Origin of the sequence: Pseudonocardia sp. DR1-2, from assembly GCF_023717215.1 — a bacterium.
Classification (GTDB): Bacteria; Actinomycetota; Actinomycetes; order Mycobacteriales; family Pseudonocardiaceae; genus Pseudonocardia; species Pseudonocardia alni.
The window spans coordinates 115,344-228,500 of sequence record NZ_JAMQOF010000001.1 but is presented as its reverse complement, the minus strand read 5'-3'; the positions used below and the strand labels follow the sequence as shown (position 1 = coordinate 228,500).

The following is a 113,157-nucleotide window of genomic DNA, read 5'->3' as shown; positions in this document are numbered from 1 at the left end:
GCCGCGGAAGGCGGGGAACAGCGGCAGCGTCGACGACGCGTCCGGGAAACGGGTGTCGAGCGCGGTCACCACGGCCGCGGCCAGCGCGGCCGTGCCGGGCCGGGCGGTCGCCTCCGCGGTGACGCCGAGGCCCCGCCAGTAGTGCCGCAGCGCCGTGGAGATCCGCGGGGACCGGCCGGCGTCGGGGCCGATCGGGCCGTCGCGCTCGGGCACCCGCGGCAGCAGCTGCCAGGTCGACCACCACACCCACAGCACGTGGGCGTCGGCGAGGCGCGACTCCAGCAGCTCGGGGTCGTCCAGCTCGGGCCACACCGGCGCGACCTCGGCCCGCCAGGCGTCGAGCATGGCGTGGGCGACGGCGTCGGGCAGGGCGAAGCTCGACGAGCAGCCGGGGAACGGCACCCGCACGTAGGCGGCGTCGAGGACGACGTCGCGGAAGCAGCCCCACTCGAAGTCGACGAACCGCACCCCGCGGCTGGTGACCAGGTTGTTGTCCGGGCAGGTGTCGGACGGGCTGAACGCGCGGAACCCGGTGCCGCCGAGCAGGCGCACCCCGCCCTGGGCCTCGAACAGCGCCATCTCCGGCACCTCGACGCCGAGTATCCCGGCCAGCAGCTCCGGCAGACCGGCCAGCGCGGCGCGGGCCTGGTCGGCGACCGGGTCCCGGCGCGCCTTCTCCCCCAGCCGGCGCAGCAGCGCCCCGAAGTCGCCCTCCCGACCGGCGGTCGCGGCCTGCATCCGCCCCAGGCCGCGGGCCCACCCGAGCAGGCAGGTCCGGGCGGCCTGGGGGTCCGGGCCGAACAGCTTGTCGGCCAGGGTCAGGCTGCGGCCGAGGTCCTCCAGTACGAGCAGCCGCTGCACCGGGTCGTGCGCGATGATCACCGGGCTGGGCCGGACGTCGCTCGGCAGCGCGGTGAACAGCTGGCAGGACGCGACCTCGTAGCGGAACGGGTCCGACGCCAGGTCCGTGCCGTCCTCGGGCGGCGCGTAGTGCTTCACGACGACGCTGCGCCGGTCGGAGAACGGGTTCTTCGCCATCCGGGCCCGGGCGACGACGGAGCGGCCGCTGCCGCCCAGGTCCTCGGGCTCGAACAGCTCGACCTCCGAGCCCGCCCGCCGCGACAGCAACCGCGCGGCCCCGGCCACCGCCGCGACCGCGCCGGGAGTCGACTGCGGATCGGTCATCGAAGGGGACCCTACCCTTCGGAGAGCGCGCGGTCCGCGCCCCGACGACGCGATCCGCGACGGGCGAGCACCAGCACCGCGGCCGCCGCACCGATGGCGCCCACCAGGTTGACCCCCAGCTGCAGCACCGACTGGGCCGCCTCGCTCCAGCGTCCCTCGATCACCGCGACCGAGGCGTAGGCGGCGGCCGGGACGGTCGTCACCGAGATGAACACCCCGACCAGCGCCGACGAGCGCGCCGAGGTCAGCGACAGCATCCCGGCCGCCCCGGCGAGCACGGCGACGACCAGCGAGAACGGCCCCACCTCGTAGATGAAGTCCATCTGCTCGAGGTCGTCGAGCCCGGCGGAGGACAGCCAGCCGAGCAGGTCGAACACCAGGGTCGCGACGGCGGTGACGGCCATCGCCAGCGGGAACCCGGCGGCGAGCGCGAGCGCACCGCGCGAGACCAGGTCGCGGCGGCGCAGCACCAGCCCGATCGCCATCGCCGCCATCGGGCCGAACTCCGGGCCCAGCACCATCGCCCCGACCACGGTGACCGGCGAGTCGGTGACCGCACCGACGGCGGCGAGCAGGCAGGCGATGGTGAGGAAGGTCAGGAACGTCGCGGACAGCCGCGACTCCTCGCCGGTGCGCTGGATCAGCTCGTCCCAGACGACGGCGTCGGCCCCGTCCCCCGGCGCGGCCTCCTCGGCGGCGTCGGCCCGGTCGGACAGCACCGTGTCGAGCTGTTCGAGGGTGATGCCGCCGTCGTGGTCGACGCCGAGGTCGGCGAGCCGGCCCAGCAGGTCGTCGGCACACTCCCGGGCGACGTCGGCCTCGACCAGGTCACCGGCCGGGTGCACCGCCACCCCGGGGTGGACCACCAGGTGGGCCACCCCGGGTTCGGCGTCGAGGACGCTGCGGACCTCGACCGTCCGCCCGGGTGGGCAGACCACCCGCAGGTGCAGCACCTACGCGGCCGGGCCGGGCTTCTCCGGGGCGCGCTCGGGCTTCGCGTCCACGCCCGCCTCCTTGCGCTGGGCCGCGGTGATCGGCGCGGGTGCCTGGGTCAGCGGATCGAACCCGCCGCCGGTCTTCGGGAACGCGATGACCTCGCGGATCGAGTCGACGCCGGCGAGCAGCGCGGTGATCCGGTCCCAGCCGAACGCGATCCCGCCGTGCGGCGGCGGGCCGAACGAGAAGGCGTCGAGCAGGAAGCCGAACTTCTCCTGGGCCTCCTCCGCGGACAGGCCCATGATCTCGAAGACCCGCTTCTGCACGTCGGCCGAGTGGATACGGATCGAGCCGCCGCCGATCTCGTTGCCGTTGCAGACGATGTCGTAGGCGTAGGCCAGGGCGTTGCCCGGGTCCTTCTCGAAGGAGTCGATCCACTCCGGGGTCGGGGAGGTGAACGCGTGGTGCAGCGCGGTCCACGCACCGCCGCCGACGGCGACGTCGTCGGTGTCGGCGGCCGACTCGAACAGCGGCGCGTCGACGATCCAGACGAACGACCAGGCCGAGGAGTCGATCGCACCGGTCCGCCGGGCGATCTCGCCACGGGCCGCGCCCAGCAGCGCGCGGGCCTCGGTGGGCTTGCCGGCGGCGAAGAAGATGCAGTCGCCGGGGTTCGCGCCGACGGCCTCGGCCAGGCCGGACCGCTCGGCCTCGGACAGGTTCTTGACCACGGGGCCGCGCTCGTCGACCTGCCCGTCCTCACCGATCAGGACGTAGGCCAGGCCGCGGGCGCCGCGCTGCTTGGCCCACTCCTGCCAGCCGTCGAGCACCTTGCGGGGCTGCGACGCCCCGCCCGGCATGACGACGGCGCCGACGTAGGGGTTCTGGAAGACCCGGAACCCGGTGCCCGCGAAGTACGACGTGAGCTCGGTGAGCTCGATGTCGAAGCGCAGGTCGGGCTTGTCCGAGCCGTAGCGGGCCATCGCCTCGGCGTAGGGCATCCGGCGGATCGGGGTCTCGATCTCGTACCCGACGAGGTGCCACAGCGCGGTGAGGACCTTCTCGGCGAGTGCGATGACGTCGTCCTGCTCGACGAAGCTCATCTCGATGTCGAGCTGGGTGAACTCCGGCTGGCGGTCGGCGCGGAAGTCCTCGTCGCGGTAGCAGCGCGCGATCTGGTAGTACCGCTCCAGCCCGCCGACCATGAGCAGCTGCTTGAACAGCTGCGGGCTCTGCGGCAGCGCGTACCAGGAACCGGGGCGCAGCCGCGCCGGGACGACGAAGTCGCGCGCACCCTCGGGGGTGGACCGGGTCAGGGTCGGCGTCTCGACCTCGATGAAGTCCTCCGCGGCCAGCACGTCGCGGGCGGCCTTGTTCACGTCGCTGCGCAGCTTCATCGCCGCGGCGGGCCCGGAACGACGCAGGTCGAGGTAGCGGTGGGAGAGCCGGATCTCCTCGCCGACTCCGGTGTGCTCGTCGATCGGGAACGGCAGCGGCGCCGACTCCGACAGGACGGTCAGCTCGGTGACCGTGACCTCGATGTCGCCGGTCGGCAGGTCGGAGTTCTCGTTGCCCGCGGGCCGGCGGACGACCTCGCCGACGACCTGGATGCAGAACTCGGAGCGCAGCCGGTGGGCCCGCTCGGCCATCTCGCCCTCGCGGAACACGACCTGGGCCGATCCGGAGCGGTCCCGCAGGTCGATGAAGATCACGCCGCCGTGATCGCGGCGGCGGGCCACCCATCCGGCGAGGGTCACGGTCTGGCCGGCGTTCTCGGCACGCAGCGTGCCGACGGGGTGGGTTCGCATCACGGCGGTCAAGGCTATCGGCATCCCCCGGGCCGTCTGCCACCAGGTTTCCGGCGGGTTCTCACAGCAGGCTCAGCTGCCCGTCCCCGGGCTCCGCAGCCCGCGGCGACGCGACCGGCTGCCGGGTCCACCCCGGGTCGCGCGGGTTCGGCTCGGGCCGGTCCAGGCCGTGCCGGGCCAGCAGCGGGACGACCCGCCGGGCCAGGGCCCCGCGGTAGTCCCGGGTGGCGTACGCCCCGCCGCGGTAGAGCCGCTCGTAGCGCGGCAGCAGCGCGGGGTGGGTGCGCCCCAGCCAGGCCAGGAACCACTCCCGGGTCCCGGGACGCAGGTGCAGCGCGAGCACCGTGGCCCGGCTCGCCCCGGCGGCGGCGATCTCCGCCAGCAGGGCGTCGAGGGCCTCGGTGGAGTCGGTCAGCCACGGCAGCACCGGGGCCACCATGACCCCGCAGGGCAGGCCGGCGTCGGTGATCCGGCGGACGAGGTCGAGACGGGCGCGCGGACCGGGAGTGCCCGGCTCCAGGTGCGACTGCAGCTCCCGGTCCAGCAGCGCGATCGACACCCCGGTGCCGACGCGGACGTCGGCGTTCGCGGCCGCGAGCTGCGGCAGGTCCCGGCCCAGCACGGTGCCCTTGGTCAGGATGGAGAACGGCGTGCCGGAGCGGGCCAGCGCGGTGATCACCCCGGGCATCAGCCGGTAGCGGCCCTCCGCCCGCTGGTAGGGGTCGGTGTTGGTACCCATCGCGACGTGCTCGCGCCGCCACGACGGCCGGGCCAGCTCCCGCTCCAGCACCCGTGCCACGTTCACCTTGACCACGATCTGGGAGTCGAAGTCCGCGCCCGCGTCGAGGTCGAGGTAGGTGTGGGTGTTGCGGGCGAAGCAGTTGTGGCTGACCACCCCGGCGGCGACGAAGTCCCCCGTGCCGGTGGTGATGTCGACCATCGGGCGGAGGGTGCCGGTGTCGCGGACCGCCACGACCCGCGGCGCTCCCCCCGGCGGCTCCTCGACGCGGGCGCCACCGACGTCGCGCACCCGGGCCACGGCCGGGTCGGTCACCGCGACCAGCCGCAGCTGCTCGGCGACCCCGCCCAGCACCCGCAGCGCCCGCACCCCGGGCCGGGCCGACGGCTCGGAGGCCACGCGGAACCCGAGCCGGCGCAGCGCGTCGACACAGGCCCGGGTGAGCTCCTCGTCGCCGGGGACGATCCGCAGCACCCCGGCGGAGACCTCACCGCAGGCGTCGACGATCCCGCCGACGAACCCGGCCGTCCAGCCGCGGGCGGGCCGCTGCGGCCAGGCGGCCGGCGACGGGGCGGGCGCCGCGATCATCCCGGCGGCCACGGGCGCCGGCCGTGCGGTCAGCAGGTGGTGGGCGCGGGCGAGCGCCTCCAGCTCGACCCAGCCGGTCGGGAACGGCTCGGCCCGCACCCGGCCGCGCACCGCGTCGGCCCGGACCAGCCCGCACAGCCAGCCCTCGGCGTATCCGTCGGGCCGGGCCCCGCCCGGGACCGCGGCCGCACCGGGCCCGACCAGCGCCGTCCCCGGGCTCAGGTGCGGCCGGTCCGCCGAGGCCCGGCAGCGCCCCGGTCGCACGTGCGCCCAGCCGGAGGTGGTGAGGAAGCGGTGCTCGGCGGAGGTGACGAGCCGCGTGCCGTCGTCGAGGGTCACCTCCTGGGCGCGGCGCCGCGTCGACCAGCGCGCGAGCACCGGGGTGCGGACGAAGCGGCGCCGACCGCCGCCGTCGGTGACGGTGCCGACCACCTCGTCGCCCGGGCACAGCTCCCCGATCGGCCGCGACCGGCCGTCGGCGGTGAGTACCGGGGTCTCCGGGACGAGGCAGTACGTGCACGCGTGCGAGCAGCCGCGGTAGGGGTTGACCGTCCAGCCGAACGGCACCGGAGACGACGACGGCACCCGGTTCAGCACCGAGCGCGCCTCGACCTCGTGGAACACCGTGTCCGCGAACCCCGGCGTGCGCACCGAGCGCAGCAACCCCCGCATCCCCGGCAGCGCCGTCGCGTTCCCGACACCGTCCGCCCCGACCTGCTGTCCGTCCCATCGCACCGAGTCAGTCGAACACAAGTTCGAACGTCGGACAACCGGTCGTCGCCGGGCGGTCGCGTCCGGGCGAACGGCACCCCGCAGGTCGAAGATCGTTTGCAAGGATGCGGACGTGCCCCCGCCCCCGCCCGTCCCGCGCGACCCGTCCGCCCCCGACGGCGGGCGGCCCGCCGCCCCGCGGACGGGTGGGCGGCGGCGCGCCGAGGACCGGCCCCCGGGCGCCTCGGGCGGGCACCGGCTCCCGGGTGGCGAACCGGCGCGGCACCGGGCCCGCCACGCTCCGGCCCCGCGGCGTCCGGCCCCCGTGGAGGACCGCCCCGGGCCCGCACCGGCGCGCGGCGCGGCGGCGGACCCCGCCGACGGCGCCGAGACCGGTCCCATCCCCCACCCCGGGCACCCGGGCGGCTGGGGCGACTGCCCCGGCCAGGCCGACCTCGGCACCACACCCGGCCCGGCGGCCCCGCCCGCCCCCGGCCGGGGACACGCGCAGGGACACGCGCAGGGACACGCGCAGGGACACGGCCACGGCCACGGCCACGGCGCCGCGTCCCCGGCCGGGCGACGGGTGCGCAGACTGCTGGTCGCGCTGCTCGTGCCGTGCGTGCTCGCGACGCTCGCCGGGGTGGCCCTGCTGTGGCCGGGTGCGACCCCGGTCCCGGAGATCCCACCCACCCAGCAGGTGCACGGGACCGTCACCGCGGTGCAGGTCGCGGACTGCTCCCCCGGCGGCGGGGACCGTCGCTGCACCGGGGTGACGGTCGCCCTGTCCGACGGGCCGCGCGCCGGGCGGGACCTGGTGCAGCTGGTGCCGAACGAGCCGTCGACGCCGCGGTTCGCGGTGGGCGACCCGGTCACGCTGTCCTGGTCGGGCGCGAACCCCGACGACGCGGGCTCCTACCAGCTCGTGGACTTCCAGCGCGGCGCTCCGCTGGGGTGGCTGGCGGCGGCGTTCGCACTGGCCGTCGTGGTGCTCGGGCGGCTGCGCGGGTTCGCGGCACTGGTCAGCCTGGCGCTGAGCTTCGTGATCCTCCTGTGGTTCGTGCTGCCGGCGATCCTGTCCGGCGGCTCCCCGCTCGCGGTCGCCGTCACCGGCGCCTGCCTGATCATGTTCGTGGTGCTGTACCTGACCCACGGCTTCACCGCGCGGACCTCGTGCGCGGTGCTCGGCACCCTGGCCTCGCTCGCCCTGATCGGGGTGCTGGGCTACCTGTTCACCGTCACCTCGCGGCTCACCGGGCTCGACGACACCACCGCCACCCTGATCGGCACGCTCGGCCCCGGGGTACCGATCGACCCACGCGGCCTGGTGCTGGCCGGACTGGTGATCGGCGCGCTCGGGGCGCTCGACGACGTCACCGTCACCCAGGCCTCCGCGGTGTGGGAGCTGGGCGCGGCGAACCCCGAGCTGGGTGTGCGCGAGCTGTTCGCGGCCGGGATGCGGATCGGGCGCGACCACGTCGCGTCCGCGGTGAACACCCTGGTGCTGGCCTACGCCGGCGCCGCGCTCCCGCTGCTGCTGCTGTTCACGGTGGCGGCGGGCGGCGTGACCCAGGTGCTCACCAGCCAGGACGTGGCGACCGAGATCGTGCGGACCCTGGTGGGCAGCATCGGGCTGGTCGCCGCCGTCCCGGTGACGACCGGGCTGGCCGCACTCGTCGTCGGCCGGCGCTGAGTCCGGTCCGGCGACCTACCCGGCGGGCTGGAGCACGAAGTCGTAGCGGGCCTCGTACCAGGGCACCTCGCTGTGCCCGCCGTCCGGCGTGGGGCCGGGCTCGCGGCGGGTGAAGCCGACGACGAGCTCGTGCCTGACCCCGAAGACGACGTCGGAGTCGAGGAACTCGGTGCCTTCCCGGAACAGGTGGGTGATCAGCGGCTCGTAGCCGGGCACGGCCAGCAGGAAGTGGATGTGCGCGGGCCGCATCGGGCTGATGTCGGTGCGCGAGACGAGATCGCCGACGGGGCCGTCCATCGGGATGGCGTAGCCGAGCGGGGCGATGGTGCGCAGGCAGTAGCCGCCGTCGTCGCCGGTGGTGTACTTCGCGCGCAGCCGGGCCTCGTCGACGTCGAGCTGGGCCTCGTAGGTGCCGTCGGCGTCGGACTGCCAGACGTCGAGGACCGCGCCGGTCACCGGGGTGCCGTCGAGCGCGCGGACGCTGCCGTGCACGAACAGCGGGTCGCCGGGCAGCCCGTCGGACATGTCCTCGCCGGAGGCCTTCTCCGGGGATCCGTCGATGTGGAACGGGCCCAGCACCGTCGCCGGGGTGGCGGCCGGGTCGAGCCGGTGGTTCTGCTGGACGACGAGCATGGACAGCCCGAGCACGTCGGAGGCGAGGATGAACTCCTCGCGCTTGTCGTCGGAGATCTGCCCGGTGGCCGTCAGCCAGCGCACCGCAGCCATCCACTCGTCCTCGGTGAGACGGGTCTCGCGGGCGAAGTCGTGCAGGTGGCGCACCAGGGCGGTCATCAGCTCGGCGGTGCGCGGGTCGTGCGCGGTCGCCCAGCGCGCGACGGCGGCGTCGGTGATCGTGTCCTCGGTGACGGTGGTGGGCTGCGTCATCGCAGGTCTCCCTCGGGCTGGTACGGGTCGGGGTCGACGGACCGGTTGTGCAGGTCCACGGACAGGAAGATGTCGTTGGCGACGGGATGGCGCAGCTCCTCGGCGAGCTGGCCGATCAGGCCCGCGGTGCGGGCGAGCAGGGCGAAGCCGCGCAGCAGCTCCAGCGGCAGGCCGAGGTCGGCCAGCGCGGCGCCGCAGACGCCGGCGCCGTTGAGCGGCAGCGTCCGCCCCAGCACCTGCGGGTGCACCCGGCCGATCGCGGCGAACAGGCTCAGGTGCGGGCCGGTCAGCCCCTCCTGCGCGGCGATGGTGAACAGTCGTGGGGTGCGGGGGTCGCCGTCCTTGTGGACGTGGTGGCCGAGGCCCGGCACGAACCGCTTCGCGGCCCGCTGCGCGGTGACGACGTCGAGGGCGACGGCGTCCCAGCCGTCGTCGGTGGTGGGGCGCTCGGCGGGCAGGTGGTCGTGCAGGAACCGGCCGCAGTCCTCGGTCACGCCGAGGAAGCGCGATCCGCCCCCGAGCAGCCCGGCGGCGAGCGCGCCCTGCACCGAGTCCGGCGCGGACAGGTGGGTGAGCCGGGTGACGATCGCGGTCGGGGTGAACCCGTGGTCGGCCAGCGCGGCGAGGACGGCCTCGAACACGCGGGTCTCACCGGGGGTGGGGCGACGCTGGGTGGCGAGCCAGAACGCGAGCTCGCCGAACCCGACCTTCCCCATGACGTCGTCGGCGAGGTCGTGGCCGAGCAGGGTGATGGCGTCCTTCGACGAGGCGCCCAGGGCGGTGGGGTAGGTCATGAGTCGAGCCACTTCCGCAGGTCGGCGCCGTGCTCGTCGAGCCGCGGCGGAGGGAGCCGGTAGACGGCCGGGGTGGCGGAGAACCGGACCGGGTGCCGGGTGGTGGGCACCGCGCGGTCCCCCTCCCCGACCGTGACGACGGGATCGAGCCCGAAGCGCTCGGCCATCGCGAACCCGCCGTCGATGGTCTGGATCGGCCCGGCCGGCACGCCGGCGGCGGTGAGCAGCTCGAACCACTCGACGGCCCCCCGGGTCACCAGCCGCTCGACCAGCAGCGGGCGCAGCTCCTCCCGGTTGACCGTGCGGTCGGCGTTGCGGGCGAAGCGGGGGTCGTCGGCGAGGCCGGGCACCTCGAGCACGCCGCAGAGCTTGCGGAACTGGGCGTCGTTGCCGGCGGCGACGATGAGGTCGTCGTCGGCGGTGGGCATCGGCTCGTAGGGGAAGACCGACGGGTGGGCGTTGCCCATCCGGTAGGGCACCGTCCCGCCGGCGACCCAGGCGGAGCTGTGGTTGACCAGGCCGGTCAGCGCGGAGGACAGCAGGTTGACCTCGACGTGCTGGCCGGCGCCGGTGCGGTCGCGGTGGCGCAGCGCGGCGAGGACGCCGATCGCGGCGTGGTTGCCCGCCATCACGTCGAACACCGAGATCCCGGCCCGGTACGGCGGCCCGTCCGGGTCGCCGGTGAGGCTCATCAGCCCGGACATCGCCTGCACCATGAGGTCGTAGCCGGGGACGTGCGCGCCCGCACCGGAGCCGAACCCGGAGATCGAGGCGTAGACGACACCGGGGTTGTCGGCGGCGACGGAGGCGTGGTCCAGCCCGAAGCGGGCCATCCCGCCGGGCCGCAGGTTCTCGATGACGACGTCGGCGCGGCGGGCGAGCTCGCGGGCCGCGGCGAGGTCGCCGGGGTCGCGCAGGTCGAGCGCGATCGACCGCTTCCCCCGGTTGATGCCGAGGTAGTAGGTGGCCTCGCCGTCGCGCTCGGGCGGGGTCCAGGTGCGGGTGTCGTCGCCCGCCGGTCCCTCGACCTTGACGACGTCGGCGCCCATGTCCGCCAGCAGCATCGTCGCGTACGGCCCGGCCAGGATCCGGGAGAAGTCGGCGACGAGTACGCCGTCGAGCGGCCCGCCGGTTCCGGGTTCCGCCATCGGGGTCCCTCCGAAGTGATCGCTGTGCGGACGAGTGTCCGCCAGACGATCGTGGCCCCGGGCGCGGGCGGCGGTCAAGCCGTGGCCGACACCGTCACGTGCGGCGCGGAGGCGAGCCGGGCGAAGTCGGCGCTGATGTCGCCCGCGGCCTGCAGCAGCAGCGGCAGATGGTGTTCGAGCAGGGTCTCCAGCGAGGTCTCCGCGGCGTGGCAGTTGACGTTGACCCCGGCGACGACCCGGCCCTCGCCGTCGCGCAGCGGGGCGGCGACCGAGCGGATGCCCGGGGCGAGCTGCTCGTCGGTCAGCGCCCAGCCGCGGGCTCGGACCTCGCGCAGCTCGGCGTCGCGCTCGGCGGGCGCCGGGGCGTGCCGCGGGGTCAGCCCGGAGCGCGACGGCTCGGCCAGCACCCGCTCCAGCTCCTCGGGGGCCAGTGCGGCGAGCTGCACCTTCCCCAGCGACGTCGACGCGGCCGGGAACCGCGTCCCGATCTGCACCGACAGCGCGACGATCTTGGGCACCGCGACCCGCGCGACGTAGACGATGTCACTGCCGTCGAGCTGGGCGATCGAGCACGACTCGTGGGTCCGCGCGACGAGGCGCTCCAGGTGCGGCCGGGCGACGTCCCACAGCCCGGTCGAACGGACGTAGGCGACGCCCAGGTCCAGCACCCGCGGGGTGAGGGCGTAGCCGCGCTCGCCGGAGCGGACGTAGCCGAGCTCGGTGAGGGTGAGCAGCACCCGCCGCACGGTCGGCCGGGCGAGCCCGGTCGCCCCGGCCAGGTCGGCGAGGGTCATCTCCGCCCGGCCGGGCCGGAAGGCGGTGATCACGTCGAGACCGCGGGCGAGCGCCTCGATGAAGTCCGGGCCGGTCCCGTCGCGTGCCATGGGCCCACGGTAGCCGGACACCCCAGCGACCCGGCCGTTGACAGCACAAGAAGGGTGCGCGACAGTGACCGCCGTCCGTGCGATGTCCGCACAGCGGACGCTTGTCCGCAAGAACGAGGGGTGCGTCGATGAGCGTCGTCTTCCGCAACGGGACCGTCCTGACCGTGGACGCGGGCCGGACGGTCCTGTCCGGCCACGACGTCCTGGTGACCGGTGACCGGATCGCCGCGGTCGGGGTGGGCCTGGAGGTGCCCGAGGGCACCGAGGAGGTCGACGCGACCGGCGGGATCGTGATGCCGGGCATGGTCGACACCCACCGGCACATGTGGCAGACCTCGCTGCGCGGGTACGGCGCCGACTGGACGCTCACCCAGTACTTCGTCTGGAACTACCTGGAGTGGGGCAGGATCTTCCGCCCGGAGGACATCCACGCGGGGAACCTGCTCGCCGCGCTGGAGGCCCTCGACGCGGGCGTGACCACCACCGTCGACTGGTCGCACGGCCTGCAGACCCCGCAGCACGCCGACGCCGCCGTCGACGCCCTGACCGCCACCGCGGGCCGGTTCGTGCTCGCCTACGGCAACATCCACGACGCCCCCGCGAACTGGACCGCCGACCCCGGGTTCCGCGAGTTCGTGTCGCGGCGCATCACCCCCGGCGACGACATGCTCGGCTTCCAGCTCGCCTTCGACGTCACCGGTGACCCCGCGTTCCCCGAGCGCCCCGCGTTCGAGGTGGCCCGCGAGCTCGGCGTCGGCGTCACCACGCACGCCGGGGTGTGGGGCGCGACCAACGACGACGGCGTCCGGCTCATGCACGAGCACGGCTTCGCCGGGCCGGACACCGTCTACGTGCACGCCGCGACCCTGTCCGCCGACTCCTACCACCGGATCGCCGCGACCGGCGGCTCGGTGTCGGTGTCCACCGAGAGCGAGCAGAGCGCCGGTCAGGGCTACCCGCCCACCTGGGCGCTGCGCGAGCACGGGATCCCGGTGTCGCTGTCGATGGACACCTCGATGTGGTGGAGCGCGGACCTGTTCTCGGCGATGCGCACCACGCTGGGCGCCGACCGGTCCCGCGAGCACCTGGAGGCACACGCGCGCGGGGACACCGTCACCCACTCGTCGCTGCGGGCCGAGCAGGTCGTGGAGTGGGCGACCCGCGGCGGGGCCCGCGCGATCGGGCGCGAGTCCGACCTCGGCTCGGTCGAGGTCGGCAAGAAGGCCGACCTGGTGCTGCTGCGCAACGACCACTCACCGGTGTCGTTCCCGCTGCTCAACCCGCACGGTCACGTCGCGTTCCAGGCCCAGCGCGGCGACGTGCACACCGTGCTGGTGGACGGGCGCGTGGTGAAGCGCGACGGGCGCCTGGTCGACGTCGACCTCGCCGCCGCGCGGACCGCGGTCACCGCCACCGTCGAGCACCTGCGCGCCACGATGGGCGAGGCGGCCTGGCAGGCCGGGATGAACCCCGAGATCCCCGAGACCGAGGTCCTCGACAACCCCTACACCTACACCGACTACCGCAGCGCGGCCACGCACGGCGGCTGATCAGGCGGGGAGGCGGGCGACCAGGTGCGCCTCGCCGTCGCCCTCGCCGTGTGCGAGGACCTCGAGGCCGGCGAACGCGGCGGTCAGCTCACCGGGCACCGCCCGGAACGGGCCGCCCGTGTCGCCGACCTCGGACAGCACCGTGACCACCAGCAGCCCGCCCGGCGCGAGCGCGGCACGCAGCGCCGGGTACAGCGCCGGGTCGCGGAACCGCTGGCAGACGACGACGTCGTAGCGGTCGTCGTCGCGGGGGAAGCCGGCGTCGAGGTCGGCCTCCACCCAGCGCACCCGTACGTCGTGGGCGGCGGCCAGCCCGGCGCCCGCGGCGAGCCCGGCCGGGGACACGTCGACGGCGACGACGTCGAGCCCGCGCATCGCCAGCCACACCGCGACCGCGCCGCGCCCGCAGGCCACGTCCAGCGCCCGGCCCGAGGACGGGAGCAGGTCCGTGCGCCCGCGCAGCGCGTCCGGCGGGAGCGGCGACCCGGCCCCCGCGGCGGTGTGCCGGGCGTCCCAGCGTTCGCGGTCCGAGGCCGCCACCGCGGCCTCAGCCCGCCAGGGCGGTCACGACGGCGTCGGTGACCGCGTCCAGCGGGACGTCCTGCTGCTCGCCGGAGACGAGGTCCTTCAGCCCGACGGTGCCGTTCTCCAGGTCCCGGTCCCCCAGGACCAGCGCGAACCGCGCACCGGACCGGTCGGCGGACTTCATCGCGCCCTTGAGCCCCCGGCCGCCGTAGGCCAGGTCGACCCGCAGGCCGCGTGCCCGCAGCTGCGCGGCGACCACGACCAGGCGGCGCTGCGCGGCGGCGCCGAGGGACACCCCGAACACCTCGACGCGGGCGTCCGACCAGGGCTGCACACCCTCGGCGCGGCAGGCGAGCAGCGTGCGGTCGACGCCGATGCCGAACCCGACGCCGGACAGCTCGGGGCCGCCGAGGGTCGCCATCAGGCCGTCGTAGCGGCCGCCACCACCGATGCCGGACTGCGCGCCGAGGCCGTCGTGGACGAACTCGAAGGTGGTCTTGGTGTAGTAGTCCAGGCCGCGGACCATGCGCGGGTTCGGCGTGTAGGCGACGCCGAGGTCGTCGAGGTGGGCGAGCACCCGGGCGTGGTGGTCGGCGGCGGCGTCGGACAGGTGGTCCATCAGCAGCGGCGCGTCGGCCATCGCGGCGCGGACCTCGGGGCGCTTGTCGTCGAGCACGCGCAGCGGGTTGATCTCCGCCCGGGCCCGGGTCGCCTCGTCGAGGTCGAGCCCGGCCAGGAACTCCTGCAGCCGCTCCCGGTAGGCCGGCCGGCACTCGGCGTCGCCGAGCGAGGTGATCTCCAGCCGGTAGCCGGTCAGGCCGAGGGCCTTGAAGCCCTCGTCGGCGATCGCGATGACCTCGGCGTCCAGGCCTGCGTCGTCCACCCCGATCGCCTCGACGCCGACCTGCTGGAGCTGCCGGTAACGCCCGGCCTGGGGTCGCTCGTAGCGGAAGAAGGGGCCCGCGTAGCGGAGCTTGACCGGCAGGCCCTGCTTGTCGAGGTTGTGCTCGATCACCGAGCGGACCACGCCGGCGGTGCCCTCGGGGCGCAGCGTCACCGAGCGGTCGCCGCGGTCGGCGAAGGTGTACATCTCCTTGGAGACGACGTCGGTGGACTCCCCCACCCCGCGGGCGTAGAGGCCGGTGTCCTCGAACACGGGCAGCTCGATGTGGCCGTACCCGGCGCGCTCGGCGGCGGCGGCGAGGGTGTCCCGCACGTGCACGAACCCGGCCGAGGACGGCGGGAGGTACTCGGGGATGCCCTTCGGCGCGGCGAACGGCTCGGGCCTGCGGGCCCGGCCCACCTGCGGCTCGGTGGCGGTCACGGTTGCTGCACGTCCTCTCCGGGGATCATGTCGGGGGTCCTCCAGCCTAGAACCGGTGTCTCTCAGCTTTCTCCCCAGGTCGCCCCGATACCCTCACCGCGCGTACGAGTGATCAAGTCAGGGAGTTGGGCGGGACGTGGCGACGAACGAGCAGCGCCGGGAGGCGGCCAAGCGCAAGCTGGAGGCGCAGCAGGCCCACCGGGCGCAGCGGCAGCAGCAGCGCAAGCGAAACACGACGATCGCGGCCGTCGTGACGGTGCTGGTCGTGGTGCTGGCCGCGGTCGGGGTGTACGCGCTGACCTCGGCCTGGGGCGGTTCCGACGACGCCGGGCAGAGCGCCGCGGCGCCGGCGCCCGCCGGGGACGGCCCGGACACCGCCGGTCGGCCGACCGTGCCGCTGCCCACGCGCCCGACGGCGCTGCCGGCGTCGGTGGACTGCACCTACCCGAAGTCCCCCGAGCCCGCCTCGAAGCCGGTGAACCCGCCGGCGGCGGGCTCCACCCCGGCCCAGGGGACGGTCACGGCGGACCTGCAGACCAGCGCGGGCCCGATCGACCTGACGCTGGACCGCGGCCTGGCGCCGTGCACGGTCAAGAGCTTCGAGAGCCTGGCACAGCAGGGCTACTTCGACGGGACCTCCTGCCACCGGCTGACGACCAGCCCGGGCCTGCAGGTGCTCCAGTGCGGTGACCCGAGCGGCAGCGGGCGCGGCGGCCCGGGCTACTCCTTCGCCGACGAGGTGTTCCCCGGCCTCACCTACGGCCGCGGGCTGCTCGCGATGGCCAACGCCGGCCCCGACACCAACGGCAGCCAGTTCTTCATGATCTACGGCGACGCCCAGCTGCCGCCGAGCTACACCGTGTTCGGCTCCATCGGCTCCGAGGGCCTCGCGACGCTGGACAAGGTCGCCAAGGGCGGCGAGTCCGTCGGCTCCGGTGACGGCGTGCCGAGCATCCCGGTCGAGATCCAGCGCACCACCCTCGGCTGACCGGCTACCCGGTCCGCCCCCCGGGTGGGGCGGGCCGGGGTCAGGCCGCGCTGGTGACCCGGTAGACGTCGTAGACGCCCTCGATGTTGCGCACCGCATGGAGCAGGTGCCCGAGGTGCTTCGGGTCGCCCATCTCGAAGGAGAACCGGGAGATCGCGACGCGGTCGCGGGAGGTGGTCGTCGTCGCCGAGAGGATGTTGACCTTCTCGTCGGCCAGGACCTTCGTGACGTCGGACAGCAGCCGGTGCCGGTCGAGCGCCTCGACCTGGATGGCGACCAGGAACACCGACTCCGGCGACACCGACCAGGTCACGTCGACCAGCCGCTCCTCGCGCGCGGTGAGGTCCCCGGCGTTGGTGCAGTCGGTGCGGTGCACGCTGATCCCGCCGCCGCGGGTGACGAACCCGAGGATCTCGTCGCCCGGCACCGGGGTGCAGCAGCGGGCGAGCTTGATGTAGAGGTCGCCGAGGGCCTGCCCGTCCTCGCCGCTGACGACGACGCCGGCGTTGCCCGACGGACGCCGGTGGCGGACCGTCGACGGCGTCGCCCGCTCGGCGAGCTCCTCCTCGGCCTCCTCCTCGCCGCCGAACCACGCGACGAGACGCTGCACGACGTGCTGGGCGCTGGCCTGGTGCTCGCCGACGGCGGCGTAGAGCGCGGAGACGTCGGAGTAGTGCATCTCCCGGGCGAGCGCGGACATCGCGTCGCCGGAGATGAGCCGCTGCAGCGGCATCCCGGTGCGGCGCGCCTCCCGCGTGATGGCCTCCTTGCCCTCCTCGACGGCCTCCTCGCGGCGCTCCTTGGCGAACCACTGCTTGATCTTGGCCTTGGCCCGCGGGGACTTCGCGATCTGCAGCCAGTCCCGCGACGGCCCGGCGTCCTCGGCCTTGGAGGTGAAGATCTCGACGACATCGCCGGAGGACAGCTGCCGCTCCAGGGCGACGAGCTTGCCGTTGACCCGGGAGCCGATGCAGCGGTGCCCGACCTCGGTGTGCACGGCGTAGGCCAGGTCGATCGGGGTGGAGCCGGTGGGCAGGGTGACGACGTCGCCCTTCGGGGTGAAGACGAAGATCTCCCGCGCGGCGAGGTCGAAGCGCAGCGAGTCGAGGAACTCGCCGGGGTCGGCGGCCTCGCGCTGCCAGTCGAGCAGCTGGCGCATCCACGCCATCTCCTCGACCTCGACCTCCTTGTTGCCGCCGCCCTTGACCTCCTTGTACCGCCAGTGCGCGGCGATGCCGTACTCGGCGGTGCGGTGCATGGCGTGGGTGCGGATCTGCACCTCGAGGGGCTTGCCGTCCGGCCCGATCACCGTGGTGTGCAGCGACTGGTAGACGCCGAACCGGGGCTGGGCGATGTAGTCCTTGAACCGCCCGGGCATCGGCTGCCACAGCGCGTGCACCATGCCGATCGCGGCGTAGCAGTCGCGCACCTCGTCGACGAGCACCCGGACCCCGACGAGGTCGTGGATGTCGTCGAAGTCGCGGCCCTTGACGATCATCTTGCGGTAGATCGAGTAGTAGTGCTTCGGTCGGCCCTCGACCTTGGCCGGGATCCGCGCGGAGTCCAGCTGCGCGGACACCTCGTCGATGACCTGGCGCAGGTAGGTGTCGCGCGAGGGCGCCCGGTCGGCGACCAGCCGGACGATCTCCTGGTACTTCTTGGGCTGCAGGATCGCGAAGGACAGGTCCTCCAGCTCCAGCTTCACCGTGGCCATGCCGAGGCGGTGCGCGAGCGGGGCGAACACCTCGAGGGTCTCGTTGGCCTTCTTGACCTGCTTCTCCGGGCGCAGGAAGCGCATCGTGCGCATGTTGTGCAGCCGGTCGGACAGCTTGATGACCAGCACCCGCGGGTCCCGGGCCATCGCGACGACCATCTTGCGGATCGTCTCGGCCTCCGCGGCGGAGCCGAACTCGACCTTGTCCAGCTTGGTGACGCCGTCGACGAGGTGCGCGACCTCGTCGCCGAAGTCGGCGCGCAGCCGCTCCAGTGAGTAGTCGGTGTCCTCGACGGTGTCGTGCAGCAGGGCCGCGACCAGCGTCGTGGTGTCCATGCCCAGCTCGGCCAGGATCGTGGAGACGGCGAGCGGGTGGGTGATGTAGGGGTCCCCGGACTTGCGGGTCTGGCCGTCGTGCTTGTCCTCGGCGACGTCGTAGGCGCGCTGGAGCAGCACCAGGTCGGCCTTGGGGTGCAGCGAGCGGTGGACCGCGGCGAGCGGCTCCAGCACCGGGGTCACGATGGCGACGCGCTGCGGCGTCATCCGCCGGGCGATGCGGGCACGGACCCGGCGGGTCGCGGACGGGCGCGGCGGCTCGTCGTCGGGCGTCAGCGGGCGCGTGGCCGGATGGGCGCCGGTCCGGTCGACCTCGGTCACCGCACCTCCTGCTCGTGCTCGGTGGCGGGAAGGGTCCCGGGTCCGAGGATAGTCCGCGAATCGGGGCCCGTCGTGGTCAGGCGTTCAGCAGGGCGTCGATCCGCAGGTCACCCAGCTTCGCCCGGCCGTTCAGCGCGGCCAGCTCCAGCAGCGTGCCGAACCCGACGACCTCGGCCCCGGCGTCGGCCAGCAGGGCGCAGGCGGCCGCGGCGGTGCCGCCGGTGGCGAGCACGTCGTCGACCACGTAGACCCGCGTGCCCGGCTCGACGACCCCGGCCGGCAGCTCCAGGGTGGCGCTGCCGTACTCCAGGTCGTAGCTGCGCGACGCGGCGACCGCGGGCAGCTTGCCCGCCTTGCGGACCGGCACGGTGCCGACCCCGGCGACGAGCGCGACGGCGGCGCCGAGCAGGAACCCGCGCGCCTCCACCCCGACCACCAGGTCCGCCTCGCCCGCGTTGGCGGCCAGCTCGGTGGTGACGGTCGCGAAGGACTCCCCGTGCGCCAGCACCGGGGTGATGTCACGGAACAGCACCCCGGGCTGCGGGTAGTCGGGTACCGAGCGGACCAGCTCGGCGACCCGGAGCAGGTCGTCCGCGGAGTCCCCGGTGATCCCGGGCCCGACCCGGATGCCGTCGACCCGTGCCCCGCTCATCCGCGACGCCGTCCGGTCTTGCCGGTCGGGCGGGCGCCGGGCCGCGGGGCGGCGGGTGCGGAGGAGCTCACGGCGGCGAGGGTATCGGTGGCCGGATCGTCCTCGACGTCCGAGGCCGTCCCGCCCCGGCCGGCCGCGCGGGCACGACGCGCCTCGACCCGGGCGGCCTGGTCGCGGACCCGCTTGTCGCGCAGCTTGATGTCCACCAGGACCGGGGTGGCCAGCAGCAGCGAGGAGACGACACCGGTGATCATGCCGACCAGCTGTACCAGTGCCAGGTCGGCCAGCGTGCCGACACCGAGCAGACCGACACCGATCACGAGCAGGCCGAGCACCGGCAGGATCGCGATGAGCGAGGTGTTCATCGACCGCATCAGCGTCTGGTTCAGCGCGAGGTTCGCGGCCTCGGCGTAGGTGCGCCGGGTCAGCTTCAGCAGCCCGCGGGAGTTCTCCCGGACCTTGTCGAACACGACGACGGTGTCGTAGAGCGAGAACCCGAGGATGGTCAGCAGACCGATCACGGTGGCCGGGGTGACCTCCAGCCCGATGATCGAGTACACCCCGGCGGTCACGACGATGTCGTTGACGAGCGCGATCAGCGCCGCGGCGGCCATCGCCCGCTCGAAGTAGAACGCCAGGAACAGCGTGACCAGGACGATGAACACCGCCAGCGCGATCAGCGCCTGCGTGGTGACCTCGCCGCCCCAGGTGCCCGAGACCTGCGAGTCGCTGATCGAGGCGGCGCTCGGGGTGCCGTCCGCGCCGAGCGGCTGCAGCTGGGTGAACAGCGCCTCGCGCAGCGGCACGAGCTGCTCGGGGGTCAGCGGCTCGGACTGCAGCACGATGGACGCGGCGTCGCCGGACCCGACGGACTGGGTGACCTCGGGCGCGAAGCCGATCACGCCCTCGTAGACCCGGTCGACCTGCTGGGTGCTGATCGTGCCGTTCGCCCCGGTGGCGGGCAGCTGGATCTGGGAGCCGCCGGTGAAGTCGATCCCGAGGTTGAAGCCCCGGAAGACCAGCGACAGCACGCAGACGGCGATGAGCACGCCGAAGCCGATGTACCAGGTCTTCCGGCGGCCGATGATGTCGACGTTCGCGGTGCCGGTGGTGAGCCGGGTCCAGCCCGACAGCGACTCGGGGTTCGTCATGCGCCCGCTCCCTTCCCGGTGGTGGCCGCGCGCCTGCCGACGGCCGGCTTCTCACGGCGGTGCCGCGACCCGATCCGGTCGACCGCAGCGAGCCCGGACAGCCCGGGCCTGCCCAGCGACCTGGACCGGGAGATGAGCACGACCAGCGGGAACGTCACGAGGAACACGACGACGAGGTCGAGGACCGTGGACATGCCCAGGGTGAACGCGAAGCCGCGGACCTCGCCGACGGCCAGGATGTAGAGCACCGCGGCGGCGAGGAAGCTGACCGCGTCGGCGGTGAGGATCGTGCGCCGCGCCCGCTCCCAGGACCGCGGGACGGCCGAACGGAAGGTGCGGCCGTCGCGCATCTCGTCCTTGAGCCGTTCGAAGAAGATGACGAACGAGTCGGCCGTGATGCCGATGGCGATGATGAACCCGGCGACGCCCGCCAGGTCGAGGGTGAACCCGATCCAGCGCCCGAGCAGGATCAGCACCGCGTAGACGACGAGGCCGGACAGGGCCAGCGACAGGATCGTCAGGATGCCGAGCAGGCGGTAGTAGAACAGGCAGTAGGCGAACACCAGCACCAGGCCGACGGCGCCGGCGATGAGCCCGGCCTCCAGCGAGGCCAGCCCGAGGCTGGCGGAGACGGTCTGGGCGTTGCCGGAGTCGAACGACAGCGGCAGCGAGCCGTAGCGCAGCACCTGGGCGAGCTGCTGGGCCCGGTCCTGGTTGAACTGCCCCGAGATCTGGGTCTGCCCGAAGATCGGCTGGTTGATCGTGGGGGCCGAGACGACGTCGCCGTCGAGGACGAACGCGACGTTCTTGCCGACGTTCTCGGTCGTGTACCGGCCCCAGGTGTCGGCGCCCTGCGGCTTGAAGGTCAGCCCGACCACCCAGCCGACGCCCTGCTGGTTCTGCTGGGCCTGGGCGGAGGCGATCTCGGTGCCCTCGAGGAACGACGGGCCGAGCAGGTACTTGGACTGCCCGTCCTCGCTGCAGGCGACCAGCGGCCTGGTCGGGTCGTCGTAGCCCTGCAGGGGGTCCGGTGCGCCGCAGTTCAGCGCCAGCAGCGCCTGCAGCTGGGTGGCCTGGTCGGTGCTCTGCCGGGTCTCGCGGAGCTTCGTGACCTCGGCGGCGACGCGCGGGTCGTCCGGCGCGAGCCCGCTCGGGCTCGGCGTCGGGGACGGCGCGGGTGTCGGCGGCGGGTCCTGCAGCGGCGAGACCTGCGCGACCGGGGCGACGGGACGGCTCTGCTCGCCCATGCCCTGCGGCTGCGCCGGGGCGGGGCTCGCGGGGGCCTGGCTCGCGGGGGCCTGGCCGGTCTGCGCGTCCTGGCCCGGCGCGGGCTGCTGCCCGGCGGCCTGGTTCGCGGGGACGGGGCCCTGCAGCACCTCGCGGAAGCGCAGCTGCGCGGTCTGGCCCAGGGAGCGGGCCTGCTCACCGGCGTCGCCGGGGACGGTGATGACGATGTTGCTGCCGTCCAGCTGGACCTCGGCGCCGCTGACACCGAGCCCGTTGACGCGCTGCTCGATGATGTCCTGCGCCTGGATCAGCTGGTCACGCGGCGGTGGCTGCCCGTCGGTGGTGCGGGCGGTGAGCGTGACGCGGGTGCCACCCTGCAGGTCGATGCCCAGCTTCGGCGTGAGGTTGCCGCCCCCGGTGAGGAACACCAGTGCGTACAGCACCACGACGATGCCTGCGAAGGCCGTCAGGTAGCGCCAGGGGCGCACGTGCTGCTGCCCCGACGACGTTGCCACGTGATCGTTCTCCTGATCCGACTCGTGCGGCGGCCGCGGCCGGCCTCACGGTCGGTCGCCGTCCCACCGGGCCGGTGCGGCAGAGCCGCGGCCGGGCCCGGTACGGACGCCGAGGCCGCCGGAACGGGCCGCCCGGCCCGTTCCCGACGTGCTCAGTGGATCGTCGGCTTGTTCTCCGACGCGTCCTTGTCGGCCGGCTCGGCGACGGTCTCCTCCGTCGCCTCGTCGGTCGCGACCTTCTCCCGGATCGCCGCACGCAGCCAGGTGGTGACCACGCCGTCGGCGATCTCGAGGTCGATCGTGTCCTCGTACGAGGCGTCGACGATGGTGCCCCGCAGCCCGGACGTGGTGACGACGACGTCGCCGTCCTCCAGCGCCTGCTGCATCGCCTGCGTCTCCGCCATCTGCCTGCGCTGCTTGCGGCCGTTCAGGAACAACGGCACGAACAGCAGCAGGATGATGAGGAACGGCAGCAGGGAGAAGATGCTCGAGCCGCCACCGGCCTGCTGGGCGAGGATTGAAGTCATCGTGCGGGGTCTCCGTCTCGTCTCGTAATCGTGAGTGTGCCAGCCGGGACCGACACCGACGGCCGGCCCCCTCCCGGAGGCGGACCGCTCGTCGCAGTGCGACGGGCCGAACGGCGTCACCCGGGGCCCGCCGGCTGCCCGACACGCCCCGGAACGAGCCGGACGCCCGGATCGTTCCGGTACGCCCGCATCAGGACGCCCGCCGGGCACGCGGTGTCCGGAGGACTCCGCGCGGTGTGCGGACACCAGGGTGCCCGCGGTCCCGGCCGGGCGGTGCCCGATCCGTTCGGTCCGTCCGGATCCTCCCATGTGAGGCGGCCCGCGCACTCCGGTGCCCCGACGGCACGCCCGGTCAGAACAGCGGGTCGACCCGGTGCCCGGCCGGTGCGTCCGCGGGTGGGGTCAGCCCGAGGTGGGTCCAGGCCAGCGGGGTCGCGACCCGCCCGCGCGGGGTGCGGGCGATCATCCCGGCCCGCACCAGGTAGGGCTCGCAGACCTCCTCGACGGTCCCCGGCTCCTCCCCCACGGCGACGGCGAGGGTCGAGACGCCGACCGGGCCGCCGTGGAAGGAACGGACCAGCGCGCCGAGCACGGCACGGTCGAGCCGGTCGAGGCCGAGCTCGTCGACGTCGTAGACGGCCAGCGCGTCGCGGGCGACCTCCCGGGTGACCACGCCGTCCGCGCGGACCTCGGCGTAGTCGCGGACCCGGCGCAGCAGCCGGTTCGCCACCCGCGGGGTGCCGCGGCAGCGCCCGGCGATCTCGGCCGCGCCGTCCGCGCGCAGGTCGATGCCGAGGATCCCGGCGGCCCGGCGGAGCACGCGGTCCAGCTCGGGGACGTCGTAGAACTCCATCTGCCCGGTGAACCCGAACCGGTCACGCAGCGGACCGGTCAGCGATCCCGCCCGCGTCGTGGCTCCGACCAGGGTGAACGGTGCGACGTCGAGCGGGATCGAGGTGGCACCCGGGCCCTTGCCGACCACCACGTCGACCCGGAAGTCCTCCATCGCGAGATAGAGCATCTCCTCGGCGGGGCGGGCGGTGCGGTGGATCTCGTCGATGAACAGCACGTCGCCGGGCACGAGGTTGGACAGCATCGCGGCCAGGTCCCCCGCCCGCTCCAGCGCGGGGCCCGACGTCAGCCGGATCGCGGCGCCCATCTCCTGGGCGATGATCATGGCGAGGCTGGTCTTGCCGAGGCCGGGCGGGCCGGACAACAGGATGTGGTCCGGAGGGTCGCCGCGGCGCCGCGCGCCCTCCAGCACCAGCTGCAGCTGCTCGCGGACCCGTGGCTGCCCCACGAACTCCTCGAGCGACCGGGGCCGCAGCGACGCCTCGACGTCGGTGTCCCCGGGCTGGACCCCGGCATCGACGGCGCGCTCGTCGAGATGCCCGTCGACCCCGGCGTAGGGGTCGGGCTCGGTCACCGCGACCTGCCGAGGCTCGACAGCGCGGTCCGCAGCAGGTCCCGGGCGTCGGTGTCGGGGGCGTGGGCCAGCACCGCGTCCACGGCCTGCTCGGCCGGGCGCTGGGTGAAGCCGAGCCCGAGCAGCGCCTCGACGACCTGCTCGCGCACCCCGAGCACCGGGGCCGGCGCGGCCGCGACCGCACCCGCGGGCACCGCGACGGGCGCGGTCACCTTGTCGCGCAGTTCCACGACCAGGCGCTCGGCGCTCTTGCGCCCGACGCCGGGGATGCGGGTGAGGACGGCGAGGTCACCGTCGGCGAGTGCGCGGCGCAGCGTGTCCGGCTCCAGCACCGCGATCGTGGCGAGCGCGAGCCGCGTCCCGATCCCGGACACGGTCTGCAGCAGCAGGAACAGCTCGCGTTCCTCGGCGTCGGCGAACCCGTAGAGGGTCAGGGAGTCCTCGCGCACCACCAGCGTGGTCGGCAGCCGGGCCTCCTCGCCGCGACGCAGCCCGCCCAGCGTGGCGGGCGTGGCGTACACCGCGAGCCCGACCCCGCCGACCTCGACGACGGCGTGGTCCAGCCCGATCTCCAGCACCGGACCGCGCACCGAGTGGATCACTGACAGGTCCCCCTCCCACGAACGACCGTTCGAGGCACCGACGCTACCGGGCCACACCGACGGAACCGCACGCGACACCACGCCACCACCGGGCGAGACGGGTCAGCGTGCGCCCCAGCCGCCGGCGGACCGGGCGTCGGCGGCCGCGCGGGCCGCGGCCCACTGCTGGGCGGCGCTGGGCCGGGCGCCGCCCTGCTCCCGCTGCGCCTCGGCGAGCCGGGCCCGGTGCACCGCGGCCAGCTCCTCGGCGCGGGCCTGCGCCTGCGCCATCCGGTCGATCATCGGGGAGCGCCAGCAGTGGCAGATGGCCAGCGCGAGCGCGTCGGCGGCGTCGGCGGGCTTCGGGGGTGCGTCGAGACCGAGCAGCCGGGTGACCATCGCGGTGACCTGCGCCTTGCCCGCGCGGCCCTCCCCGGTGACGGCGGCCTTGACCTCGCTGGGGGTGTGGAAGGCGACCGGCAGCCCGGCCCGTGCGGCGACGAGCGCGACGACCCCGCTGACCTGCGCGGTGCCCATCACGGTGCGGACGTTGTTCTGGCTGAACACCCGCTCGACGGCGATCACGTCGGGGCGGTGCCGGGCCACCCAGCGCTCCACCTCGTCGGCGACGGTGAGCAGCCGCCGTTCCAGCGGCAGGTCCGGCTGGCTGCGGGCGACACCGACGTCGACGAACCCGACGGTCCGGCCCGCACCGGCCTCGACGACGCCGATCCCGCACCGCGTCAGTCCGGGGTCGACCCCGAGCACCCGCACCGCGTCCCCCTCGCCTCGGATCCGCACGGCCGTTCGAGAACCGTACCGGTGGAGGCGGTCCCATCCGGTGCGGGCACGCCGGACCGGCGGGTCCGGGCCGGGCCGGGCGGACCGGGATGACAGGGTGCGCGGGTGACGTCGTTCCTCCGGATCCTCGCGTGGGTGTGGGCCGCGCTGCTGCTGGTCGTGCTGGTGGGGACCTTCCGCCCCGAGACCCCGGGGATCGGGCTCGCGGGGTCGTTCCTGTCGGGCGCGTACCCGCTGCACGTGGCCCTGGCTGCGGTGCTGGGGATCCTGTTCGGGCTGGCGGCGCGGGCCGCGGGCGCGCGGTTCACCGGAGTCGCGACGGCGGTGCTCGCGCTGGCCGCGGTCGTCGGGTCGGTCACGGTGCTGGCCGCGCAGGGCCGGGCCGCGTCCGAGCAGGGCGTCCCGCTGGACTGGACGGCGACGCTGACCGAGCTGGGCCAGCCCGACGGGCGGCCGGACCGGTCGGTGGAGTTCGCCCCCGGCCGCACGCTGGACCTCTACCTGCCGACCGGCGCGGGTCCGCACCCGACGATGGTGTGGGTGCACGGCGGGTCGTGGACGAGCGGGGACCGCGGCGACCGCACCGCGCTGAACCGGTGGCTCGCCGAGCGCGGCTGGGCGGTCGCGGCGGTGGACTACCGGCTGCCGCCGCCCGAGCCCGTCGGCCGCGACCAGCAGCGCGACGTCGCGTGCGCCGTCGACTGGGTCCGCGCGCACGCGGGCGAGGCGGGTCTGGATCCCGCGCGGCTGGTGCTGGCCGGGCAGTCCGCCGGCGCGACGCTGGCGCTGTCGACCACGTCCGGGCTGCTCGACGGGACGCTGGCGTGCTCCGAGGCACCGGCCGCGTACGGCGGCACCGGCCCGGCCGACGCCCCGCCGCCCACGCCCGGCCCGCCGCCGGTCGGCGTGGTCGCCTACTACCCGCCCGTCGACCTGACGCTGGTCGACCCGGACCTGCAGCGCACCCTGTTCGGCGGCACCGCCGAGCAGGCTCCGGGCCTGCTGCGGCTGCTCTCCCCCGCCGAGCAGGTCCGCCCGGGGCTCCCGCCGACCCTGCTGCTGCTCGGCTCCGCGGACCACTACGTCCTGCCCGACCGGGTCGCCGCCTACGACCGGGAGCTCCGCTCCGCGGGGGTCGACGGCAGGCTGGTCACCGTCCCCTACGCCGACCACGTCTTCGACCGGCCCTTCGGCAGCCCGGGCGCGCAGCTGACCCGGGAGGCCGTGATCCGGTTCCTGACCGGGCTGAACTGATGCGGGTCGAGGTCACCGCCCTGCTGGCCGCGTCCCGGCACGCCTACGAGGGCAGGCCCGCGGACGGGCCCCGGCCCGACCCGGAGCCACCGCTGCGCCGCGAGGTCCGGGTCCGTGCCGGCCACGGGATCGTCGGCGACCGCTACGCCGGCCGCCCGGCCCACGCCCGCGCCGCGGTGACCCTGCTGGCCGCGGAGTCGCTGGACCACCTGCGCGCGGTGCTCGGCGACGCCGTCGACGCGACCCCGCGGGCGATGCGGCGCAACGTCGTCCTGCGCGGCGCCCCGGTCGACGCGCTCGCCGCACCGGGCCGCGGCGGCACCGGCGCGCTGTTCGCCCTGGACTCCGGCGACGGGCCGGTCCGCTTCCGCGCGCACCGCGCCGCCGCACCGTGCCGCTGGATGGACACCGAGATCGGCGACGGCGCGTGGGCGGCGCTGCGCGGCCGGGGCGGTGTCCGCTGCGAGCCCCTCGACGACGGCGTGCTCCGCCTCGGGTCGGCCGAGCTGACGATCCTGGAACCGGCGACAGCCGTACCGCCGGACGCCGGGCACGGACCGTCCGGCGGGATGTCCCCACCGTCCGCCGCGACGACGTAACAGCAGGTGGGGGGTTTGCGACGCTACCGGCGTCGGCCCCGGAGGAGGTGACGCCGATGCCCCTCGTCCCGCACCCCCGCCGCCCCGACGAGCCACCGGCCGCGCCGGCGCAGACGGGCGTCGTCGTCCACCGGGGACTGCCCGGGGACCGGGCGACCTGGGCGCGCCGGGCCGGCCGGATCGGCGGGCTCCTGGTCGCCCTGGCCGACGCCGAGTCCGGCGGGCTGGAGCTGCCCGCGTCGCTGGCCGGGCGCCGTGCGCTGTGGGCGTGGTCGCGTTCCGCGGAACGCGCGGTCGCCGCGGCGGGCGACGCCGACGCGGTCGTCGTGATCCACACCGACGACGCCGACGTCCTCGCCGCCGCCGGACGCGACCTGGCCGCGGTGCTGCGCCACGAGCGCGACACCCTCCGCACCGCCACCCCCGGCGACGCCCCGACCGGCGCCACGGCCCGGACGGGCCCGGACGGACGGCTCTGCGCGATCCTGCACGCCGCGGCCCGCCGGCAGGACGTCGCGGTGGAGCAGCTCGTCGCCGAGCTGGGCCGCGCCGCCCGGGTCCTCGCGCCCGGACACCTGCGCCACCACTCCGGAGCCGCGTACGGCGCCGCCCCCGCACCGGGGACGGTCGCCGGCTGACCCCGCCCCCTGGGGGCCGGGGCCCGGATCAGTGCGCCGCGGCGTCCCAGCTGCGGCCGGACCCGACCGACACCTCCAGCGGCACCGACAGGTCGGCCGCGGCCGCCATCTCCCGGCGCACGAGCGCCTCCAGGGTCTCGCGCTCGCCGTCGGCGACCTCGAGGACGAGCTCGTCGTGCACCTGCAGCAGCATCCGGCTGCGCAACCCCTCGGCCTGCAGCGCCCGGTAGACCCCGAGCATCGCGACCTTGATGATGTCCGCCGCGCTGCCCTGGATCGGGGCGTTGAGCGCCATCCGCTCGGCCATCTCCCGGCGCTGACGGTTGTCGCTGGTCAGGTCGGGCAGGTAGCGCCGCCTTCCCAGGATGGTGGCGGTGTAGCCGTCCTTGCGGGCCTGGTCGACGACTCCCGCGAGGTAGTCGCGCACCCCGCCGAACCCGGCGAAGTAGTCGTCCATCAGCCCCTTCGCCTCGTCGGTGGAGATCCGCAGCTGCCCGGACAGGCCGTAGGCCGACAGCCCGTAGGCCAGGCCGTAGTTCATCGCCTTGATCTTGGCGCGCTGCTCGGGCGACACCTCGGTCGCCGCGACGCCGAAGACCCGGGCGGCGGTCTCGGCGTGGAAGTCGTGCTGTGAGCGGAAGGCCTCGATCAGCGCGGCGTCCTCGGACAGGTGGGCCATGATCCGCATCTCGATCTGGCTGTAGTCCGCGGTGAGCAGCTCCGCGTACGGCGCGCCGTCGGGGCCCGACCCGACGACGAACGCGTCCCGGATCCGGCGCCCGGCGGCGGTACGGATCGGCACGTTCTGCAGGTTCGGGTCGGTCGAGGACAGCCGGCCGGTCGCGGCGATCGTCTGCGAGTAGGTGGTGTGGATCCGGCCGTCCTCGGCGACGGACTTCATGAGCCCGTCGACGGTCACCTTGAGCCGGGTCGCGTCCCGGTGCTGCAGCAGGAACTGCAGGAACGGGTGCTCGGTCTGCTCGTAGAGGCTCGCCAGCGCGTCCGCGTCGGTGGTGTATCCGGTCTTGGTGCGCTTGGTCTTGGGCATCTCCAGCTCGTCGAACAGCACGACCTGCAGCTGCTTGGGCGAGCCGAGGTTGATCTCCTTGCCGATCACCTCGTAGGCCTGCCGCGCGGCCTCGCGGACCTGGGCGCCGAAGTCCGACTCCAGGTCGGAGAGGGTCTCGCCGTCCACGGCGATCCCGGCCGCCTCGCAGTCGGCCAGCACGAACGCCAGCGGCAGCTCCAGGTCGGCCAGCAGCTCGCTGCCGCCCCGCTCGGCGAGGTCGGCGTCGAGGGCGTCGGCGAGCTCGGCGATCGCCGAGGCCGCGAGCATCTCCTGCTCCGCGGCCCGGGTGTCGGCCTCCTCCTCACCGCCGAGCAGCGACAGCTGCCCGTCGGCGGGCTCCTCGGTGCGCAGCTCGCGGCGCAGGTAGCGCAGCGCGAGATCGGCCAGGTCGAACGTCCGCTGCCCGGGCTTGGCGAGGTACGCGGCGAGCGCGGTGTCGCTGGTCAGCCCGCCCAGGGTCCAGCCCCGCGCCCGCAGCGCGTGCAGCACCGCCTTCACGTCGTGCGCGGCCTTCGGCACGGACGCGTCGGCGAGCCAGTCGCCCAGGGCCGCCTCGTCGTCCGGGGTGAGGCCGGTCAGCGCGAGGTAGCCGGCGGCCGGGACACCGGCGGTGGCGCCGGCGGCCCGCTGCTCGACGGTCGGCTCCCCCGTGGCGAGCGCGATCCCGTCGAGGTCGCGCCCGGCGATCGGGCCGGTGACCCCGGCGAAGCTCACCGCGACCCGACGCCCGTCGCGGGCGTGGGCGTCGAGCCAGGCCCGCACCGCGCCGGGTGCGACGACCTCACCGGAGACCTCGAAGCCGGACTCGGCCTCGGGCTCGGCGGAGGACAGGGTGGAGAACAGGCGCTCGCGCAGCACCCGGAACTCCAGCTCGTCGAACAGGCGGTGCACCGCGTCGCGGTCCCACGGGCGCAGCTCGAGCTCCTCGGGGGCGGCGCCGAGGTCGACGTCGCGCACCAGCTCGGTGAGCTGGCGGTTGAGCAGCACGTTCGCCAGGTTGGCCCGCAGGTTGTCCCCGGCCTTGCCCTTGACCTCGTCGACCCGGTCGGTGAGCTCGGCGAGCGAGCCGAACTCCCGGACCCACTTGGCCGCGGTCTTCTCCCCCACCCCGGGGATGGAGGGCAGGTTGTCCGAGGGGTCGCCGCGCAGCGCCGCGAAGTCCGGGTACTGGGTCGGGGTGAGCCCGTAGCGCTTGTCGACCTCGGCCGGGTCGATCCGGCCGAGGTCGGACACGCCGCGCTTGGGGTACAGGACGGTGACGTCGTCGGTGACCAGCTGGAACGCGTCACGGTCGCCGGTGGTGATGAGCACCTGGTAGCCGCGCTCCTCGGCCTGGGTGGCGAGGGTGGCGATGAGGTCGTCGGCCTCGAACCCGTCGACGGCGAACACCGGGATGTTCAGCGCGGCCAGGACCTCCTTGATGAGGTCGATCTGGCCGCGGAAGTCGTCCGGTGTCGACGAGCGGTTCGCCTTGTACTCGGCGTAGCGCTCGGAGCGGAACGTCGTGCGCGACACGTCGAAGGCGACCGCGAGGTGGGTCGGCTCCTCGTCGCGCAGCAGGTTGATCAGCATCGAGGTGAAGCCGTAGACCGCGTTCGTGGTCTGCCCGGTACCGGTGCGGAAGTTCTCCGCGGGCAGCGCGAAGAACGCCCGGTAGGCCAGGGAGTGGCCGTCGAGCAGCAACAGGCGCGGCTTCGCCGGTGCCTTCTTCTTCGCCGAGGCCGACTTCTGGGTGCCCTGCGTCGCTGTGCTCATCGGCGGCGAGTCTAGAACCGACCCCCGACAGTGAACGCGGCCGCGCCCCGGGTGGGGACGCGGCCGCGTACGGACCTGCCGGGGCGACCTCAGCCGACCTCGGCCATGACCTCGTCGGAGACGTCGAAGTTGGCGTAGACGTTCTGGACCTCGTCGGAGTCCTCGAGCGCCTCGATCAGCTTGAAGACCTTCTTCGCACCGTCGGCGTCCAGCTCGACCTGCATCGACGGCACGAAGACCGCCTCCGCGGAGTCGTAGTCGATGTCGTTCTGCTGGAGCGCGGTCCGCACCGCGACGACGTCGGTCGGCTCGGAGACGACCTCCCAGCTCTCGCCGAGGTCGTTCACCTCCTCGGCACCGGCGTCGAGGACGGCCATCAGCACGTCGTCCTCGGACAGCTCGGCCTTCGGCAGCACCACGACGCCCTTGCGCTGGAACAGGTACGCCACCGACCCCGGGTCGGCCATGGTGCCGCCGTTGCGGGTCATGGCCGTCCGGACCTCGGTCGCCGCCCGGTTCCGGTTGTCGGACAGGCACTCGACCAGCACCGCGACCCCGTTCGGGCCGTAGCCCTCATAGGTGATCGTCTGGTAGTCGGCGCCGCCGGCGTCGGCACCCGAACCACGCTTGACCGCACGGTCGATGTTGTCGTTCGGGACCGAGCTCTTCTTCGCCTTCTGGATGGCGTCGTAGAGCGTCGGGTTGCCGTCGGGGTCACCGCCGCCGGTCCGGGCCGCGACCTCGATGTTCTTGATCAGCTTGGCGAACATCTTGCCGCGGCGGGCGTCGATCACGGCCTTCTTGTGCTTGGTCGTCGCCCACTTGGAGTGACCGCTCATCGGCTCGTCTGCCCACCTCTCGTGCTCGCACCGCGCACGCGACGCGCGGTGAGGGGCAGGTCCGACGCCCCGCAGCGCGAGCTGCGGTCGGGCCGACCTGCGGGAACCCGTCAATGTTACCGACGACGCGGCTCCGCGCCGGGCCGGGCCCGCGCGCACCCCCCGGTCACCGACACATGCATGATCGACTATGCTTCGCCACCACGTCCCGCCGGGAACCCGGCGCGGACTACTCTGACAACCGTTATCGGCACCTGCACCGGGCGCCGGTCGCGAGAGGAGCGCACGTGTTCGGAGCAGTGGCAGGCAAGGCCGTCGGGCTCGTCGTGAGCGGGCTGGCCGGCGCGGTCGCCTACGACGGCGTCAAGAAGGTCGCGCGCTCCGGCGCCGTCCGCGAGGCCGCCGTCTCGATGACGACCTGGGGCCTCAAGGGCGCACGAGCCGCCGAGACCGGCGCCGAGAAGGCCCGGCTGGCGACCGCCGACATCGTCGCCGAGGCCCGCGGCCGCATCGGCGAGGAGGCCCCCGCCCCGGGCAACGGCCACGGGCACGGCCACGAGCACTGATCCCGGTCCTCCGGGCACGACGAGCGAGACGAGCGAGACCGTGAGCACCGACACCGCCGGCCCGGACGCCACCGTCCTCAGCGACGCCGCGGGCCGCATCCGCTTCGCCGTCCCGGCCCTGCGCGGGCGGACCGCGCTGGCCGTGGCCGTCGAGGACGAGCTGGACCACGTCGGCGGGGTGCGGCAGGTGCACGCCTACCCGCGCACCGGCAACGTCGTCGTCTGGTACCGCCCGGGCTGCGACCGGGTCGAACTCGTCGAGGCCATCGGCAAGGGCCTCGGCGCCGAGCCGGAGGCCACCGCGGCCCGCACCCCTCGCTCGGCCGACCAGCACAACGGGGAGCTGGCCCGGCTGGTCGTCGGCGGGGTCGCGCTCGCCGCGCTCGGCTTCCGCCGCTACGCGCTGCGCCGCCCGCCGCTGCTCGGGCCGGCCAGCCGCACCGTCGCCACCGGCGTCACGATCTTCACCGGCTACCCGTTCCTGCGCGGCGCGCTCCGCTCGCTGGCCGGCGGGAAGGGCGCGGGTACCGACGCGCTGGTGTCCGCGGCGACCGTCGCCAGCCTCGTGCTGCGCGAGAACGTCGTCGCACTGACCGTGCTGTGGCTGCTCAACATCGGCGAGTACCTGCAGGACCTCACGCTGCGCCGCTCCCGGCGCGCGATCTCCGAGCTCCTGACCGGCGCCACCACCCGCACCTGGACCCGGCTGGCCGACGGCACCGAGATCGAGATCGACATCGCCGACCTGTCGGTGGGCGACGAGGTCGTGGTGCACGAGCGGATCGTGCTCCCGGTCGACGGCGAGGTCGTCGCCGGCGAGGGCGTGGTCGACCAGGCCGCGATCACCGGCGAGCAGCTGCCCGTCTCGGTCGCCCCCGGGGCCGTCCTGCACGCCGGGTCGGTGCTGCTGCGCGGCCGGATCGTCGTGCGCGCCACCGCCGTCGGGCAGGACACCGCGATCGGGCGGATCATCGACCGGGTCGAGCAGGCCCAGGGCGACCGCGCCCCGATCCAGACCGTCGGCGAGAACTTCTCCCGCCGGTTCGTGCCGGCCTCGTTCCTGCTCTCGGCGCTGACCCTGGTCGTCACCCGCGACGTGCGGCGCGCGATGACGATGCTGCTCATCGCCTGCCCGTGCGCGGTCGGCCTGTCCACCCCGACGGCGATCTCCGCGGCGATCGGCAACGGCGCGCGGCGCGGCATCCTCATCAAGGGCGGCGCGCACCTCGAGGCGGCCGGCCGGGTCGACGCGGTGGTGTTCGACAAGACCGGCACGCTCACCCAGGGCCGTCCGGTCGTCACCAACGTCATCTCCTTCCACGACGACTGGGCGCCCGAGCAGGTCCTGGCCTACGCCGCGTCGTCGGAGATCCACTCCCGCCACCCGCTGGCACAGGCGGTCATCCGCTCCACCGAGGAGCGGCGGATCGAGATCCCGCCGCACGAGGAGTGCGAGGTCCTGCTCGGCCAGGGCATGCGGGTCCAGGCCGACGGCCGGGTACTGCTCATCGGCTCACGCGACCTGCTCCGCGCCCAGGGCGTCACGGTCCCGCGCAAGGCGGCGGACTGGGTGCGGCGGCTGCAGAAGGCCTCGGAGACCCCCCTGCTGCTCGCCGTCGACGGCGCGCTGGTCGGCCTGGTCTCGCTGCGCGACACCGTGCGGACCGAGGCCCGCGACGTGCTGGAGCGGCTGCGCGCCGACGGCGTCACCCGGATCGTCATGCTCACCGGCGACCACCCGCAGACCGCGAAGGCCGTCGCCGAGGAGCTCGGCATCACCGAGTACCGCGCCGAGGTCATGCCCGAGCAGAAGCAGGACGTGGTCCGGGCGCTGCAGGCCGAGGGCCACACCGTCGCGATGATCGGCGACGGCACGAACGACGCCCCCGCGCTGGCGCTGGCCGACATCGGGATCGCGATGGGCGTGGCCGGGACCGACGTGGCGGTCGAGACCGCGGACGTCGCCCTCGCCGCCGACGACCTCCACGCACTGCTCGACCTGCGTGACCTGGGGCGGCGCTCGATCACCCTGATCCGGCAGAACTACGGCATGTCGATCGCGGTGAACGCGGCCGGGCTGCTGGTCTCCGCCGGCGGGGCGATGTCACCGGTGGTCGCGGCGATCCTGCACAACGCCTCCAGCGTCGCGGTCGTCGCGAACAGCTCCCGGCTGATCCGCTACCGGATCCCCGCCGGCGCGGCGACGACCGTCGTCGAGGGTGAGGTCGTCCGGTAGAAGGCCCGGGCGGCGGGGTGGAACAGCAGCACGACGGCGGCGATCACCTCGGCCACGTGCAGCCCGCGCAGCGCCGCCGCGACGAGCTCGGGCGCGGTCGCGGACACCAGGAACAGCCCGACCGAGCCCCCGTCGGCGAGGGCACGCACCGGTTCGACGACCAGTGAGGCCGTCCCGAGCACACCGAGCACGCCGAGGACGGTCCACCGGTACACGCCGTGCCCGGAGCGCAGCTGCAGCACGACCACGCCCAGGACCAGGTAGATCCCGGCGCGGACGGCCAGCTCCCCGGTCGCGGGCGGCACCGGTGCGGCCAGCCGGACCAGGGACTCGGCGAGCCCGGCCAGGATGGCGCCGAGCCACAGCGCGACGCTGAGGCCCACCGCGGAGGGCAGGGCGGGGCGCGACCCGCTGGGCACGACGGTGGTGGTCATGCTCCCCAGGGTCCCCGCGCCGGACCGGCCGGCCCACACGGCGCTCCCCCGCGTGGACCTGGGGTAAACCCCACCCCCACACCCGACCGGACGAACCGGCTGTCCCGTACCCGACAATCTGTACTAGCGTACGAATTGTGGACGGCCGACACACCCGCAGCGCACGGACCCGGGCGGCCCTGCTCGACGCCGCCATCGAGATCATCTGCACCCGGGGCGTCACGGCGGTGACCCAGCGCGCCGTCGCCGCCCGGGCGGGGACCTCGCTCGCCTCGACGACGTACCACTTCCGCACCGCGGACGACCTGCTCGTCGCCGCGTTCGAGGCGACGAGCAGCCGGACCATCGCCGACATGCGCCGGACCGCGCGCGAGGCGGCCGAGCGGGGGGCGGGGATCGTCGACGCGGCCATGGCCGTCGTGGCGCGCGCCCCCTACGGCGACCGCCTGCCACCGGACGGGGTGGTCCAGCTGACCCTCAGCGCGATCCACAACCCGCGGCTGCGCCCGATCGCCGAGGCGTTCGTCGAGGAGCTGGCCGCCCTGTTCATCCCGCTGACCACCACTCCGGACACCGCGCGCACCCTCGCGCGCTCGCTGTCCGGGCTGATCCTGCACGAGATGGCGCGCGGCGCCGACGCCCCCACTCCGACCATGCGCGCCGACGTCACCCGTCTGTTCGCCGCGTTCGGCGTCCCCGACCACCCGTCGACCGGCCGGCCGCAGGCCGACCCGGCACACCACCACGAGGATCTGGAGCCAGGATGACCGTCACCGCCGCATGGCCGACCGGCCGGTCGAGCCGGTCCGCCGTGCTCGCCCAGTTCGGCGAGACCCGCGCCGACCTGATGCAGTGGGCCCTGACCACCGGCGACCCCCTCGCCGACGCCGTCGTCGACGAGATGCACGAGCTCGGGATGTCCACGGTGCGGCCGCTGCTCGTGCGCGGGATCCGGGACGGCCTCGACGCCCTCGACGACCCGCCGCCCGCACTCGCGGCGTTCCTGCGGCAGACCGAGACGCCGCCCGCCTACGTCGACGACGAGCTGCTCGACGACCTCCCCCTGCCCTGGTTCAGCTCCCCCACCCCGGTGCACATCCTGTCCCTCAGCGCGGGAGCCCTCGTCCGGGTCTACGAGTCGCCGTCGATCGCGAAGGTGCTGTCCACCACCGGCCGCCTCGTCGACCGCGCCGACAAACGGCTCACCGAGACCGGGACCTGGCTCACCCAGGCGATGCTGCCGGGGAACCTGCGCCGCGGGCGGCCCGGATACGTCGCGACCCTCGACGTCCGCATGCTGCACGCCCACATGCGCAGGCTCGCCCTCGACCGCGGGTACGACAGCACCGCCGACGGTGTCCCGATCAACCAGGTCGACCTCGGGCGGACGTGGATGGACTTCACCCTGACCTCGTTCGTGGCGGAGGAACAGTTCGGGTTCGACATCACCGGACGCGAGCTCGCCGGCCTCTACCGCTACTGGTGGTACGTCGGGCACCTGCTCGGCATCGACGCCCGGCTCGTCGAGGGGATCACCGGCCACGACGCGGCCCGCCGGATCGACGACGTGCTGCAGACCGTGACCGGGCCCGTCTCGGACGACTCCGCGCGTCTGGCCGCCGCGACGCTCGACTCGATCTCGGTCCTGCTCCGGGACCTGTTCGGTGTCCCGCCGCGGCTGTCCCGCCCCGCCCTCGACGCGATCACCCGTCGCATCCACGGCCCGGGGATGAGCCAGGACCTGCGGATCCGCCCCGCCCCGGTCGCCGACGCCCTGCTCACCCCGGCCGTCACCGGGTTCCGGCAGGCCCGCGCGTGGCGCCGGCGCTCGCCCGAGCGGTGGCGCTCGGCCATCGACTCGACCGTGGCCGCCGAACGCGAGCGGACGACCGCCCCCGCCGCACCCACCGCCTACCAGCGCGGCGCCACCGGCTCGACCGACTGACCTGCGGGTGTGCCGGCGGGCCGGTGAGGTGATGGAGGCGTGGGCCCCGCGCCTTCTTCTCGGCTGCGGTCGACGCCGTTCCGCGTTCTGCGGCGAGGTGGGGCGGCCGGACCGCGGTCCCGCGAGAGCGGCCCCGGCCGCCCCGGTGCGGTTCGGCGCGGGGCTCGACCGTGCACCGCACCCCGGTCGGGTGCCCGCTGGCGGCGTGGCTAATCGCTGAGCCAGGGCCGGCGAGCGGGACCGGTGACGGACCTTCCGCGCAGGAGCTGACCGATGCCGCGGTGACGAGATCCTGGCCGATTCTGCGGCGGGGAGGGACGTCCGCCCCGGCCATACCCCGGGACAGACGCACGGCCCGCCCCGCGACACCTCCGGGGGCGGGCCGTCGTCGTCCGCGGTGCTGCTGGTCGGTCGAGGTCAGTACCGCAGGTTGTAGAGCGACCAGCTGGTCTCCTGGCTCTGGGTCGGGTTCCCGTTGGAGATGCAGCGGAACTCCGAGGTATCGGGCGCGGCCCGGTAAGCCCCGATGGCTGCCTCGCACGCACCCCTGTTCGCGTAGGTCGCGATGTAGTACCAGGTCGGGGACTGGACAGGGGCCGCGGGAGCCGCGGCAGCGACACCCGCACCGACCGACGTCAGCGTGGCGACCCCGAGTGCCAACCCGATCATCGTGGACCTGAGAACACGCATCGCCCTACTCCTTCTGGTTCGCGATCATGGACCAGACGGACGTTAGGAGGATTCCCTCGGGACCCCTCCCGAGCTCAGCTCTCCGCCGCCGAGGGCTCCCGGGTCGTCACGAGCGACCGGTTCCGCACCACCGTGCCGGTCGTCCTCCACGGTCGTCGCGGTGACGCTGTGCGGAGTCGGTCCCCGATCTCCGGCGACGTGAGGGGCGGACACACCCCGCTGCCGCGCTCGCCGGGGATCACCCCGTCGCGCTCGGACGCGGCAGCTCCGGTGGCCGCCCGGCGCCGTGTCGTCCGGTGGCGGCCCGGCACCGCGTCATCCGACGGCGGCCCGCACCATGTCGACGAACAGCCCGTGCACCCGACGGTCCCCGGTCAGCTCGGGGTGGAACGACGTGGCGAGCACCGGGCCCTGCCGGACCGCGACCGCCCGCCCGGCCGCCTCGCCCGCGTCGGCACCGTTGCTGGTGACGTCCGGGACCGAGGCGAGCACCTCGACGTCGCCGCCGGTCTTCTCGACCCACGGCGCCCGGATGAACACCGCGTGCACCGGGTCGCCGGTGAGACCGGCGAACTCCAGGTCGGTCTCGAAGGAGTCGACCTGCCTGCCGAAGGCGTTGCGCCGCACGACGACGTCGAGCCCGCCGAGCTGGTGCTGGTCGGGTCGTCCGTCCAGGATCTCCTCGGCCAGCAGGATCATGCCGGCGCACGAGCCGTAGGCGGGCAGGCCGTCGCGCAGCCGGGCGCGCAGCGGCTCCAGGAGCTCGAAGGTGTCGAGCAGCTTGGACATGGTCGTCGACTCGCCGCCGGGCAGGACGATGCCGTCCACCGCGGCCAGCTCGGACGCACGGCGGACCGGCACGGCCTCGGCGCCCGCCGCGGTCAGCGCCGCCACGTGCTCACGGACGTTGCCCTGCAGGGCCAGCACACCGATCCTCACCGCCATGCCCGCCAGCCTAGACCCGTGCGACCTGCGGTAACCGCCCGTCCGGGGGTGAGCCGCGGCACCGTACGGCGGTGCCGCGGCCCGGGGTGCGGGACGGATCCTGGGATCCCGCGCGGTGCCGGCACGGCCCGCCCGGGGACACGGGGGTGGGGCGTCATGGACATCGGAGCGACGGTGCGGGTGTTCCGGGCCGAACCCCTGGCCGTGCCGGGCGACCCGGTCCGGGGACCGGCGCACCCGCCGGCCGACGGGGCGACGATCCCGGACGCGCCGGTCCCGGACGGCACGCCGCGGCAGGTCCCCGACCGGGCCGGTGAACCGGCGTGCGCCCCGCGCTGACCACACCGTCGGTCGGCACCGCACCGGACGTCGCGGGCGTCGTGGTCGGCTGGCGGTGCTGGCGTGTCGCGGGCCCGGCCACCGCGCCGCGGCTGCGCTCCCCGGTGCACGTGGCCACCGAGTGGCCGCCCGGCGGGGCCCTCGCCGCGCACTGCGAGCTGCGCGGACACGAGGCACCGGACCCGGCGTGCACCTGCGGCGTGCACGCGGTCCGCGACCCGGCCCGGGTCGGCGGCGTGGGGTTCGGCCCCGGCACCGTGCTGGGCTGCGTCGCGCTGTGGGGTCTCGTCGTCGAGGGCGAGCACGGCTGGCGGGCCGGCGCCGCGGCACCGCTGGTGCTGTTCTGCGGGCCCGCGCTGGGCGCCCCGGAGCGCAGCGGGCTGGCGCGGACCTACCGGGTCGGGGTGCACCGGCTGCCGCTCCCGGTCGCGGCCGTCGTCGAGCTGTCGCTCCCGGCCGCGACGGCGGGCGCGGTCCGGGGCGCCGCCGCCGACGGCCGGGGCCTCGACGACGCCGCGGCCGCGTTCGTGACGGCCGTGCCCGTGCCGGACGCCCCGGTGCGACCGGTGCGCGTGTCGCGACCCCGCCGGTTCGCCCTCGGGACGACGGCGGTGCTCGCCGTGCTCGCCGCGACGGCGGCCTCCCCCGTCGAGCACGTCCCGGTGCCCGCGCCGGTGCCCGCGCAACCGGGGGTGGCCGTCCCCCGGTGAGCCGGGTCAGCCCGCTTCGACCTCGCCGCGCTTCGCCTGCTTCGCGGCGGCACCGCGCAGCGCCTCGGCAACGGCCGGGGCCACGCTCTGGTCGAACACGCTCGGCACGATGAACGACGGGTTCGGCTCGGCGACGACGTCGGCGATCGCGGCGGAGGCGGCGAGCATCATCTCGTCGGTGATGTCGTGCGCCTGCGCGTCGAGCAGCCCGCGGAACACACCGGGGAACGCGAGCACGTTGTTGATCTGGTTCGGGTAGTCCGACCGCCCGGTGGCGACGACGGCGGCGTGGCGCATCGCCAGCGTCGGGTCGACCTCGGGGTCCGGGTTGGCCAGTGCGAACACGATCGAGTCGTCGTTCATGGTCCGCAGCTCGTCCTCGCCGAACAGGTTCGGCGCGCTGACCCCGATGAAGACGTCGGCCCCGACGAGCGCGTCGGCCAGGGTGCCCTGCTTGCCGTCCTTGTTGGTCTGCGCGGCGATCGAGACGAGGTTGTCGTCCATCCCCTCGCGTCCGGTGTGGACGATGCCGTCCACGTCGACCGCGACCACGTCGGCGGTCTGCTCCGAGCCGAGCAGCCGGATGATCGCCGAGCCGGCCGCGCCGACCCCGCAGACGACGACGCGGATGTCGGAGAACTTCTTGCCGACCACGCGCAGCGCGTTACGCAGGGCGCCGAGGACGACGACGGCGGTGCCGTGCTGGTCGTCGTGGAAGACCGGGATGTCGAGCAGCTCGCGCAGCCGGCGCTCGATCTCGAAGCAGCGCGGCGCGGCGATGTCCTCCAGGTTGATGCCGCCGTAGCCGGGGGCGATCAGCTGGACGGTGCGGATGATCTCCTCGGTGTCCTGGGTGTCGAGGCAGACCGGCCAGGCGTCGACTCCTGCGAACTGCTTGAACAGCGCCGCCTTGCCCTCCATCACCGGCATCGCCGCCGCGGCGCCGATGTTGCCCAGGCCGAGCACCGCGGACCCGTCGGTGACGACGGCGACGGTGTTGCGCTTGATCGTCAGGCGCCGGGCGTCGGACGGGTTCTCCGCGATCGCCATCGACACCCGCGCGACGCCCGGGGTGTAGGCGCGCGACAGGTCGTCACGGGTGCGGAGGTTCACCTTGGACCGCACCTCGATCTTGCCGCCGAGGTGGAGCAGGAAGGTCCGGTCCGAGACCTTGCGGACCGAGAAGCCCTCGAGCTGCTCGATGGCGGCCTTGATCTCCTCGACGTGCTCGGTGTTGCGGGCGTTGACCGAGATGTCGACGACGAGACTCTCGGTGCGCGCCTCGACGACGTCGAAGGCGGTGACGACGCCACCGACCTGGCCGACGGCGGCGGTGAGGTCACCGGCCGAGGTGGGGTGGGCGGGGGCGTCGACGCGTGCGGTGATGGCGTAACCGGGACCGGGAATGGACACGGCCCGGAACAGTACCGCCGGGAGTGTGGTTACCGTGGCGTCAACGATGTGACGACGCGCGTCACCGCTCGTCGGGGTCGTCCGCGGGGATCCGCGGCAGCGGCCCGGTGGGGGCGTCGGCCACGGCCATCTTCGCCGCCGAGTCGGTCGGGGCGCGCCCGCCGAGTGCGGCCAGCGCGGTCTCGTTGCCGACGTCGGCGCCGGCCCGTTCGGACAACAGCCAGCGCACCTCCAGCAGGTCGCAGTACGCCTGCACCGGATCGCCGGCACCGCCGAGCGCGGCGTGCGCGCGGGCCGATCCGGGCTCGAGGCAGTGGTCGATCCAGCTGCGGGCGGCCGCGCGCTCCGACACCGGGTGCCCGGTGCGCCGCTGCATCCAGTCGCGGTGGGCGTTGAGGTCGCCCAGCAGGATCCGGGCCTGGCCCTCCCCCACGCCGACACCGGTCAGCCTGCGCAGCGTCTCGGAGTGGTAGTTGCGGTCGCCGACGGCGATGTGCAGCCGCGACCGGCCGTCGCCGACCGGGAGCAGGGACACCTCGTCGACGGCGAAGCCCAGGTCGTTGAGCTCCCGGATGGCGCCCTCGACCCGGTAGCGGTCGCCGAAGGCGAAGACCGGCGAGGCGTGCAGGGCGTCCCACAGCTCCCGGTACCGCTCGGGCAGGGCGGTCGCCTCGTCGATGAGCTGCGGGATCATCTCCGGCGGGCGCTCCAGCGAGGTCGCGAGGTCGATCATCCCGGCGGCGATGTTCTCGACCAGGATCGTCACGTCGTGCTCGCGCTGGCCGTCGGACAGGCCGTCCGGGTGCACCTCGCTGGTCTCGGCGTCGACGAGGAAGGCCTGCAGGGTCTGCCCGTCGCGGGTGAACAGGGTGTTGTTGAGCGAGCAGTCGCCCCAGAACACGCCGTGCCGGTGCAGCTCGACCAGCAGCGAGATCATCGCGTCGAACAGCCGGGCGCGGTGCCGCGGCCGGTTCGGGGGCAGCCGCAGGAACAGCCTGCGGTACTGCCAGGACCCGCTCAGGTACCGGGTCACCAGGATCGCGGTCTCGTGCGCCGGCTGGTTCACCAGACCGGCCGGGCGGACCGCGGGCAGGCACTGGTGCTCGAGGCGCCGCAGCACGTCGTACTCACGACGGGCGATCCGCTCCGGCATGTCCTTGAGTGCCCACAGTGCACCGTCGGCCTCGACGAACCGGACGAGGTGCCGGCTGGGGCCGACCTCCATGTCGCGCAGCGGGACCCGCATCTCGTCCCACCGTTCCAGCGGCTCGTTCCAGGGCAGCGCGATCAGCTCGGGACCGGGGGCCCGCAGCACCAGCTCCGGTGGCGCGTCCATTCAGGACACCCCCCGCACGCCGCGGGCCGGTGGGGCGGTGGAGCCGCGGATGACCAGCCGGGTCGGCAGGGTGGCGAGCGGCTCGACCGGCTCGCCGGCCAGCGTCGCCAGCGCCATCCGGGCCGCCACGGCACCCTGCTCGGCCGCCGGCTGGGCCACGGTGGACAGATCGGTCAGTGCGGCCAGCGGGTGGTCGTCGATGCCGATGACCGACACGTCGCCGGGCACCGCGAGCCCGGCCCGGCGCAGCGTGCCGACGGCGCCGAGGGCGACCTCGTCGGTGTGGGCGTAGACCGCCGTCGGCGGGTCGGACAGCCCGAGCAGCTCCCCCATCGCCCGCGCCCCGCCCTCCGGGCTCCAGGGCACGCTCACCGTCAGGGCGGGGTCGTGCTCCACGCCGGCGTCGGCGAGCGCCGCCCGGTAGGCGGCGGCACGCCCCTCGGGCTGGCCCGGGTCGAGTTCCGGGTCGGTGGTGACGATCATCCCGATCCTCCGGTGTCCGAGGTGGAGCAGGTGGTCGACGGCCTGGCGACCGGCGACGCACTCGTCGATCGACACCGAGGGGTGGTTGCCGATCCGGGTCCCCGCCGACACGATGCCGACGCCGATCCGCTCCAGCCGGGCGCGCTCGGCGTCGTCGACGCCGAACCCCAGCAGCACGACGGCGTCGGCACGCCGGCGGGCGGGCAGCTCGGCGAAGAACGCGCGCCGGGCCGCGGCGTCGCCCAGGTGGTAGAGCAGCACGTCGCGCCCGGCCTCGCGCACCACCTCGGACAGCCCCTCCAGCGCCGCCCCGAACCACCACCGCGACAGGTGCGGGACGACGACGGCGATCCGCCCCGTCGTGCCCCGCGCGAGCCCGGAGGCGTCCGGGCTCACGACGTACTCCAGGGCGCGCGCGGCCTCCCACACGCGGGCGCGGGTGGCCTCGGCGACGTGGGGGTGATCGCTGAGCGCGCGTGACGCGGTGGCCGGTGAGACCTTGGCCAGCCGGGCCACGTCGGCCAGGTTGACCGGTTCGGGCACGACACATGTATGCCCAAAGCTGGAAGCGATTGCAAGAGCGGATGTTATCCGACTGCGCTGGACCATCGCCTGTGGATCAGTAAGGATCGTCGCCGACCAGCCCGATTGCTGTGAGCCTTGACACTCCCGGGTGAAGGGCTCACAGTCTCGGTTGGAAACGCTTCCAACGTCGCCGAAGAGCGACGGGACACAGCAGCGGTATCGGACACGGGAGTTCGGAGTTGACCATGCGTCGCACACGGTGGAGGAGGACGCTGGCCGCCGGTGCGGCCACCGTCGCCCTCGCCCTGCTGGCGGGCTGCGGAGGCGCACCCGCGGGCCCGCCGGTCCTCAACTGGTACATCAACCCCGACGACGGCGGGCAGGCGGAGATCGCCCAGCGCTGCTCGGCGGCGTCGAACGGGCAGTACCAGATCGCGGTGTCGGTGCTGCCGCGCCAGTCCGCGGAACAGCGTCAGCAGCTGATCCGCCGGCTCGCGGCCAACGACAGCTCGATCGACATCATGTCCATCGACCCGCCCTACATCCCCGAGTTCGCCGAGGCGAAGTTCCTGGCCCCGGTGCCCGAGGAGGTCGCGCAGCGGACCACCGCCGGGATCGTGAACTCCGCGAAGGAGGGCGCGAGCTGGAACGGCGAGCTCGTCACGGTGCCGTTCTGGGCCAACACCCAGCTGCTCTGGTACCGCAAGTCGCAGGTCGCCGGCACCGGGCTGGACCTGTCGAAGCCGGTCACCTGGGACCAGGTCGTGCAGACCGCGCAGGCCAAGAACTCGATCATCGCCGCGCAGGGCATCCGCGCGGAGTCGCTGACCGTCTGGCTGAACGCGCTGGTCGAGGGCGGCGGCGGGCAGATCGTCACCAACGCCTCGCCGCAGAACCCGGAGGGCGTCCAGCTCGGCCTGGACTCCCCCGCCGCGACGAAGGCCGCCGAGATCATGAAGGCGGTCTCGGCCGTCGGTGGTCCCGGCTTCTCGACCAACTCCGAGGACGAGAACTCCAACGCCTTCCAGTCCGGTGACGCGATGTTCCAGGTGAACTGGCCGTTCGTCTGGGGCAAGGTCAACAGCGCCGTCGAGGAGGGGACCGTCCCCCAGTCCACGCCGGACGACTTCGGCTGGGCGCTCTACCCGCAGACCGAGGCCGGCAGGCCCTCGGCCCCGCCCTACGGCGGCATCAACCTCGGCGTCGGCGCCTTCAGCAAGCACACCGACCTGGCCTACCAGGCCACCGAGTGCATCACCTCGACCGAGAACCAGAAGCAGTACTTCCTCACCAACGGCAACCCGGCCGCCCGGATCTCGGTGTTCACCGACCCGGACGTGGTGAAGAAGTTCCCGATGGCCCCGGTCATCGCGCAGTCGCTGCAGCAGGCCAAGCCGCGCCCGCAGACGGCGTACTACAGCGAGGTCTCCGAGTCCATCCAGCGCACCTACCACCCGACCGCGGGCATCGACCCGCCGACCGTCGGCCCCGCGACCGCCGCGCTGATCAAGGCGGTCCTCGCCAAGGAGGAGCTGCTGTGACCACGACGACCGAGCGGCCCGGGACCGGGACCGGGGCCTCCCCGGCCCCGCGCGGTGCCAGTGACCGCAGCCGGGCCGAGCAGAAGCTCGGCTGGTACCTCGCGGGCCCGGCGTTCGCCGTGATGCTGCTGGTGACGGCCTACCCGATCATCCAGGCCGTCTACTACTCGCTGTTCGACTACCGGCTGACCGACCCGGACAACATCTCCTTCGTCGGCCTGAAGAACTACGCGGTCATCCTCACCGACTCGATCTGGTGGACCTCGTTCGGCGTCACGGTGTTCATCACCGTGGTCACCGTCGCGGTCGAGCTGGTCCTGGGCTTCCTGCTCGCGCTGGTCATGATGAACGCGCTCAAGGCGATCCGGCCGGTGCTGCGCGCCGCGATCCTGATCCCCTACGCGGTCATCACGGTCGTGTCGGCGTTCGCCTGGCAGTACGCGTTCTCCCTCGACTCGGGCTTCGTGAACTCCTGGTTCGGCTGGCTGCCCGGGATCTCGGCCGACACCGACTGGTTCGGCTCGACCGGCTCGTCGCTGTTCGTGATCTGCCTGGCCGAGATCTGGAAGACCACCCCGTTCATCTCGCTGCTGCTGCTCGCGGGTCTGGCCCAGGTGCCCGACGTGCTGCAGGAGGCCGCCCGCGTCGACGGCGCGACCTGGTGGCAGCGGATGTGGAAGGTCACCCTCCCGAACATGAAGGCGGCGATCATGGTCGCCCTGCTGTTCCGGACCCTGGACGCGTTCCGCGTGTTCGACTCGGTGTTCGTGATGACGGCCGGGGCGAACAGCACCGAGACGGTGTCGTTCCTGGCCTACCGCCAGACCATCGCCCGCGTCGAGATCGGGCTCGGCTCCGCGGTGTCGGTGCTGCTGTTCCTGTCCGTCGTGATCATCTGCATCGGGTTCATCAAGGGGTTCAAGGTCGACCTGTCCCAGGCCCGAGGGGAGAAGTGATGTCCACCCGCGAGAGAGTCCTCTGGATCGTCGCCGGCATCGCGATCGTCGTCTACGCCCTGTTCCCGGTGGGCTGGATCGTGTCGCTGTCGCTGAAGTCGAGCGACGACATCGCCAACAAGCAGTTCCTCCCGACCTCGGTGTCGTGGAGCAACTACGAGCAGATCCTCGTCGGGGACGCGGCCGGGCTGTTCCTGCCCGCGCTGCGCAACTCCTTCGGCATCTGCATCATCGCGACGTTCCTGGCGTGCGTGCTGTCGATGTTCGCCGCCTACGCGATCGCCCGGCTCGACTTCCGGGGCAAGAAGCTGATCCTGTCGACCGCGCTGGCGGTGGCGATCTTCCCGGTCATCTCGATCGTGACGCCGCTGTTCAACCTGTGGCGCCAGATCGGGCTCTACGACACCTGGCCCGGCCTGATCATCCCCTACCTGTCGCTGACCCTGCCGCTGTCGATCTGGACCATGTCGGCGTTCTTCCGCGAGATCCCGTGGGAGATGGAGCAGGCCGCCCAGGTCGACGGCGCCACCACCTGGCAGGCGTTCCGCAAGGTGATCGTCCCGCTGGCGACGCCCGGGGTGTTCACCACCGCGATCCTGGCGTTCTTCATCGCCTGGAACGACTTCGCCTACGGCATCTCGCTGACCTCGACCGGCGCGTCCCGCCCGGTCCCGGCCGCGCTGGGCCTGTTCTCCGGGGCCTCGCAGTTCGAGTCGCCCAACGGCCCGATCGCCGCCGCCGCCGTGATCGTGACCATCCCCGTCGTCGTGCTCGTCCTGCTGTTCCAGCGGCGCATCGTCGCCGGTCTGACCAACGGCGCCGTCAAGGGCTGACACCCCGTACACAGAGAGAGGAACCGACCGGCCATGGCGTCGATCGAGATGAAGAACATCGTCAAGAAGTACGGGGACGGCTTCCCGGCCGTGAACGACGTGAGCATGGACATCGCCGACGGCGAGTTCATGATCCTCGTCGGCCCGTCCGGCTGCGGGAAGTCGACACTGCTGCGGATGATCGTCGGTCTGGAGGACATCACCTCCGGCGACATGGTCATCGCCGGCAACCGCGTCAACGACAAGGCCCCGCGGGACCGCAACCTGTCGATGGTGTTCCAGAACTACGCGCTCTACCCGCACCTGTCGGTCTTCGAGAACATCGCGTTCCCGCTGCGCCTGGCCAAGGCGCCCGAGGACGAGATCAAGCAGAAGGTCGACACCGCGGCGAAGGTCCTGGAGCTGCAGGAGCACCTGCAGCGCAAGCCCGCGAACCTGTCCGGCGGTCAGCGCCAGCGGGTCGCGATGGGCCGTGCCATCGTCCGTGACGCCGACGCGTTCCTGTTCGACGAGCCGCTGTCCAACCTGGACGCGAAGCTGCGCGGGCAGATGCGCACCGAGATCGCCCGCCTGCAGCGCCGCCTCGGTATCACCACCGTCTACGTCACGCACGACCAGACCGAGGCGATGACCCTCGGCGACCGGGTCTGTGTCCTGCGCAAGGGCGTCATCCAGCAGGTCGCCTCGCCGCGCGAGCTCTACGAGCAGCCGGTCAACCTCTTCGTCGCCGGGTTCATCGGGTCGCCGCCGATGAACTTCCTGCCCGCGACCGTGGCCGGGAACAAGCTGGAGACGCCGTTCGGCCCGATCGAGCTCGACGCCGCGCGCGCCGAGAAGGTCGCCGGGCGCGAGCTGGTGCTGGTCGGCATCCGGCCGGAGTACTTCGAGGACGCGTCGCTGGTCGACGAGGCCAAGCGCCACGTCGGGTCGACCTTCACCGCGAAGGTCGACGTGACCGAGTGGCTGGGCGACTCGCAGTACGCCTACATCCCCTACGAGGCCCCGGCCGAGGTGGAGACCAAGCTCAAGGAGCTGTCGCGGGAGCTCGACGCCGATCAGCTGCGTACGCAGGCGATCGTGTCGATCGACTCGACCAGCCGGATCCGGGAGGGCCGCGACGCCGAGTTCTGGCTGGACGCGCGGAAGATCCACGTGTTCGACCCGGAGTCGGGCGAGAACCTCACCCGCGACTCCGAGGCCGGAGCCGAGCTGACCCGGCTCGCGGCCGAGGACCGCGCCGAGCAGGTGGCCCAGGCCCGCAGCCGGGACTGAGGCGCCGCCCCGTCGCCCCCCAGGGGAACTCTCGTGGCTTAGAGCGCTACGAGAGTTCCCCTGGGGGCATTCCGGAGGGGTCAGAGGGCGCGGACGTCGCGCCGGTAGCGGGTCTCGGCGACCCCGGCGAGGGTCCGCGCCATCACGGCGAACACGAAGCGCTGCGACGGGTAGGCCGCCAGCCATCCCAGCCGCCCGGCCATCCCGCGTGGGGTGAACCGCAGGGTCTGGGTGTAGCGGCTGGTCAGCCGGTCGGTCGGGGTGACGGTGAGCTCGAGCCGGGCGTCGCCGGGGAGCCGGTCCGCGGCGCGCAGCACCAGCCGCCGCCCCGGTTCGACGGTTTCGACGGTCCAGCGGTCCAGGGGCTCCCCCGGGACGAGGCGGGCCGGGCCGTCGCCGTGCCGGCGCGGGACGACACCGGGCCCACCGGCGAGGACGTCGAGGTGGCCGGTCAGCGTCGCGACGCCCGGGACGGTGTACCAGCCGTGCGGGCCGCCGAGTGTCTCGATCACCGACCAGACGGCGCGGGCGGGAGCGGCGACGTCGTGGGTGTCGGTCGTCGACCACTCCAGCGGACCGGTGCCGGGCGGGTCGGAGGGCCCCGGCCCGGCCGCGCCGACGCCGTCGAGGGCGCGGCGGACCGCCGTGCGGTACGGGGTCCGGCCGCCGGGCGGGGTGCCGATGAGCGCGTCGAGGGCCGCGAGGTCGTCGGGGTCGGCCACCAGCTCGTGACGCATGGACTCGACCAGCGGCTCGGCCAGCCCGCGGCCGACCGGGGTGAGCGCGGCGACGGCGCGGGCGGTGAGCCGCGGCGCGGACAGCGGGACGGGCACCGGGAACGGCCGCAGCAGTCCTGCCTCGGCGGCGAACTCGCTCATCAGGGACCGGTAGGTGTGCACGTCGGGACCGCCGACGTCGAACGCCCGGTCCACCCCGGCGGGCAGGTCGAGGCAGCCGACGAGGTCGTACAGCACGTCGTCGACGGCGATCGGCTGGATCCGGTTCCAGGCACGGTCGGGCAGCGGCAGGACCAGCGGACCGCCCATCGCGGTCTCGGTGAGGTGCCGGATCATCTCGAAGCTGGCCGAGCCGGTGCCGACGACGATCCCGGCCCGCAGCACGGCGGTCGGGACGGGCCCGGCGAGCAGGATGTCCCCGACCTCGCGGCGCGAGGACAGGTGCTGCGACACCCGCCGGGTGCCGGCCTCGGGCTGCAGCCCGCCCAGGTAGACGATGCGGCGTACACCGGCCGCGGCGGCGCCGTCGGCCAGCGCGTGCGCGGCGGTGCGGTCGCGGTCGGCGTAGCCGGGGCCGTCCATGGCGTGCACCAGGTGGACGACGGCGTCGGCACCCTCGCAGGCCCGGCGCACGTCGGCCGGTTCCCGGGCGTCGCCACGGACCGCGTCGACCGCCTCCCCCCACGGGTGCGCGGCCAGCTTGCCCGGGGTGCGGGCGAGCACCCGGACGTCGTGGCCGGCGTCGAGCAGGCGCGGGACGAGCCGGGAGCCGACGTAGCCGGTGGCGCCGAGGACGAGCACGTGCATGGGTCGATCCTCGCGGTCCCCGGCGCGGGGCGCGCGCCGGGGTGACGACCGGCTCAGGCGATTCCGGCCAGCCGCAGCCCGGCCGTCGTCGCCGCGGCGAGGACGACGACCAGCACGAACGGCACCCGCAGCAGCAGCGCACCGGCGGCCACGGCGACCCCGGCCGGGCGGGCCCAGCCGGCGAACCCGGCCCCCTCGAACCAGGTGCCGGTCGCGACGAGCGCGACGAGCAGCCCGACCGCTCCCAGCTCGACCAGGCGCACGGTGCGCGGGGACAGGGCGACCCGGTCGTGCAGGACCAGCGGCAGCAGCCGCATGAGGTAGGTCCCGCCGGCGAGGACGAGCAGCGCGGCGACGGTCACGGCTGCTCCCCCGTGGTCCGGCCGGCCGCGCCGACGCCGAGCAGGCCGGCCAGCACGGGCAGGCCCGCGGGCAGGAACGGCGCGCAGGCCAGCGACAGGGTGGCGGCGGCCGCGCCGACCCGACGGGCGTCGACCCGGCGCAGCATCGGGACGAGCATGGCCAGCAGCGCGGCCGGGAAGGCGGCGTCGAGCCCGAACGCGGCCGGGTCCGGCACGCTCGCCCCGAGCACCAGACCGGCCGCTGTGCCGAGCTGCCAGCAGAGGTACTTCGCGACGCCGAGGATGCGGAACGCGCGCCATCCCCGCCCGGGGACGTCGGTGCGGGCCAGCACGAACGCCGTCGACTCGTCGGTGACGACGTGCGCCGCCGGCAGCCGCGCCCAGCCCCCGCCCAGGTGACGGGCCAGGGCCAGGCCGAACGGCAGGTGCCGCAGGTTGAGCACCAGCCCCGCGGCGACGGCGGCCCACACACCGCCCCCGGCGGCCAGCACTCCGGTGACGAGCAGCTGGGCGCCGCCCGCGAACACGAACAGCGACATCGCCATCGTCATGGCCGGGGACAACCCGGCGGCCGGCGCGAGCGCGCCGAAGGAGACCCCGACGACGGCGACGGCCACCGAGATGGTGACGGCGTCGCGGACGTCCCCGCGGGTCGTTCGCTGTATCGAACGCATGCCCGATACAGTGAACAACAGCGGCTGTGTTCGTCAAGCCGAACGAGGAGACCGATGAATCGAACGCCTGAGCCACCGCTCGCGACGATCGCGGCGGCCATCCGCCGGGAACGGGAGCGCCTCGGCATCTCCTCGGCCGAGCTCGCCCGCCGGGCGGGCATCGCGAAGTCGACGCTGTCGCAGCTGGAGGCGGGGACCGGGAACCCGAGTGTGGAGACGCTCTGGGCGATCGCGGTCGTCGCCGAGGTCCCGTTCAGCGCGCTGGTGGAGCCGCCGTCGTCGACGGTGCGGGTGGTGCGGTTCGCCGACCGTCCCGCGATCCGGTCGGAGGAGGCCGCCTACACCGGAGCACTGCTGTCCCCGTGCCCACCGGGGGCGCGCCGCGACCTGCACCTGGCCACCTGCGAGCCGGGGCCGCCCCGGGCCGCCGACGCGCACTCCCCCGGCACCGTCGAGCACGTGGTGGTGTCGGCGGGCCGGTGGGTGATCGGGCCGGAGGGCGAGGAGATCGAGCTGGACCCGGGGGACCATCTGACGTTCCCGGCCGACCGCCCGCACTCCTACCGCGCGCTCACCCCGGGCGCGACCGCGGTGATGGTCATGGAGTACCGCTGATCACGTGCCGCTCGCACCGCGGGTCGCCGAGCCGGGCTCCCGGTCCGGACCGCCCTCGGTGATGCGGTGCAGCAGTCCGTCGAAGAGCCCCTCGTCGTTGCCGCCCGCGTCGCCGGAGCCGTCCCCGCCCTTCTCGGACTCGGGCAGGGCGTACTGGCGGACCCAGTCGACCTGCATCTCCGAGGGCTTCACGTCACCGCCGCCCTTGGGGAACCAGTCGAGCTGGATCGTCAGGTGCATCGGCCCGGGAGGCAGGACCGAGGTGTCGTCGGTGTGCCACCACTGCTTGCCGTCGACGAAGGCGGTCACACCCTTCGGCGTCCACTCGACCGCCCAGTTGTGCCACTGGGTCGCGTCGATGTCGACCGAGCCCTGGACCTGGGAGTTGTCCTCGCCGTAGTGCAGGAACAGGTTGGTCTTCTGCCGGGTGTGGTCGGTCATCTCCATGAAGTCGATCTCACCGCCGACCGGGAAGTTCTCGGCAGTGGGCCAGAGCAGCAGCAGCGCGTTGTACGACGGGTCCGACGCGGGTGCCCGCACCCGGCCCTCCCAGCGGCCGTACTTCTGGCTGCTGTCCGACCAGGCCATGCCGCCGGTGGTGCCGTCGGCGTCGCCGTCGATGGTGAGCAGGCCGTCCTTCACCGAGATCGCCGACGGGGAACGGGTCCCCTTGCCGGCGTGGCCGGGTCCGTCGTAGGGGCTCCAGCCCGTGAGGGCGTCGCCGTCGAAGTCGTCGACCTTGGTGGGCTCGCCCCAGCCGTGCGCGACGGCGGCGGTGGTCGCCGCGCCCGGGTAGGACGGGGCCGCCGGGGCCGCGCCGGCGGTGCAGTCCACGGGGGCGGGGGTCGCACCGGGGGCCGGTTCGCCGGCCGGGGTGGTCGCCGCGCCGCCGGGCGCCGTGCCCGGGGTCGCGTTCGCCGAGGTCGTGTCGGCGGGTGACCCCGGGGCGCCGGCCCGGTCGCCCTGATCGCCGGCCGGACCGCGGTCGCCGTTCGGAGCGCCGTCCCCGCCCGATGTCGTGTCGTCGCCCGAACCCGGGTCGGAGGTCGTGCCGTCTCCGGGGCCCTGGTCGTCACCGGAACCCTGGTCGCCGCCCGAGCCGTGGTCGCCGCCCGAACCCTGGTCGCCGCCCGGCGTCCGGTCATCGGTGGAGTCCTGCGTCGTGTCGCCGGTGCCGGAGTCGCCCGCGCCCGATGTCGTGTCGCCGGAGTCCCCACCGGAACCCGAGCCCTGGTCCGAGCCGGAGCCGGAGCCGGAGCCGGAGCCGGAGCCGGAGCCGGAGCCGGAGCCGGAGCCGGAGCCGGAGCCGGAGCCTCGATCGTCACCCGAACCGGACCCCGTGTCGTTCCCGGAGCCGCCCGATCCCGACGATCCCCCGTCGCCGCCGGAGCCGGAGTCGTCGCCGCCCGAGCCGCCGTCGCCGCGCCCCGACCCGTCGCCCGAGGAGCCGTGGTCGGCACCGGAGGAGCCGTGGCCGTTCGAGGAGCCGCGGTCGTCGCCCGAGCCGTCCCCGGAGGGGCCGTCCCCCTCGGGCCCGGCCGCCCCGGGGGCCGCGGAGGCGCCGGGCTTCCCCGACCCGGCGCTACCGTCACCACCGGTGGCCGGACCACCCGAACCGGCTCCCCCACCCGGGGCGGCGCCCGTCGTGGGGCAGTCCGCGGTCGTCGTCGCACCCGGTCGGCCGTCCCCGGTGTCCGCGAACGCCGCAGCCGGAAAGCTGATCAACATCGCGGCGGCGATCGCCACGACCCTCACAGAGCGTCCCATCAGGCTCCTCCGTAACAGTGGTCTCCTGATCCCCACGGAACGCTAGATGCCACAGAGTCACCACGAGCACCTGTGTCACCACATCGAGTAGGCAACCCCTCCACCGAGCGACCGCGGAACGTGGCCGGAACGGACGCCCCACGCGTCCGAGGGACCGATCGGGTCACCGGACCGTGGCCCGCACCCGGTCCCGTCCCCCGCCACACGGGGTTCCGGCGCCGCCGCACGGGTCCGGATCCGTGCGGCGCACGGGGACCTGCGCGGCAGCGGGGCCGGAAACGGCGAGAGCCCCGTCCGGCGGTGTGCCGGACGGGGCTCTCGGGGCGGAGCGGAGGGTGCTTACCAGCCGCGAGCGGCGTAGCGCTGCTCCTCGGGGATGTCGGCGATGTTGATGCCGACCATGGCCTCGCCGAGACCGCGGGAGACCTTGGCGATCATCTCGGGGTCGTCGTGGAAGGTCGTGGCCTTCACGATCGCCGACGCGCGCTGCGCCGGGTCGCCGGACTTGAAGATGCCGGAGCCGACGAACACGCCCTCGGCGCCGAGCTGCATCATCATCGCGGCGTCGGCCGGGGTCGCGATGCCACCCGCGGTGAACAGCACGACCGGCAGCTTCCCGGTGCGGGCCACCTCGGCGACCAGCTCGACCGGGGCGCGCAGCTCCTTGGCCGCGATGTAGAGCTCGGCGGCGTCGAGCGAGGCGAGCCGGCCGATCTCGGCGCGGATCGAGCGCATGTGCCGGGTGGCCTCGACGACGTTGCCGGTGCCGGCCTCACCCTTCGAGCGGATCATCGCCGCGCCCTCGGAGATGCGGCGCAGGGCCTCACCGAGGTTGGTGGCACCGCAGACGAACGGGGCGGTGAAGCTCCACTTGTCGATGTGGTGGGCCTCGTCGGCCGGGGTCAGCACCTCGGACTCGTCGATGTAGTCGACGCCCAGGGACTGCAGGACCCGGGCCTCGACGAAGTGGCCGATGCGGGCCTTCGCCATGACCGGGATGGACACGGCCTCGACGATGCCGGTGATCATGTCCGGGTCCGACATGCGGGCCACGCCGCCGTTGGCACGGATGTCGGCCGGGACGCGCTCCAGGGCCATGACGGCGACGGCGCCGGCGTCCTCGGCGATCTTGGCCTGATCCGGGGTGACGACGTCCATGATCACGCCGCCCTTCAGCATCTCGGCCATCCCGCGCTTCACCCGCGCGGTGCCGTGCTGCGGACCGGCGGTGTCGGGGGTGTTCTCAGCTGCGGACACGGGTGATCGGAGCTCCTCACATGACGGTCGGACTGCGTGGCGATTCTACGTGAGGTCGCGCAGGTGAACGCGGCGGTTCCGGATCGACGATCTCGAAGTACACCGGCTCCGGTGCGGTGCCGTGCAGCCGCAGCATCCGCACCAGCCGCCGGGACCGCAGGGCACGGGTGTCGCGGACGGCGTCGTTGTGCACCCGGCGGGCCAGCACGACCAGTGCCTCGGCATCGGCGAGGTCGTCGCAGGGCCCCGGCCGGCCCGGCCCCCGCCCGACGACGGCGAGCTGCCTGGTCAGGGCGTTCTCCGCGGCCTCGCGGGCGGCGCGGCCCCCGGCCGGGTCCCGGCCGTCCGGGGCCGGAGCGGGCAGTGCCCGCGCGGCGACGGCGGCCTGTCGCAGGTCCGGCGGTGCGGCGGGACCGAGGGCGTCGGCGACGGCGAGCGCGACCCGGGCCCGGGAGTCCAGCGCCGCGGCGAGCCCGGCCCGGGCGGCGTCGACCCGCACGTGCAGCCGGTGCAGGCGCCGGACCCGTGTCACGCACCACAGGGTGAGAGCCGCCACCAGCAGCGTCGCGAGGACCACTCCCCCGGCGACGACGGCCGCGCTCACCGCGCGCCCCCGCGCACGAGCGGCCGTGGCGCGCCGGCGATCGCGGCCCGGTACACACGCAGCACGTCGGAGGCCACGACCGGCCAGTCGTAGCGCTGCGCCCGGTCCCGCCCGGCGGCGGCGAACCGGGCGCGGGCGGTCCCGTCGTCGAGCAGGCGGGTGAGCGCGGCGGCCAGGGCGGCGTCGTCGCCGGGTGGGAACAGTGCACCGGCGCGGCCGTCGTCGAGCACGGCACGGAAGGACTCGAGGTCCGCGGCCAGCACCGGGGCGCCCGCGGCCATCGCCTCGGTCAGCACCATCCCGAAGCTCTCCCCGCCGCGGTGCGGTGCGCAGAACACCGCGACCGAGCGCAGCGCGGCGGCCTTGGTCGCCTCGTCGACCGGACCGAGCAGGTCGATCCGGCCCGCCAGGCCCGGTCCCGCGGCGCGCCGCAGCCGGTCGCCGTCGCCACGGCCGACGACGAGCAGCCGCACGTCCGGGCGCTCGGCGACGATCCGGCGCAGCGCCGCCAGCAGCACCGGCATGCCCTTGCGGGGCTCGTCGAAGCGGCCGACGTAGCCGACCCGCACCGCGGGCGGCAGGTCCAGTGCCGGCCCGTGCGCGAACCGGGCGACGTCGACGCCGTTGGGGATCTCGGTGGCGTCCCCGCCCAGGTGCTCGACCTGGACCCGGCGGGCGGTCGCCGACACCGCGATCCGCGCCGTCACCCGCTCCAGCAGGGGGCGCGCCACGGGTCCGAACGCGGCGAGGACCCGGGACCGCTCGGTGGAGGTGTGGAAGGTCGCGACGACCGGCCCGCGGGCGTCGAGCAGCGCGAGCGCCGACACCGACGGGGTCGTGGGCTCGTGGACGTGCAGCACGTCGAAGTCGTGCGCGGCGAGCCAGCGCCGGGTGCGGTGACGGGTCAGCGGGCCGAACGCGACGCGGGCGACGGAGCCGTTGTAGGGGACGCCGACGGCCCGCCCGGCCGGGGTGACGAACTCGGGCGCGGTGCCGGTCGTCGGGGCCAGCACCTCGACCGTGTGCCCGAGCGCGCGCAGCGCGGCGGCCAGGTCCAGGACATGGCGCTGCACTCCCCCGGCGACGTCGAGGGAGTACGGGCAGACGATCCCGATCCTCATCCCGTGCCGACCGGCTGGAGCATGTGCCAGTCCCACGGGCGGCGGGCGATCATGTCGCCGAACGCGTCGGCGAGGTGCTGGACGGCACCGGGACCGGGCGGGACGGGCGCGCCGACCTCGACGCCCCAGGCGTCGTCGGTGAAGTAGGGGTAGGCCGGGTGGAGCGCGGCGCCGGTGAGCCGGGCGAGCCGCGCAGGGCCGGACGGCAGCCGGGCGGGCCCCCCGAGGAACGTCACGCCGGTCCCGGTGCCGGTCAGGTCGCGGTCGGCGACCAGGCAGACGACCCCGCCGCGGCGCAGCCGCCCGGTCAGCGCGCGGTGTGCGGCGCGGGGGTCGTCGGCGGTCACGACCTCGAACCCGAGCGCGCGCCGGTAGGCGAGGAACCGGCGGAACAGGGCCTCGGGGCGCAGCCGCTGCACGACGGTGGTCAGCGCCGGTTCGAGCCCGAGCCGGTCGAGCTCGCGCAGCAGGTAGAGCCCGGCGAGGTCCCAGTTGCCGGCGTGCGGGAGGGCGAACACGACCCCGCGCCCGGACCGGGTGGACGCCAGCGCACCGGCGACGCCGTGGGCGTGCGGGTGCATCGCGGCGTGCACCGCGGCGGGGTCGAGGCCGGGCAGTGCGAACGCCTCGCGCCAGTAACGGGCGTAGCTGCGCATCCCGGCGGCGACCAGTGCGTCGAGCTCGGCGGGGGTCGCGTCGGGACGGGCCCGGAGCAGGTTGTGCCGCAGCCGTCGTACCCCGGGGCCGTCGCGGCGGACCGCGAGCGCGGCGCCGGCGTCGAACACCCGTGCGGCGACGCCGGCCGGGAGCCGCCCCGCGACCCGCCAGCCCGCCGCGTACCCGGCGGCGCTCAGCGCGTCGGTGGTGCGCGTCCGCAGGTCAGGCACGCGGTGCCTCGCGGGAGCTGTGCCGCACCGCCAGGATCCGCTGGCCGAGGGTCACCGCCGTCCCGATCGCCAGCACGACGAGGGTGACGGTCAGCGCCCACGGCACCCCGATGCCGGACAGGAACGCCCCGACCAGGCCGAGGATGAGCCGTTCGGCGCGTTCGACGAGGCCGCCCTCGGCGGTGAGCCCGACGGACTCGGCGCGGGCCTTGACGTAGGACACGATCTGGCCGCCGACCAGGGCCACCAGCGCGGCGGCACCCGCCAGGGGCTCGGCCCCGCCGGTCAGCGCCCACCAGGCGAGCCCGGCGAACAGGGCGCCGTCGACGATCCGGTCGCAGGTGGAGTCGAGCACCGCCCCGAACGGGGTGCCGTGCCCGCGGGCGCGGGCCATCGCGCCGTCGATCAGGTCGGTCAGCACGAACAGGGTGACCAGCACCGCGCCGAGGGCCAGCCGGCCGGTCGGCAGGAACGCCAGCGAGCAGGCCACGGCCCCGACGGTGCCGAGCACGGTCACGGTGTCCGGGCTGACACCGCGGTCGATCAGGGCCCGCCCGACGGGGTCGGTGAGCCGGTTGACGTGCGCGCGGGCGAACAGGTTCAGCATCGGCGGCTGCGTGCTCCCGTGCAGGACGGCGGCGGTGGGGGACGCTGCCAGCGTAGTCCGACACCGGGTCCGCCCGCCGTCGGCGCGGCCGGAGTCAGCGACGTGGCGGTTCCCACGCCCGCGCCAGCTGGTCACGGGTCTCGGCGAGCAGCTGCGGGATCACCTTCGTCTGCCCGACGACGGCGATGAAGTTCGCGTCCCCGCCCCACCGCGGGACGACGTGCTGGTGCAGGTGCTCCGCCAGCGACCCGCCCGCGACGTGGCCCAGGTTCAGGCCCACGTTGAACGCGTGCGGCGCCGCGACCTTCTTCATGGTCACGACGGCCTGCCGGGTGAACGCCATCAGCTCGCCGGCCTCGGAGTCGGTGAGCCCCTCCAGGTCCGCGACGTGCCGGTAGGGCAGCACCATCAGGTGCCCCGGGTTGTACGGGTGCAGGTTCAGCAGCGCGAACACCTCGTCGCCGCGCGCGACGACGAGGTTGTCCGCGTCCGGGTCCGTCGAGTCGCCCAGGGTGTCCCCCCGGGCGATCCGGCAGAACGGGCAGCCGGTGTCACCGGCGCCCTGGATGTAGGCGAGCCGGTGCGGGGTCCACAGCCGGGCGAAGCCGTCGGGCGTCCCGGTCCCCTCCTGCGGGACCCACTCCTGCTCCATGCGCCGATCCTAGGCGCCGACCCCGAAGCTCTCCGCGGTCGGCGAGGTGTTCGTGCGCGACCGCACCCACTCGATGATCGAGGTGACCGCCTGCTCGACCGGCACCGCGTTGGTCTGCGAGCCGTCACGGAAGCGGAAGCTGACCGCGCCCGCCTCGACGTCGCGACCGCCGACGAGCAGCAGGAACGGCACCTTCTGCAGCGTGTGGGTGCGGATCTTCTTCTGCATCCGGTCGTCGCCGGAGTCGACGTCGATCCGGATGCCCGCGGCGCGCAGCCGGGCGGCGATGTCGCGGACGTAGTCGTCCTGGGCCTCGGTGACCGGGATCCCCACCACCTGGACGGGGGCCAGCCACGCCGGGAAGGCGCCGGCGTAGTGCTCGGTGAGCACGCCGAAGAAGCGCTCGATCGAGCCGAACAGTGCGCGGTGGATCATGACCGGACGCTGCCGGGACCCGTCGGAGGAGGTGTACTCCAGCTCGAAGCGGTCCGGCAGCATCAGGTCGACCTGGATGGTCGACATCTGCCAGTAGCGGCCGATCGCGTCGCGGGCCTGCACCGAGATCTTGGGCGCGTAGAACGCGGCGCCGCCCGGGTCGTCGTGCAGGGTCAGCCCGAAGCTCTCCGCGGCGTCGCGCAGCACCTGGGTGGCCTCGGCCCACGCCTCGTCCGAGCCGATCGACTTGTCCGGGTTGCGGGTCGACAGCTCCAGGTAGAAGTCGTCGAGGCCGTAGTCGCGCAGCAGGTCCAGCACGAACTGCAGCAGGCTGCGGATCTCGTCCTGCATCTGCTCGCGGGTGCAGTAGATGTGCGCGTCGTCCTGGCTGAAGCCGCGGGCCCGGGTCAGCCCGTGCACCACACCGGACTTCTCGTAGCGGTAGACGGTGCCGAACTCGAACAGCCGCAGCGGCAGCTCCCGGTAGGACCGCCCGCGCGAGGCGAAGATCAGGTTGTGCATCGGGCAGTTCATCGGCTTGAGGTAGTAGTCCACCGCGGGCCGCTTCAGCTCGCCGTCGGCGGTGTACTCCGCGTCGAGCTGCATGGGCGGGAACATGCCCTCGGAGTACCAGTCCAGGTGCCCGGACTTCTCGAACAGCGCGCCCTTGGTCGCGTGCGGGGTGTAGACGAACTCGTACCCGGCCGCGGCGTGCCGCTCGCGGGACAGGTCCTCCAGCTCCTTGCGGACGACGCCGCCCTTGGGGTGGAAGACCGGCAGGCCCGACCCGATCTCGTCGGGGAAGCTGAACAGGTCCAGCTCGCTGCCCAGGCGGCGGTGGTCGCGCCGCTCGGCCTCGGCGACGCGCTCCAGGTAGGCGTCGTGCGCCTCCTGCGACTCCCACGCGGTGCCGTAGATCCGCTGGAGCTGGGCGTTGCGCTGGTCGCCCCGCCAGTACGCGGCGGCCGAGCGGGTCAGCGAGAACGCCGGGATGAACTTGGTGGTCGGCAGGTGAGGGCCACGGCACAGGTCCGACCAGACGACGGCGCCGGTGTGGGCGTGCACGTTGTCGTAGACGGTGAGCTCGCCGGAGGAGTCGACCTCCATGACCTCGCCGCTGTCGACGGAGTCGTCGGTCGACTTCAGGTCGATCAGCTCCAGCTTGTACGGCTGGTCGGCCAGCTCGGCGCGGGCCTCGTCCTGCGAGGCGTAGCGACGGCGCTCGAAGCGCTGCCCCGCCTTCACGATCTTCTTCATCGCCGACTCGATCTTCTTCAGATCCTCGGGGGTGAAGGGGGTGTCGACGTCGAAGTCGTAGTAGAAGCCGTCGGTGACCGGCGGGCCGATGCCCAGCTTGGCCTTCGGGAACAGCTGCTGGACGGCCTGGGCGAGCACGTGCGCCGCCGAGTGCCGGATGACGCTGCGCCCCTCCTCGGTGTTCGCCGGGACCGGCACGACCTCGGCGTCGGCCTCGGGGGCCCAGGCCAGGTCGCGCAGGGCACCCTCGGCGTCGCGCACGACGACGATCGCCTCGGGACCGCTGGTCGGCAGCCCGCCCTCCCGGACGCGCGCGCCGGCGGTCGTCCCGGCCGGCACCCGGATCGGGGCGGACGCGGGCGGGGCGGACGGTGCGGACACGGGGGTGCCTCCAGAGGTGGTGCGAACGGATGGACCTCCGATGCTAGTCGGGGGCCGCGAACCGGTTTCGACCGCCGGGAAGACACCCGGCGGGTGCGGGTGTTGCAGCCGTCGTGGTCCCCCTCTCCGTCCTCGACCTGGTCCCCGTGGCCGACGGCTCGTCGGCCACCGACGCGCTGGCGCACAGCACCCGCCTGGTGCGACGGGCCGAGGAGCTGGGCTTCACCCGCTACTGGGTCGCCGAGCACCACGGCATGCCCGGGATCGCCAGCTCCTCGCCGCCGGTGCTGATCGCGCACCTGGCCGGGGCGACCACGCGGATCACCGTCGGCTCGGGCGGGGTGATGCTGCCCAACCACCGCCCACTCGTCGTCGCGGAGCAGTTCGGCACCCTCGAGGCACTGCACCCCGGCCGGATCGACCTCGGCATCGGGCGTGCCCCGGGCACCGACCCCCGGACCGCCGCCGCGCTGCGCGGGACCGGGGCCGACCGGCTGCAGGCCCCGGACGACTTACCCGACCAGCTCGTGGAGCTCGCGGCCTACTTCCGCGGCGACGCCGGTGTGCTCGCCGTACCGGCCGCGGGGAACGCTCCGACCATGTGGCTGCTCGGCTCGTCGGGCTACTCGGCGGAGGTCGCCGGGAGGCTCGGGCTGCCGTTCGCCTTCGCCCACCACTTCTCGGCCGCGAACACGCTGCCCGCGCTGGAGCTCTACCGCGAGCACTTCCGGCCCTCGACGATGCTGGCACAGCCGTACTCGATGATCGCCGCCGCCGTGACCTGTGCCGACACCGACGAGCACGCCCGCGAGCTGGCGCTGCCCTCGGCGCTGCAGTTCCTGCACCTGCGCCTCGGCGATCCGCGCCCGCTGCCCGGCCCCGAGGAGGTCGCGGCCTTCGACTGGACCGACGCGGCCCGGGCGTTCGTCGAGCAGCGCCACGCCGACCAGGTCATCGGCTCGCCGGAGACCGTGCGGGCCGGGGTCGAGGAGCTCGTGGCCCGGACCGGGGTGGACGAGCTGATGGTGACGACCTCGACCTTCCGCGGCGAGGACCGGCTGCGCTCCTACGAGCTGCTGGCCGGCGCCGTCGGCCTGCGTCCGGCGGCCGCGGCCGCCTGACCCGGGACGGGGTGGGGCATGATCGCCGGCGTGAACGACGCCGCCGCCCGCTTCCGGGCCGCGATCGAGGCCGGAGACCTCGACGCGGCCGTCGCCCTCTGCCGCGACGACGTCGAGTTCCGCTCGCCCGTCGTCCACCGCCCCTACCGGGGCCGGGACACGTTGCGTCCCATCCTGGGCGCGGTGTTCACCGTCTTCGGCGGGTTCCACTACGTCGCCGGGTACTCCGGCGACGACGGGCACGTCCTCGAGTTCGCCGCGACCGTCGGGGAGCGCGAGGTGCAGGGCGTCGACGTCCTGCGCACCGACGAGGAGGGCCGGATCCGCGAGCTCACCGTGCTCGTGCGGCCGCTGTCGGCCGCGGTCGCACTACGCGACCGCATGGGCCCGCTCCTGTCCTGACCCGTCGTCGCAGGTCGGCGCCGGGGTTGCCGCCGCCCGGCGATCGACGACGGCCGGTCGTCCCGCCGGATGCGGCCGTCCGGCCGTCCGGCGCTGGGCCGCCCGCGCGTCGTCGCACGCAACCGGCCGTTGCTCGACGCAGTGATCGTGTCGCCTGTGCATCCCTTCGGCCGCGGGCACGATGGTCCGCATGCCGCACCATGATCGGGCGATCCGGTCACGGAGCGCGCCATCACCCCGCTGACGTGCCGACATTCGAGTGACGTCGATCAGGTGGGCACAACGCCGCCCTCCGGTCCCTCGTTGACCCAGCGAACTCGTTGACCGGGTGAGACCACGCCACCGTCCGGCTCCGCCGGCCGTCGACCAGAAGGGAGAGCCGGTTGCCCGCAGGCCCGCCCCCTCCGCCGCGGTCGCGCCGCTCCCCCGAGTCCGACCCCCACCGATCGTCCGGTTCCGGTCGTGCGGTCGACACCGAGGAGCGCCCGACCGGCCGGCACGGCAGCGACCAGGTCGCCCGCGCCGACTCCGGCGCCCCGGCCCGGCACGGCGCCCCCGCCGGTGGACGGCGCGCGCGGTCCGCCGAGCCGGAGGCCCGTTCCTTCGCCGACGTCGTCCGGGCGACCGGGTCGGCCGGGCGTTCCGGCCCGGACGGGGCACGCGGCACCGGGGAGGACGGCGCCACCGGCCGTCGGCGCTCCCGGCGGGCCGGCGAGGCCGCTCCCGCGACCGCCGCCCCCGGTACCGGGGCCACGGCGGACGGCGGCCCCGCACACAGCGCTCCCGCGAACGGCGCCCCCGCGAGGAGCACCCCGGCGAACGGCACCCCTGCGAACGGCTCCGCGGGCAATGGCTCCGCGGGCAACGGCTCCGGCGTCAACGGCTCCGGGGGCACCACGAAGGTCGGGCTGCGCGTGCGCGGCGGCACCGTGCCCCGCGAGCCCGGCAGCACCCCGCCGCCCGGCGCCACCGGCGCGACCCCCGCGGGTCCGCCCGCCCCGGCCGAGCCCCGGCACACCACCGGCCCGCAGCGGCGCCCCGGCGCCGGCGCGCCCGGCCGGTCGGGACCAGCACCGTCGTTCCCGCCCGCGCCGCGCCCCGCCGCGCCCGGCCCGGCACCGGCCGGTCCCCGCCCCGCCCCGGCGGCGCCGGGTGCTTCGGGCCCCGGTCCGCAGGGCGCCGCGCCGCGCCCCGGGCAGCACCCGTCGCTGCCGCCGGTCCCCCGGCCGGCCGTGCCACCGACCGGTGCCGCCCGGCCCGGCCCGGCCTCCGCCGCCACCCCGGCGGCCACCACCGGGGCCACCGGTGCGGCCACCACGGCCGTCGCCGCGCCTTCGGCACCGCTCCCGGGCACGGCGGCCCCGGACGGCACCGGCGCGGCCACCCGCACCGGCCGCCGTCGTCGTCCCGAGCCGGACGAGGGCGCGGAATCCACGACCGACGCCCTGCCCGCACGCGACGGCGGGCGCCGCCGCCGTCCCGGACCCGGCGACGCCGCGACCGCGCTCGCCCCCGCCGCCGAGGCCCCGACCGGGCTCGTGCCCGCCACCGCCCCGCGCAGCGACGGCGGCGCGCCCACCGCCCTGGTCACCGCCCCCGGCGACGGGGCGGACACCGAGTTCGTCGACGCCGCGGCCCCCGGCCCGCGCCGCCGTCGACGCGCCGAGCCCGACGGGCCGTTCGACCGGGTCATCGCACTCGTCGGGCCGGGCGTGGGTGTCGTGCGCCGCCGCCTCGGCATCCTCGACGCCGACCAGAAGGCCGCACTCACCCCCGAGGAGCGGCGGACCCGGCGTCGCCGGCAGGTCGTGTACTCGCTGGTCGGGACGGCCGCGTCGATCGTGCTGCTGCCGCTGCTGCTGCTCGGGCTCGGCTGGCTGCTGTTCCCGATCCCCAGCACCGACGACGCGGTGCAGAACCAGATCGCCACCGTCTCCTACGCCGACGGCGGCCAGCTCGCCCGCCTCGTGCCCGAGCAGGGCAACCGGATCAAGGTCGGGATGGACGCCATCCCGGTGCCCGTGCGCGAGGCCGTGCTGGCGGCCGAGGACCGGTCGTTCTACTCGAACCCGGGCTTCGACTTCACCGGCATCCTGCGGGCCATGGTCAACCAGCTGACCGGCGGCGTCGGCGGCGGGTCGACGATCACCCAGCAGTACGTCAAGAACACCCTGGTCGGCAACGACGCGACGTACTGGCGGAAGTACAAGGAACTGATCGTCTCGCTGAAGGTCTCCGGGCAGAAGTCCAAGGACGAGATCCTCAACGACTACCTCAACGCCATCTACTTCGGCCGCGGCGCCTACGGCATCGAGTCCGCCAGCCTCGCCTACTACGGCAAGCCCGCGGCCCAGCTGACCCCCAGCGAGGGCGCACTGCTCGCCGGGATCATCCAGTCGCCGTCCAACTGGGACCCGGCGAACTCCCCGGACCGGGCGAAGCAGCGCTGGAACTTCGTCCTCGACGGCATGGCCGCCCAGGGCTGGATCTCCCAGGCCGACCGGCAGGCCGCCGTGTTCCCGCAGACCATCGCGCCGGAGAACACCTCGCGCTCGTCGTCGCTGACCGACGCCCGCGGCCACATCCTCAACGCGGTCCGCTCCGAGCTGGGCTCGCTGGGCATCTCCGAGCAGGCGTTCGCCCAGGGCGGCCTCCAGGTGACGACGACGATCGACCCGCAGCGCCAGCAGCAGCTCACCGACTCGGTCGAGCAGAAGCTGCGCGGCGAGCCGGAGCTGCTGCGCACCGGCGCGGTCGCGATCGACCCGCGTACCGGCGGCATCCTCGGCTACTACGGCGGGCCGAACGGCACCGGCCTGGACTACGCCCAGGTCATGAAGCAGCCCGGGTCGACGTTCAAGCCGTTCGCCGTGCTCGCCGGGCTCCTGAACGACCCGCCGATCGGCCTGGGCACCACCTTCGACGGGTCCGAGCGGCCGGGGCTGCGCAACGCCGAGGGCGCCAACTGCCCGCGTTGCGACCTCAAGCAGGCGATGACGATCTCCAACAACGTCGTCTTCACCAAGCTCGCCGCGCAGGTCGGCCCGCAGAAGGTCGCCGACGCCGCGCGCCTCGCCGGGATCACCGCGCCGCTGGAGAACCCCGACGCGCGGCTCCCCCTGGGCAACAAGGAGGTCACGCCGGTCCAGCTGGCGTCGGCCTACGCCACCATCGCCGCGGGGGGTGTCTGGCACGCCCCGCACATGGTGTCCAAGGTCGTCGACTCCGACGGGCGGGTGCTCTACGAGTACCAGCCGGGCGAGGGCGAACAGCGCTTTCCCGAGCAGGTGGCGCGCAACGTCGCCGAGGCGATGATGAACGTCGTCGACAACGACGGGCTGCAGCTGCCCGACGGGCAGGAGGCGGCCGGCAAGACCGGCACCGTCCAGTCCCGCTTCGAGGGCCAGAACAACGACGCCTGGTTCGCCGGCTTCACCCCCGGGATCGCGACGGCCGTGTGGGTCGGGACCGACCGCAACGACCCGATCCAGGACTCCGCGGGCCGCCCGATCAACGGCGCCGACCTGCCCGGATCGGTGTGGAAGGCGTTCATGTCCGACACCGTGCGCGCCACCGGCACGGCCGAGTTCCCGACGTTCAGGCCGATCGGCGAGTCGCCCTCCACCCTGGCGCCCAACGAGCCGACCGCCCCGCCGACGCCGACGAGCACGCCGCCGGCCGAGCCCACGCCGGAGCCGAGCGCGGACCCGGTCGCCCCCACCGATCCCCCGGCCCCGGTCGAGCCGACCGGTGTCCCGGAGACGACCGGCGACCCGGTGCCCGCCCAGCAGGACGACACGCAGCCGGGCGCCGACGCGGGCCGCGCCGCCGACCCGACCGTCGGCTGATCCGCCCCGTTCGCGCCGCGGCCGGGCTACCGTGGACGGGTGACCGGTGACCATCACTTCGAGGTGGTGGCCTGGCGGGCGGACCGCAGGCTCACCCTCTACGTGCCGGGCATCGAGGCGTCGACCACCGTCGACGACCCCCGGCAGGCCGAGGACGCGGTCCGCGACCTGATCGCGGACCTCACCGGCGTCGACCGCGGGGTCATCACCTGCGACATCCGCCTCGGACGCCCCTGGCGGTCCGGGATCTGAGACCCCCCGGTCAGCGGGCCGGCGGCACCAGGATCGTCGCCGCCGCCGCGCAGACCGACTCGGTGAGCGCGTCGAGCACCGTGGTGCTGAGCTTCCAGTGCTGCCAGTACAGCGGGACGTCGAGGTGGCGCTTGGCGTCGAGCAGCACGAGCCGCCCGGCGGCCGCGGCCTCCCGGGCCGGGCCGTCGGTGAACATCCCCCAGCCCAGACCCGCACGGATCGCCTCGTGGTAGCCGTCGGCGGCGGGCACCCGGTGCGCCGGACCGGTGCACGGCCGGTGGGTGAGCCCGCGGACGAACCGGGTCTGCAGCACGTCCTTCGACCCGAAGTCGACCCGCGGGGCGAGCGGGAACGCCTCGGCTGGGTCCCGCCCGGCGAACCACCGGTCGTACACCGGCCGGGCGGCGACGGGCCGGTAGCGGGTCGCACCCAGCGGCCGGACCGCGCAGCCCTGCACCGGTGCCGACGACGTCGTCACCGCCCCGACCACCGAGCCCTCGCGCAGCAGGGCCGCGGTGTACTGCTCGTCGTCGACGTGCAGGTCCAGCCGGACCCCGTGCCGCGCGGCCAGGGGGACCACCGCGGACAGGAACCAGTGGGTCACCGAGTCCGCGTTCACCGCGATCGGCAGGTGCGTGCCCGCGGTGTCGGCGCTGCCGAACCCGGCCTCGACCTCACCCTCCAGCACGGCGATCTGCCGGGCCAGCCGCAGCAGCGCGGCCCCCTCCTCGGTCGCGACGCACGGACGCGTGCGGCGCACCAGGATCCGGCGCGCCTGCCGTTCCAGGGCCTTGATCCGCTGGGACACCGCGGACGGCGTGATCGACAGCCGCGCGGCGGCGGCGTCGAAACCACCCTCCTCCACCACGGCGCTCAGGGTGGCCAGCCGCTCCCGGTCGTACATGAAGCGAATCTACAGTTCATGACGTTCTTTCAGTTCCTGACGTCCTCCTGGCGCGGACGACCTAGCGTCGGCGACGTGAGTGTGCTGGCGGGATTCGGGACGGGACTGTCGCTGATCGCGGCGATCGGGGCGCAGAACGCGTTCGTGCTGCGGCAGGGGCTGCGACGCGAGCACGTCCCGGCGGTGGTGGTGTTCTGCGTGCTGGCCGACCTGGTGCTGGTGACCGCGGCGGTCGCCGGCGTCGGGCTGCTCGTCGACCGCGCACCGGGGCTGGTCGAGGTGGTCCGCTGGGGCGGCGTCGCGTGGCTGGCCGGCTACGGCCTGCTGGCGCTGCGGCGCGCCGTCCGGCCCGGTGCGCTCGACGCCGACCCCCACGGCTCGGCCCGGCCGCTCGTGCCCGTCCTGGGGAGCGCAGCGGCCCTGACCTTCCTCAACCCGCACATGATGCTGGACCTGCTGGTGCTCGGGTCGCTGGCCGCCGCGCACGGCGACGACGGCCGGTGGGCGTTCGGCGCCGGGGTGGTCGTGGCCAGCCTGACCTGGTTCTCCGGGCTCGGCTTCGGCGCGGCGCGGCTCGCGGGGCTGTTCGCCCGGCCGACGGCGTGGCGGGTGCTCGACGGGCTCGTCGCCACGGTGATGCTCGGCCTCGCGGTCGCGCTGGCCGCCGGGTGAGGAGTGGGGGTACAACATCGTCCATGTCCGCCGAGTACGTGCCGGGGCGGCCGCCCGCCGCGCTGCGCGGGCACGTGCTGCGCTACCTCGGCTACCGCGAGCACGCCGCCGCTCCCCTGCGTCGTCGCCAGCCGCCGTCCGCCGGGACCGCGCTGATCCTCGGGCTGCACCCGCTGACGCTGTCCGGGCCGGCCGTCGCGACCGGGTCGGCGGCCGCGTTCGTCGGCGGCCTGAGCGACACCTGGGTGCTGACCGAGTTCACCGGCCCGCAGGCCGGGGTGCAGGTGGACCTGACCCCGGCGGCGACCTACACCCTTCTCGGCGGGCGGGCGCTGCCCGGCGGCACGGTGCCCCGCCTCGACGAGCTCGACGACCCCGTGCTCGCCGCGCTGCCCGCCCGCCTGGCCGCCGAGCCGACCTGGGACGGCCGGTTCGCCCTGGTCAGCGCGCTGCTCGCGGACCGGCTCCTGGACGACCGGGCCCGCCTCCCCGCACCCGAGGTGCGCTACGCCTGGGACCGGCTCAGCGCGACCGCGGGCCGGGTCGGCGTCGCGGAGCTGGCCGCCGAGACCGGCTGGAGCCGCCGCCACCTGCAGTCCCGGTTCCGGAGCCAGGTCGGTCTCGCGCCCGGCACCGTCCGCCGGGTGCTGCGCTTCGCGCGCGCCGCCGAGCTGGTCGGGGGCGGGCGGGACCCGCTCGCACTCGTCGCCGCCGAGTGCGGCTACGCCGACCAGCCCCACCTCTCCCGCGAGTTCCGGGCGCTCGCGGGGATCTCACCCGCCGCGTTCCGCGCCGAACAGTTCCCATTCCTTCACGACGCACCGCCGCGTCCCGGTCAGGATCGTTCGTCATGAGCATCCACCCCACCCTCCGCTACGACGACCCCCGCGCCGCGATCGCGTTCCTCACCACGGCGCTCGGCTTCCGGGAGGTCGCCGTCCACACCGGCGACGACGGCGGGATCGCCCACGCCGAGCTCGCCTGGGACGACGGCGACGACACCGGCCTGGTCCTGATCGGACCGCGCCGCGCCGGGGGCGACCGCTTCGACACCGGTCGGACCGTGATCTACCTGACCTGCGACGACCCGGACGCGGTGCACGCCCGCGCGGCCGCCGCGGGTGCGGAGATCACCATGGCGCCGGTCGACCAGGACTACGGTTCGCGGGAGTGCGCCGTCGCCGACCCGGAGGGCAACACGTGGAGCGTGGGGACCTACCGGCCGGGGCGTCCGTGACCGCACGCCACCCGGACCCCGCCGACCCGCTGCCGTGGCTGCGGGCGATCTGCCTGTCCCTGCCCGAGGTGACCGAGAAGCAGAGCCACGGGTCGCCGTCGTGGTTCGTGCGGAGGATGTTCGTCTCCTACGCCGCGCACCACCACGGCCACCCGCACCTGGCGTTCTGGTGCGCCGCGGCGCCGGGCGTGCAGGCCGAGCTGGTCGCCGAGGACCCGGCCCGGTTCTTCCGGCCCGCCTACGTCGGGCACCGCGGCTGGCTCGGGGTGGTGCTCGACGGCACCGGCCCCGACGCCGCCGACTGCGACGAGGTCACCGAGATCGTGACCGACGCGTGGCGCTGCGTGGCCCCGGCCCGGCTGGCCGCCCGGCTCGACAGCTGACTCAGGCCGCGGCGCCCGACTCGCGGGCGGACCGGAGCAGCGAGGTCAGCAGCCGGGCGTGGTCGGCGTCGGCCTGGCTCGGGACGAGGAAGCGGCGGCGCAGGAAGGCGTAGGACAGCTCGTTGCGCGGGTCGGCGAGCGCCTGCTGCCCGCCGGCTCCGCTGTGGCCGAACGACCCGGCCGCGAGCATCGGGTAGACCTCCGAGGAGGCGTGGAACCCGACCGCCCATGCCTTGTGCTGTCGCAGGACCAGGTCGAACCCGGCGGTCTGGATCTGGGCGAACGCGGCGAGCGTGTCCGGGCGGAGCAGCGCGGGGCGGCCGTCGACCGGGACGGTCGCCGCGGCGTAGAGCGTCGCGAGCGCGCGGGCGGTCCCGATCCCGCCGAGCGAGGCCGGCCCGCGGGAGCGGACGACCGGGTGGGCGGGCAGCTCCCACACCTCGCAGCCGTCGGGGTGCCTGCGGTTGAACGCGATCCCGGGGAGACCGTCCGGTGAGCCCGCGCCCGCGGCGAGCTCCCGCAGGCGCTCGGGCGTGGCGATCATGGGCTGGGGAGCGAGGAACCGCAGTTCGGCCTCCGCGGGCAGCCCGAGGTGCAGGTCCAGGCCCAGCGGCCCGGTCAGCAGCTCGCGGACGAGCGCGCCGACCTCGGCCGAGGTGGCGCGGCGGACGACCTCGCCGGTGAGGGCCGACTCGACCAGGGCGTGGTAGCCCGACGACGTGCCGGGACGCCAGAACGGGCGCTGTGCGCCGAGCCGCTCGGCGACCAGGTGGTCGTCGGAGAGCTCGTCGACGGAGAACCCCTCGGGTGTGCCGACCAGACCCGCCTGGTGGGCGAGCAGCTCGCGCAGCAGCAGGTCCTGCTTCCCCCCGGTGGCGAACTCCGGCCAGTAGTGCGCGACCCGCTCGTCCAGGTCCAGGACGTCCTGCTGGACGAGCAGCGCGACCAGGAGGTGGGTCACGCCCTTGGTCGCCGAGTAGATGCCCTGCAGCGAGTCGGGCCCGGTCTCCGGCCCGGCCCACAGGTCCACCACCGGCCGACCCCGGTACCGGGCCGCGACCTGGGCGTCGAGCGGCGCCCCCTCCGCCGCGAGCAGCGCGGCGAACGCGTCCCGGACGGGCTCGAACCCGTCGGCCACCGAGCCCCGGACCGCGTCCGTCGCCGTTCCCGTGATCGTCATACCGCTCCCCGCTCTCCCGTCGACCCGCCGATTAGTAACCATTGGATACTAAATCTGCCCGGGAACCGCGCCAAGCCCCGCCCGCCGTCGCCGGACGAGGGACCGGTCACGTCCTAGAGTCCGGGGCATGACCCGGACGCCGGAGGAGCCCGCCACGAAGCGACCGCCGGGCCGCCCGGCACGGATCAGCCGCGACGCGATCGTCGAGGCGGTCGCCGCCACCGCGAACCTGGACACGATGACCGTGCGCGAGGTGGCCGCGCGGTTGCAGGTCACCCACGGGGCGCTCTACCGCTGGGTGCGCACCCGCGACGAGCTGGTCGACCTGGTCAGCGAGACCCTGGTCGACCGCGTCGTACGCCGGGTCGACGGCGCCGCCGGGGATCCGCCGGCCGCCCCGGAGCTCCTGCGGCGCCTGGGGTGGGCCATGCACGACGAGTTCCTCGCCCTGCCCGGCTACGCCACCCACCTGTCCCGGCCGCACCGCCACCACGGGCCGTCGGTGGAGCGGATCCGGGACACCGTCGTCACGGCGCTCGTCCGCGACGGCGTCGACGAGGCGATGGCCGAGCAGAGCTGGCAGATCTTCGTCACGTGCACGGTCGGCTGGCTGGCCGCCGTCGAGAACGCCCAGCACCCCGGTGCCGGGACCCCGCACTTCGCGGTCTTCCTGGACGTCCTCGTCCGGGGGCTGCCCGCCCGGGACCCCGACGCCGACCGACCGGCGGGGACCGAGCCACCGACACCGGACGCAGGACGACCGTGATCACCGGTTGTGGAGGATGACGCCCGCGTCGCGAACGGATCGCTCCACAACCGGTGATCGTCCGGCGCCGGCCGGGCCGAGGCGGCGCCCTGTCAGGCGGTCGCGCCGCTCACCGCGGAACCGGCCGGAGCCGGCGAGGTGCGCTCGGCGGCCGGCGCCGCGGCCTTCTGCCGGCGACGGGCGCGCAGCTTCGCGAGCAGGCTCCCCTCGGGGCGCTCGGCCAGTGCCGAGGTGAACCGGTCGAGGAAGATCGCCACGATGACGACGGCCAGCCCGCCCTCCACACCGGTCGCGATGTCGAGCTGGGTGACCGCGCTGACCACCGTCGTGCCCAGTCCGTCGGCACCGGCGAGGCCCGCGACGACCACCATGGACAGCGCCAGCATGATCACCTGGTTGACGCCGGCCATGATCGACGGCAGCGCCATCGGCAGCTGCACCTCGCGCAGGATCTGGCGGGGGTGGGCCCCGAAGGCGTGCGCGGCCTCGACGACCTCGCCGTCGACGCCCCGGATGCCCAGCTCGGTGAGCCGGACCGCGGGCGCGATCGAGAACACGATCGTCGCGACGACGCCCGGCACCACGCCGATGCCGAACAGCAGCACCACCGGGATCAGGTAGACGAACGCCGGGACCGTCTGTGCCAGGTCGAGGACCGGGCGCAGCGTCCGGCTCGCCGCGCGGCTGCGGGCGGCCCAGATGCCCAGCGGCACACCGATCGCCACCGCGATCAGCGCCGCGACGAGCACCAGGCCGAAGGTCTCCATCGTCTCGGTCCACAGGTCGAACGAGGACACGAGGAGGAAGCCGACCAGGGTGAACACCGCGAACCCGGCCCCGCGCACGAGCAGCGCGAGCGCCACGAGCAGCACCAGCCAGACCCACCACACCGGGGCGGTGAAGAGCGAGGTCACGGCCTCGACGACCGCGGTGATCGCGACCCCGACGGCGTCGAACACGCCCCCGGCGTTCTGCAGCAGCCAGAGGATGAACGCCTCGACGTAGCTGCCGAACTCGAACCTGGGCATCAGGCGTTCCTCCCGTCGGCGGTGGCCTCGTCGTGGGTCGACAGGGCGGCGAGCACGGCACCCCGCGGGACGACGCCGGTGAGGCGGCCGTCGTCGACCACCGCGAGCGGGACCGGGTTGCGTCCGACCTGGTGCAGCAGGTCGATCAGCGGTCGGTCGGGTTCGGTGGTGCGGTACTCCGCGACCAGGGCGGAGCGGTCGATGCCGGTGGCGCCCCGGCCGGCGGCGTGGCCGAGCCAGTCGTCGCGGACGACGCCGAGGATGCGGTGGTCGTCGTCGACGACGTAGGCGCCGGTCGCCTCGGCCTTCCCGAGCCGCACGAGCACCTCGGACGGGCGCTCGTCCAGGGTCACCGTGATGCGGGCCGTACGGATCACGTCGGCGGCGGTGAGCACCCGGCTGCGGTCGACGTCGGAGACGAACTCGGCGACGTAGTCGTCGGCCGGGGACTCCAGGATCTGCGGTCCGGTGCCGACCTGGACCAGGCGCCCGTCCTTGAGCAGCAGGATGCGGTCACCCAGGAGCATGGCCTCGTTCAGGTCGTGGGTGATGAACACGATCGTCTTCTTCAGGTCCCGCTGCAGACGGACGAGCAGCTGCTGCATGTCGCGCCGGATCAGCGGGTCCAGCGCGGAGTAGGGCTCGTCCATCAGGAGCACGTCGGTGTCGCTGGCGAGCGCCCGGGCGAGCCCGACGCGTTGCTGCATGCCGCCCGAGAGCTGACCGGGCAGCGCGTCGGCACGGTCGCCGAGGCCGACCTGCCCGAGTGCCCACTCCGCCTTCTCCCGGCGGGTGCCGGCGTCGACGCCGCGGATCTGCAGCCCGTACTCGGCGTTCTGCCGCACGGTGCGGTGCGGCAGCAGGGCGAAGTGCTGGAACACCATCGCGATCCGCTCGTTGCGCAGCGTGCGCAGGCCGGCGGCGCCGAGCGAGCCGAGGTCGCGGCCGTCGACGGTGATGGTGCCCGAGGTCGGCTCGATGAGCCGGTTGAGCAGCCGGACCAGCGTCGACTTGCCGGAGCCGGACAGGCCCATGATCACGAACAGCTCGCCGTCGGCGATGTCGAAGGACACGTCGTGCACGGCCAGGGTGGCGCCGGTGCGGCGCTGGATCTCCGGGCGGCCGAGTCCTTCGCCGGCGAGCCGCACGGCCTCGTCGGCGGCCTTGCCGTCGCCGAAGACCTTGGTCAGGTTCCGTACCTCGATCATGCTCCGGCTCCCACCCACTGGCGGACGCGGTCCGGGTGTGCGGCCACGTAGTCCCGCGCCACCACCTCCACGTCCTCGTTGTCCACGTCGACCCGCTGGAGCATCTGCTCGACATCGGCCAGCGGCAGCTCGAACCGGCGCAGCATCGCCGCGAAGCCGGGGCTGGTGCGCGCCAGGTCCGGGCTCGCCGCGGTCCAGGCCGAGTACGCCGGCATGGCGCAGGCGCCGTCGCCGGTGGTGTAGCAGTCCTCCCGGGCCGGGGTCGGCTCCGTCAGCTTGGTCAGCGCGAGCTCCTCGAAGATGTAGTGCGGGCGGTACAGGTAGACCAGGATCGGCTGGCGGCGCTCGTAGGCGCGGCGCAGCTCGGCGATCTGCGCGGCCTCGCTGGAGGTCACCTGCTCCAGGTCCAGCCGGTACCCGGCGAGGCGCTTCGCGTTGTACTCGGTGGTGAGGAAGCTGGGGTCGGAGTCGACGAGCCGGTTGCCGAGGGCGTCGGCGTAGTCGTTGAGCTGGGTGACGCCGGTCAGCCCGGCCAGCGGCCGGCCCGGCTCGACCGCGTAGCTGGGGACGTACCAGCCCTGCTCGGCTCCGGAGTACGTCGGGTGCACCAGCTCGATCCGGTCCTCCGCCTTCGCGGCCAGCTCGGACTGGTTGGGCATCGCGACCTCGGTGAGGGCGTCGACGTCGCCGCGCTGGGCGCCGGCCCAGGCGGTCGCGGGTCCGACCTGGATGGTCTTGAGCCGGCCGACGCCCAGCTCCGGGTGGGCCGCGACGACCTCACCGAGGATCGCGTTGGTCAGCTTCGCCGCGCTCCACGGGAACTGGGCGAGCCGGACGGTCGGGCCGTCGGCGCCGGCGGACGCGCAGCCGGATGCGGCCAGCAGCACCGCGAGCAGGGCGGTGACCAGGCGGACCGACCTGGTCCGGGGTACGGCAACGGGCGGATCGGCCACGGGGGCACGTCCTCTCGGGGGTCGTCGGCTCTCCGCGTCCCGGTCGGCTTCAGGACACGCGGGCAGGCGTCAACGACAGGCGGACGACCACATCCGGCACAGGTCGACGTCCAGACGCGACGTCAGCCGGGGGTCGGGAATCACGCAAACGAGCCTTCACGACCGTTCCGGACGGCGCAACAGCGAGCACTACGATCGTGATGTGCCTGCGACGTCGCTCCTCGAACTGGACGGTCTGCGCCACGAGTACTCCGACACCGGTGACCCCGGCGACGGCCGTGCGCCCCTGCTGTTCCTGCACGAGGGTCTCGGCTCGGTCGGTCTGTGGCGTGGGTTCCCCGAGCGGGTCGCGGCCGCGTCCGGGCGCCGGGCCGTCGCGTACTCCCGGCTCGGGCACGGCCGCTCCGACCCTCCCCGCGGCCCGCGCGGCACCGACTTCATGGCGACCGAGGCGACGACCACCGTCCCCGCCCTGTGCGCCGCGCTCGGCCTGGACCGTCCGGTCCTGGTCGGACACTCCGACGGCGCCACGATCGCGCTGCTCGCGGCCGCGTCGATGCCGGTGGGCGGGGTGGTGGTGCTCGCCCCGCACGTGCTGACCGAGCCGTTCGCCCTCACCGCGATCCGGGCGGCCCGCACCGCGTTCGACGACGGGGACCTCCGCTCCCGGATGGCCCGCCACCACGACGACCCGGACGCCGCGTTCCGCGGGTGGAACGACATGTGGCTGGCCGAGGAGTTCACCGACTGGGACATCCGCGACACCCTGCCCGGGATCACCGCGGCGGTCCTCGCCGTCCAGGGCGACGACGACCCCTACGGCAGCGCCGTGCACGTGCACTCGGTCGCCGAGCGGGCATCGGGCCCGGTGAGCCTCACCGAGCTGCCCTGCGGGCACGAGCCCCACCTGGAGCTGCCCGAGCCGACGCTGTCGGCGGTGACGGCGTTCCTGGGCACCCTGCCCTGACCGACGCGACCATGATCGCGCGTCCGCGCGCGGAACCGCTCCCCGCGCGCGACGTGACGCGCGCGGGGACCGGTTCCGCGCGCGAGGCTGTGGTCATGAGCCGGGGGTGGCGGTCCAGGCGGTCCAGCGGACGGGGGTGAGGGCCAGCACAGGACCCTCGGGGGGCCGGGCGGCGTAGGAGCCGTACTTCCCGGCCAGGGCCGCGACGGCGCGGGAGTGCAGGTCGCCGCCGTCGTGGATCGTGGCACCGGCGTCCAGGCGGACCCACCACAGCTGCGACCAGTCGTCGTCGTAGTGGTCGGCGAGCAGGGCCACCCGCGGGTCGGCCTCGATGTCGCGCAGCCGCGCGAGACGGCGGTGCCGCTTGGGCTTGACGTCGTCGACGGCCGACACCACCAGCCCGTCGACGAGCGCGAAGGTGACCGGCACCAGGCGCGGGGTGCCGTCGGTGGCGCGGATCGTCGCGAGCCGCGCCACCCGCGCACCGGTCAGCAGCGCGCGGGCGGCGGCCTCGTCCAGGGAGGGCACCGGTCTCAGGCCGCCGGGACGTCCACCCGGACGGCGAGCAGCTGCGCCAGGCGGGTGTCCCGGCGCTCGTGCTCGGCGAACCCGGGGGCGGTGCAGAGGAACAGGGTGCGGCCGTCGTCGCCGCCGAGTGCGCAGGCGTAGGTGCCGACCTGGCCGGTCGGGACCTCGCCGTCGACCATCCCGCCGGGGCGGACCCGGATCGCCCGGTTGCCGATGGCGTCGGCGACCCAGATCGCACCCTCCGCGTCGGGGACGGAGATGCCGTCCGGGGCGACGGTGAGCTCGGCGATGGCGTCGAACGGGTCCTCGGCGGCCGACGGCGGACCGAACAGCGCCCAGTCCCGGCGCGGGCCGAGCGTGCCGTCGTCGGCGACCGCGAAGGCGGACATCCGGTTGCCGAAGGTCTCGGCGACGACGAGGTCCCCGCCGGACAGCGTGGGTCCGTTCGCGAAGTGCAGCGGCTCGCTCGCGACCGACACGCTCCCGTCCGGCGCGACGCGCAGCAGCGGCGCGGCGGCCCGCGGGGCACCGTTCATCAGGTCGAAGCCGAAGCTGCCCACCCAGAGGCCGCCGCCGTCGTCGACGACCATGTCGTTCAGGACGTGCTCGGCGTGGCCGGACAGGTCGGCGTGGGTGGCCAGGGTGCCGTCGGTCTCACGGCGCAGGATCCGCCGGTCGCGCATGGACACGATCAGCAGCCTGCCGTCGGGCAGCCAGCCCAGGCCGGAGGGCTGCTGGGGCACCTCGGCCTCGGTGCGCAGGTCCGACCCGTCGGCGCGGGCCGAGAGCACCCGGTGGGTGTAGAAGTCGCTGACCCAGATCCTCCCGTCGTGCCAGCGTGGGCCCTCGAGGAAGGACATGTCCGACAGCACCGTCGACAGCTCCGTCATGGCGATCAGTCTGGCCCCCCGGGAATCGGGGCGCCAGCGCGGTCGTTGACCGTGCAACAACCACCGACCGTGGAGGTCCCGATGCCCGCCGTCTCCGTCGCCGACGTCAGCGCCCTGCCCCGTGTGCCCGTCCCCGGGCCGACCGACCTGGACCGGGGCGTCCGCAGTGTCACCACCGCCCCGCGCGGGTACGAGGGCGAGGGCTTCCCGGTCCGCCGCGCCTTCCAGGGGGTGGACCTGCGCGACCTCGACCCGTTCCTGCACATGGACCAGATGGGCGAGGTCGAGTACGCCCCGGGCGAGCCGAAGGGCACCTCGTGGCACCCGCACCGCGGCTTCGAGACCGTCACCTACATCATCGACGGGACCTTCGAGCACGGTGACAGCCACGGCGGCGGCGGAACGATCACCGACGGCGACACCCAGTGGATGACCGCGGGCTCGGGCCTGCTGCACATCGAGCGCCCGCCGGAGTCGCTGGTGCGCAGCGGCGGGCTGTTCCACGGCCTGCAGCTGTGGGTCAACCTGCCGCGCGCGGACAAGTGGCTGCCGCCGGCGTACCAGGACCTGCGCGGGGGCGAGGTCGCCCTGGCCACCACGCCCGACGGCGGCGCGCTGCTGCGCGTGATCGCCGGCGACGTGGCGGGCGCGTCCGGACCGGGCTCGACCCATACCCCGATGGCCATGGTGCACGCCACCGTCTCCCCCGGCGCACAGCTGCGGCTGCCCTGGCCGCGGCCCTACAACGCGCTGGTCTACGTGCTGAGCGGGTCCGGCACCGTCGGTGCGGACCGACGCCCGGTCCGCACCGGCCAGCTCGCCGTGTTCGGGCCCGGGGACCTGATCACGGTCGAGGGCGGCACGGGGCAGGAGTCCCGTCATCCGGCGCTGGACGTCGTGGTGCTGGGCGGGCAGCCGATCCGCGAGCCCGTCGCGTGGGCGGGCCCGTTCGTGATGAACACCCGCGAGGAGGTGCAGCGGGCGTTCGAGGACTACCAGCGCGGCCGTCTCGGCGTGGTGCCGTCGGACTACGTGCCGCACGGCTCCCTCCCCGGCTCGTTCAACTGACGGGTTGAACACAAGCCCTCCCGGCGCTACGGTGTATTCAACCGCGAAGTTGAACGAGGAGGAGACGTGGAGGACCGGCTGAACCGGGTCTTCGCCGCACTGGCGGACCCGATCCGGCGCGACATGGTGGCCCGGCTGGCGACGGCCGACGCGACCGTGAACGAGCTGGCCGAGCCCTACGCCGTCTCCGTGCAGGCCGTCTCCAAGCACATCCGGGTGCTGGAGGACGCGGGGCTGGTCCGGCGCAGCCGGCAGGCCCAGCGTCGTCCGGTGCACCTCGAGGCGGAGGTCTTCGACCTGATGACGGCCTGGATCGAGCGGTACCGGCGGCAGGTGGAGGAGCGCTACGCGCGCCTCGACGACCTGCTCGCCGACGAGTCCGCACCCACCGAGCACGAGGAGACGGCATGAGCACCACCGGCACCCGCGGCACCGCCATCGAGACCGTGGACGACCTGCCCGCGATCCGCATCACCCGGGAGTTCGACGCACCCCCGGAGCGGGTCTTCGACGCCCATGTCGACGAGGACAAGGTCGTGCGCTGGCTGGGGCCGCGCGGGCTGACGATGACGGTGCACCGCTGGGACGCCGAGACCGGCGGCGGCTACCGCTACACCCACGCCGACGACGGCGGCGAGTACCGCTTCTTCGGCTCGTTCCACGAGGTCCGCGCCCCGGAGCGGATCGTGCAGACCTTCACCTTCGAGGGCTTCGGCGACAGCGTCTGCCTGGAGACGATGACCCTGACCCCGCTGTCCGGCGGGCGGACCCGGCTGGTCGCGGAGTCGCGCTACGACTCGTTCGCCGCCCGCGACGCGATGCTCGCCTCGGGGATGGACGTCGGGGTGAACGAGGGCTACGAGCGGCTCGACGAGCTGCTGGCCTCCCGGTAGGCCGCCGGGGTCAGGCCCGTCGCACGTTTGAACACCTGCCCGAAGTGCGAGGGCCCGCGGAACCCCCACCGCGACCCGATAGCCGCGGCGGGCACGTCGGCCAGTGCGGGGTCGGCCAGGTCGCGCCGGCACATCTCGACCCGCCGCGCGCGGATCCAGGCCGCGGCGCTCGTGCCGGTCCCCGCGAACAGGTTGTGCAGGTGGCGCGCGGAGACGAAGTGCGCGGCGGCGATCCCGGCGGGGGCGAGGTCCGGGTCGCCGAGGTGCGCCTCGACGTGGGCCTTGATCCGGTCCAGCAGGTCGCAGTGCGGGGCGGGCTCGGCGCCGGCCGTGCTCCGCAGCAGCACCCCGACCAGGTCCACGGCGTGCCGCACCGCGACGGCGGCGTGCGGGCCCATCGCGAGCCGGTGCGCGTCGAGATGGCGCAGGGTGTCGCACACGTAGCCGGCCAGGCCGGGTTCCGCGTCGAAGGCGGTGCCCGCCACCCCGGTGAACGGCTCGCCGCGGGGCTCGACGCGGTCGCGCGGGAACCGCACGCACAGCGCGCGGAACGCGGCGTCCGCGGTGGGGGTGCCCGGGCGGGCCGGGTCCAGCAGCGCCCACCGCCCGGGGACCAGCGGCTCGCCGTCGCCGAGCAGCGCACTGCCCGCGAGCGCCACGACCAGGACCAGCCGGTCGCCACCGGGGGCGGGCAGGTCGCCGGTGACGGTGGTGAAGGAGACGTCGTCGGGCCCGTCGGGTCCGGGGACGGAGCCGGGCCCGGAGTCGGTGGGACGGTCGGCGACGGTCGTCATCGGCGGCTCCTGGTCGTGCTGGTGGCCGCACCCAGCCTAGTCACGCAGTCGCCGCCCGCCGGGCCGGTGCGGGCGTGCACGCGGACGACAGCGGTCTGCGCCCGTCGGCGATGTGCCGCGGCCGCGGCGTTCCTAACGTCTGCGCACGTGGCTCATGTCGAAGGCTCGCACCATGTGACCCTGTCCGTCGCCGGCGCCCAGGAGGACGTCGACTTCCACACGAAGATCCTCGGCATGCGCTTCATCAAGCGCACCGTCCTGTTCGACGGCTCGCTGCCGATCTACCACCTCTACTACTCCAACGCCGACGGCGACCCCTCCAGCGTCGTCACCACGTTCCCGTGGGCGCAGGCGGGCCAGTTCGGCACCCGTGGCACCAACCAGGCCCGCGAGGTCCTGCTGTCGGTGCCGGAGGGCTCGCTGGACTTCTGGGCGCAGCGGCTGCGCGCCCACGACGTCGAGGTCACCGACGTCGAGCGGTTCGACCAGCGGCGGCTCGCGTTCGCCCACCCGTCGGGCATCGAGTACCAGTTCGTCGCGAACGCCGCCGACCCGCGCCGCGGCTACGAGGGCAACGGCGTGTCGGCCGAGCACGCGATCCACGGCATCCACGGCGTCGGGGTGCACATGACCACCCCGGACCGGATGGTCGAGTTCGCCGACACCTCGTTCTTCGCCCAGGGCGCCCCCGCCGAGGACGGCGACGTGTTCGGCCTGCGGATCGGCGACGCGAAGGTCGGCAACCACCTGGAGATCACCGTCAACCGGCACGACGACCAGGGCACCTGGCGCTACGGCGCGGGCACCTACCACCACTTCGCGTGGAACGTGTCGGACCTGGCGAACCAGGACGCGGTGAAGTTCGACATCGAGGGCGCCGGCTACACCGACATCTCCGAGCTCAAGGACCGCAAGTACTTCAAGAGCGTCTACGTCCGGACGCCGAGCGGGGCGCTGTTCGAGCTGGCCGTCACCCACGACGAGGGCGGCTGGACCTGCGACGAGTCCCCGCAGGAGCTCGGCACCCGGTTCCAGCTGCCCGAGCAGTTCGAGCACCGGCGCGAGGAGATCTTCGCCAAGCTGGAACCGATCGAGGGCTGATGGCCACCTGGGGGGATCCGGACGCGCCGCTGGTCGTGCTCGCCCTGCACGGGCGGGGCCGCGACCCCGACGACATGCGGGCCACCGCGGCCCGGTTCGGGGACGTGCCCGCCCGGTTCGTCGCCCCGCCGGCGCCGGGCGGCAGCTGGTACCCGAAGCCGTTCCTGGAGCCGTTCGACGAGAACCGCGACGCGCTGCTGCGCGCCCTGGGCATCGTCGACGACGAGCTGGCCCGGCTCGCCGACGCCGGTGTCGGCCGGGACCGGGTGGTGCTGTGGGGGTTCTCCCAGGGCGCCTGCCTGGCCGCGCACCACCTGCTGGTGCGCGACCCGCGCCCGTGCGCGGGGCTGGTGCTGTTCACCGGCGGGTTCGTCGGTCCGGACCCGGTCCCGGCGCCGCCGGCCGGGGCGCTGGCCCCGACCCCGGCGGTGCTGCGGTCGATCTCGCACGACCCCTGGGTGCCCGCGCACCGGGTCTCCGACACCGCGTCGCTGCTGGTCGCCGGCGGTGCGCGGGTCGACCTGCGGATCGACGACGGCGACGAGCACGTGATCACCGACGAGGCGTGCGCGGCCGCGGCCGGGCTCCTCCACGCGGTCGCTGTCGGGGGTCGCCTCTAGCGTGGGGGTGTGTTCGTCGTCCACGCCCTGCACTCCCCCACCCGGGGAGTCCTGCTGTGGGCGGAGGACGGCGAGCGCGCACCCCGCACCGACCGCCGGTCGCTGCGCACGGCGCGGCCGCACCCGTTCGCCGTGCCGTCGGACGAGCTGGCCGCGATCCATCCGGGCAAGCCGGCGTCGGTGACGGTGCTGCTGCCCTCGCACCCGTCGGGCCCGCAGGACTCCCCCGGCCTGGTCCGGTCCCGGCCACGCACCCGGAGCCGGAGCACGCCGAGGCTGGCGCCGTGGACGGTGCCGGCGGTCGTCGTCGACCCCTCCGAGCTGACCGACCCGTCCGACGAGGTCCGCTACGGCGCCGGGTTCGCCCACCTCGCCGATCTCGCCCGGCTCGCCGAGGAGCTCGCGGCCCGCGGCCGGGTGCTGCCGGTCCTGCTCACCGAGTCCGGCCGGCCCGCGGCGCGCTGGCGCCCGGTCGTCCAGGGTCTCGACGCGGTCGCCCGCGCCGACCTGGTCCGGCGACTGCCCCCGGTCGCGCGGGCCGAGCAGCGCCGCCCGGGCGACGTCGCCGGGCAGGACCCGGACACCCTGGTCGACGCCGCGCTCGCCCGGTTCACCGACGCCGCCGTCCGCGAGCGGCTGGGGCGCAGCGCCGCGATGCCCGTCCCGCTGCCCGCCCGCGCGGACGCCCCGGCGGCGCTGCTGCACGCCTTGACCGGCCCGTCGGCGGACCTGCCCGCGACCGGTGCGGGGCTGCGGGTGCTGCGCGAGGCACTGGCCGCGTGGGACGACGTCGGCCGCGAGCAGCCCGGCGCCGCCACCGCGCTGTTCCGGCTCGCCGAGGTCTCCACGCTGCACGACCCGGCCGACCCCGGCCCGGACCTCGACGACCAGACCGGCGACGGCACCCGGTGGGAGCTCCAGTTCGCGCTGCGCTCCACCGAGGACCCGAGCCTGGTGTTCGACGCGGCCGGGGTGTGGGCCGGGGAGGCCGACGCCCTGGTCTCCGGCGCGCAGGACGTGCTGCTGGCCGAGCTGGGGCGGGCCGCGCAGGTCCTGCCCGGGCTCGTGCCCGCACTGCGCCGGGCCCGCCCGACCGGGCTCGAGCTCGACGTCACCGGGGCGCACCGGTTCCTCACCCGGGACGCGCCCGCGCTGCTGTCGGCCGGGTTCGGGGTGGCGCTCCCGCGCGGGTGGGACGGGCGCCGCCCGCTGGGGCTGCGACTCTCGACGTCGTCGGCCCCGGCGCCGGGGGTGATCACCCGCGGCGGGCTGGGCCGTGACGAGCTGGCGGAGTTCCGCTGGTCGCTCGCCGTCGGCGACGAGGAGCTGGGCGAGTCCGAGATCGCCGCGCTGGTGGCGGCGAAGGCGCCGCTGGTCCGGCTGCGCGGGCGCTGGGTCGCCGTCGACGCCCAGGCACTGGCCCAGGGGCTGGACTTCCTGCGTCGCCACCGGGACCGGCCGCCCACCGTCGGCGAGGTGCTGGCCGCGGCCCGTGGCGACGCGGGCGCCCCGCTCCCGGTGACCGACGTGTCCGCCCGCGGGCACCTCGGGGCGCTGCTGGAGGGCACCGCCGAGCGGACGCTCACACCGGTGCCGGCGCCGCCGGGGTTCACCGCGACGCTGCGCCCCTACCAGGAGCGCGGGGTGGCGTGGCTGGCGTTCCTGTCGTCGCTGGGCCTGGGGGCGTGCCTGGCCGACGACATGGGGCTGGGCAAGACCGTCCAGCTGCTGGCCCTGGAGGCCCACGACCGGTCCGGCGGGCCGACCGGCGCCCCGACCCTGATCGTGTGCCCGATGTCGATGGTCGGCACCTGGCAGCGGGAGGCCGCGACGTTCGCACCCGGCCTGCGGGTGCACGCCCACCACGGGGCCGCCCGCCCGCGCGGCGAGGCCCTGCACGCCCGGCTCGGCGAGGCCGACCTCGTCGTCACCACGTACGCGACCGCGACCCGCGACGCCGAGGACCTGCGGGCGTGGCGGTTCCACCGCCTCGTCCTCGACGAGGCCCAGATGATCAAGAACGCGCACGCGGCGGCGTCGCGCACGATGCGGTCGTTCGACGCCGGCCACCGGGTCGCACTGACCGGCACCCCGATGGAGAACCGGCTGGCCGAGCTGTGGTCGGTGATGGACTTCCTCAACCCCGGCGTCCTCGGGGTGCCGGAGGTGTTCCGGCAGCGGTTCGCGGTGCCGATCGAGCGCCACCGCGACGCCGGGACGGCCCGCACCCTGCGCCGGATCACCCGGCCCTACCTGCTGCGGCGGGTCAAGACCGACCCCACGGTGATCGACGACCTTCCCGAGAAGATCGAGATCGTGGCCGACCACCGGCTCACCCGGGAGCAGGCGTCGCTGTACCGGACCGTCGTCGACGACATGATGGAGAAGATCGAGGGCAGCGACGGCATCGAGCGCCGCGGCAACGTGCTGGCCGCGATGAGCAAGCTCAAGCAGGTCTGCAACCACCCCGCGCAGCTGCTGCACGACGGGTCGCCAATCCACCGCAGCGGCGGGCGGCACCGCTCGGGCAAGGTCGCCCGGCTGGAGGAGATCCTGGAGCCGGTGCTGGCCGCCGGGGACCGGGCGCTGCTGTTCACCCAGTACACCGAGTTCGCCGCGATGCTGCGCCCGCACCTGTCGGCACGGTTCGACACCGAGGTGCTCTACCTGCACGGCGGCACCCCGAAGAAGCGGCGCGACGAGATGGTCGCCCGGTTCCAGTCCGGGGAGGGACCGTCGCTGTTCCTGCTCTCGCTGCGCGCGGGCGGCACCGGGCTCACGCTCACCGCGGCGAACCACGTGATCCACCTGGACCGGTGGTGGAACCCGGCGGTGGAGGACCAGGCCACCGACCGGGCGTTCCGGATCGGGCAGCGGCGCGCGGTGCAGGTGCGCCGGTTCGTGTGCCCGGGGACGGTCGAGGAGCGGATCGAGGACCTGGTCACGGCGAAGCGGTCGCTGTCGGACATGGTGGTGACCGGCGGGGAGGACTGGCTGACGTCGCTGTCGACCTCCGAGCTGCGTGCGGTGTTCGCGCTCGGCTCGGACGCGGTGGCCGACCTCGACGAGGAGACGGGGGACGCCGATGAGTGACCGGCCGTTCTGGGCGCAGGAGGACTTCACCGGTGGGCCGCCGCGCCGCGTCGAGGGCGGGATCCGGATCCACGCGGCGGCGGGCGCGGTCGCCCGGACCTGGTGGTCAGCGCGGTTCCTGGCGGTGCTCGAGCAGCTCGGCGTCGGCGGGCGGCTCTCGCGTGGCCGCAGCTACGCCCGGTCGGGGCAGATCGTGTCCCTCGACGTCGACGCGGGCGCCGTGGTCGCGCTGGTGCAGGGCACCCGGCCGCAGCCGTACCGGGTCCGGATCGGGCTGCGGGTCTGGGACAAGACGCAGTGGCGGCGCGTGGAGCAGGCCCTGGCCGCCGACGCCTGGTACACGGCGGCCCTGCTGTCGGGGACCGTGCCCCCGGAGATCGAGGAGCTGCTCGATGGCCTGGAGCTGTCGTTGTTCCCGGCCGCGGGCGCCGACCTGTCGCAGGACTGCTCGTGCCCGGACCACACGGTGCCGTGCAAGCACCTGGCCGCGGTGTTCTACGTGCTCGCCGAGCGCTGCGACACCGATCCGTTCACCCTGCTCACGCTGCGCGGACGCGACCGGGACGCGCTGCTGGAGCGGTTGCGGGCCGAGCGTGACAGCGGCGACGGCCCGTCCGCACCGGCCGGGCCGGCGCCGCTCGCGGACCTGCTGGACGGCTTCTGGGAGGGCGCGGCGGGGTCCGCTCCCCCGCGGCCGCCGGACACCGAGCCGGGCGCGGTGCTGGACCAGGTGCCCGAGCCGTCGCTGCGGGCGGGCGGCGAGCGGCTGACCGACGCGTTGCGGCCGGTGTACGAGGCGCTGGCCCACCCGGACGCGTGAGGAACCGGGTGGCCCCGACTTGTGTCGGGTAGACGCGACTTGTGTCGGGTAGACTTGTCGTATGGGCAGGCTCTCCGCCGACGTGCGATCCGACGTCGCCTCCGCGCGACGCCGGGCGGGCCTGACCCAGCGACGCCTGGGCGAACTGGTCGGCGTAAGCCGCCAGACCGTGGTCGAGATCGAGGCCGGCGGATACAACCCGTCGACCGCGGTCGCGCTGCGACTGGCGGTGGTGCTCGACACCCCGGTGGAGCAGCTGTTCGCGCTGCCCACCGCGGAGGCCGACGGGATCCGTGCCCGACGTGACGCACCGCAGACGGGAGGCCGGGATGCGTAGTCCGTGGACGGCCCTGCGCACGTCGCAGGAGCAGATCAGGAACGAGACCGACGAGCGCGCGGAGCTGTTGCAGCTGCGACGGCGCTGCCTGGAGCTGCAGGCGGTGGTGGTCGCCGGGGGACTCGGCATGGTCACCCTGCTGGGCCGCCCGCTCGGACTGCGGGACGCATCCGGGGCGACCTGGTCCGGTGCCGTGCTCGTACTGGTGGTGGCCCTGTTCGCCGTGTGGCTGGTCGCGCGGGCGATCGGCCGACGGCGGTACGGGACGCACGTGACGCCCGAGCGGGATCGCGCGGAGACCCTTCGCGCACTGCTGCTGCTGCCACTGTTCGTGGTCGTCGCCGGGGCCGCCCACTGGTGGGTGGGTGGCGGCCTCGCCGACACGGGGTTCTATGTCGTAGTGCTCGCCATCGCCATGGGTGCAGGACTGGGACTGCGTCTGTGGTTGATCCGGAAGCCCGCCCCAGGCGAAGACCGAGCCGGAGAAATGTGAGGGCCCGGTCGCCGTGGTCGAGCGACCGGGCCCTCGTCCCGAACTGACGCGCCGCTCCCACCACGAAGCGACACGTGAAACTTAGCCAAGGCTTACCTATGTTGTCAACAGCCTCCACCGGATTCCCCGGCAGCGTTCCCGAACGACCGGCGGGCCGGCCGTGCCGTGGCGCGCGAGCAGACCCGAGCCGACGCTCGTGACCCCGCCGTACCCGCCGGGGGCGCCGCGACACCGGGGACATGGACACCGAGGCGCAGCACCGGCGACACGGCACCCGCACGGACCCCGGAACGCGGGACGGCCCGGCCGCTGTGGTCGATGCGGCCGGGCCGTGTTTCCCGAACTGACGCGCCGCTCCCACCACGAAGCGACGCACTGAAGTTAGCCTAGGCTTACCTCAGCCGTCAAGAGCGGCACGGGAATCCGGGAGGACTCAGCCGACGACGGGCCGGCCGCGGGCCGGGTCGAGGCGGCCGGTGGCCCCGGCGCGCCGCTCGAACCAGATCGTCGTCAGCGGCGGGATGCTGGCGAGCAGACCGATCACGGTGGTGCGCAGGTCCCACCGGAACAGCCGCGCGGTCCACAGCGTGACCAGCACGTAGGCGACGAACAGCGCCCCGTGGATCGGCCCCATGACCTGCACCCCGACCTCGGTGGTGGCCAGCACCCACTTGAAGAACATGCCGATCAGCAGGCCGGTCCAGGACAGCGCCTCGGCGACCGCCACGACCCGGAAGGCCTTGGCGACGAGGGACGGGTCGTTCATGACGGGTGCTTCCTCCAGGCGGGCGGGACGTCGGAGTCCACTCTGCCGTATCCGCCGCACCACCTTCTACCGGGTGTCGAAAGACACGCGGTGCGATGAGTTGCCGCGCCGTGGCCGGTCGGAGCATGCACGGCCCCGCGACCGTGGCGCCGACCCGACCGGAGGTGGCATCCGTGCTCGATCTCGCCCCGACCGCCCGCGCCGTCGCCGACGTCGTCGCCGGTGTCCGCGACGACCAGCTCCACGACCCGACCCCCTGCGACGACATGACCGTCGCCGCCCTGCTCGACCACCTGCACGGTCTGGCGTGGGCGTTCCGGGTCGCGGCGCAGAAGTCCCCCGAGGCCGCGGGTACCGCGCCGAGCGCCGACGCCGCGCACCTCGTCGCGGACTGGCGCACCGCGGTCCCGGCCCGGCTCGGCGCGCTGGCTCAGGCCTGGCGCGAGCCGGCCGCCTGGGAGGGGTTCACCGCGGTGGGCGGGATGGACCTGCCCGCCGACGTCGCCGGGGTCATCGCCCTCGACGAGCTGGTCCTGCACGGCTGGGACCTCGCCGTCGCGACCGGGCGCCCGTTCGTCCCTGACGACGACGCCGTCGCCGCCGTCCTGGAGTTCACCACCGCGATGTCCGCGCCCGGAGAGGAGGCGTCCCGGGAGGGCCTGTTCGGGCCGGTCGTCCCCGTCGCGCAGGACGCACCGGCGTTCCACCGGGCGCTCGGCAACAGCGGTCGCGACCCGCGCCGGGGCCGCTGACGCGGGGTAGCGTCGACCGCCGTGGTGACGTCCCCGCACGGCAAGGTCCGCATCGGCGTCGGCTCGGTGGGGCTGCGCGCCACCGACCCCGGCTCGGAGTTCGACGAGTTCGTCGACGCCCTCGAACACGCGCGCATCGACTCGCTGTGGCTGCCCGACCTCGTCTCCGCCCCCGGCGTCGACGCGCTGGTCGGCACCACCTGGGCGGCCGCCCGGACCCGGACGCTCAAGGTCGGCACCGGCGTCACGATCCTGCCCGGGCGCAACCCGATGCTGCTCGCGGCCGAGCTCGCGTCACTGGCGGTGCTGGCGCCGAAGCGGATCCTGCCCGCGTTCGGCATCCGCGCGGCGACGCCGTCGGAGCGCCAGCTGTTCCCCGTCCCCGGTACCCGGGCCGCGGTGTTCGAGGAGTCCCTCGTGGTGCTGCGGCGGCTGCTGTCCGAGGAGTCGGTGACCCACCACGGCGAGTTCTTCACCCTCGACGACGCGACCGTCGCGCCGCGCCCGGCCCGCCCGCTCGACCTGTGGCTGGGCGGTCGCGCGGAGGTCGGGCTGCGCCGGGTCGGCCGGCTCGCCGACGGCTGGCTGGGCAGCTTCCTCACCCCCGACGAGTCCGCCCGTGCCCGCACCGTCATCGAGGCCGCCGCCCGCGACGCCGGCCGGGCGATCGACGACGACCACTACGGCACCAACGTCACCGTCGTGCTGCCCGGCGACGGGTCCGGCGCCGCCGCCGACCACGCGCTGCACCGGGCCGCCCAGCAGCGGCCCGACGCGGACCCGGAGCAGCTGGTCGCCCGCGGCTGGGACGGCGCCGCCGAGCAGATCCGCCGCCACGTCGAGGGCGGGCTGACCAAGTTCGTGGTGCGCCCCGCCGCTCCGGCGCGGGACTGGGCCCGGTTCCTCGACGAGTTCGTCGCCGAGCTGGGGCCGCTGGAGTCGGGCTGAACGTTCCCGGACGAGTGACCGATCACCTACGGTGAGTGAGTGGTCGACTCCCCGCACGGCACGGTCCGCATCGGTCTCGGCCTCGTCGGGGCCCGCGACCTGCCCACTTTCGCCGACGAGTTCGAGGAGCTGCTCCACGCCCTCGACGCCTCCGCGGTCGACTCGCTGTGGCTGGCCGACATCGCGTCGAAGTCGGTGGTCGACCCGATGGTCGGCAGCACCTGGACCGCGGCGCGCACCCGCACCCTGAAGGTCGGCACCGGCGTCACGGTGCTGCCCGGGCGCAACCCGATGCTGCTCGCCTCCGAGCTCGCGTCGCTGGCCGTGCTCGCGCCCCGGCGGATCCTGCCGGTGTTCGGGCTGCAGGCCGCGCAGCCCTGCGACCGGCAGCTGCACCCCGTCCCGGGCCGGCGGGGCGCGGTGTTCGAGGAGTCGCTGGTCGTGCTGCGCCGGCTGCTCACCGAGGACTCCGTGACCCACCACGGCGAGTTCTTCACCCTCGACGACGCCGCCGTCCTCCCCCGCCCGGCCGCCCCGCTCGACCTGTGGCTGGGCGGACGCGCCGACGCCGGGCTCCGGCGCGCCGGGCGGCTCGCCGACGGCTGGCTCGCCAGCTTCCTCACCCCCGCCGAGACCGCCCGGGCCCGCGGGATCATCGAGACCGCCGCCCGCGACGCCGGCCGCACGATCGACGACGACCACTACGGCACCAACCTGTGGGTCGCCCCGCCCGGCGCGGACCCCGGGCCCGCCCGCGCGCTGGCCGGGGCCCAACGCCCGGATGCGGACTGGCGCGACATCGTCGGCGACGGCTGGGACGGCGTCGCCGAGCTGGTCCGGCGGCACGCCGACGGCGGCCTCACCAAGTTCGTGGTGCGCCCGACCGGGCCGGTGGCGGACTGGCCGGGGTTCCTCGACCGGTTCACCACCGAGCTCGGGCCGCTCCAGTCCGGCTGAGCGGCGGGGTGCGGCGCCGGGTCAGCGCGTCGTCCAGATCCCCCCGTCGACCGGCAGCACCGCGCCGGTCACGTAGGACCCGGCGGCCCCGGCCAGGAACAGCGTCGCCCCGACGACGTCCGACGGCTTCCCCAGGCGTCCGAGCGGGGTGGAGTCGGCGATCTCGTCGCCCGCCGCCTCCAGCGTGGCGCGCATCATCCGCGACGGGAACGGCCCCGGCGCGATCGCGTTCACGGTGATCCCGCGGCCGGCGAGGTCGCGGGCCAGCACCCGGGTCAGCTGGTGCACCCCGGCCTTGCTGGCCGAGTAGCTGTAGTTCGGCAGCTCGGGGACGCGCAGCCCGTCGATGCTACCGATGTTGATCACCCGGGCCGGGTCCTCGGCCGACCCGGCGGCCTCCAGCAGCGGCAGGAACGCCCGGGTCAGGAAGAACGGCGCCTTCAGGTTGAGGTCGAGCACCTTGTCCCAGGCGTGCGCCGGGAACTCCTCCAGCGGCGCACCCCAGGTCGCGCCCGCGTTGTTGACGAGCAGGTGCACCCGCTCCTCGCGCTCCCCGACCTCGGCGGCCAGCCGGACGCACTCGTCCTCCGACGACAGGTCCGCGGCGATGCCGGTGCCGCCGATCTCCGCGGCGGTGTCGGCGCAGGCGTCGGCCTTGCGGCTGGACACGTAGACCCGCGCCCCGGCCTCGGCGAGACCGCCCGCGATCATGCGGCCGATGCCGCTGGTGCCGCCGGTGACCACGGCCACCCTGCCGCGGACGTCGAACAGTTCGGTGATCATGACGCACGCTAACCGGAGAGCTGGCACCCTCGCAGCCATGACCCGTTCCCGCGACCGCGACGACCGGGGCCGTGCCCGCAACGCCCGCCCCCGCGACGCCGCCGGGCGCCCGCTCCCGCACGGCGCACCCGGCGTCGAGCGGGTGCCCGAGGACCTGGTGCTCTCCCCCGCCGACGCCGTCACCGAGGCCCAGCGTCTGCTCGACTCGGGCCTGCCCTTCAACGCCCACGAGATCCTCGAGGGTGCCTGGAAGGACGCGGGCGACGACACCCGCGACCTGTGGCGGGCGCTGGCGCAGCTCGCGGTCGGGCTGACCCACGCCCAGCGCGGGAACGCCCGCGGCGCCGTCGCGCTGCTGCGCCGCGGCGCGGAGGGCGTCCGGCTGTGGCGGGTGCTCGACGTCGCCGTCCCGGCCGGGCTGGACCTCGACGGGCTGGTCGGGCACGCGGACGCCCTCGCGGACGACGTCGACCGGGACGGTCCCCGCGCCGTCACGGCGGCGCGGCTCGCCCCGCGGCTGCGGGGGACCCGGGCGCCGGGGAGCCCGGGAGCCTGACACGGCGCGGCCGCGCGCCGGGGAGCCACCCACCGGGAGCCACCGCCGGGGAGTCCGACGCCACCCCACGACGTCCGTGACTCCGGCCCCTCCCCCGGGCCACCATGGGGCCGTGCCCCACCACCCCGTGTCCCGCCCCGCACACTGACGGTGGCCGCCCGTCCCACCTCCCGGTCCTGGCCCCGCGCGCTGCTGCGTGAGGCCCGGTCGCTGCCCACTCTGGCGCTGCTTGGGCTGATCGCCGTCGTCGGCGTCCCGCTGGTGATCCTGCTGACGCCGGAGAACCACGTCGAGGTGTTCGGCCAGGACGTCGGCGTGGGCGCCCGGGTGCCGCCCCTGACGCTGTCGGGGCCCGCGCAGATCGCCCAGCTCGGCAACGCCGAGTTCGACCTCACGACCGTGCAGGTGTGGGGTCCGATCCGGCCGCGGCTGTCGATCGGGCCGTTGAAGCGGCCCGCCGACAACGGCCCGGTGCTGGGCCCGCACACGGTCGACGGCGCGGGCGACGCGGTCCGCGACCTCGGTGAGGGGTTCGTGACCTGGTACCTGTGGGGCGCCGCGGGCATGGTGCTGGTCGCGCTGCTGGGCAGCGGGCTGACGGCGACCGCACGGCTGCTGCTGGCGCTGCGCCGGACCCGCACCCGCCGGTACCGGCCGGTGCACTGGGACGACCTGGCCGGGCCGATCGGGCGGATGACCGTCGTCGCGGTGACCGCCTCGGTGCTGCTGTGGGCGGGCGCCGGGGTCGCCGCGCTGCACGGCACCCTCACCGGTCTGGGGCGGGTCACCTCGCTGACCGACCTGGTCGGGGCGGCGACGGTCACCCCGTCGCCGGTCGGGCCCGCGGTCACCGGGGTCGCGGGCGCGGTGATCGGGGACTCCCGCGCGGCCCGGATCGGCGGCCCGCCGCTGCGCCACGACGACGGCACCGTCACCCCCGAGGACCGCGCCTGCGGGCGCAGCACCGACTCCACCGCCGCCGAGCTGGCCCGGCTACGCGGCGAGGACGTCCTGAACCTGGCCTGCGCCGGGGCGGGCGTCGCGACCGGGCTGCGCGGGCCGCAGCTGCGCGAGGGCGTCACCGTCGACCCCCAGGTCGGGCGGCTCAAGCAGGTCCGGAACCTGCAGTGGGTGGTCGTCGCGGTCGGCCCGAACGACCTGGCCTGGTCGGACTTCCTGCTGTACTGCTACGGCCTCGCCACCTGCGACGACCGGCTCTCCGACGGCGAGTTCGAGTCCCGCCTCGCCGGGTTCGCCCGCGACGTCGGCGCCCTGTTCACCGACCTCGACACGCTGCCGGGGCGCCCGCGGGTGGTGGTCACCCTGTCCTACGACCCGTTCCCGGCCCGGTTCGACCCGACCTGCGCGGACATGCGCGGCCCGGCCGGCACCCCGGGTCTGGACCAGGCCAAGCTCGACCTGCTCGCCGAGCGGAACCGCCGGCTCAACGACGTGCTGGCCGACGGCGCCGCCCGCTTCGGGTTCGGCACCGCCGCGCCCGCCCTGGCACCGCTGTGCGACCCGGACCGCGACCGGATGCCGCCGGACGTCATGGGGCTCGCCACCCCCGACCCGTTCCACCCGACGGCGGTCGGCTCGCTGCGGATCGCGGCGTCGGCGGCGACGGCCCTGGCCGGCCCGCGCCCCGCCGGGACGCCGTGACCCCCCGCCGGGCCGCTCAGGCGTCGGCGTCGCGCAGCACCCGCAGCGCGTTGCGGTGGGCCAGCTTCGCCAGGTCCTCCGCGCTCCATCCGCGGTCGGCGAGTGCGTCGAGCAGCCGCGGGTAGGTGGACACGTCGGAGAGCTCGTCGGGCAGGTCGGTGGTGCCGTCGTAGTCCCCGCCGATGCCGACGTGGTCGATGCCCGCGGCCTCGCGCAGGTGCTCGACGTGCGCCACGACGTCGGCGAGGGTGGCGCGCGGCTGCACGGGCCCGTCCCAGGCCTCGACGAACCGGTTGCGGGCGGCGAGGTCGCGGTGGTCGGCCCCGGCGTCGGCCATCGCCTCCCGGACCCGCTGGTCCCACTCGGTCACGGCGGCGGAGACGAAGCGCGGCACGAACGTCGCCATGACCACGCCGCCGTTGCCGGGCAGGGCCTCCAGCACGTCGGCGGGCACGTTGCGCGGGTGGTCGGTGACGGCGCGCGCACCGGAGTGGGTGAACAGCACCGGCCGGGTGGTGACGGCGAGGGCCTGGTGCATCGTCGCCGGTGCGACGTGCGAGAGGTCGACGATCATGCCGATGCGGTTCATCTCGGCGACGACCCCGCGGCCGAACTCCGACAGCCCGTCGTGGCGGGGCGTGTCGGTGGCCGAGTCGGCCCAGTTGTTGTTCAGGTTGTGGGTCAGCGTCAGGTAGCGGACCCCGAGCCCGCGCAGGACCCGCAGCACGGCGAGGGAGTCGGCGATGCAGTGCCCGCCCTCCGCCCCCATCAGGGAGGCGACCCGCCCCGAGCCGACGACGGCGTCGACGTCGTCGGCGGTGTCGGCGAACGCCAGGGCGTCCGGGTGGGCGACGAGCAGCCGCCGCACCCGGTCCACCTGGTCGAGCACCGCGGTGACGGCCTCGTCGTGGCCCAGCTCGCCGGGTACGTAGACCGACCAGAACTGGGCGCCGACCCCGCCGGCCCGCAGCCGCGGGAGGTCGGTGTGCAGCCGCGGGTCCCCGGCGGCGACGTCCGGCTCGCGCGCCGGGTCGCCGCCGGAGAGCTCGCGCAGCGCCCAGGGCAGGTCGTTGTGTCCGTCGAGTACGTAGACCATGCCCCGGAGCCTGCCAGTGCTCAGTAGCGGATGACGCCCCGGATGTTCTTGCCCGCGTGCATGTCCTCGTAGGCCGTCGCGACCTGGTCCAGCGTGTAGGTGGTGGTGACCAGCTCGTCGAGCTTCAGCGCGCCGGCGCGGTAGAGCTCCAGCTGGCGCAGGATGTCCCAGTTCGGGTTGGACATGCCGAACATCGCGCCCTGGATGCGCTTCTGGAACAGGGTGACGTCGGCCAGCGACACCGGCAGCGGCTCGGTGGAGTTGATGTCACCGAGCGCGGTGACGACGACGGTGCCCGCCTTGCGGATCGAGGCCATCGCCTGCCCGACGTGGTCGGGCTTGACGACGCCGACGGTCACGATGGTCTGGTCGGCGCCCTGACCGTTGGTGAACTGCTTCGCGATCTCGGTGGCCTCCTCCATCGTCTCCACCGCGTGCGTGGCGCCGAGCTCCTGGGCCTTCTCGCGCTTCAGCGCGACCGGGTCGACGGCGATGATGTTCGCCGCGCCCGCGTGCGAGGCACCCTGGACCGCGTTGATCCCGATGCCGCCGATGCCCATGACGATCGTGGTGTGGCCCGGCTGCACGCCGCCGGCGTTGACCGCGGAGCCCCAACCGGTGCCGACGCCGCAGCCGACGAGGCAGGCGACCTCGAGCGGGATGTCGTCGGGGACCTTCACACAGGAGTCCTCGGAGACCAGGGTGGTCTCGCAGAAGGTCGAGATGCCGCACATCTGGCCGACCGGGGTGCCGTCGTCGGCGAGCCGCAGGCGGGTGGTGGGCTCCTCCCAGCGGGTGCCGGCGAGCAGGCCCGCGCCGAGGTCGCAGAGGTTCTGCATGCCGCTGGCGCACCAGCGACAGTGCCCGCAGGAGGGCAGGAACGAGAAGACGACGTGGTCGCCCTCCTTGAGGCCCTTCTTGTTGGCCCCGGCGCGGGTGACGATGCCGGAGCCCTCGTGGCCACCGGCGAACGGGTAGGTCCCGACCGGGATGTCCCCGGTGGCGATGTGGTCGTCGGAGTGGCACAGCCCCGACGCGACCATCTTGACCTCGATCTCGCCGGGGCGCGGCTCGTCGAGTTCGAGGTCGACGACCTCGTACTTGCCCGGAGCGCTCCGGACGATTGCTCCACGGGTGTGTCCCACGGTGGTTCACCTCAGACGTCGTCGTCCAACAGGATGCGCACGCGACGATATGAGCCCGGTCACTCCAGGGGAAGTGCCACACGCAGATCGCGGGACACCGTCCGCCTGTAGACCGTGTCGCTAACGGGGCATCCGACGCCAGACGGCGCGGGGCAGCAGCCGCAGCCCGAGGAACAGCAGCCGCAGGGTGCCGGGCACCCAGACGTCGGCGTTGCCCCGCCCGCGCCGGACCGCGCGGACCGTCGCGTCGGCGACCTGCGCGGGTGTCGACGACAGCGGCGCCGGGCTCATCCCCTCGGTCATCCGGCCGACGACGAACCCCGGGCGGATCAGCACCAGCCGCACCCCGGTCCCGTGCAGCGCGTCGGCCAGGCCGGAGGCGAACCCGTCGAGCCCGGCCTTGGCACTGCCGTAGACGTAGTTGGCGCGCCGCACCCGCACGCCGGCCACCGAGGAGTAGACGACCAGCGTCCCGCTCCCCTGCGCGCGCAGCACCTGGGCCAGCTCGGTGAGCAGGTGCACCTGGGCGAGGTAGTCGGTGTGCACGATCGCGGCGGCGTGCGCGGCGTCGGTCTCGGCGCGGGCCTGGTCGCCGAGGATCCCGAACGCGACGACGGCGACGTCGATCCGGCCGTGGCGCGCCGTCACGTCGTCGAGCAGCGGGCGGTGGCCGGCGAGGTCGTCGGCGTCGAAGGCGACGGTGTCCACCGTGGCTCCCGCGGCCCGGACCCGGGCCGCCTCCGCGGTCAGCGCCCCGGGGCGGCGCGCGGCCAGTACGACCGTGTCGGTGTCCCCGGCGGCGAGCCGTTCGGCGACCTCCAGCCCGATCTCGCTGCGACCACCCAGGACCAGGACCGTGCGCTCCGAACCACCCACACGGTGCAGCCTCCCACCCGGTGGCGGACGATCGTCGCCATGGGGTCGGACGGGGAAGCCGGTGCGGTGCGGGAGTCGCACGACGTCGTCGTGGTGCCGGTCGACGGCCGTGCGGTCACCCAGCTGCGCCGCGACCGGCTCGGCGTCCACCCGGCCTGAGGCCGGTGTGGGTCCGCTCACACCGGACCGGGCGGGGATGGGCGGGGCCGGCCCCGTCGTTGTCTGCTGACACGGGGCGCGCCCGCCGCGTCCGGGAAGGGGACCGTCGTGGACCTCCTGCTGCACCACGGGCTGACCGCGTTCGGGCAGTTCGTGTCGTGGGCCGAGCTCGTCGGGCAGATCGGCGCCATCGCCGTGGTGTTCCTGGCGCGCCGGCGCAGCCTCGCGACCTGGCCGGTGCAGATGGCGGCCTGCGTGCTGCTGTTCACCGTCTACGCCTCGGCGCACCTGGGCGGGCTCGCGTTCCGGCAGGTCATCGTGCTGGCCATCTCGGTGTTCGGGCTCGTCGCGTGGCTGCGCAGGCGCGACCCGGTCTACGGCCTCGCGGTGCGCCAGGCGAGCACCGCGCAGCGGCTCGGGCTGGTCGGGCTGCTCGTCGGCGGCACCGTCGTGATGGCACTGGTCCTCGAGGCGCTCGACGCCAGCTGGGCGCCGTGGCCGGACGCCGCGATCTTCGTCGGCACCGCGGTCGCGTTCCTCGCCCAGGGTCTGCGGTTCATCGAGTTCTGGGTGATCTGGCTGCTGGTCGACGCCGTCGGCGTGCCGCTGCAGCTGGCCTCGGGGCTGTGGTTCTCCGCCGCGGTCTACGTCGTGTTCGCCGGGCTGGTCGTGCACGGCTGGTGGAGCTGGGCGCGGGCCCGGCGCACCGTGGGGGCCGCGCAGCGGGAGCCGTCGCGGGCGGTCTGAGCCGCCACGGGATACTGCTCGGATGAGCACGTCCCCCGTCCGCCGCGCCGCCGTCCTCGGTTCCCCGATCGCCCACTCGCTCTCGCCCGCGCTGCACAACGCCGCCTACACCGCGCTCGGGCTGACCGGCTGGTACTACGACCGGCACGAGGTCGACGAGGCGGGCCTGGCCGGGTTCGTCGCCGGGCTCGGCCCGGAGTGGGCGGGGCTGTCGCTGACGATGCCGCTCAAGCGGGTGCTGCTCGACGTCGCCGACCACGTCGCACCGGGGGCGGCCGCGATCGGCGCCGGCAACACCCTGGTGTTCGAGGGCACCGGTGCGACCGCGCACAACACCGACGTCACCGGCATCGCGCGGTCGCTGCGTGCCGCGGGCGCGGGGGGCGGGCGCGCTGTGGTGCTCGGGGCGGGCGGGACCGCGCAGGCCGCCGTCGCCGCGCTGCACGACATGGAGGTCGACGCCGTCGACGTCCTGGTCCGCGACGCGGGGCGGACCTCTGCGCTGCGCGGGACGGCCGAGCGGCTCGGCACCGAGGTGACGGTGCACGCGGTGCTCACCGACCCGCCCGCCGCGGCGCGGCTGCTCGAGGGCGCCGACGCGGTCGTCTCCACCCTCCCGGCGGGGGCGGCCGACGCACTGGCCGGTGCGCGCTGGCGGCCGGGGACCGTGCTGCTCGACGCCGTCTACGCGCCGTGGCCGACGGTGGTCGCGGGCGGCGCGGCGGCGGCCGGGGCGCGGATCGTGTCCGGCCTGGAGATGCTGCTGCAGCAGGCGGTCGCGCAGGTCGAGCTCATGACCGGGCGTCCCGGTCCGGAGGCCGCCATGCGCGAGGCGCTCGACGCGGCCGTGCTCGCCCGCAGCTGACCCCCGGCCCGGCGGTGCCGCGGCCCGGGGGCGCGCTGCTCAGGCCGGGGTCCGGGCCGCGGCGGCTCGTCCGGCGCGACGCCGCGCCGGTGCCCACGGAGTGCGGCCCCACGGCGTCGCGACCGAGGCCCAGGTCATGAACAGGAACGCGGCGATGTTCAGCGCCGCGCCGGTGACGAGGGCCCGCCCGACCGGGCTCGTGGAGTCCCCCGCCGCGAACGCCACCACGCTCTGCTCCACCCACACCCCCACCGCCAGGGTGCTCCACACGATCACCGCGACGGTCAGCACCAGCTTGACCAGCACCCACCAGTACCGGGTCAGGCCCCACGGGCTCACGAGCGCGACGACCACCCCGCTGACCAGCGCCGCGAACGCCAGCGGGATGACCAGCCACCAGTCGATGACGTCGACGAACCGGTACGCGGCGGCCGCCGTGGCCGGGTCCGCGCCCAGCGCGACACCGGCGAGCACGACGTTCGCCGCGCCCGCGCCCATCCACCCCACCGACACCGCGACGTGCACGAAGACCAGCCACTGCCGTACCCGCTTCCCCACCCGCGCCACGCCCTGAGAATAAGGCACCTGATAATTCTCGGCGAGCGGAGCGCCGCGGGCGGGACGACCATGGCGGTCGTGGAGGAGAAGAGCTGCGTGGTCTGCGGGCGGCGGATCGAGTGGCGGAGGAAGTGGGCCGACGACTGGGAGCAGGTGCGCTACTGCTCCCAGGGCTGCCGCAGGCGCAAGGTCCGCCCGGTCGACACCGAGCTGGAGTCGGCGATCACCGGGCTCCTCGACCGGCGCCGGGGCGGGGCGACGATCTGCCCGTCCGAGGCGGCCCGCGCCGTCGACCCCGACGGCTGGCGCGACCTCATGGAGCCGGCGCGGATGGCCGCGCGCCGGCTCGTCGACGCCGGGCGCGTCGAGATCGTGCAGTCCGGCCGGGTGGTGGACCCGTCGACGGCCAAGGGCCCGATCCGGATCCGCCGCGTGCCCGGCTGAGCGCCGTGCCAGGCTGACCCCGTGCCCCGCGACACCTACACCCACGGCCATCCGGGCGTCGTCGTCCGGTCGCACGCGGCCCGCACCGCGGAGAACTCGTGCGCCTACCTGCTGGACCGGCTCACGCCCGGCACCAGCCTGCTCGACGTCGGCTGCGGCCCCGGCAGCATCACCGCGGACCTGGCCGAGCGGGTCGCGCCCGGCCGGGTCCGCGGTGTCGAGGTGGTGCCCGGACCGCTGGAGCAGGCCCGCGCCGGTGCCGCCGCCCGCGGCCTGGAGGTGGAGTTCGCCGTCGACGACGGCTACGCCCTGTCCGACCCGGACGGCACCTGGGACGTCGTGCACGCCCACCAGGTGCTCCAGCACGTGTCCGACCCGGTCGCGGTGCTGCGCGAGATGGGCCGGGTCGCCCGGCCGGGCGGCCTGGTCGCCGCCCGCGACGCCGACTACGCCGGGTTCCACTGGTGGCCGCACGACCCGCGGCTGGACCGCTGGCTGGAGCTGTACCGGGCCGTCGCCCGCGGCAACGACGCCGAGCCCGACGCCGGACGACGGCTGCTCGGCTGGGCGCACGCGGCCGGGTTCACCGAGGTGACGCCGTCGGCGTCGGTCTGGTGCCACGCGACCCCGGAGGCCCGCGCCGCCTGGGGCGGGATGTGGGCCGACCGCATCCACACCGGCGTCGGCCGGATGGCCGTCGAGCGCGGGCTGGCCGGGGAGTCCGAGCTGGACGGGATCTCCGCGGCGTGGCGGGAGTGGGCGGCGCACCCCGACGGCTGGATCGTCATCCCGCACGGCGAGGTCCTCTGCCGGGTGCCCGACCGGCCCTGAGCCGCCCGGGTCAGGCGCGGCGGTGCAGGGCGACCACGTAGTCGCCGCCGGACCAGGGTGCACGGTCCCAGGTGGACCAGCGCGCGACCGGGTCGAGACCGGCGGAGGCGCACCAGGCGTCGTGGTCGTCGGGGGTGGGCCAGCCCGGCTGCGCGGCGAACCCGGCCAGCAGCAGGCCGCCCGGACGCAGGTGCCGGGCGCAGCCCGCGACCACCCCCGCGCGGTCCTCGGCGTAGGGGATCACGTTGCCCGCCAGCACGACCAGCCCGAACCGCTCGGGCAGGTCCAGGGTCTCCAGGCCAGTGGTGACCCACCGCAGCGCAGGCGCCTTGGCCCGCGCCGCGGCGATCATGTCCGGGTCCGGGTCGACGCCGACGACCGCGACGCCGCGCCGGTCCAGCTCGATCGCGACGCGGCCGGTGCCGCAGCCGCCGTCGAGGACGGGGCCGTCCCCGCGCAGCGCGCAGACCAGGTCGGCCTCGCCGTGCGGGTTCTCCCCGGCCGCGGCCATCGCCGCCCACCTGCGGTCGTAGTCGTCGAGGTCGACCCGGCCGCGCCAGGCCTCCCAGTCGTCGGGGAGCCCGCCCGGTCCCGGCTCACCGGGGTCGGCGCGGGGTCCGCTGCGGTCGGACAGGGCGTGGTCGTCCGGGGCGTGGTCGTGCGGGGCGTGGTCGGGCACCCCCGCAGGTTAGGCGGCGACCCCGGAGCCCAGCCGACCGCGCAGCCACCGGCCGACGCCCGCCCCGCGCAGACACGGGTGGAGCACCACGACGGGCTCGGGCACGCCGGTGTCGGTGCCGAGCAGCGCGGCCACGCCGACCAGGTCGCCGGCGGCGGTGCGCAGCAGCAGCGCCGGTCCGGCGACGGGCGCCAGCAGCCCCGCGAGGTCGGCGGCCGTCCAGTCCACGGCCGGTTCCCCGGCCAGGCAGGTCCGCAGCAGCACGTCGAGCTCGGCGGTCTCCTCCCCCGCCGCGGGTTCCGCGACGAGCTCGGCCCCGCCGGGCAGCAGCACCGTCGCCCGGGGCGGCGGGGTCGCCGCGCCCGCCCGCAGGAACGCCTCGCCGCGGGCCCGCTCGGTGACCGTGAACGGCGCCCAGTCCCGGGCCGCCAGCACCGGTGGGCCGGCCGGGGCGGTGAGCTCCAGCACGTGCGTCCCGGCCGCGACCGGGCCGGTGCCGACCTCGTCGGCGTGCAGGAGCGCGGCGAGGCCGTCGAACAGCCCGTCGCGGCCGCGGGCGGCGGCCACGAGGTCGAGCGCCCGGGTGGGTCCGTCGACCAGCTCGTGCGGGTCGGCCGGGGTGACCTGCACGGTGTCCGGGCCGGACCCGCGCAGCCGTCGCCGGATCACCCGCGACAGCCGGTCCGCGGTCACCCCGCCGCCGACGAGCATCTCGTCGACGACGGTGCCCGCGTCGCGGCCGTGCACCGACAGCGACAGGATGTTGCCGCCGACCTCGGCGACGGCCGCGGTCAGCCGGGCCAGCGCACCGGACTCGTCGGGCAGCCGGACGCGGACCTTGAGCAGCGGCGCCGGTCCCGGCCCGGCCGCGGTGGCGAGGACCACCGGGTCGAGGTCCGCCGGGCCGGGATCCGTCCTGCCGGGGGCCGCGGCGTCCACCACCCGCAGCACCGGCGGGACGGACGGGCCGTCGACGAGGGTCTGCCCGGGGCCGACGGCGGAGTGCCCGGCCGCACGCAGCGCGGCCCACATCGTCACCTGGTTCGCGGTGAGCACCGGCTTGCCGAGCTCGCGCTCCAGCACGGCGATCGCGTCGTAGGTGGGCAGGTTGGTGCAGGAGACGAAGACCGCCTGCGCGTCGGGGTGGTCCGCGGCGCGCACGGCCGCGGCGACCTGCTCCGGGCTCGTCGTCCAGATGTGGCCGAGCAGGCCCAGGCCGTGCCGGGCGACGGTCTCGACCCCGGATCCGGCGAGGAAGTCGGCGAGCAGCCCGGTGAGGTCGTCGACGTAGGGGGTGGCGACGGCGAGCCGGGTGACCCCCAGCTCGGCGCACGCCGCGACCAGCGACCCCGCCGTCGTGACCGCCGCCGGCGCGCCCGCGGCCAGCACCGCGTCGCGCAGCGCGGCCTCCCCCGCCACGCCACCGACGAAGCTCCCCGAGGTGCACGAGTACGCGACCACGGCGGGCCCCGGTGTCAGCACGTCGCGGGCGGCCTGCCGGACCATGGCCGGGTCGGAGATCAGCCGGGCCTGCGCGGCGTCGGCCGGGGTCGCGACGAACGGCGTGCGGGTCACGTGCAGGGTGACCCGCTCGGGAACCCACCGCCACATCTCACGGTCGAGGGCGAAGTCGTACGGCACGACCACACCCACCCGGTCCCGATCCCGCGGGGACGACAGCTCACCCATACCGGCCTCCATGACGCAACGATCACCGTCCATCGTTGCCGCCACGGGTCGCGGCGGTTTCGCGATGGTGAGGACGCCCGCCGGAGGCCGTGTGGGTACTGCCCGTTCTCGATCGTCCTGACGGAAGGATGCCAGCGGTGGCGGCGCCGTGACCTCCGTGCTACGCCGACCGGCGCCTGCGGTGCGCCGAGTGCGCTACGCCCCGGCCCAGCCGCGCGGGTCGGACTCCGGGCGCGTCGCGACCGCGCGCAGGAACGCCTGGGCCCGGGCCACCTCGGTGACGGTGAACGGCGCCGCCCGCCGGGCGACCAGCCGGGAGCCGTCGGGTGCGGTCAGCTCCAGGTCGTGCTCGTCGCGCGCGCCCGGCTCGTCCGGGCCCGGCGTCCGGACACCCGACGCGCCGAGCAGCGCGGCGATCCCGTCGGCGGGGCTCTGACCGGCGGCGACGATGTCCAGTGCCCGGGTGGGCGGGTCGACCAGGTCGTGCGGGTCGGCGGTCATGACGAGGACCCCGCCGTCGGGGGCCGCCCCGCAGACCGCCACCGACAGCTCGCCGACGCTGCACGGCCCGGACACCAGCAGCTCGTCGACGACGGAGCGCGCGTCCTGACCGTGCACCGACAGGGCGAGGATGTTGCAGCGCACCTGCGCCAGCGCCGCCGTCAGCCCGGCCAGGGCACCGGGTTCGTCGGGCAGCCGCACCCGCACCCGGTAGAGGCCGTTGGTCGTCCCGGGATCGGTGCTCATCACCACCAGCCTGCGGGACCGATGTTGCGGCCCTGTGTCGGGGCGGTGTCGGGTGCGTCGCGACGGCGGTCACGCGCGGGCGTCGAGGTGGGCCAGCACGGCCAGGACCCGGATGTGGTCCTCGTCGGATCCGGCCAGGCCCAGCTTGCCGATGATCGACCCGGTGTGGGTCTCCACGGTGCGCTCGGTGAGGTGGAGCCGGCGGGCGATGCCCCGGTTCGTGCGGCCCTCCGCCATCAGCGCCAGCACCTCGCGCTCGCGGGGCGTGAGGCGGGCGAGACGGTCGGCGTCGCGCCGGTGCCCGATCAGCCGGGCGACGACCTCGGGGTCCAGCGCCGACCCGCCGGCCGCGACGCGGGTCAGGGCGTCGAGGAAGTCGGCGACGTCGAGCACCCTGTCCTTGAGCAGGTAGCCGAACGCGCCGGTGCTGACCAGCTCGACCGAGTGCCGGGACTCCACGTGCTGGGACAGCAGCACGATCGGCTGCCCGGGGCGGGCGTCGCGGATGCGGCGGGCGGCCCGGGCGCCGTCGTCGGTGTGGTCGGGCGGCATCCGGACGTCGATCACGGCCAGGTCGGGCCGGTGGCCGAGGACGGCGTCGACGGTGGCGGGGCCGTCGGCCGCGACGGCGACCACGTCGTGGCCGTCGTCGTCGAGAATGCGGGCGAGCCCCTCGCGGAACAGCGCGGAGTCCTCGCCGATCACGATGCGCACGGCAGCTCCGCGGTGACCTCGGTGCCGCCGCCGTCGCTGCGGACCGCCAGCGCCCCACCCGCCGCCGCGACCCGGTCGGCGAGCCCGCCGAGACCGTGCCCGGGCCGGACGGCGGCGCCGCCGCGGCCGTCGTCGCGCACCCGGACCCGAACCGTCCCGCCGCCGCGGGCGGCGTGCACCTCCACCCGCGTCGCGCCGGCGTGACGCACGGTGTTGGTCAGCGCCTCCCCGACCACGTAGTACGCGGCCAGCGCCACCCGGTCCGGCACGTCGAGCCAGTCCGGGTCGGTCGCCGGGGTCCGCTCGGGGAGCGGGGCGGGCCCGGCACCGGCCGGGACCGGGACCGGTGCCGCGGGCCGCGCGGGCGCCTGTTCGTCGACGACCTCGAGGCGCACCGGCAGCGGCAGGTGCGCGGTCAGGCCGCGCAGCGCCGCAGGCAGCCCGTCGTCGAGCCCGGAGGGCCGCAGGCCGTGCGCGATCCGGCGCAGCTCGGCCACCGCCGTGCCGAGTTCGGCGACGGCGGCCTCCAGCACGTCGTCGAGCCCGGCGGCCGCGCCCGGCTCGGCGTGGATCCGTCGCTGGGCCAGGCGCAGGGTCATGCCCAGCGACACCAGCCGCTGCTGGGCACCGTCGTGCAGGTCGCGTTCCAGACGGCGGCGTTCGGCGTCGCCGACCGCGAGCAGCCGGGCCCGGCCCGCCTCCGCCTCGGTCTGCGCGCGGCGCGCCTCCTGGCGCAGGCAGACCACCTCGACCAGGAGTGCGACGGCCTCGGCGAGCTCACGCAGCAACGAGCGGGAGCAGGCGGCGGCGGCGAGCACCCCGACCCGGCGGCCGTCGCGGACCACCGGGACCGCGACCCGGTCCGCCGTCTCGACCGGCCTCCCGTCGGCGTCGACGGGGGTGTCGCCGCCCGGAGGGCGGTACCCGACCACGAGCGTCGGGTCGCCCACCGCCGCCCCGAGGCGCCCGGCCAGCTCCTCGGGGCGGGCGGACCCGTCGCGGCTGGCCCGGGTGAGCGCGGCGACGGCGTCGTGCGCGGCCCGCCGCTGCGGGTCGATCCGGGCGTCGACGACCCGGCGCAGCCGGGACCGCATCGGGGCCAGCGCGGCGGCGCAGACCGCGGTCGCCGCGGCCGCCGTCGGCGCGGATCCCTGCCCCGCGACGGCGCCCACGGCGAAGGCCACCAGGCTGTAGACCGCGAGCAGACCGGTCGCGACGGCCGTCCAGGTCAGGGTGGCGGCGTAGGCACGGTCGACGTCGTAGAGGCCGTGCCGCAGCACCGCGACGGCGGTGGCGGCCGGGATCCCGACGTACATCCCGGCCAGCCCGACCACCACCAGGTCCGGGCCGCCGAGGAGGAGGTAGCTCGCCCAGCAGAGCAGCAGCGTCGCCGGGACACCGAGGCCCGCCAGTGCCAGCCACCGCAGGCGGGCCCGCTCGACCGGGTCGGTGCTGCGGCGGCGGCGCAGCACCGGTGCCACCGCGGCGGCGAGCAGCAGCACCCCGAACACCGCGACCGTCACGACGGCGGCCGGCCCGGTCCACGCCGGACCCGTGCCGAGCGTGTGCGGATGGTCGGCGGCGGGTTCCCGGTAGGCGCCGGGGGCGACGGCGCCCAGCAGCGCGGCCAGCACCGGGGTCACCAGCAGGCCCACCGCGACGACACGGCCGGGCGGTCCGGGCAGTCGTCCGTCCGGGAACACCAGCGCGAGCAGCGCGAACGGCACGAAGAACAGCATCCAGCTGAACTGCAGCACCAGCGGCACGACCCACCACGCCCCGGGGGGTGGGGTCCCGGCGGCGACGAGATCGAGGTAGCGGTCCGCCATGCCGTTGAGGGCGGCCCCGGCGCCGGCCGCGGCCAGCAGCGGAGCGACCGTCAGGTGCGGGCGGCGGGCGGTCAGCAGCAGTGCCGGGACGAGCGGGACGGCGGCCAGCCCGCTCCACAGCAGTGGCTCGACGGGCCCGGTGCCGGCCGCCGCGGCGAGCACCGCGCCCACGACCACCAGCGCGGCGGTGACCGCGGCGAGCAGCAGTGTCGACGCCCGGGTCCACGGCATCGTCGCAGGATAGGACGGCCCGGTGGCGCGGGGAATCCGTGCGGGCACGGAGGCGGGACCCCGTCGCCGCCACGATGTGGCGGGCCGTCCCGGTGCGCGACCGTCTCCCCGTCAGTCACCGCACAGCCCGGGAGGTCCTCGTGCACTCCGTCCGCGTCGTCGCCGGAACCGTCATGCTCGCGCTGTTCGGCGGGCTCCTGTCGCTGCTGGGCGATGTCGTCGCCCCGCCGCCACCGTCCGCCCCGGACTTCGCCCGGTACGTCGGGCCGGTCACCGGGGTGATCACCCTGGCCTGCCTGGGCCTGTGGTGGTGGCGGGGCAGCCGGGCCGCGCTGTGGGTGGCCGTGGTGGTCACCGCGGTGGCGAACCTGCTGCCGCTGCTCGACGTCGCGAACCTGCCGTTCGCGCTGCTCGTGACCGTGCTGACCGCACTCGCGGTCACGGTGGTCGCGATCGTGCTGCTCGCCCCCGCCCTGTACCGCCGCGCGGCCACCGGACCCGCGCGCTGACCGGGCGGGCGGCCACCCCGGGGGGCGGCCGGCGCGCCCGTCGGTCGGGCGCGCCGGCCATGCGGGTCAGCCGCAGACGGCCCCGTCGGCCGCGGACGACACGAGCTTCGCGTACTTGCCCAGCACCCCGCGCCGGTTCGTCGGCTCCGGGCACGTCCACTGCGCGCGCCGCCGCTCCAGCTCGGCCGGCTCCACGCCGATGTCGATCGTGCGGGCCTTCATGTCCAGGGTGATCGTGTCGCCGTCGTGGACGAGCGCGATCGGTCCGCCGTCGGCGGCCTCGGGTGCGACGTGCCCGACGCACAGCCCGGTCGTGGCACCGGAGAAGCGGCCGTCGGTGACCAGCAGGACGTCCTTGCCGAGGCCCGCGCCCTTGATCCGCCCGGTGACGGCGAGCATCTCCCGCATCCCGGGCCCGCCGCGGGGGCCCTCGTAGCGGATCAGGACGATCGTGCCGGGCCCGATCTCGCCGGCGTCGACGGCGTCGAGCGCGCCCTGCTCGCCGTCGAAGACGCGGGCGGTGCCGGTGAAGGTGGTGGCGTCGAACCCGGCGGACTTGACGACCGCGCCGTCGGGCGCGAGCGAGCCGCGCAGGATCGTGAGGCCGCCGGTGGGGTGGATCGGGTCGGCGAGGTCGTGGATGACCGAGCCGTCGAGGCCCGGCGGGTCGAGCTCGGCGAGGTTCTCCGCGACCGTGCGGCCGGTGACGGTGCGGGCGTCGCCGTGGATCAGGCCCGCGTCGAGCAGTGCCTTCATCACCACCGGTACGCCCCCGACCTGGTCGACGGCGTACATGAGGTGCCGCCCGAACGGCTTGACGTCGGCCAGGTGCGGGATCCGGTCGCCGACGGTGTTGAAGTCGTCCAGGGTCAGCGGCACCTCGGCCTCGCGGGCGATGGCGAGCAGGTGCAGCACCGCGTTGGTGGACCCGCCGAAGGCCATGACGACGGCGATCGCGTTCTCGAACGCCTCGCGGGTCAGCACCGACCGCGCCGTCAGGCCACGGGCGATCATGCCGACCGCGGCCTCGCCGGAGGCGCGGGCCACGCCGTCGCGACGACGGTCCACCGCGGGCGGGCTGGCCGAGCCGGGCAGCGCCATCCCGAGCGCCTCGGCGGCCGCGGCCATCGTGTTCGCGGTGTAGAAGCCGCCGCAGGCGCCCTCCCCCGGGCACATGGCCCGTTCCAGGGTGTCGAGCTCGTCGGGGGTGATCAGGCCGCGCGCGCACGCCCCGATGCCCTCGAACGCGTCGCCGATGTTGACCTCCCGGTCACCGACCCGGCCCGGCATGATCGATCCGGCGTAGACGAACACCCCGGCGAGGTCGAGCCGGGCCGCGGCCATCAGCATCCCGGGCAGCGACTTGTCGCATCCGGCCAGGAGCACCGTCCCGTCGAGCCGCTCGGCCTCGACGACGGTCTCCACCGAGTCGGCGATGATCTCCCGGCTGACCAGCGAGTAGTGCATGCCCCGGTGCCCCATCGAGATGGCGTCGGACACCGAGATCGTGCCGAACTCCATCGGGTAGCCGCCCGCGGTGTGCACCCCCTCCTTCGCGGCGGTCGCGAGCCGCTGCAGCGACAGGTTGCACGGGGTGATCTCGTTCCAGGACGAGGCGATGCCGATCTGGGGCTTGGCGAAGTCGTCGTCGCGCATGCCGACCGCGCGCAGCATGCTGCGGGCGGCGGTGGCGCCGATGCCGTCGGTGACCTGATGACTGCGGGGCTTGCGGGAACTGGTGGTGGCCATGCGCGCTCCTCGGCCGGACTCCGGTGTCGGGACGGGGCCGATCCTGCCGCACATCATCGGCGCAGGCCCGTTTCCGGCCGCAACGGATAGCCCGTCCGGGCGTATCCGTTGCTACGGGTGATCGTTGGACTCTCCGGCAGCACCGTCATTCACCCGAGAGGACCCGAGCGACACTCATGGCGCACACGAACGAACCCACTCCCCGTAGTACTCGACGGGTGCGTCGCCGCCGCGCGCTGGTCGTCGCGGCCACCGGGCTGGTCGTCGGGCTGGGCGCCGCGGGAACCGCGGTCGCCGCCGGCACCGGCTCCGGCGTCGCCGGCACCCCGTGCTCGGCGACGGCGAAGGCCTGTGTGGACCTGGAGTCCCAGCAGGCGTGGCTGATGAAGGGCGGGAAGGTCACCTACGGCCCCGTCGACGTCGCCACCGGTGGGCACGGCACGGAGACCCCGACCGGGGACTTCGCCGTCTACGACAAGGACCGCGACCACCACTCCGCCGAGTTCGACGGCGCCCCGATGCCGTGGTCGGTCTTCTTCGCCCCCGGCGGCATCGCCTTCCACGAGGGCGACCGCGACTCCGGGTCCGCGGGCTGCGTGAAGCTGCGCAACCAGGACGCGACGGTGTTCTTCGGCAAGCTGGCGCAGGGTGACCGGGTCGAGGTGCGCTGACCCTCCCCACCGACGACGACAGGGGCCCCGCGCGGATCGCGCGGGGCCCCTGTCGTGTGCCGTGTGTCAGCGGGCGCCGGCGTTGTCCCGGTCCCGACGCACGTTGGCCTTGCGGCCCTTCAGCGTCGTCGCGCCGCGCAGCGAGCGCAGCACGTCGTCCGCGGCGTGCTCGGGCACCTCGACCAGCGAGTGGCGCTCGTGGATCTGGATGGCGCCGATGTCGCGGCCGGACAGCCGGGACTCGTTCGCCAGCGCACCCACGATGTCCTGCGGGCGCACACCGGAGGCACGGCCCGCCGAGACGAACAGGCGGGTCGCCCCGGCCTTCGGCGGACGGGCGCCCTGGCCGCGGGCACCGCCCGGACGGCCGTCGCGGTCGCGGCGCGGGCCACGGTCGCCGGGGCCGCTGTCACGGCCACCGCGCGAGCGGACCTGCGGGATCTCGATCTCGTCGTCCGGCACCGAGTTGCCGGCGCGGGCGAGCCGGATCGCCGCGGCGGCGATCGAGGCGAGGTCGTGGTCGCGGGCCAGCTCGACGACGAGCTGCTCCACGCCGTCCTGCGGCGGGGTGTCGGCGTCCTGACCGGCCTGCTCGCGCAGGGCCAGCGCGGTGCGGGCGAGCCGCACGGTGCGCAGGTCCTCCGGCGAGGGCACCGGCGCGCTGGGCACCGACGCCCCGATGAGGCGCTCGATGTTGCGCAGGTGACGCACCGACCCCGGGGTGACCAGGGTGATCGCGACGCCCTCGCGTCCCGCCCGGCCGACCCGGCCGATGCGGTGCACGTAGGACTCCGGCGACGAGGGCACGTCGTGGTTGACCACGTGGGTCAGCGAGTCGATGTCCAGACCACGGGCCGCGACGTCGGTGGCGACCAGCAGCTCGGTGCGGCCGGCGCGCAGGCGCTCGACGACCCGGGTGCGGTGCTCCTGGTCCATGCCGCCGTGCAGCGCCTCGGCGCGCAGGCCGCGCGCGGTGAGGGTCTCGGTGACGGCGTCGACGTCGGCGCGGGTGCGGCAGAACACGATCGCCGCGGTCGGCTGCTCCATCTCGAGCACCCGGCCCAGCGCGACGGTGACGTGGCTGCGGGGCACGTGGTACGCGGTCTGGCGGACCCGCGGGGCCTCGCCCTCGGGCGTGGCCTCCTTCTTGATCCGGATGTCGGTCGGGTCGCTCAGGTGGGTCCGCGCCAGGCTCTGGATGCGGCCCGGCATGGTCGCCGAGAACAGCACGGTCTGGCGGCCCCGCGGCGTCGCGCCGAGGATCGTCTCGATGTCCTCGACGAAGCCCATGTCGAGCATCTCGTCGGCCTCGTCCAGGACGGCGACCTCGATCGCGTCCAGGGCGAGCGCGCCCCGGTTGACCAGGTCGATGGCGCGGCCGGGGGTGGCGACGACGATGTCGACGCCGCGGCGGAGCTGGCCCAGCTGCGGGCCGATGGGCGCGCCGCCGTAGACGCAGGCGACCGAGGCGCCGAGCGCGGCACCGTACTTGGAGACCGCGTCGCCGACCTGCATGGCCAGCTCACGGGTCGGGGCGAGCACCAGTCCGAAGGGCTTGGCGCCGCGGGAGCGGGAGGTGCGGCCGTCGGCCAGGCGCTGCAGCATCGGCAGCGAGAACGCGGCGGTCTTGCCGGTACCGGTGGCGGCCTGGCCCAGCAGGTCGCGCCCGGCGATCAGCGGGCCGATCGCGGCGGCCTGGATCGGGCTCGGCGAGGCGTAGCCCAGCTTCTCGAGGGTGTCGAGCAGCTGCGGCGCGAGGCCCAGGTCGGCGAAGGTCGGGCCGGCGGGGGTGTCGTCGACGGGCTCGTCGGCGGTGCCCGCGTCCTCGGTGCGCGCGTCCTCGACACCCACGCCCTCGGCCCCGTCGCCGGAGGCGGTGCTCTCCCCGGCGGCGGTCGTGTCGGGGGTGGTGGCGTCGTCGGTGTCCGTCATGGCGGCGGAAGTGGTGATCTCGTCTCCGGAGTCGTTCAGGTCGGGGTACTGGTCCAGCAGAATGCTCACTCGGTCCTCAAATGGCGTGCGCAGGGGGGTGCGCTGTGTCGTCGGGCGGCTCTCGCCCGCTCTCCCAGCCCGCCAGGCCCGCGTGCGGCATCTCGATCCAGATGATGTGCCGGTGAACCCAGACCTCCGGGGCTCGCGGCCGTGCGTCGTCGCCGACGGCCGTCGATCGACCAGTGTGCCATGTCCCGGTGCGGTCCGTGCGCCGGGTCCCGCGTGACCGACACCACCGATGCCCCTGGTCACGACCCTCGGCGCGGCCACGGGGAGATCACCGACCCTGGTCGGGTGACGGCATTCCTCTCCAGCGCCGCGGCCCGGCGCCCGGCGAACCTGCGTGATCTCGGTGGTCTGCGCACGACGGACGGGTACCGCGTCCGGCACGGGGTGCTCTACCGGTCCGACGCGCCCCGCCCGGGCGACCCGCGCGACGCCCGGGCCCTCGACCTGCCCGAGGGATCGCCGTGGCCGCCGCGGACCGTCGTCGACCTGCGCTCGGCGGCGGAGACCGGCGAGCCGCATCCGCTCGCCGACGTCGCCGACGTCCGTCCGGTCCCGCTCGGCGCGTCGCTGACCCCGGAGCGGGTCGCGACGGCCGCCGCCGGGAAGGACGGGCTCGGGTGGGCCTACCGGCTGCTGGCGGCCGAGGCCGGCGCCGAGCTCGCGGGGATCGTGCGGACCGTCGCCGACGCGCCCGCCCCGGTGCTCGTGCACTGCGCCGCGGGCAAGGACCGGACCGGGATCGTGGTCGGGGTGCTGCTGGCCGTGCTAGACGTGCCGCGCGCGACGGTCGTCGCGGACTACCTGCGCACCAACGAGGTCCTGCCGACGCTGTGGGACCGGCTGCGCGCCTGGGGCCAGCCCGAGCCCGACGACGAGGCGCTGCTCGGGGTGGACGCCGCCGCCCTGGAGGCCGTGCTCGACGACCTCGACGCCCACCCCGCCGGCGCGGCGGGCCGGCTGCGCGAGTGGGGCGTCGGCGACGACGACCTGCGCCGCCTCGCCGAGCGGCTGCTGGAGCCGGTCCTCCCGCACTGACCGCGACCGGGCCCCGCGCACCCGGGGTGCGCGGGGCCCGGTCGTCGGCTCAGGACTTGCCGAAGCCCGCCTTGCGCAGCGCCTCGGCCATCGCGTCGTTGGCGGGGCCGCGGTCCTGCCGGCCGCCGCCGGAGCCGCCGCGGCCGCCCTGGCCACCCTGGCCGCCGGAGCCGCCGCGGCCACCGCCCTGACCGCCGCGGCCGCGGTCGCCACGGCCACCGTCGCGACCACCCCGGCCGCGGTCGCCGCCGCCCGGACCGCGCCCGCCGCGCTCGCCGCCGTCGCGGCCCCGGCCGCCCTGGCCTCCGCCCTGGCCCTGGCCGGGCCCGCGGGACCGGCCGCCGCGCTCGCCGGCGCCGGGCTCGTCGTCCAGACGCAGGGTCAGCGAGATCCGCTTGCGGGCCTCGTCGACCTCCAGGACCTTCACCTTGACCACGTCACCGGACTTGGCGACGTCGCGCGGGTCGGACACGAAGTCCTTGCTCATCGCGCTCACGTGCACGAGGCCGTCCTGGTGCACCCCGACGTCGACGAACGCGCCGAAGGCGGCCACGTTGGTGACGACGCCCTCCAGCAGCATCCCCGGCCGCAGGTCGGAGATCTTGTGGACGCCCTCGGCGAAGGTCGCGGTCCGGAACGCCGGCCGCGGGTCCCGGCCGGGCTTCTCCAGCTCGGCCAGGATGTCGGTGACGGTCGGGAGCCCGACGGTGTCGTCGACGTAGTCCTTGGGCTTGATCTGGTGCAGTCGTGCGGCGTTGCCCATCAGGGCGGACACGTCGAGCGTGGTGCGCTCCACCATCCGCCGGACGACCGGATAGGACTCGGGGTGCACGCCGGTGACGTCGAGCGGCTCGTCCCCACCGCGGATGCGCAGGAAGCCCGCGCACTGCTCGAACGCCTTGGGCCCCAGCCGCGCGACGCCGGTCAGCGCGGTGCGGTTCCGGAACGGGCCGTTCTCGTCCCGGTGGGCGACGATCGCGCCGGCGAGGGACTCGGAGATGCCCGAGACCCGGCGCAGCAGCGGCGCGGACGCCGAGTTCACGTCGACACCGACGGCGTTCACACAGTCCTCGACGACCGCGTCGAGCGAGCGCGACAGCGACGACTCGGGCAGGTCGTGCTGGTACTGCCCGACCCCGATCGACTTCGGGTCGATCTTGACCAGCTCGGCGAGCGGGTCCTGCAGGCGCCGCGCGATGGAGACCGCGCCGCGCAGCGAGACGTCCATGTCGGGCAGCTCGGCCGAGGCGTAGGCCGACGCCGAGTACACCGACGCGCCGGCCTCGGACACCATCACCTTGGTCAGCTTCAGGCCCGGGTTCGCCGCGATGAGCTCACCGGCCAGCGCGTCGGTCTCCCGCGAGGCGGTGCCGTTGCCGATCGCGATCAGCTCGACGGAGTGCTTCGTGCACAGCGCCGCCAGGGTCTTCAGCGACCCGGCGCGGTCCTTGCGGGGCTCGTGCGGGTAGATCACCGCGGTGTCGACGACCTTGCCGGTCGCGTCGACGACGGCGACCTTGACCCCGGTGCGCAGGCCCGGGTCGAGGCCCAGGGTGGCGCGGGTGCCCGCGGGGGCGGCGAGCAGCAGGTCGCGCAGGTTCGCCGCGAACACGCCGATGGCGCCCTCCTCGGCGGCGGTGCGCAGCCGGACCCGGATGTCGATGCCGAGCGCGGTGAGCAGGCGGGTCCGCCACGCCCACCGGACGACGCCGAGCAGCCAGGCGTCGCCGGCGCGGCCGCGGTCGGCGACGCCGTACTCGGCGGCGATCAGGGCCTCGTAGGGGTTCGGCTCGTCGTCGGCGACGCCGGCGTCGAGGGTGACGTCGAGCGCCTCCTCGGACTCGCCGCGGAAGACCGCGAGGATCCGGTGCGAGGGCAGTGTCGTGAACTTCTCGGCGAAGTCGAAGTAGTCCGAGAACTTGGCCGCGGCCTGGTCGTTCTCCTTGCCCTCGCGGACCGTGGTGACCAGCCGCCCGTGCGCCCACATGCGCTCGCGCAGGCCGCCGACGAGGTCGGCGTTCTCCCCGATCCGCTCGACCAGGATCGAGCGGGCACCCTCCAGCGCGGCGCCCGCGTCGGCGACCTCGTCGGTCACGTAGGCGGCCGCCGACGAGTGCGGGTCGAGCGTCGGGTCGGCGAGCAGCGCGTCGGCCAGCGGTTCCAGGCCCTGCTCGCGGGCGATCATCGCCTTGGTGCGGCGCTTGGGCTTGTAGGGCAGGTAGATGTCCTCGAGCCGGGCCTTGGACTCGGCGGCGAGGATGGTGGCCTCGAGGGACTCGTCGAGCTTGCCCTGCGACCGGATGGAGTCGAGGACGACGGTGCGCCGCTCCTCCAGCTCCCGCAGGTAGCGCAGCCGCTCCTCCAGGGTGCGGAGCTGGGCGTCGTCGAGGCCGCCGGTCGCCTCCTTGCGGTACCGGGCGACGAAGGGGACCGTCGAGCCCTCGTCCAGCAGGGCCACCGCGGCCCCGACCTGGTCCGGCCGGGCGCCGAGCTCGTCGGCGATGCGCTGGTTGATCGAGCGGTGCTGCTGGATGTCCGGGGGTGCCGTGCCTGTCACCGCCCCATCGTGGCGAACGGTGTCGCGGGCGCCACCGCCGGGTGGGGGGTCGCGTCCGCCGCCGGTCGCGACACGCTCGTGGGACCGGACCGACCGGTAGCCTCCACGGGGCTGTACCCACGCGACCCCGTCGCTACAGTCCGGGCCGTGTCGCCGACACCCCCGCAGATCAACCCGGCAAGTCTTCCCCGGGTGTCGGTCGTCGTGCCGGTGAAGGACACGCCACCGGAACTCTTGCTCGCCGCGGTGCGCAGCGTCGTCGACCAGGACACCGAGGAGCTTCTGGAGATCGTCGTCCACGACGACGGGTCGACCGACCCGTCGACGGTCGCCACCGTGCGCGACCTCCCCGATCTGTCGACGCCGTGCCGCGTAGTGCGGGTAGGCCGATCATCGCGCAATGCGGGGATCTCGGCAGCCCGCAATCTCGCGTGCCGCGCGGCCCGCGGCGAGTGGTTCCTGTGGCTCGACAGCGACGACATGCTCCCATCCG

At 74.8% G+C, this 113,157-nt stretch carries 108 protein-coding genes (2 of these 108 running past the window's edge); 49 read left to right on the top strand and 59 right to left on the bottom strand.

What is annotated here, in order from left to right:
- The 4 genes in view from ND486_RS01040 to ND486_RS01025 are tightly spaced (at most 58 nt apart) and all read right to left on the bottom strand, a layout consistent with a single transcriptional unit that may run on beyond the window.
- Positions 1-1,185: the 5' portion of a hypothetical protein gene (locus tag ND486_RS01040; protein WP_251782364.1), read on the bottom strand. 12 nt of this gene lie to the left of the window's left edge; the window shows 1,185 of its 1,197 coding nt (coding positions 1-1,185); its start codon is at positions 1,183-1,185; its stop codon lies beyond the left edge, outside the window.
- Between the two features lie 11 nt (positions 1,186-1,196).
- Positions 1,197-2,138, bottom strand: a complete 942-nt coding sequence (locus ND486_RS01035) for a DUF389 domain-containing protein (RefSeq protein WP_208826595.1) — start codon at positions 2,136-2,138, stop codon at positions 1,197-1,199.
- Positions 2,139-3,932 (bottom strand): aspartate--tRNA ligase, encoded by a 1,794-nt coding sequence (aspS, locus tag ND486_RS01030; protein ID WP_251782363.1) that lies wholly within the window; start codon positions 3,930-3,932, stop codon positions 2,139-2,141. It lies immediately after the preceding gene.
- Positions 3,933-3,990: 58 nt separating this feature from the next.
- Positions 3,991-5,991: an intein-containing Rv2578c family radical SAM protein gene (locus ND486_RS01025; RefSeq protein WP_251782362.1), complete on the bottom strand. Its 2,001-nt coding sequence runs from the start codon at positions 5,989-5,991 to the stop codon at positions 3,991-3,993.
- A 109-nt stretch (positions 5,992-6,100) separates the two neighbouring features.
- Between ND486_RS01025 and ND486_RS01020 the strand changes: the two genes are divergently transcribed.
- Entirely contained in the window at positions 6,101-7,660 is a 1,560-nt protein-coding gene (locus ND486_RS01020) for a YibE/F family protein (protein ID WP_251782361.1), read from the top strand.
- A 15-nt stretch (positions 7,661-7,675) separates the two neighbouring features.
- On the opposite strand, the gene ND486_RS01015 is transcribed toward ND486_RS01020, so the two are convergent.
- From ND486_RS01015 to ND486_RS01000, 4 genes are all read right to left on the bottom strand, one after another.
- The gene (locus ND486_RS01015) at positions 7,676-8,545 is read right to left on the bottom strand and encodes a dioxygenase (protein WP_251782360.1); all 870 of its coding nucleotides are present in this window, start codon (positions 8,543-8,545) and stop codon (positions 7,676-7,678) included.
- Positions 8,542-9,339 carry a citryl-CoA lyase gene (locus ND486_RS01010; RefSeq protein WP_251782359.1) on the bottom strand — a complete coding sequence of 266 codons (798 nt, stop codon included), beginning with the start codon at positions 9,337-9,339 and terminating at the stop codon, positions 8,542-8,544. The genes ND486_RS01015 and ND486_RS01010 overlap by 4 nt, the downstream gene beginning before the upstream one ends.
- A complete protein-coding gene (locus ND486_RS01005) occupies positions 9,336-10,487 on the bottom strand; it encodes a CaiB/BaiF CoA-transferase family protein (RefSeq protein ID WP_251782358.1) in 1,152 nt (383 codons plus the stop codon). The genes ND486_RS01010 and ND486_RS01005 overlap by 4 nt, the downstream gene beginning before the upstream one ends.
- Positions 10,488-10,561: 74 nt before the next feature.
- Positions 10,562-11,371, bottom strand: coding sequence for an IclR family transcriptional regulator C-terminal domain-containing protein (locus ND486_RS01000; protein ID WP_251782357.1), 810 nt, complete (start codon positions 11,369-11,371; stop codon positions 10,562-10,564).
- A 128-nt stretch (positions 11,372-11,499) separates the two neighbouring features.
- On the opposite strand from ND486_RS01000, the gene ND486_RS00995 reads away from it, so the two are divergent.
- A complete protein-coding gene (locus ND486_RS00995) occupies positions 11,500-12,921 on the top strand; it encodes an amidohydrolase family protein (protein WP_251782356.1) in 1,422 nt (473 codons plus the stop codon).
- Here ND486_RS00995 and ND486_RS00990 read toward each other — a convergent pair whose 3' ends face one another.
- Both ND486_RS00990 and hisS read right to left on the bottom strand, forming a co-directional pair.
- Positions 12,922-13,461, bottom strand: a complete 540-nt coding sequence (locus ND486_RS00990) for a class I SAM-dependent methyltransferase (protein WP_251782355.1) — start codon at positions 13,459-13,461, stop codon at positions 12,922-12,924. It lies immediately after the preceding gene.
- Between the two features lie 7 nt (positions 13,462-13,468).
- Entirely contained in the window at positions 13,469-14,770 is a 1,302-nt protein-coding gene (hisS, locus tag ND486_RS00985; RefSeq protein ID WP_174565858.1) for a histidine--tRNA ligase, read from the bottom strand.
- Positions 14,771-14,906: 136 nt separating this feature from the next.
- Here hisS and ND486_RS00980 point away from each other — a divergent pair, with 136 nt between their 5' ends.
- Positions 14,907-15,758, top strand: a complete 852-nt coding sequence (locus tag ND486_RS00980; RefSeq protein ID WP_208823689.1) for a peptidylprolyl isomerase — start codon at positions 14,907-14,909, stop codon at positions 15,756-15,758.
- Positions 15,759-15,798: 40 nt separating this feature from the next.
- Here the strand turns inward: ND486_RS00980 and ND486_RS00975 are convergent, their stop codons facing one another.
- The 8 genes from ND486_RS00975 to ruvC all read right to left on the bottom strand — a co-directional run bounded on the left by ND486_RS00975 (position 15,799) and on the right by ruvC (position 24,982).
- Entirely contained in the window at positions 15,799-18,084 is a 2,286-nt protein-coding gene (locus tag ND486_RS00975; RefSeq protein ID WP_251782968.1) for a bifunctional (p)ppGpp synthetase/guanosine-3',5'-bis(diphosphate) 3'-pyrophosphohydrolase, read from the bottom strand.
- A 121-nt stretch (positions 18,085-18,205) separates the two neighbouring features.
- Positions 18,206-18,781: an adenine phosphoribosyltransferase gene (locus ND486_RS00970; RefSeq protein ID WP_251782354.1), complete on the bottom strand. Its 576-nt coding sequence runs from the start codon at positions 18,779-18,781 to the stop codon at positions 18,206-18,208.
- A complete protein-coding gene (gene secF / locus ND486_RS00965) occupies positions 18,778-19,932 on the bottom strand; it encodes a protein translocase subunit SecF (RefSeq protein WP_251782353.1) in 1,155 nt (384 codons plus the stop codon). The genes ND486_RS00970 and secF overlap by 4 nt, the downstream gene beginning before the upstream one ends.
- A complete protein-coding gene (gene secD, locus ND486_RS00960; RefSeq protein ID WP_251782352.1) occupies positions 19,929-21,674 on the bottom strand; it encodes a protein translocase subunit SecD in 1,746 nt (581 codons plus the stop codon). Before secD ends, secF begins: the two co-directional genes overlap by 4 nt.
- 152 nt (positions 21,675-21,826) lie before the next feature.
- Complete coding sequence (gene yajC, locus ND486_RS00955) at positions 21,827-22,201, bottom strand: preprotein translocase subunit YajC (protein WP_062395704.1); 375 nt, start codon at positions 22,199-22,201, stop codon at positions 21,827-21,829.
- A gap of 352 nt (positions 22,202-22,553) precedes the next feature.
- Positions 22,554-23,627 carry a Holliday junction branch migration DNA helicase RuvB gene (gene ruvB, locus ND486_RS00950; protein WP_308215783.1) on the bottom strand — a complete coding sequence of 358 codons (1,074 nt, stop codon included), beginning with the start codon at positions 23,625-23,627 and terminating at the stop codon, positions 22,554-22,556.
- Positions 23,624-24,229: a Holliday junction branch migration protein RuvA gene (gene ruvA / locus ND486_RS00945; protein ID WP_062395706.1), complete on the bottom strand. Its 606-nt coding sequence runs from the start codon at positions 24,227-24,229 to the stop codon at positions 23,624-23,626. Before ruvA ends, ruvB begins: the two co-directional genes overlap by 4 nt.
- Positions 24,230-24,331: 102 nt before the next feature.
- Positions 24,332-24,982 (bottom strand): crossover junction endodeoxyribonuclease RuvC, encoded by a 651-nt coding sequence (gene ruvC, locus ND486_RS00940; protein ID WP_251782966.1) that lies wholly within the window; start codon positions 24,980-24,982, stop codon positions 24,332-24,334.
- A gap of 132 nt (positions 24,983-25,114) precedes the next feature.
- Between ruvC and ND486_RS00935 the strand changes: the two genes are divergently transcribed.
- From ND486_RS00935 to ND486_RS00925, 3 genes are read left to right on the top strand one after another with little or no spacing between them, the layout of a single operon-like run.
- Complete coding sequence (locus tag ND486_RS00935) at positions 25,115-26,263, top strand: alpha/beta hydrolase (RefSeq protein WP_251782351.1); 1,149 nt, start codon at positions 25,115-25,117, stop codon at positions 26,261-26,263.
- Complete coding sequence (locus tag ND486_RS00930; RefSeq protein WP_251782350.1) at positions 26,263-26,862, top strand: MOSC domain-containing protein; 600 nt, start codon at positions 26,263-26,265, stop codon at positions 26,860-26,862. The genes ND486_RS00935 and ND486_RS00930 overlap by 1 nt, the downstream gene beginning before the upstream one ends.
- A 56-nt stretch (positions 26,863-26,918) precedes the next feature.
- Positions 26,919-27,500, top strand: coding sequence for a hypothetical protein (locus ND486_RS00925; RefSeq protein WP_251782349.1), 582 nt, complete (start codon positions 26,919-26,921; stop codon positions 27,498-27,500).
- Positions 27,501-27,528: 28 nt separating this feature from the next.
- On the opposite strand, the gene polA is transcribed toward ND486_RS00925, so the two are convergent.
- Together polA and ND486_RS00915 are read right to left on the bottom strand one after the other, a co-directional pair.
- The gene (polA, locus tag ND486_RS00920; RefSeq protein ID WP_251782348.1) at positions 27,529-30,324 is read right to left on the bottom strand and encodes a DNA polymerase I; all 2,796 of its coding nucleotides are present in this window, start codon (positions 30,322-30,324) and stop codon (positions 27,529-27,531) included.
- A gap of 89 nt (positions 30,325-30,413) precedes the next feature.
- On the bottom strand, positions 30,414-31,163 hold the full coding sequence (locus ND486_RS00915) for a YebC/PmpR family DNA-binding transcriptional regulator (RefSeq protein ID WP_208823674.1): 750 nt from the start codon (positions 31,161-31,163) through the stop codon (positions 30,414-30,416).
- A gap of 287 nt (positions 31,164-31,450) precedes the next feature.
- Between ND486_RS00915 and ND486_RS00910 the strand changes: the two genes are divergently transcribed.
- Both ND486_RS00910 and ND486_RS00905 read left to right on the top strand, forming a co-directional pair.
- The gene (locus tag ND486_RS00910; RefSeq protein WP_224402295.1) at positions 31,451-31,729 is read left to right on the top strand and encodes a DUF1490 family protein; all 279 of its coding nucleotides are present in this window, start codon (positions 31,451-31,453) and stop codon (positions 31,727-31,729) included.
- Between the two features lie 40 nt (positions 31,730-31,769).
- A complete protein-coding gene (locus ND486_RS00905) occupies positions 31,770-33,965 on the top strand; it encodes a cation-translocating P-type ATPase (protein WP_251782347.1) in 2,196 nt (731 codons plus the stop codon).
- On the opposite strand, the gene ND486_RS00900 is transcribed toward ND486_RS00905, so the two are convergent.
- A complete protein-coding gene (locus ND486_RS00900) occupies positions 33,908-34,399 on the bottom strand; it encodes a hypothetical protein (protein ID WP_251782346.1) in 492 nt (163 codons plus the stop codon). The genes ND486_RS00905 and ND486_RS00900 overlap by 58 nt on opposite strands.
- 137 nt (positions 34,400-34,536) lie before the next feature.
- Between ND486_RS00900 and ND486_RS00895 the strand changes: the two genes are divergently transcribed.
- Together ND486_RS00895 and ND486_RS00890 are read left to right on the top strand one after the other, a co-directional pair.
- Positions 34,537-35,166, top strand: coding sequence for a TetR family transcriptional regulator (locus tag ND486_RS00895; protein ID WP_251782345.1), 630 nt, complete (start codon positions 34,537-34,539; stop codon positions 35,164-35,166).
- Positions 35,163-36,344, top strand: coding sequence for an oxygenase MpaB family protein (locus ND486_RS00890; RefSeq protein WP_251782344.1), 1,182 nt, complete (start codon positions 35,163-35,165; stop codon positions 36,342-36,344). The genes ND486_RS00895 and ND486_RS00890 overlap by 4 nt, the downstream gene beginning before the upstream one ends.
- Positions 36,345-36,761: 417 nt before the next feature.
- On the opposite strand, the gene ND486_RS00885 is transcribed toward ND486_RS00890, so the two are convergent.
- Complete coding sequence (locus ND486_RS00885) at positions 36,762-37,034, bottom strand: hypothetical protein (RefSeq protein ID WP_251782343.1); 273 nt, start codon at positions 37,032-37,034, stop codon at positions 36,762-36,764.
- A 315-nt stretch (positions 37,035-37,349) separates the two neighbouring features.
- Positions 37,350-37,979, bottom strand: coding sequence for a pyridoxal 5'-phosphate synthase glutaminase subunit PdxT (gene pdxT, locus ND486_RS00880; protein WP_251782342.1), 630 nt, complete (start codon positions 37,977-37,979; stop codon positions 37,350-37,352).
- Positions 37,980-38,135: 156 nt separating this feature from the next.
- On the opposite strand from pdxT, the gene ND486_RS00875 reads away from it, so the two are divergent.
- Both ND486_RS00875 and ND486_RS00870 read left to right on the top strand, forming a co-directional pair.
- A complete protein-coding gene (locus ND486_RS00875; protein WP_251782341.1) occupies positions 38,136-38,318 on the top strand; it encodes a hypothetical protein in 183 nt (60 codons plus the stop codon).
- Positions 38,303-39,028, top strand: a complete 726-nt coding sequence (locus ND486_RS00870; protein WP_251782340.1) for a hypothetical protein — start codon at positions 38,303-38,305, stop codon at positions 39,026-39,028. Before ND486_RS00875 ends, ND486_RS00870 begins: the two co-directional genes overlap by 16 nt.
- Before the next feature lie 6 nt (positions 39,029-39,034).
- Here ND486_RS00870 and ND486_RS00865 read toward each other — a convergent pair whose 3' ends face one another.
- From ND486_RS00865 to ND486_RS00855, 3 genes are all read right to left on the bottom strand, one after another.
- A complete protein-coding gene (locus ND486_RS00865; protein WP_251782339.1) occupies positions 39,035-40,441 on the bottom strand; it encodes an NAD-dependent malic enzyme in 1,407 nt (468 codons plus the stop codon).
- 61 nt (positions 40,442-40,502) lie between these two features.
- Positions 40,503-41,777, bottom strand: a complete 1,275-nt coding sequence (locus ND486_RS00860; protein WP_251782338.1) for a DUF4032 domain-containing protein — start codon at positions 41,775-41,777, stop codon at positions 40,503-40,505.
- The gene (locus tag ND486_RS00855) at positions 41,778-42,803 is read right to left on the bottom strand and encodes a LacI family DNA-binding transcriptional regulator (RefSeq protein WP_208823657.1); all 1,026 of its coding nucleotides are present in this window, start codon (positions 42,801-42,803) and stop codon (positions 41,778-41,780) included.
- 227 nt (positions 42,804-43,030) lie between these two features.
- Here ND486_RS00855 and ND486_RS00850 point away from each other — a divergent pair, with 227 nt between their 5' ends.
- The 4 genes from ND486_RS00850 to ND486_RS00835 are packed head-to-tail and all read left to right on the top strand — an operon-like array spanning position 43,031 to position 47,387.
- A complete protein-coding gene (locus ND486_RS00850) occupies positions 43,031-44,326 on the top strand; it encodes an extracellular solute-binding protein (protein ID WP_251782337.1) in 1,296 nt (431 codons plus the stop codon).
- Positions 44,323-45,282 carry a carbohydrate ABC transporter permease gene (locus tag ND486_RS00845; RefSeq protein WP_062395722.1) on the top strand — a complete coding sequence of 320 codons (960 nt, stop codon included), beginning with the start codon at positions 44,323-44,325 and terminating at the stop codon, positions 45,280-45,282. The genes ND486_RS00850 and ND486_RS00845 overlap by 4 nt, the downstream gene beginning before the upstream one ends.
- The gene (locus ND486_RS00840) at positions 45,282-46,115 is read left to right on the top strand and encodes a carbohydrate ABC transporter permease (RefSeq protein ID WP_062403183.1); all 834 of its coding nucleotides are present in this window, start codon (positions 45,282-45,284) and stop codon (positions 46,113-46,115) included. The genes ND486_RS00845 and ND486_RS00840 overlap by 1 nt, the downstream gene beginning before the upstream one ends.
- A gap of 33 nt (positions 46,116-46,148) precedes the next feature.
- Positions 46,149-47,387: an ABC transporter ATP-binding protein gene (locus tag ND486_RS00835; RefSeq protein WP_251782336.1), complete on the top strand. Its 1,239-nt coding sequence runs from the start codon at positions 46,149-46,151 to the stop codon at positions 47,385-47,387.
- A gap of 80 nt (positions 47,388-47,467) precedes the next feature.
- Here ND486_RS00835 and ND486_RS00830 read toward each other — a convergent pair whose 3' ends face one another.
- The 3 genes from ND486_RS00830 to ND486_RS00820 are packed head-to-tail and all read right to left on the bottom strand — an operon-like array spanning position 47,468 to position 49,967.
- The gene (locus ND486_RS00830) at positions 47,468-48,931 is read right to left on the bottom strand and encodes a DUF2867 domain-containing protein (RefSeq protein ID WP_251782335.1); all 1,464 of its coding nucleotides are present in this window, start codon (positions 48,929-48,931) and stop codon (positions 47,468-47,470) included.
- Positions 48,932-48,984: 53 nt separating this feature from the next.
- Positions 48,985-49,293 carry an AzlD domain-containing protein gene (locus ND486_RS00825; RefSeq protein WP_062395725.1) on the bottom strand — a complete coding sequence of 103 codons (309 nt, stop codon included), beginning with the start codon at positions 49,291-49,293 and terminating at the stop codon, positions 48,985-48,987.
- Positions 49,290-49,967, bottom strand: a complete 678-nt coding sequence (locus ND486_RS00820; RefSeq protein WP_251782334.1) for an AzlC family ABC transporter permease — start codon at positions 49,965-49,967, stop codon at positions 49,290-49,292. Before ND486_RS00820 ends, ND486_RS00825 begins: the two co-directional genes overlap by 4 nt.
- A 54-nt stretch (positions 49,968-50,021) precedes the next feature.
- Here ND486_RS00820 and ND486_RS00815 point away from each other — a divergent pair, with 54 nt between their 5' ends.
- Positions 50,022-50,582 (top strand): helix-turn-helix domain-containing protein, encoded by a 561-nt coding sequence (locus ND486_RS00815; protein ID WP_251782333.1) that lies wholly within the window; start codon positions 50,022-50,024, stop codon positions 50,580-50,582.
- Here ND486_RS00815 and ND486_RS28735 read toward each other — a convergent pair whose 3' ends face one another.
- The 8 genes from ND486_RS28735 to thrS form a co-directional block, all read right to left on the bottom strand.
- On the bottom strand, positions 50,583-52,349 hold the full coding sequence (locus tag ND486_RS28735; RefSeq protein WP_285898053.1) for a glycoside hydrolase family 16 protein: 1,767 nt from the start codon (positions 52,347-52,349) through the stop codon (positions 50,583-50,585).
- Between the two features lie 339 nt (positions 52,350-52,688).
- Complete coding sequence (gene pdxS / locus ND486_RS00805) at positions 52,689-53,606, bottom strand: pyridoxal 5'-phosphate synthase lyase subunit PdxS (protein WP_073574636.1); 918 nt, start codon at positions 53,604-53,606, stop codon at positions 52,689-52,691.
- Between the two features lie 16 nt (positions 53,607-53,622).
- Positions 53,623-54,210, bottom strand: a complete 588-nt coding sequence (locus tag ND486_RS00800) for an NUDIX hydrolase (RefSeq protein WP_251782332.1) — start codon at positions 54,208-54,210, stop codon at positions 53,623-53,625.
- Positions 54,207-55,331: a glycosyltransferase family 4 protein gene (locus tag ND486_RS00795; protein ID WP_251782331.1), complete on the bottom strand. Its 1,125-nt coding sequence runs from the start codon at positions 55,329-55,331 to the stop codon at positions 54,207-54,209. Before ND486_RS00795 ends, ND486_RS00800 begins: the two co-directional genes overlap by 4 nt.
- Positions 55,328-56,218 (bottom strand): phosphatidylinositol mannoside acyltransferase, encoded by an 891-nt coding sequence (locus ND486_RS00790; RefSeq protein WP_251782330.1) that lies wholly within the window; start codon positions 56,216-56,218, stop codon positions 55,328-55,330. The genes ND486_RS00795 and ND486_RS00790 overlap by 4 nt, the downstream gene beginning before the upstream one ends.
- Positions 56,211-56,825, bottom strand: a complete 615-nt coding sequence (gene pgsA / locus ND486_RS00785; RefSeq protein WP_208823641.1) for a phosphatidylinositol phosphate synthase — start codon at positions 56,823-56,825, stop codon at positions 56,211-56,213. The genes ND486_RS00790 and pgsA overlap by 8 nt, the downstream gene beginning before the upstream one ends.
- Before the next feature lie 94 nt (positions 56,826-56,919).
- Positions 56,920-57,477, bottom strand: a complete 558-nt coding sequence (locus ND486_RS00780) for an HIT domain-containing protein (RefSeq protein WP_208823639.1) — start codon at positions 57,475-57,477, stop codon at positions 56,920-56,922.
- 9 nt (positions 57,478-57,486) lie between these two features.
- The gene (thrS, locus tag ND486_RS00775; RefSeq protein ID WP_251782329.1) at positions 57,487-59,550 is read right to left on the bottom strand and encodes a threonine--tRNA ligase; all 2,064 of its coding nucleotides are present in this window, start codon (positions 59,548-59,550) and stop codon (positions 57,487-57,489) included.
- Between the two features lie 113 nt (positions 59,551-59,663).
- Between thrS and ND486_RS00770 the strand changes: the two genes are divergently transcribed.
- From ND486_RS00770 to ND486_RS00755, 4 genes are all read left to right on the top strand, one after another.
- Entirely contained in the window at positions 59,664-60,671 is a 1,008-nt protein-coding gene (locus tag ND486_RS00770; protein ID WP_251782328.1) for an LLM class flavin-dependent oxidoreductase, read from the top strand.
- A gap of 30 nt (positions 60,672-60,701) precedes the next feature.
- Positions 60,702-61,073: a nuclear transport factor 2 family protein gene (locus tag ND486_RS00765; RefSeq protein ID WP_251782327.1), complete on the top strand. Its 372-nt coding sequence runs from the start codon at positions 60,702-60,704 to the stop codon at positions 61,071-61,073.
- Between the two features lie 383 nt (positions 61,074-61,456).
- Positions 61,457-64,921 carry a transglycosylase domain-containing protein gene (locus ND486_RS00760; protein ID WP_251782326.1) on the top strand — a complete coding sequence of 1,155 codons (3,465 nt, stop codon included), beginning with the start codon at positions 61,457-61,459 and terminating at the stop codon, positions 64,919-64,921.
- A 39-nt stretch (positions 64,922-64,960) separates the two neighbouring features.
- Positions 64,961-65,173 (top strand): hypothetical protein, encoded by a 213-nt coding sequence (locus ND486_RS00755; protein WP_062395739.1) that lies wholly within the window; start codon positions 64,961-64,963, stop codon positions 65,171-65,173.
- A 10-nt stretch (positions 65,174-65,183) separates the two neighbouring features.
- On the opposite strand, the gene ND486_RS00750 is transcribed toward ND486_RS00755, so the two are convergent.
- Positions 65,184-66,077, bottom strand: a complete 894-nt coding sequence (locus tag ND486_RS00750; protein WP_251782325.1) for a LysR family transcriptional regulator ArgP — start codon at positions 66,075-66,077, stop codon at positions 65,184-65,186.
- A 75-nt stretch (positions 66,078-66,152) separates the two neighbouring features.
- On the opposite strand from ND486_RS00750, the gene ND486_RS00745 reads away from it, so the two are divergent.
- From ND486_RS00745 to ND486_RS00730, 4 genes are read left to right on the top strand one after another with little or no spacing between them, the layout of a single operon-like run.
- On the top strand, positions 66,153-66,749 hold the full coding sequence (locus tag ND486_RS00745) for a LysE/ArgO family amino acid transporter (protein ID WP_251782324.1): 597 nt from the start codon (positions 66,153-66,155) through the stop codon (positions 66,747-66,749).
- A 23-nt stretch (positions 66,750-66,772) separates the two neighbouring features.
- A complete protein-coding gene (locus ND486_RS00740; RefSeq protein ID WP_251782323.1) occupies positions 66,773-67,603 on the top strand; it encodes an AraC family transcriptional regulator in 831 nt (276 codons plus the stop codon).
- Positions 67,600-67,986 (top strand): VOC family protein, encoded by a 387-nt coding sequence (locus ND486_RS00735; protein ID WP_251782322.1) that lies wholly within the window; start codon positions 67,600-67,602, stop codon positions 67,984-67,986. Before ND486_RS00740 ends, ND486_RS00735 begins: the two co-directional genes overlap by 4 nt.
- Positions 67,983-68,369, top strand: a complete 387-nt coding sequence (locus ND486_RS00730; protein WP_251782321.1) for an MmcQ/YjbR family DNA-binding protein — start codon at positions 67,983-67,985, stop codon at positions 68,367-68,369. The genes ND486_RS00735 and ND486_RS00730 overlap by 4 nt, the downstream gene beginning before the upstream one ends.
- A gap of 1 nt (position 68,370) precedes the next feature.
- Here the strand turns inward: ND486_RS00730 and ND486_RS00725 are convergent, their stop codons facing one another.
- On the bottom strand, positions 68,371-69,549 hold the full coding sequence (locus ND486_RS00725) for a serine hydrolase domain-containing protein (protein WP_251782320.1): 1,179 nt from the start codon (positions 69,547-69,549) through the stop codon (positions 68,371-68,373).
- Between the two features lie 127 nt (positions 69,550-69,676).
- Between ND486_RS00725 and ND486_RS00720 the strand changes: the two genes are divergently transcribed.
- Complete coding sequence (locus ND486_RS00720) at positions 69,677-70,315, top strand: TetR/AcrR family transcriptional regulator (protein WP_251782319.1); 639 nt, start codon at positions 69,677-69,679, stop codon at positions 70,313-70,315.
- A 92-nt stretch (positions 70,316-70,407) separates the two neighbouring features.
- On the opposite strand, the gene ND486_RS00715 is transcribed toward ND486_RS00720, so the two are convergent.
- The 3 genes from ND486_RS00715 to ND486_RS00705 are packed head-to-tail and all read right to left on the bottom strand — an operon-like array spanning position 70,408 to position 73,504.
- Complete coding sequence (locus tag ND486_RS00715; RefSeq protein WP_251782318.1) at positions 70,408-71,343, bottom strand: proline/glycine betaine ABC transporter permease; 936 nt, start codon at positions 71,341-71,343, stop codon at positions 70,408-70,410.
- A complete protein-coding gene (locus tag ND486_RS00710; protein ID WP_251782317.1) occupies positions 71,343-72,551 on the bottom strand; it encodes a glycine betaine/L-proline ABC transporter ATP-binding protein in 1,209 nt (402 codons plus the stop codon). Before ND486_RS00710 ends, ND486_RS00715 begins: the two co-directional genes overlap by 1 nt.
- Positions 72,548-73,504, bottom strand: a complete 957-nt coding sequence (locus tag ND486_RS00705) for a glycine betaine ABC transporter substrate-binding protein (RefSeq protein ID WP_251782316.1) — start codon at positions 73,502-73,504, stop codon at positions 72,548-72,550. The genes ND486_RS00710 and ND486_RS00705 overlap by 4 nt, the downstream gene beginning before the upstream one ends.
- A 202-nt stretch (positions 73,505-73,706) precedes the next feature.
- Here ND486_RS00705 and ND486_RS00700 point away from each other — a divergent pair, with 202 nt between their 5' ends.
- Positions 73,707-74,471 (top strand): alpha/beta fold hydrolase, encoded by a 765-nt coding sequence (locus tag ND486_RS00700; protein ID WP_251782315.1) that lies wholly within the window; start codon positions 73,707-73,709, stop codon positions 74,469-74,471.
- Positions 74,472-74,564: 93 nt separating this feature from the next.
- Here the strand turns inward: ND486_RS00700 and ND486_RS00695 are convergent, their stop codons facing one another.
- Together ND486_RS00695 and ND486_RS00690 are read right to left on the bottom strand one after the other, a co-directional pair.
- Positions 74,565-74,999 carry a TIGR03668 family PPOX class F420-dependent oxidoreductase gene (locus ND486_RS00695; RefSeq protein WP_251782314.1) on the bottom strand — a complete coding sequence of 145 codons (435 nt, stop codon included), beginning with the start codon at positions 74,997-74,999 and terminating at the stop codon, positions 74,565-74,567.
- A 5-nt stretch (positions 75,000-75,004) separates the two neighbouring features.
- A complete protein-coding gene (locus tag ND486_RS00690; RefSeq protein WP_251782313.1) occupies positions 75,005-75,889 on the bottom strand; it encodes an SMP-30/gluconolactonase/LRE family protein in 885 nt (294 codons plus the stop codon).
- A gap of 81 nt (positions 75,890-75,970) precedes the next feature.
- Here ND486_RS00690 and ND486_RS00685 point away from each other — a divergent pair, with 81 nt between their 5' ends.
- From ND486_RS00685 to ND486_RS00675, 3 genes are all read left to right on the top strand, one after another.
- Entirely contained in the window at positions 75,971-76,957 is a 987-nt protein-coding gene (locus ND486_RS00685; protein ID WP_208819182.1) for a pirin family protein, read from the top strand.
- Positions 76,958-77,023: 66 nt separating this feature from the next.
- Positions 77,024-77,368, top strand: a complete 345-nt coding sequence (locus ND486_RS00680) for a metalloregulator ArsR/SmtB family transcription factor (RefSeq protein ID WP_308215782.1) — start codon at positions 77,024-77,026, stop codon at positions 77,366-77,368.
- Positions 77,365-77,850 (top strand): SRPBCC family protein, encoded by a 486-nt coding sequence (locus ND486_RS00675; protein ID WP_251782312.1) that lies wholly within the window; start codon positions 77,365-77,367, stop codon positions 77,848-77,850. The genes ND486_RS00680 and ND486_RS00675 overlap by 4 nt, the downstream gene beginning before the upstream one ends.
- Here ND486_RS00675 and ND486_RS00670 read toward each other — a convergent pair.
- A complete protein-coding gene (locus ND486_RS00670) occupies positions 77,814-78,644 on the bottom strand; it encodes a helix-turn-helix domain-containing protein (protein WP_251782311.1) in 831 nt (276 codons plus the stop codon). The two genes, ND486_RS00675 and ND486_RS00670, sit on opposite strands and share 37 nt — an antisense overlap.
- A gap of 174 nt (positions 78,645-78,818) precedes the next feature.
- Between ND486_RS00670 and ND486_RS00665 the strand changes: the two genes are divergently transcribed.
- The 6 genes from ND486_RS00665 (at position 78,819) to ND486_RS00640 (ending at position 85,108) form a co-directional block, all read left to right on the top strand.
- A complete protein-coding gene (locus ND486_RS00665; protein WP_238590031.1) occupies positions 78,819-79,745 on the top strand; it encodes a VOC family protein in 927 nt (308 codons plus the stop codon).
- Positions 79,745-80,365: an alpha/beta hydrolase gene (locus ND486_RS00660; protein ID WP_251782310.1), complete on the top strand. Its 621-nt coding sequence runs from the start codon at positions 79,745-79,747 to the stop codon at positions 80,363-80,365. The genes ND486_RS00665 and ND486_RS00660 overlap by 1 nt, the downstream gene beginning before the upstream one ends.
- A 9-nt stretch (positions 80,366-80,374) precedes the next feature.
- On the top strand, positions 80,375-83,458 hold the full coding sequence (locus ND486_RS00655; protein WP_251782309.1) for a DEAD/DEAH box helicase: 3,084 nt from the start codon (positions 80,375-80,377) through the stop codon (positions 83,456-83,458).
- Positions 83,451-84,278: an SWIM zinc finger family protein gene (locus ND486_RS00650; RefSeq protein WP_251782308.1), complete on the top strand. Its 828-nt coding sequence runs from the start codon at positions 83,451-83,453 to the stop codon at positions 84,276-84,278. The genes ND486_RS00655 and ND486_RS00650 overlap by 8 nt, the downstream gene beginning before the upstream one ends.
- 61 nt (positions 84,279-84,339) lie before the next feature.
- The gene (locus tag ND486_RS00645) at positions 84,340-84,615 is read left to right on the top strand and encodes a helix-turn-helix transcriptional regulator (RefSeq protein WP_251782307.1); all 276 of its coding nucleotides are present in this window, start codon (positions 84,340-84,342) and stop codon (positions 84,613-84,615) included.
- Positions 84,572-85,108 (top strand): hypothetical protein, encoded by a 537-nt coding sequence (locus tag ND486_RS00640; protein ID WP_251782306.1) that lies wholly within the window; start codon positions 84,572-84,574, stop codon positions 85,106-85,108. The genes ND486_RS00645 and ND486_RS00640 overlap by 44 nt, the downstream gene beginning before the upstream one ends.
- A 433-nt stretch (positions 85,109-85,541) precedes the next feature.
- Here ND486_RS00640 and ND486_RS00635 read toward each other — a convergent pair whose 3' ends face one another.
- Positions 85,542-85,874, bottom strand: a complete 333-nt coding sequence (locus ND486_RS00635; protein ID WP_251782305.1) for a DUF3817 domain-containing protein — start codon at positions 85,872-85,874, stop codon at positions 85,542-85,544.
- A gap of 173 nt (positions 85,875-86,047) precedes the next feature.
- Here ND486_RS00635 and ND486_RS00630 point away from each other — a divergent pair, with 173 nt between their 5' ends.
- The 3 genes from ND486_RS00630 to ND486_RS00620 are packed head-to-tail and all read left to right on the top strand — an operon-like array spanning position 86,048 to position 88,531.
- Positions 86,048-86,626, top strand: a complete 579-nt coding sequence (locus tag ND486_RS00630; RefSeq protein WP_308215781.1) for a TIGR03086 family metal-binding protein — start codon at positions 86,048-86,050, stop codon at positions 86,624-86,626.
- Between the two features lie 21 nt (positions 86,627-86,647).
- The gene (locus tag ND486_RS00625) at positions 86,648-87,574 is read left to right on the top strand and encodes a TIGR03854 family LLM class F420-dependent oxidoreductase (RefSeq protein WP_251782303.1); all 927 of its coding nucleotides are present in this window, start codon (positions 86,648-86,650) and stop codon (positions 87,572-87,574) included.
- Between the two features lie 39 nt (positions 87,575-87,613).
- On the top strand, positions 87,614-88,531 hold the full coding sequence (locus ND486_RS00620; RefSeq protein ID WP_251782302.1) for a TIGR03854 family LLM class F420-dependent oxidoreductase: 918 nt from the start codon (positions 87,614-87,616) through the stop codon (positions 88,529-88,531).
- Positions 88,532-88,552: 21 nt separating this feature from the next.
- On the opposite strand, the gene ND486_RS00615 is transcribed toward ND486_RS00620, so the two are convergent.
- Entirely contained in the window at positions 88,553-89,314 is a 762-nt protein-coding gene (locus tag ND486_RS00615) for an SDR family oxidoreductase (protein WP_255655311.1), read from the bottom strand.
- Positions 89,315-89,351: 37 nt separating this feature from the next.
- Between ND486_RS00615 and ND486_RS00610 the strand changes: the two genes are divergently transcribed.
- Entirely contained in the window at positions 89,352-89,870 is a 519-nt protein-coding gene (locus ND486_RS00610; protein WP_251782301.1) for a DUF309 domain-containing protein, read from the top strand.
- Positions 89,871-90,020: 150 nt separating this feature from the next.
- A complete protein-coding gene (locus tag ND486_RS29485; protein ID WP_251782300.1) occupies positions 90,021-91,532 on the top strand; it encodes a GDSL-type esterase/lipase family protein in 1,512 nt (503 codons plus the stop codon).
- 16 nt (positions 91,533-91,548) lie between these two features.
- On the opposite strand, the gene ND486_RS00600 is transcribed toward ND486_RS29485, so the two are convergent.
- From ND486_RS00600 to ND486_RS00590, 3 genes are all read right to left on the bottom strand, one after another.
- Entirely contained in the window at positions 91,549-92,628 is a 1,080-nt protein-coding gene (locus ND486_RS00600) for a dipeptidase (protein ID WP_251782299.1), read from the bottom strand.
- A gap of 20 nt (positions 92,629-92,648) precedes the next feature.
- The gene (locus tag ND486_RS00595; RefSeq protein WP_251782298.1) at positions 92,649-93,773 is read right to left on the bottom strand and encodes an NDMA-dependent alcohol dehydrogenase; all 1,125 of its coding nucleotides are present in this window, start codon (positions 93,771-93,773) and stop codon (positions 92,649-92,651) included.
- Between the two features lie 120 nt (positions 93,774-93,893).
- A complete protein-coding gene (locus ND486_RS00590) occupies positions 93,894-94,649 on the bottom strand; it encodes an SDR family NAD(P)-dependent oxidoreductase (RefSeq protein ID WP_062395766.1) in 756 nt (251 codons plus the stop codon).
- 267 nt (positions 94,650-94,916) lie between these two features.
- On the opposite strand from ND486_RS00590, the gene ND486_RS00585 reads away from it, so the two are divergent.
- On the top strand, positions 94,917-95,555 hold the full coding sequence (locus ND486_RS00585; RefSeq protein WP_226357436.1) for a nicotinamide mononucleotide transporter family protein: 639 nt from the start codon (positions 94,917-94,919) through the stop codon (positions 95,553-95,555).
- A 22-nt stretch (positions 95,556-95,577) separates the two neighbouring features.
- A complete protein-coding gene (locus tag ND486_RS00580; RefSeq protein ID WP_062395769.1) occupies positions 95,578-96,420 on the top strand; it encodes a shikimate dehydrogenase in 843 nt (280 codons plus the stop codon).
- Between the two features lie 39 nt (positions 96,421-96,459).
- On the opposite strand, the gene ND486_RS00575 is transcribed toward ND486_RS00580, so the two are convergent.
- Complete coding sequence (locus ND486_RS00575; RefSeq protein ID WP_251782297.1) at positions 96,460-96,987, bottom strand: hypothetical protein; 528 nt, start codon at positions 96,985-96,987, stop codon at positions 96,460-96,462.
- A gap of 69 nt (positions 96,988-97,056) precedes the next feature.
- Between ND486_RS00575 and ND486_RS00570 the strand changes: the two genes are divergently transcribed.
- Together ND486_RS00570 and ND486_RS00565 are read left to right on the top strand one after the other, a co-directional pair.
- Complete coding sequence (locus ND486_RS00570; RefSeq protein ID WP_251782296.1) at positions 97,057-97,422, top strand: DUF2256 and DUF3253 domain-containing protein; 366 nt, start codon at positions 97,057-97,059, stop codon at positions 97,420-97,422.
- Between the two features lie 21 nt (positions 97,423-97,443).
- Complete coding sequence (locus tag ND486_RS00565) at positions 97,444-98,253, top strand: methyltransferase domain-containing protein (RefSeq protein ID WP_251782295.1); 810 nt, start codon at positions 97,444-97,446, stop codon at positions 98,251-98,253.
- 10 nt (positions 98,254-98,263) lie between these two features.
- On the opposite strand, the gene ND486_RS00560 is transcribed toward ND486_RS00565, so the two are convergent.
- The 5 genes from ND486_RS00560 to ND486_RS00540 all read right to left on the bottom strand — a co-directional run bounded on the left by ND486_RS00560 (position 98,264) and on the right by ND486_RS00540 (position 104,142).
- Positions 98,264-98,932, bottom strand: a complete 669-nt coding sequence (locus tag ND486_RS00560; RefSeq protein WP_251782294.1) for a class I SAM-dependent methyltransferase — start codon at positions 98,930-98,932, stop codon at positions 98,264-98,266.
- A gap of 9 nt (positions 98,933-98,941) precedes the next feature.
- On the bottom strand, positions 98,942-100,621 hold the full coding sequence (locus tag ND486_RS00555; protein ID WP_251782293.1) for a hypothetical protein: 1,680 nt from the start codon (positions 100,619-100,621) through the stop codon (positions 98,942-98,944).
- A 195-nt stretch (positions 100,622-100,816) separates the two neighbouring features.
- Positions 100,817-101,368 carry an ACT domain-containing protein gene (locus ND486_RS00550; RefSeq protein ID WP_251782292.1) on the bottom strand — a complete coding sequence of 184 codons (552 nt, stop codon included), beginning with the start codon at positions 101,366-101,368 and terminating at the stop codon, positions 100,817-100,819.
- Between the two features lie 69 nt (positions 101,369-101,437).
- Entirely contained in the window at positions 101,438-102,082 is a 645-nt protein-coding gene (locus ND486_RS00545) for a response regulator transcription factor (RefSeq protein WP_251782291.1), read from the bottom strand.
- Positions 102,070-104,142 carry a histidine kinase gene (locus tag ND486_RS00540; protein ID WP_251782290.1) on the bottom strand — a complete coding sequence of 691 codons (2,073 nt, stop codon included), beginning with the start codon at positions 104,140-104,142 and terminating at the stop codon, positions 102,070-102,072. Before ND486_RS00540 ends, ND486_RS00545 begins: the two co-directional genes overlap by 13 nt.
- A gap of 140 nt (positions 104,143-104,282) precedes the next feature.
- Between ND486_RS00540 and ND486_RS00535 the strand changes: the two genes are divergently transcribed.
- Entirely contained in the window at positions 104,283-104,651 is a 369-nt protein-coding gene (locus tag ND486_RS00535) for a hypothetical protein (RefSeq protein ID WP_251782289.1), read from the top strand.
- A gap of 66 nt (positions 104,652-104,717) precedes the next feature.
- Here ND486_RS00535 and ilvD read toward each other — a convergent pair whose 3' ends face one another.
- On the bottom strand, positions 104,718-106,400 hold the full coding sequence (ilvD, locus tag ND486_RS00530) for a dihydroxy-acid dehydratase (RefSeq protein ID WP_251782288.1): 1,683 nt from the start codon (positions 106,398-106,400) through the stop codon (positions 104,718-104,720).
- Positions 106,401-106,618: 218 nt separating this feature from the next.
- On the opposite strand from ilvD, the gene ND486_RS00525 reads away from it, so the two are divergent.
- The gene (locus tag ND486_RS00525) at positions 106,619-107,071 is read left to right on the top strand and encodes a L,D-transpeptidase (RefSeq protein WP_308215780.1); all 453 of its coding nucleotides are present in this window, start codon (positions 106,619-106,621) and stop codon (positions 107,069-107,071) included.
- 66 nt (positions 107,072-107,137) lie between these two features.
- Here ND486_RS00525 and ND486_RS00520 read toward each other — a convergent pair whose 3' ends face one another.
- A complete protein-coding gene (locus tag ND486_RS00520; RefSeq protein WP_285898118.1) occupies positions 107,138-109,003 on the bottom strand; it encodes a DEAD/DEAH box helicase in 1,866 nt (621 codons plus the stop codon).
- 354 nt (positions 109,004-109,357) lie between these two features.
- On the opposite strand from ND486_RS00520, the gene ND486_RS00515 reads away from it, so the two are divergent.
- Entirely contained in the window at positions 109,358-110,107 is a 750-nt protein-coding gene (locus tag ND486_RS00515) for a tyrosine-protein phosphatase (protein ID WP_251782286.1), read from the top strand.
- A 49-nt stretch (positions 110,108-110,156) separates the two neighbouring features.
- Here ND486_RS00515 and ND486_RS00510 read toward each other — a convergent pair whose 3' ends face one another.
- Complete coding sequence (locus ND486_RS00510) at positions 110,157-112,664, bottom strand: Tex family protein (protein ID WP_251782285.1); 2,508 nt, start codon at positions 112,662-112,664, stop codon at positions 110,157-110,159.
- A 147-nt stretch (positions 112,665-112,811) separates the two neighbouring features.
- Between ND486_RS00510 and ND486_RS00505 the strand changes: the two genes are divergently transcribed.
- Positions 112,812-113,157, top strand: partial view of a glycosyltransferase gene (locus tag ND486_RS00505; protein ID WP_251782284.1) — the beginning only. The gene runs 542 nt beyond the window's last position; 346 of the gene's 888 nt are visible here — the first part of the coding sequence; its start codon is at positions 112,812-112,814; its stop codon lies off the right edge, out of view.

Coding starts and splice junctions, on each gene's coding strand:
- ND486_RS01010 (WP_251782359.1), bottom strand. CDS start 9,339: ATGACCTACCCCACCGCCCTGGGCGCCTCGTCGAAGGACGCCATCACC.
- ND486_RS00900 (WP_251782346.1), bottom strand. CDS start 34,399: ATGACCACCACCGTCGTGCCCAGCGGGTCGCGCCCCGCCCTGCCCTCC.
- ND486_RS00995 (WP_251782356.1), top strand. CDS start 11,500: ATGAGCGTCGTCTTCCGCAACGGGACCGTCCTGACCGTGGACGCGGGC.
- ND486_RS00670 (WP_251782311.1), bottom strand. CDS start 78,644: ATGACGACCGTCGCCGACCGTCCCACCGACTCCGGGCCCGGCTCCGTC.
- ND486_RS01000 (WP_251782357.1), bottom strand. CDS start 11,371: ATGGCACGCGACGGGACCGGCCCGGACTTCATCGAGGCGCTCGCCCGC.
- polA (WP_251782348.1), bottom strand. CDS start 30,324: ATGAGCACAGCGACGCAGGGCACCCAGAAGTCGGCCTCGGCGAAGAAG.
- ND486_RS00875 (WP_251782341.1), top strand. CDS start 38,136: ATGGACATCGGAGCGACGGTGCGGGTGTTCCGGGCCGAACCCCTGGCC.
- ND486_RS00885 (WP_251782343.1), bottom strand. CDS start 37,034: ATGCGTGTTCTCAGGTCCACGATGATCGGGTTGGCACTCGGGGTCGCC.
- ND486_RS00550 (WP_251782292.1), bottom strand. CDS start 101,368: ATGAGCACCGATCCCGGGACGACCAACGGCCTCTACCGGGTGCGGGTG.
- ND486_RS00555 (WP_251782293.1), bottom strand. CDS start 100,621: ATGGGTGAGCTGTCGTCCCCGCGGGATCGGGACCGGGTGGGTGTGGTC.
- ND486_RS00540 (WP_251782290.1), bottom strand. CDS start 104,142: ATGCCGTGGACCCGGGCGTCGACACTGCTGCTCGCCGCGGTCACCGCC.
- ND486_RS00780 (WP_208823639.1), bottom strand. CDS start 57,477: ATGGAGCAGGAGTGGGTCCCGCAGGAGGGGACCGGGACGCCCGACGGC.
- pdxT (WP_251782342.1), bottom strand. CDS start 37,979: ATGGCGGTGAGGATCGGTGTGCTGGCCCTGCAGGGCAACGTCCGTGAG.
- ND486_RS00820 (WP_251782334.1), bottom strand. CDS start 49,967: ATGCGTTCGATACAGCGAACGACCCGCGGGGACGTCCGCGACGCCGTC.
- ND486_RS00970 (WP_251782354.1), bottom strand. CDS start 18,781: ATGAGCGGGGCACGGGTCGACGGCATCCGGGTCGGGCCCGGGATCACC.
- ND486_RS00650 (WP_251782308.1), top strand. CDS start 83,451: ATGAGTGACCGGCCGTTCTGGGCGCAGGAGGACTTCACCGGTGGGCCG.
- ND486_RS00675 (WP_251782312.1), top strand. CDS start 77,365: ATGAGCACCACCGGCACCCGCGGCACCGCCATCGAGACCGTGGACGAC.
- ND486_RS00925 (WP_251782349.1), top strand. CDS start 26,919: ATGCCCCTCGTCCCGCACCCCCGCCGCCCCGACGAGCCACCGGCCGCG.
- ND486_RS00715 (WP_251782318.1), bottom strand. CDS start 71,343: ATGCCCAGGTTCGAGTTCGGCAGCTACGTCGAGGCGTTCATCCTCTGG.
- ND486_RS00610 (WP_251782301.1), top strand. CDS start 89,352: ATGACCCGTTCCCGCGACCGCGACGACCGGGGCCGTGCCCGCAACGCC.
- ND486_RS00830 (WP_251782335.1), bottom strand. CDS start 48,931: ATGCACGTGCTCGTCCTCGGCGCCACCGGCTACGTCGGCTCCCGGCTC.
- ND486_RS00740 (WP_251782323.1), top strand. CDS start 66,773: ATGTCCGCCGAGTACGTGCCGGGGCGGCCGCCCGCCGCGCTGCGCGGG.
- ND486_RS00725 (WP_251782320.1), bottom strand. CDS start 69,549: ATGACGATCACGGGAACGGCGACGGACGCGGTCCGGGGCTCGGTGGCC.
- ND486_RS00930 (WP_251782350.1), top strand. CDS start 26,263: ATGCGGGTCGAGGTCACCGCCCTGCTGGCCGCGTCCCGGCACGCCTAC.
- ND486_RS01005 (WP_251782358.1), bottom strand. CDS start 10,487: ATGGCGGAACCCGGAACCGGCGGGCCGCTCGACGGCGTACTCGTCGCC.
- ND486_RS00645 (WP_251782307.1), top strand. CDS start 84,340: ATGGGCAGGCTCTCCGCCGACGTGCGATCCGACGTCGCCTCCGCGCGA.
- ND486_RS00720 (WP_251782319.1), top strand. CDS start 69,677: ATGACCCGGACGCCGGAGGAGCCCGCCACGAAGCGACCGCCGGGCCGC.
- ND486_RS00915 (WP_208823674.1), bottom strand. CDS start 31,163: ATGAGCGGTCACTCCAAGTGGGCGACGACCAAGCACAAGAAGGCCGTG.
- ND486_RS00520 (WP_285898118.1), bottom strand. CDS start 109,003: ATGACGGACACCGACGACGCCACCACCCCCGACACGACCGCCGCCGGG.
- ND486_RS00860 (WP_251782338.1), bottom strand. CDS start 41,777: ATGGACGCGCCACCGGAGCTGGTGCTGCGGGCCCCCGGTCCCGAGCTG.
- ND486_RS00635 (WP_251782305.1), bottom strand. CDS start 85,874: ATGAACGACCCGTCCCTCGTCGCCAAGGCCTTCCGGGTCGTGGCGGTC.
- ND486_RS00660 (WP_251782310.1), top strand. CDS start 79,745: ATGGCCACCTGGGGGGATCCGGACGCGCCGCTGGTCGTGCTCGCCCTG.
- ND486_RS00815 (WP_251782333.1), top strand. CDS start 50,022: ATGAATCGAACGCCTGAGCCACCGCTCGCGACGATCGCGGCGGCCATC.
- ilvD (WP_251782288.1), bottom strand. CDS start 106,400: ATGGCCACCACCAGTTCCCGCAAGCCCCGCAGTCATCAGGTCACCGAC.
- ND486_RS00615 (WP_255655311.1), bottom strand. CDS start 89,314: ATGATCACCGAACTGTTCGACGTCCGCGGCAGGGTGGCCGTGGTCACC.
- pgsA (WP_208823641.1), bottom strand. CDS start 56,825: ATGCTGAACCTGTTCGCCCGCGCGCACGTCAACCGGCTCACCGACCCC.
- secF (WP_251782353.1), bottom strand. CDS start 19,932: ATGACGAACCCCGAGTCGCTGTCGGGCTGGACCCGGCTCACCACCGGC.
- ND486_RS00750 (WP_251782325.1), bottom strand. CDS start 66,077: ATGTACGACCGGGAGCGGCTGGCCACCCTGAGCGCCGTGGTGGAGGAG.
- ND486_RS00840 (WP_062403183.1), top strand. CDS start 45,282: ATGTCCACCCGCGAGAGAGTCCTCTGGATCGTCGCCGGCATCGCGATC.
- ND486_RS00735 (WP_251782322.1), top strand. CDS start 67,600: ATGAGCATCCACCCCACCCTCCGCTACGACGACCCCCGCGCCGCGATC.
- ND486_RS00580 (WP_062395769.1), top strand. CDS start 95,578: ATGAGCACGTCCCCCGTCCGCCGCGCCGCCGTCCTCGGTTCCCCGATC.
- ND486_RS00850 (WP_251782337.1), top strand. CDS start 43,031: ATGCGTCGCACACGGTGGAGGAGGACGCTGGCCGCCGGTGCGGCCACC.
- ND486_RS01015 (WP_251782360.1), bottom strand. CDS start 8,545: ATGACGCAGCCCACCACCGTCACCGAGGACACGATCACCGACGCCGCC.
- ND486_RS00710 (WP_251782317.1), bottom strand. CDS start 72,551: ATGATCGAGGTACGGAACCTGACCAAGGTCTTCGGCGACGGCAAGGCC.
- ND486_RS00835 (WP_251782336.1), top strand. CDS start 46,149: ATGGCGTCGATCGAGATGAAGAACATCGTCAAGAAGTACGGGGACGGC.
- ND486_RS00690 (WP_251782313.1), bottom strand. CDS start 75,889: ATGACGGAGCTGTCGACGGTGCTGTCGGACATGTCCTTCCTCGAGGGC.
- ND486_RS00685 (WP_208819182.1), top strand. CDS start 75,971: ATGCCCGCCGTCTCCGTCGCCGACGTCAGCGCCCTGCCCCGTGTGCCC.
- ND486_RS00890 (WP_251782344.1), top strand. CDS start 35,163: ATGACCGTCACCGCCGCATGGCCGACCGGCCGGTCGAGCCGGTCCGCC.
- ND486_RS00795 (WP_251782331.1), bottom strand. CDS start 55,331: ATGAGGATCGGGATCGTCTGCCCGTACTCCCTCGACGTCGCCGGGGGA.
- yajC (WP_062395704.1), bottom strand. CDS start 22,201: ATGACTTCAATCCTCGCCCAGCAGGCCGGTGGCGGCTCGAGCATCTTC.
- ND486_RS00600 (WP_251782299.1), bottom strand. CDS start 92,628: ATGGTCTACGTACTCGACGGACACAACGACCTGCCCTGGGCGCTGCGC.
- ND486_RS28735 (WP_285898053.1), bottom strand. CDS start 52,349: ATGGGACGCTCTGTGAGGGTCGTGGCGATCGCCGCCGCGATGTTGATC.